The sequence below is a fragment of the Arthrobacter nitrophenolicus genome, assembly GCF_045833485.1.
GTDB lineage: Bacteria > Actinomycetota > Actinomycetes > Actinomycetales > Micrococcaceae > Arthrobacter > Arthrobacter nitrophenolicus.
The window spans coordinates 1131842-1243383 of the sequence record NZ_CP174504.1 but is presented as its reverse complement, the minus strand read 5'-3'; the positions used below and the strand labels follow the sequence as shown (position 1 = coordinate 1243383).

The window sequence follows — 111542 nt, the reverse complement described above, 5'->3', positions numbered from 1 at the left end:
TCGGATGATGTGGGGGATTTTCGAGAACACCAATATCCAAACCGCGGCAGGCAACGCGGAATTACGAGAACGCCGTACTGCGAAAGAAACGGCAGGTAAACAATCCGTGACGTGGGCGGATCCTTAAGCGGCTAAGGGGTTATGGGGTGCCTATCTCCAGCCGCATCAGCACCCGCGGGAATCCGTTCAGCACCGACTGGGTGTCCGCTGCCTTGGTGAAGCCGGCGTCCTCGAAGAGTTTGCGGGTGCCGACGTACGCCATGGTGAGGTCAACCTTGGCGCCGGCGTTGTCCACCGGGTAGCCCTCGACGGCGGGTGCCCCGTAGGATCGGGCGAAGTCCACCGCACCTGCCAGGAGGGCATGCGAAATGCCCTTGCCACGGTGGCCCGGCCGCACGCGGATGCACCACACCGACCACACGTCCAGGCTGTCCACGTGCGGGATCTTCCTGTTCCCGGCGAAACTGGTGTCGGCGCGCGGGTGGACCGCTGCCCACCCCACCGGCTCGCCGCCGTCGTACGCCAGCACGCCCGGCGGCGGATCCTGTCCCACCAGCTTTTTCACCAGCTCGCCGCGCTCCGTTCCCTGCAGCGACTGGTTCAGTTTGGAGGGGATGCGGTAGCTCAGGCACCAGCAGACGTTGGCGTCCGGCCGCTTGGGCCCCACCAGCGCCCGGACGTCCTCGAAAGTGGTTGCGGGACGGACCTCAATCGCCATGACGCCATCCTGACACCGCGCCGGACAACACGGCAACGATGCCGAAGTGGTCCCGTTAACGGCCGATGCTCCCGCACGGAAAATGCGGGAGCATCGGCTGGAAACGCGCCAAGACTGCGGGAGCGTTGGCTGGAAAGGCGCAGGAAGGGAGAGAGGGTCCTAGATGCCCAGGGCTTCCTTGAGTGCCGCGACGTGTCCGTCGGCCTGGACCTGGTACTGGGCCAGGACCACGTTGCCGTCGGGGTCCACCACCACGGTGGACCGGACGATGCCCTCAACGATTTCGCCGTTGACCAGCTTCTCGCCCCAGGCGCCGTAGGCCAGGGCGACCGCGTGGTCCTCGTCGGAGAGCAGCGGGAAGGTCAGGGAGAAGTCGCCGCTGAAGCCCGCCAGGGCCTCGGGGGCGTCGGGGGAGATGCCGATGACTTCGTAGCCCTTCCCCTGCAGGGAGGCCAGGCTGTCGCGGAAGTCGCAGGCCTCGGTGGTGCAGCCGGGGGTGGCCGCCTTCGGGTAGAAGTACACAATGACGTTCTTGCCACGGTAGTCGGCCAAGGCAGTTTCGCGGCCCTGGGCGTCCCTGAGGGTGAATTCAGGGGCCTCGGTTCCGGGCTGCAGCTTGGTGGTCAGGGTGGGGCTCATGGTGTTCCTTTGGAAGGGTCGGTCAATAATGGCCAAACAACAAGTGAAGCGGCTTCCCGCTCAGAGGTACAACTCCGGCGTCATATGCAGTATTCCGCCGGGCCGCGCACAGTGGCGCACTGGCCCGGCACGAACTGGTATCCGCCGCCCCGGACGGTGGCAACAGCGTGGCGTGCATTTCCGAGTTTCCGGCGGATCCTGCCCACGTAGACATCGATGGACCGGGCTGAGGCTCCGGGCGTCTCGAACGAGTCCAGGAACTCCTGCAGTTCCTCGCGGCTAACGGTCCGGGACAGGTGCGTCACCAGGTACCGCAGCACCTTGAATTCGACGCCGGTGAGCGGCACCGGCTTGCCATCCAGCAGGACGGTGTCGGCGGCCAGGTCCACGGCCATGCGGCTGACGGGACCGGCCGACGGCGGGAGGGAAGGGGCGCCGCCGTCGTCCCCCTGCGGGGAGTCCTCCGAGGGGGACGGCGACGGCACCGTTTTGGGAGCTCCGGCAGCAGGCCAATGGACTTCCGCCTCCGGAGCAGTCTGCAGGGCCCTGGCAAGGACCAGTTGGGCAGCGCGGGCCAGGAGTTCGGGATCGGTTCCCTCCTCCGGGACCACCCACACGGCCAGTCCGCGGGCGGCAGCTTTGGGCTGGACTGTTCGCGGCGGGAAACCCGTCCGCGGACGGTGGGCCGTCCGCGGATGGTGGACTTCCACTGCCATGGCGTGTCCTTACACTCCGCCGCGGCGGATCAGCTTGCCCGTGGGGGTCTGGCCGTCCACCACGGCGCCGCGCAGGAAGGTCTTGCGGACCACGCCGGAGAGGGTCTTGCCGTCGTAGGGGGTGATGGGGTTCTTGTGCTTGAGCTTGGACACGTCCACCACGAACGCCTCGTCCGGGGCGAAGACGGCGAAGTCGGCGTCGTAGCCGAGCGCCAGCTGGCCCTTGTTGGTGAGGCGGGCCAGGCTGGCGGGCTTCTCAGCCATCCAGGACACCACCTGCTCCAGCGGGATGCCGCGGTGCCGGGCCTCGCTCCAGATCAGGGACAGGCCCAGCTGCAGCGAGGAGACGCCGCCCCAGGCCACGGCGAAGTCGCCGTTTTCCAGGTCCTTCAGGTCCAGGGTGGAGGGGGAGTGGTCCGAGACAATGCAGTCGATGGTGCCGTCCAGCAGGCCCTGCCAGAGCAGCTCGCGGTTGGAAGCCTCGCGGATGGGAGGGCAGCACTTGTAGGCCGTGGCGCCGTCCGGGATTTCCTCAGCCATCAGCGTGAGGTAGTGCGGGCAGGTCTCCACGGTGAGCTTCACGCCGTCGCGCTTTGCCGAGGCGATCATGGGCAGCGCGTCCGACGACGAGAGGTGCAGGATGTGCGCCCGCGCACCGGTCCAGCGTGCCCGCTCGATGACCTCGGCGATGGCCTTGTTCTCGGCGCCGCGGGGCCGGGAGGCAAGGAACGTCTCGTAGTGGTCGCCGCCGGGGTGCGGGGCCCGGTCGATCGCGTGCGAGTCCTCGGCGTGGACGATCATAAGCGAGTCGAAGGACTTCAGCTCGGCCATGTCCTCCTCCATCTCGTCCGCGTCCAGGTGGGGGAACTCGTCCACGCCGGAGTGCAGGAGGAAGCATTTGAAGCCGAAGACGCCGTCGTCGTGCAGGGGGCGCAGGTCCGCCTTGTTCCCAGGAATCGCGCCGCCCCAGAACCCGACGTCGATGAACGCCTGGTCCTCGGCCACCTCGCGCTTGAGCTTGAGGTTCTCCACGGTGGTGGTGGGCGGGACGGAGTTCAGCGGCATGTCGATGATGGTGGTCACGCCGCCGGCCGCTGCTGCACGCGTGGCGGAGGCGAAGCCTTCCCACTCGGTGCGGCCGGGCTCGTTGACGTGGACGTGGGTGTCCACCAGCCCCGGGAGCAGGGTCTCGTCGTCGGCGAGTTCAACCACCTCGGCGCCGGCCAGGCCGTTTCCGAGCGGCTCGATGGCCACGATCTTTCCGCCGCGGACGCCCACTTCACGCGGGGCGATCCCGGCGGTGGTCAGGATGCGCTGGCCACGGATGACGAGGTCAAAACGTTCTTCAGACACGGAGGTCCTCCTTGGTACGTGCGGTGCCGGCAAACCCTCCGGCTGCCAGTTTTCCGCTGATCTGGGTGCCCAGCTGCTCCAGAAGCGGCGCTGCCTCTGCTATGCACCTGTTTACATCGCTTTCGAGCCCGGTCAAAGCGTAAACCTCGCCGAACCCGGCGGCGGCCGCCTGGCCGTCTTCCAGTGTGGTCCGGCCGCAGACGGCAACCACGGGAATGCCGCGGGCGGCGGCAGCGCGGGCCACGCCCATGGGCGTCTTGCCCAGCAGGCTTTGCTCGTCCAGGCTGCCTTCGCCGGTGATGACCAGGTCCGCGCCAGCCAGGCGTTCGGCGAGGCCGGTGAATTCGAGGACCACGTCGATGCCGGGCCGGCGGGAGGCGGCCAGCGCGGCGATGGCTGCATAGCCCACTCCGCCGGCTGCCCCCGCGCCGGGGGCTTCGGCGGCCTTGACCGCGCGGAATCCGATTTCCCTGGCCAGGACTTCGACAAACCTGGCCAGGGCGGCGTCGAGCACGTCGACGTCTTGCTGTGTGGCACCCTTCTGCGGGCCGAAAATCGCCGCGGCGCCGGAGGCGCCCAGCAGGGGATTGTCGACGTCGGATGCCAGCACAAAGCGTGTGTCCACCAGCCGGGGCTCAAAGTGGGTGAAGTCGATGCTGTGCAGGTTGGCCAGCGCAGCACCGCCCGGCGGCAGCTCGTTGTTCCTGCTGTCCAGGAACCTGGCGCCGAGCCCCTGCAGGAGCCCCGCGCCGCCGTCGGTATTGGCGCTGCCGCCCACCCCCAACACCATGCGGCGGCAGCCGGCGTCCAGGGCGGCGCGGATCAGCTGGCCGGTGCCCAGGCTGGTGGCGGCCAGGGCGGAAGCGGAGTCCGGCCGGCCGCCGCGCGCCACCTGGGGAACCAGGGCCAGCCCGGAGGCGGTGGCCATCTCAATGACGGCCTCGTGGTCCCGGACCGCGAAGTCCGCTTCCACCGGCTGGCCGAGCGGCCCGGCCACCGTGGCGGTGCGGCGGGTGAAGCCGGAGCCGACGGCGGCATCGAGGGTGCCCTCGCCGCCGTCGGCCACCGGAATCCGGACCACGTCAAGGTTGCCGCCCGCACCCCGCTGCAGGCCCTTTTCCAGGTGCGCGCAGACTTCCGGAGCGGAGAGGGATCCCTTGAACTTGTCCGGGGCAATGACGATGCGCATGGTTTAGGCCTGCAGCGCCAGGATGGCGGTGGGGGCGTCCGCGGGGGACTCTGCCAGTTCCTCGAACTCGTTCACGGCATTGATTTCCACGCCCATGGAGATGTTGGTGACCTTTTCCAGGATCACTTCCACCACCACGGGAACCTGGAACTCGCCCATCAGTGCCTTGGCCTTGTCGAAGGCGGCGGCGAGGTCGTTGGGGTCCTCCACGCGCACGGCCTTGCAGCCCAGGCCCTCTGCCACCTTCAGGTGGTCCACGCCGTAGCCGCGGGTGTCCTCGGACAGGTGCGAGCTGTTGATGTTCTCGAACGCCAGGGACACGTTCTGCTCCATGTTGAAGCCGCGCTGGGACTGGCGGATCAGGCCCAGGTAGGAGTTGTTCACCACCACGTGGATGTACGGGAGGTTGAACTGCGCGCCCACGGCCAGTTCCTCGATCATGAACTGGAAGTCGTAGTCGCCGGAGAGGGCAACCACGGTCTCGTCCGGGTTGGAACGCGCGACGCCGAGCGCGGCGGGGGCGGTCCAGCCCAGCGGGCCTGCCTGGCCGGCGTTGATCCACTTGCGCGGGCCGAACACGTGCAGCATCTGGGCGCCGGCGATCTGGGACAGGCCGATGGTGGACACGTAGGTGGTGTCGCGGCCGAAGGACTTGTTCATCTCCTCGTACACGCGCTGCGGCTTGATGGGGATGTTCTCGAAGTGGGTCTTGCGGTGCAGGGAGGCCTTGCGGTCCTGGCACTCGGCAACCCAGGCGCTGTAGTCCGGCAGGGACCCGGCCGCCTTGCGCTCCTTGGCGAGCTCAACCAGCCCTGCCAGCGCCGCACCGGCGTCGGACGCGATGCCCAGGTCCGGGGAGAACACGCGGCCGATCTGCGTGGGCTCGATGTCGATGTGCACGAACTTCCGGCCCGCGGTGTAGGTCTCCAGGCCGCCGGTGTGGCGGTTGGCCCAGCGGTTGCCGATGCCGATCACGAAGTCGCTCTGCAGGTAGTTTTCGTTGCCGTAGCGGTGCGAGGTCTGCAGGCCCACCATGCCGGCCATGAGCTGGTGGTCGTCCGGGATGGTGCCCCAGCCCATCAGGGTGGGGATGACCGGAACGTTCAGGGTCTCGGCCAGTTCCACCAGCTGGGCGGAGGCGCCGGCGTTGATGATGCCGCCGCCGGCAACGATCAGCGGGTGCTTGGCGCTGGTGAGCATGTCCAGGGCTTTTTCCAGCTGCTTGCGCGAGGCCTTGGGCTTCTCAACGGGCAGGGGCTCGTAGGTGTCGATGTCGAATTCGATCTCGGCCAGCTGCACGTCGATGGGCAGGTCCAGCAGGACGGGACCGGGGCGGCCGGAGCGCATCAGCTGGAAGGCCTTCTGGAAAGCGCCGGGAACCTGGCCGGGCTCCAGGATGGTCATGGCCATCTTGGTGACGGGCTTGGCGATGGACTCGATGTCCACGGCCTGGAAGTCTTCCTTGTGCAGCTTGGCCACCGGCGCCTGGCCGGTGATGCAGAGCATGGGGATGGAATCGGCCCAAGCGGCGTAGAGGCCGGTGATCATGTCCGTGCCGGCGGGGCCGGACGTGCCGATGCAGATGCCGATGTTGCCGTCCTTGGCGCGGCTGAAGCCGTCCGCCATGTGGCTGGCGCCCTCAACGTGGCGGGCCAGGGTGTGGCGGATGCCGCCGTGGGCGCGCATGGCCGAGTAGAAGGGGTTGATTGCAGCGCCTGGCAGGCCGAACGCCTCGATGGCGCCTTCCTTTTCCAGGATGGCAACCGCTGCATCAACGGTACGCATCTTGCTCATGGGGTGCTCCTTGAAAGCTTGAAAGTCTGTTTTTGGGTGTGCTGAAGGAAGGCCCGGCGATTGTGGGGCCTAAAAGCCTGTGATGGGGCCGGTGGTTGAGCCTGTCGAAACCTGGATTTCGACAGGCTCAATCACCGCTTAGCTGCGGCCTGTCCTATTTCCTGCCGGAGAGCTGGAGGACCTGCTTGAAGAGGCCGGAGTGGTCCAGTGCGCCGTCGCCCTGGTTGACGGTGGCGGCGACGAGCTGGGCGACGACGGCGCCGAGGGGGACGGCCACGTTGGCTTCGCGGGCGGCGGAGGTGACGATGCCGAGGTCCTTGTGGTGCAGGGCGAGGCGGAAGCCGGGGTCGAAGTTGCGGTCCAGCATCTTCTGGCCCTTCTGGTCCAGGACCTTGGAGCCGGCCAGGCCGCCGCCAAGGACCTTGAGGGCTGCATCGGTGTCCACGCCGTAGGCTTCGAGGAACGCGATGGCCTCGCCGAGGACCTCGATATTGACGGCGACGATGAGCTGGTTGGCTGCCTTGACGGTCTGGCCTGAGCCGGAGGGGCCGACGTGGACGATGGTCTTGCCGACGGCGTTCAGGACGTCCTGGGCGGCGTCGAAGTCTGCCTTGTCGCCGCCGACCATGATGGAGAGGACGGCGTCGATGGCGCCCTGTTCGCCGCCGGAGACCGGGGCGTCGAGGGGGCGGATGCCGGCTTCGCGGGCTTCGTCGGAGAGGCGCTTGGCGACGTCGGGGCGGATGCTAGACGCGTCGATCCACAGGGTTCCCTGCTTGGCGTTGGCGAAGACGCCGTCCTTGCCGGTGACGACGCCTTCGACGTCGGGGGAATCCGGCACCATGGTGATGACGACGTCGGCGTCCTTGACGGCGTCGGCGATGCTTGAGGCGCCCTTGCCGCCTTCGGAGACGAGCTTGTCGATCTTGTCCTGGCTGCGGTTGAAGCCGGTGACGGTGTGGCCGGCCTTGACCAGGTTGATGGCCATGGGCAGGCCCATGATTCCGAGTCCGATAACTGCAACGTTGCTCATGATGGTTCTCTTTCCTGAAGTCTTTGTGGGGCTGGTGGTTGAGCCTGTCGAAACCGGATTTCGACAGGCTCAATCACCGGTTACTGGCTAACGCGCTGGCGGATGGCCCAGCTGAAGGCCGTTTCCTGCGGTTCCTTGTACTCGAGGCCGATGTAGCCCTCATAGCCGAGTTCGCGGCTGCGGGCGATCCATTCGCCGAGCGGAAGGGTTCCCGTGCCGGGGGCGCCGCGGCCGGGGTTGTCGGCGATCTGGATGTGGCCGAAGTCCTTGGCGTGGTTCTCGATGACGGATTCGACGTCGTCGCCGTTGACTGCGAGGTGGTAGAAATCGGCGAGGAGCTTGATGTTGCCGGCGCCGGATTCCGCCTTGACGCGGGCAATGACCTGCAGGGCGTCCTCGGCGGTGAGGAGCGGATACCTGGGGGCGCCGCTGACCGGTTCGAGGAGGACGGTGCCGCCGATGCGGGCCACGCCTTCGGCTGCTGCGGCGAGGTTTTTGGCGGCCAGTTCGTCCTGCTCTTCGGGGGTGGCGTCGTCCTGCCGGTTGCCGTAGAGGGCGTTGAAGGCCTTGCAGCCCAGGCGCTCACCGATGCCGGCCACGACGTCGATGTTGTCCTTGAACTCGGACTCGCGGCCCTTCCAGGACACCAGGCCGCGGTCGCCGCCGGGCATGTTGCCAGCGTTGAAGTTCAGGCCCGTGAGCTGCACCCCGGCGTCCTTGATGGCGTTCTCGAACCGGGTGATCTCGGCGTCCGCCGGAACGGAGGATTCGAACGGCCACCAGAACTCGACGGCGTCGAAGCCTGCTGCCTTGGCTGCGGCCGGCCGCTCAAGCAGGGGCAGCTCCGTCAGCAGGATGGAGCAGTTCACTGTGTACGTCATCGTAGGTCCTTCCGGGGAGGGCTTTGATCTATCTTCCCCTGCGTCACCGGCTCGTTAACCGTTTCCGCTTTGTGGAATTTAGATTCTGCTTTATGAAAAGTGTAGGGAAGGAGGGTGAGGCGAGTCAAGGGGAGGGCAAGAGAAAGGGCCGGCTGCAAAAGCAGCCGGCCCTTGAGGTGGTCCGTTACCGCAGGTCGAAGCGGTCGGCCTCCATGACCTTTGTCCATGCGGCCACGAAGTCGTTCACGAACTTCTCCTTGCCGTCCTCGCTCGCGTACACCTCGGACAGTGCCCGCAGCTGCGAGTTGGAGCCGAACACCAGGTCCACGGGCGTGGCGGTCCACTTCACTTCCCCGGTGGTGACGTCGCTGATCTCGTAGACGTTTTCCTCCTCCTCGGACGCCTTCCACTTGGTGCCGGGGGAGAGCAGGTTGACGAAGAAGTCGTTCGTCAGGACCTGCGGCCGGGTGGTCAGGACGCCGTGCAGGGAATCGCCGAGGTTGGCACCGAGGGCGCGCATGCCGCCCACGAGCACCGTCATCTCCGGTGCAGAGAGTCCCAGCAGGTACGCCTTGTCCAGCAGAAGGGTCTCCGGCTGGAGCTTCTCGCCGGGCCGGACGTAATTGCGGAAGCCGTCCGCCCGCGGCTGCAGGTACTGGAAGGAGTCGACGTCGGTCTGGTTCTGGGAGGCGTCAGTGCGGCCCGGGTGGAACGGCACAGTAACGGGGAACCCGGCGTCGCTGGCGGCCTTCTCCACCGCAGCGCACCCGCCAAGGACGATCAGGTCCGCCAGCGAGACCTTCTTGCCCCCGGCCTGGCCGGAGTTGAACTGCTGCTGGACCCTCTCGATCGCCTGCAGGGCAGTGCCCAGCTGGTCGGGCTCGTTGACCTCCCAGCCGCGCTGCGGCTCCAGCCGGATCCGCGCGCCGTTGGCGCCGCCGCGCCTGTCCGTCTTGCGGTAGGTGGATGCCGACGCCCAGGCGGTGCGCACCAGCTGTGCGACGGACAGCCCCGAGTCCAGGAGCTGCGCCTTGAGCGCGTCGATGTCCTGCTGGCCGATCAGCTCATGGTCCACGGCCGGAACCGGGTCCTGCCACAGTTGCGGCTCGGGAACCCACGGCCCCAGCATGTGCGGGCCCACCGGACCCATGTCGCGGTGCAGCAGCTTGTACCAGGCCTTGGCGAAGGCGAGCTGGAACTCATCCGGGTTCTTCAGGAAGCGCTGGCCGATTTCGGCATAGACCGGGTCGAAGCGCAGCGACAGGTCGGTGGTGAGCATCGTGGGCCGGTGCTTCTTCTGCGGGTCGTAGGCGTCCGGGATGATCTCCGGTGCATCCTTGGCAACCCACTGGTGGGCGCCCGCGGGGCTCTTGACCAGCTCCCACTCGTATTCGAACAGGATCTCGAGGAAGCGGCTGCTCCACTGGGTTGGCCGGTCGGTCCAGGTGACCTCCAGGCCGGACGTGATCGTGTCCGGCCCCTTGCCGCTGCCGTAGGTGCTGAGCCAGCCCAGGCCCTGCGTCTCGAGGTCTGCGCCCTCCGGCTCGGGACCAACATGGGCGTCGGCGTCGCCGGCACCGTGGGTCTTGCCGAACGTGTGGCCGCCGGCGATCAGTGCGAAGGTCTCCTCGTCGTTCATCGCCATCCGCTTGAAGGTTTCGCGGATGTACGCGGCTGCGAGCTTGGGGTCCGGGTTGCCCATGGGCCCCTCGGGGTTCACGTAGATCAGGCCCATCTCGGTGGAGCCCACATCTTCGGCCATCTGGCCTTCGCCGATATAGCGTTCGTCGCCGAGCCACGTGTCTTCGGGCCCCCAGAAAATCTCCTCGGGCTCCCACACGTCCTCGCGGCCGAAGGCGAAGCCGAACGTCTTGAAGCCCATCGATTCGAGGGCCACATTGCCCGCCAGCACCAGCAGGTCCGCCCACGAGAGCTTCTGGCCGTACTTCTGCTTGACCGGCCACAGCAGGCGCCGGGCCTTGTCCAGGTTGGCGTTGTCCGGCCAGCTGTTGAGCGGGGCGAACCGCTGGCTGCCGTCACCTGCCCCGCCGCGGCCGTCATGGACGCGGTAGGTGCCGGCGGCGTGCCAGCTCAGCCGGATCATAAGGCCGCCGTAGTGGCCGAAGTCCGCAGGCCACCAGTCCTGGGACGTGGTCAGGACCTGGGTGATGTCCTGCTTGAGTGCCTCCACGTCGAGCTTCTGGAACTCTTCGCGGTAGCTGAACGAGGGGCCGAGCGGGTTGCCCGCCTGGTTGTGGGCGTGGAGCACGGAGAGGTCGAGCTGGTTCGGCCACCAGTCCGCGACGGTGCGGGGCCGGTGTCCCTTGGGCTCCGGCGAGTCGATCGCCGGGTTCTCGCTCTCGCTGCCGTGTGAGGTCACGCTGTCATGTGCGACCGGGCACCCGCCCTCAACCTTGCGGTCCAGGCCCTGGGCACTTCCCGGGGTGGGGATCGGGGGGTGGTCCTGGTGATCGGTCATGTGCTTCCTTCCATGTGGCCGAGGCCGTGGTCGGACTCGGGCGGCCGGTACAACCCTCCCATTTGACCATGTACGGACCGCCCGCTGAACCCCTCCCAGGCCTTATGTTTTTGCGCGCGCTGCGACCCGGACCGAATTGCGTTCCACCGTGGGGCAGTGGATTTTCGCTGCCTCCGCCCCGGCTGTCTCCTCCAGCCCGAGCAGCATGCGTACCCCGGCTGCGCCCAGCTCGTAGTGGGGGAGCGCCACGGTGGACAGCGGGGGCCGCAGGTGCGCGGCGATGACTTCCTGGTTGTCGAAACCGACCACGGCGAGGTCCTCCGGAATGGACAACCCGTGCTCACGCAGCCCGTCGTAGAGGCCCATGGCCATCCGGTCGTTGTAGCAGTAGACGGCGGTGGCGCTGCGCTTGAGCAGCTCACCGGTTGCGCCGTAGCCGCCTTCCTGGTCCGGATAGGCTTCCATGACCAGGCCGGGGTCGAAGGCGATGCCGGCTTCCTCGAGAGCCTGCCTGTACCCCAGGAGCCGTCCGTCCTTGGCAGGGGCGGGGATGGTGGCGTTGATGAAGGCAATGCGGCGGTGGCCGTGCCGGAGCAGGATCTCGGTTGCCGACTTTCCGCCCTGCACCTCGTCGGGTACCACGGCCCGGGCCCCCGGCTCGGCGGCGAAGCAGTTCACCAGGACAAAGTCTGCTTCCCGCAGCGAGGCCGGAATATCGGTTTCGCGGTGGAACCAGGTGGAGTAGAGGATGCCGCGCACCTTGTACTCAAGCATCATGCTGATCGCGTCCTGCTCAAGCTCCCGGTTTCCCTCGGTGTTCGCGATCAGGAGCGCGTAGCCGTGCTTCCATGCCTCGTCCTGGGCGCCGTGGATGATCTGGCCGGCGAAGGGCGTGGTGGCAACGCCGTCGGCCACCAGCCCGATGAACCGGGAGGTGCCGCTGACCAGGGTCTTGGCCATCGCGTTGGGCCGGTAGCCCAGCGCGCGGATGGCATCCTTGACGCGCTGGCGGGTTTCTTCGGCTATGCGGGCGTCTTTTTTCTTGTTGACCACCAGCGACACGGTGGCCGTCGAGACCCCTGCCGCTTCGGCGACGTCGCGGAGCGTGACGGGGTGGGCTCGTTCGGGCCGGTGCCGGGGACTGGCCGCAGGCGCGGCTTCCCCAGGCTTGTTCTCCCTTGAATTCATCTGCCCTCCGTCAGGAGTATATCCGGCGGCTGCGGCGGTCATCCCTTGGTCGCCCCGCTCTCGAGTCCCTGGATCATGGCCTTGTTGAGGACCAGGAAGACCAGCAGCAGCGGGGTAATGGTGACGCACACGGCGGCGAACGTGGCCGTCCAGTCCACCTTGCCCATGGCACCGATGTAGTTCTGCAGGCCCAGCGGGATGGTCTTCAGTTCCTCGGACAGCACGAAGGTGTTGGCGAAGATGAAGTCGTTCCAGATGAAGATGCTGTTGACCAGGACCACGGTCACCACCGTGTTGAGCGACAGCGGCAGGGTGATCAGGCCGAAGATCCGGTAGGGCCCTGCGCCGTCCAGAGACGCTGCCTCGTACGTTTCCTTGGGGATGTATTCGTAGAACGAGCAGAACAGGTAGATGGACATCGGCAGGGAGAACCCGGCCAGAGGAATGATCATCGACTGGTAGGTGTCCAGCAGGTTCACCGCCGAGTAGTCGATGAACAGGGGCACCAGGGCGATCTGGACGGGCACGATGATGCCGATCAGGAACAGCCCGCGGACCAGCTTGCTGAGCCGGAACCCGAGCACCTGGATGGCGTACGCGGCCATCATGCCCAGCAGGACGATCAGGATGTTGGCGCCCATGGTAACGATGAAGCTGTTCATGATGTTCCGGCCCAGGTCCCCCGTTTCGAAGGCCCGGGCGTAGTTCTCCCAGGTCAGCGAGCTGGGCAGGGCGAACGGATCACCGCTGGCAAAGTCCTGCTCGGTGCGCAGGCTGGTGAGGAACAGCCAGGCCAGCGGGTAGACCTGGACGATCACGATGAGCATGACCAGGACGCGTGAGAACGTCCGGAACAGGTCAGGCCTGCGACGGCGGCGGGCTGCCGGACGCGGCGGCACCACGGCGGGCGGGACGGCTGGGGCTGCCTGGGTGATCATGAGTCTGCCTTCCGCTTGAGCAGGAACAGGATGAGGCCGACGGCGACGAGGCACTCAATGACGATGAACACCGAGATGGTGCTGGCGTAGCCGAAGTCGGTGCTGGTGAACGCCGTCTTGTACATATAGGTGGTGAGCAGTTCGGACGACTGCCCCGGCCCGCCGTTGGTCATCAGGTAGGGGATGTCGAAGCCGCGCAGGCCGTAGGTGGTGGCCATGATGGTGGTGGTGATCCACACCGGGCGGATGTAGGGGAAACGGATCTTAGTGAACAACGTCCACCGGGATGCCCCGTCCAGCACGGCGGCTTCTTCAAGCTCCTTCGGCACGGCGAGCAGGGCTGCGTAGATGATGAGCATGTAGAGGCCGGTGAACCGCCAGCCTTCCGGCGCCGAGACGGCGGCCAGGACGGTGGTGACGTCCGAGAGCCAGGGCCGCTCGAGGCTGCCGAGCCCGATCCAGTGCAGCAGCTGGTTGAGCAGGCCGACGGGGTCGATGGAGTAGATCCGGACGAAGAGGAAAGCGATGGCAACGGTGGAGATCACGGCCGGCAGCAGGTAGAGCGTCTTCACCAGCTCCCGGCCGCGGCGCAGTGACGTGAGCAGGCTGGCGACCACCAGGGCCCCGCCGAGCTGCAGGACCAGGCAGATGGCCAGGTAGATCAGGGCATTCAGGAAAGCCCGCCAGAAGATGTCGTCCTTGACGAACATGCGGACGTAGTTGTCGACTCCCACGAACTCCATGTCGCTGATGCCGTTCCAGGAAAAGAAGCTCAGGAACAGCGACTGGAGGATGGGAAACAGCACCGCTGCGAAGTAGAGCAGCAGGGGAGGGAGCAGGAAGACGAGGACGGATGTCCTGGACCTGTTGGGAAGCATCCTGTTGGGGAGCATGGCCGGGCCTTTCGGGCGGGGGACCGGAGTCCCCCGCCGCAGTGGTTGCTTACTTGAAGAACGGCACTTACTTAAAGAACTTGGGGGCGTTCTGCGCGATGGTGTTGTCCATGGTGCTGGTGAACTGCTCCGGCGTGATGTTGCCCTGGACCAGCAGGACAAGCTCCTGCTGCAGGCGTCCGTTGGTGGTGGGATCAAGCTGCGTGTCCCAGGGCATGGCCTGCTTGGAACCGAGGTCTTTCGCCTGGTCCAGCGCCTTCCGGTACAGCGGCGTTGCGTTGGCCGGGACGGCGGTTTCGACGTCGGTGGTGGGCGAGAGCGCGCCGGTTGCGGCGTATTCGGCCGGGTACTTCTCCAGGGCGAACTTCAGGAAGTCGCTCACCAGGGGATCGTAGGTCTTCGAGTTCACCGCCATGCCGATGCCCGAGGGCGAAACGAACTCGTTGGCTGCCGTGACGGATCCCGCCGTGGTGGGGAGGGTGAAGAAGTCGATGTCGTCCCGGACGGCGGGGTCCAGCTTGTCCGTGGCCAGGCTGGACAGCTCCCAGGTGCCGATGTTGTACATCGCCGCCTGGCCGGACGTGAACTGGTTCTGCGCGTCTGAGTAGCCCTGGGCCGAGAAGCCCTCCTGGAAGCACTTCGCCTTGCCAAGTTCAGCCATCCAGTTGACGGTCTTCTGCCCGGCGGGGTCGGAGAACTTCGCTTCGCCCTTCTTCAGCTTCGTCACGAAGTCCGGTCCGGCTTCCCGGAACGGCTGGTAGGCGATGTAGCGTTCCAGCGGCCACTGGTCCTGGCCGTCGATGGCGATCGGGGTGATGCCGGCCTCGCGGAGGGCCGTGCACATGGCGGGAATGTCGTCCAGGGACTTCGGCACCGCCACGCCTGCCTTTTCGAGCAGCGCCTTGTTGTACCAGATGAATTCCAGCTCAAACTGGAACGGGATCATGTACAGGGAGCCGTCGTCGAAGCGCTGGTAGTCCAGGGCGCCGGGGCGGTAGTCGTCGTAGACATCCAGGGTCTTGAGCAGCTTTTCGGCGTCCACCATCTTGCCCTGCTTGGCCAGCTGCTGGGCGAAGGGTGTGGCATCCGTGTCGAAGAGCTCGGGGAGCTTGTTGGCTGCGGCCAGGGTCTCGAGCTTCTGGATGTAGGAGGGCCGGTCCGGGGTGGTGATCAGGTTCAGCTCGAAGCCGGGGTGGTCCTTGGCGTAGTCGTCGGCCAGCTTCTTCATGATGTTGATGACGGCGCCGTCAGCGGGCCGCGAGAGCAGCCAGGAGATTTCCCGGGGCTTGATCTCGCCGGTGGGGCTGACGTTGGAGGGATCGGTGGAACTTCCGCCCCCACAGGCTGTGAGGGCCAGGGCGGTGGCTGCTGCGACGGCGGCGGCGCGGATCAGGTTCTTCATTGCGGTCTTTCCCTTGGTTTGAACGGAGGATGCGGGAGGGTATTCAGTTGTCGGTGCGCTTGCGTACTTCGAGATGTGTAACGGTGGCGGATCCTTCGCCGGCGAAGACGCCGATCCGGCCCGCCGGCAGGTCGTAGATCCTGGTGCTGAGGGCCACCTGCCTGTCCACGACGGCGACGCACAGGTCGCCGTCGACGATGACTTCCAGCGTGTGTTCGCCGGGAGGAAGGCTGCACGGGCGCTCGAGTTCGATCTCGAACGGCACGTCCCCGGAGACATGCCATTGGGCCTCCCCCGTGACGGCCCGCGGCCACTGGTCGAAGACCAGGCGCCCGCGCTTCGGTTCGAGCCGGAGCACGTAGGAGCTGTCGCCGTCGGCGCTGGACCGCAGCAGCAGCCCGCACTCTGTGGTGCCCGGGCTGATGTCCAGGATTGCCTTGGCGTAGAACTGGGAGGGCAGTTCCTCCCGGGAGACGGTGGCGGTGTAGCCGTCCGGGACGTCCAGCCTGGCGGGCAGGCCGCCGTCGAAGGTCACGGCAACCTCGTCCCAGAAACTGTCCACCAGTTCGTCGGCGAAGCCGAACGCCAGGGTCCCGTCCGGGTTCTGCCGGGCCTCCAGGACGGACATGGTGCCCGCCCACTGCCAGGAGCCGCTGTCGGAATTTCCTTCCTTGCTGGCGATCCAGCCGAAGAAGAACCGACGCCCGTCCCGTTCCGCGGTCTTGGACGCGTAGAACGCGCGGCCGTCGATGCTGTCCTGGTCCGGCACCAGCCACGGTCCATCCGGGCTTTTCGCCATGCGGTACCGGGTGGTGAAATTCTCGGAGAACTCGGAGTAGACCATGTACCACCAGCCGCCCCAGGCGAAGACGTCCGGGCACTCGTGGGTAATGTAGCGGCGGGGGTCCCAGAACGGTTCGGCGTACTGCCAGCTCACCAGGTCGCTGGACACGCACTGGGCGATGACTCCGCGGCGGCGTTCGGGTCCTTCGGCGTGCCGGGCCGCCAGGAGCATGCGCCACTGGCCGGAGGACGGGTCGTGGCAAACGTAAGGGTCCCGCCAGTCCCCGGACTCGTAGCCGGCAGGTGCACCGAACGTAAGCTCGGGGTGCTTCACCCAGGTGCGCATGCCGTCGGTGCTGGTGGCGTGCATGACCAGCTGCAGCGGCAGCCCGTCCTTGCCAAGGTTCTTCGGGTTCTGCCCGGTATAGAAGAGGTGGTGGATGCCGGACTCGTCAACCACCACGCTGCCCGTGTAGGCGTTGAAGTCGGGATCGTTATCTGTTCCGTGCGGCAGTGCCACCCCCTGGTCCTGGAACTGGATGAGGTCCTTGGTGGTGACCAGGTTCCACGACGTTCCCGGCTTGGGGTCGGAGCGGACCTCGTGGAGGTAAAAGAGCCAAAACTCCCCGTCCTTTTGGAAAGGGATGAGGTCTCCCACCCATCCGTCGGCGGGCTGGAAGAAGACTGGATAACTCATCGGCGCTGATGTTCCGTTCTGCTAAAGCGTTTGATCACCTCAAGGTAGATGATGCCGCCGGGTTTGATCAAGCGTTTTAGCGAAACTTTTTTCTGGATCCGGCCGTCTGCGATAAAACGCTTGACCAAACACTGTTTGCATCCCTAGTTTTGGGGCCAAGCGATTTTCCGACGACGGCGTCAGCCCCCGAACCAATGAAGGTTCCACCTTTAGAGCAGTACCTTTTCCAAGGCCCTCCCGGTGCCATCCAGCACCGGCGGGCCGTCCCTCCATCCGGGCCGCGACGCAACCCGCACCCGCCCGGCGTCTCCGCCTGGGACTGCTGCGCCGCCGTCGTCATCGCCGCGTGCGCCAGTGGCTGTCGCACGCCCTGATGCAGCCCACTTTCGAGAGGAAACACCATGACGCCCCATTTGTCCCGGCGCAACGTCCTGCAGGGCACCGGCGCAGGAGCGCTGGCTTTGTTCATGAGCAACGTGCTGCCGGCAGCCGCCAAGGCCAAGGAGTCTTTACGCGCCGTGTACCACATGACGCCGCCGTCGGGCTGGCTGTGCGACCCCCAACGTCCGGTCTACGTGAACGGCGCGTACCACCTCTACTACCTGCATTCCGCGCAGAACAACGGCCCGGGCGGATGGGACCACGCCACCACCACGGACTGCGTGGCTTTCGACCATCACGGGGTTGCCATCCCGCTGCAGCCGGACTTTCCTGTCTGGTCGGGCTCGGCGGTGGTGGACACGGCAAACACTGCCGGTTTTGGGGCAGGCGCCATCGTTGTCCTCGCCACGCAGCCCACTGGAGGGATCCGCAAGTACCAGGAGCAGTACCTCTACTGGTCCACCGATGGCGGCTCCACCTTCACGGCGCTGCCTGATCCGGTGATCGTGAACACGGATGGACGGGCCGCCACCACGCAGGCCGAGATCGAGAACGCGGAATGGTTCCGCGATCCGAAGATCCACTGGGATGCGGCGCGCAGCGAATGGGTGTGCGTGATCGGCCGGGCCCGGTACGCCGCGTTCTATACCTCGCAGAACCTGCGCGACTGGCAGCTGAAACGCAACTTCGACTACCCCAACCATGCCCTCGGCGGGATCGAATGCCCGGACCTGTTCGAGATGACGGCAGACGACGGCACCCGGCACTGGGTGCTGGGCGCCAGCATGGATGCCTACAGTATCGGCCTGCCCATGACCTACGCCTACTGGACGGGAACCTGGGACGGCGGGCAGTTCCTCGCGGACAACCTGGACCCGCAGTGGCTCGACTGGGGCTGGGACTGGTACGGCGCCGTGACCTGGCCGGCAGCGGAGGCACCCGACACCCGGCGGTACGCGATCGGCTGGATGAACAACTGGAAGTACGCCGCCCGGGACGTTCCCACGGATGCCAGCGACGGATACAACGGCCAGAACTCGGTGGTACGCGAACTGCGCCTTGCCCGCCAGGCCGGGGGCTGGTACAGCCTGCTCAGCAGTCCCGTCCCGGCGCTCGCCGGCCACGCGGGCTCCACCACGGTGCTTCCGGACCGTACTGTCAGCGGCAGCGCAGTCCTGCCGTGGAGCGGCTACGCGTACGAGCTGGAGCTCGATATTTCCTGGGATGCCGCCGCCAACGTGGGCGTCTCGGTGGGCCGGTCCGCGGACGGCACGCGCCACACCAACATCGGGAAGTACGGGGCGGAACTGTATGTGGACCGCGGGCCGTCGGACCTGGCCGGCTTTTCACTCGTGCCGTTCACGCGTGCGGCGGCACCGATTGATGCCGCTGCGCGGTCAGTGCATTTGCGAATTTTCGTGGACAGGCAGAGCGTGGAGGTGTTCGTGAACGCCGGTCACACGGTGCTGTCCCAGCAGGTGCACTTCGCCGCGGGTGACACCGGGATCTCGTTCTACACCGACGGCGGCCCGGCAACCTTCTCCGGCATCACCATCAGGAACTTCGCCTAAGCAGTCCCGGAAGCCTGGGCACTCCCCGACACGCCGCGGGCCCCGGTGCGCCATGCACCGGGGCCCGCTGACCCGCCTGGAGGAGCCAGCCCTGGAGCGGCTAGTGCGTCAGGTCCTTGCCCTTGGTCTCCGGGATGGTGAAGACGAACGCCGCGCTGATGACCAGGAGCAGCACCGCGTAGATGTTGAACACCTGGGGCGCGCCCAGCGAGGTGCCCAGCCACTGCTGCAGGTAGGGCGCGGTCCCGCCGAACGCGGCCACGCAGATGGAGTAGGGCACCCCGACGCCCACGGTGCGGATCGAGGTGGGAAACAGCTCGGCGTAGACGGCCGGGACAATGGCGGCGCTCGCGGCGATGAAGACCAGCATCACGGACATGCCCACCGCCAGCTGCCAGGCGGAATCCTTCAGCAGCCAGGTCATGGGGAAGTGCATCACGGCAGAACCGATGGCACCGGACCACAGCACCTTCTTGCGCCCGATCCGGTCGGACAGCTTGCCCCAGACCGGCAGCGCGGCAATGAACACGATGTTCGCAACAACACCGGCCCACAGGGCTTCGCCGCGGTCGATCTTGAGGGCGGTGGTGGCGTAGCTCGGTGCCACCACGCCCCAGATGTAGTAGATCACCGTCAGGCCGACCGTCAGCCCGATCACCTGCAGGGCCTGCTTCCGGTGCCGGACGATCTGCGGCCAGATCGGCGCGCGCTTGACGGCGGTGGATTCGCCCTCGAAGGCCTCGGTCTCGTGCAGCCGGGCCCGCATGATCAGGGCGTAGAGGCCCATCGCTGCGCCGAGCAGGAACGGGATCCGCCAGCCCCACGCGTTCATCGCCTCGGTGGTCAGCGTCATGTTCAGCACGGCGCCCAGCAGCGTGCCGAACAGGATGCCCACCGTTCCGGAGGTGTAGATCAGGGTGGCCCAGAACCCGCGGTGCTCCTTGGGTGCCATTTCGGAGAGGTAGGTTTGCGACGACGGCAGCTCACCGCCGTGTGCCAGGCCCTGGATGAGCCGGGCCACCAGCAGCATCAGGGATGCCCAGGCGCCCACGGCCGCGAAGGTGGGCGCGATGCCGATCATCAGGCTGCCCAGCGAAGCCAGGCCGACGGCGAGCGTCATGGACGTCTTGCGGCCCACCCTGTCGCCGATCCAGCCGAAAACGAACCCGCCGAAGGGCCGGGCCACGAAGCCGACGGCGAAGATCGCCAGGGTGGAGAGTACCGCGGAGGCGGGGTCGGCCTTGCTGAAGAGCTGGCTGGCGATGAAGGGCGTGAACGTGGCGTAGATGGCCCAGTCGTACCACTCGACGGCGTTGCCGATGCCGGTTCCGACGATGGTTTTCGCGGTGGACACGCGTCCAGTCTGCTGCCTTGTTACTGCAATGGACATGATGACTTCCTGGTGGTCGGTGCGAATGGGGTTGCCGGCGGCGGCGCTGCTGCCGGCGGTGGGGAGTGGCTGCGTACTATGAAGCTGCGGAAAGCGAGGCGAGACGCGAAATGGCCAGTTCTGCGTAGAGCGCTGCTCCGTCAGCCAGGACGCCGTCGTCGAAGGTCGCGTACGGCGAGTGGTTGAAGGGGGAGGCTGCTGGATCAGCACCGGGAGCGACGGCGCTGAGCCCCACGAAGGTGCCGGGCACTTCTGCCAGCACCCGGGAAAAGTCCTCGGAGCCGCTGAGCGGGGTGGCCCAGCGGGAGAGCCGGCGCTCGCCGAACAGGCCGGAGATGACCTTTTCGGCAGTAGTGGTTTCGTCCTCGTCCGTAATGGTGAGCGGGTACTCCGCCTGGTAATCGACGTGCACGTCAAGGCCATGGGCTGCGGCGATGCCCTTGAGCAGCCGCGGTACGGCCTCCATCATCTTGAGGCGGGAGCCCTCGGAGAAGGTCCGGATGGTGGCTTCGATGCGGGCCGTCTCCGGGATGACGTTCCGCTTGGTGCCGGCCTGCAGGACGCCGACGGACAGGACCACGGGATCGAACATGTTGAACTGCCGCGTCACCATCACCTGCAGCGCGGTGACCATCTCCGCCGCCGCGGTCACCGGGTCCTTGGCGGCGTGCGGGGCGGATCCGTGGCCGCCGGCGCCGAGGATGGTGACCGCCAGGCCGTCCGAAGCGCTGAGCATGACGCCCGGCTTGGTGCAGAACTGGCCGTGTTCCTCCAGGGAGGAAAAGACGTGCATGCCGTACGCTGCCTGGACGCGGGGGCCTGCGGCGTCCAGGACGCCTTCCCGGATCATGTAGCTGGCGCCGTCGCAGCCTTCCTCACCGGGCTGGAACATCAGGACGACGTCGCCCCGGAGCAGGTGCCGCTTCTCGGCCAGGAGCGTGGCGGCTCCGGCGAGCATGGACGTGTGCAGGTCGTGGCCGCAGGCGTGCATGGCGCCGTCGGTCCGGGATGTGTAGTCCACTCCGGTCTTCTCCTGCACCGGGAGTCCGTCCATGTCCGCGCGGAGGAGGACGGCGGGCCGTTCGGCTGCTTTGCCGCCCGCCGGGGAATCTGTGCCCGCCGGTGAAGCTGTGGCCGCCGGGGTCCCGCCACCCGCCTGCATACCGGCGCCGCCGCGCAGGACGGCAGTGACCGACGTCGTTTCCTTGCCCAGCGTGATCTCGAACGGCAGGCCGTCCAGCGCCTGGAGGACGCGCTCCTGGGTGCGGGGAAGGTGCAGGCCGATCTCCGGCCGCCGGTGCAGGTCGTGGCGGAGGCGGACCAGGTCTTCCTGCAGGTCGCGGGCGTCTTCGGTGATGGGCAAGTTGTACTCCTTGGCGTGGGCTTCCGGCTTGGGGACTATTCTGGAGTGGTGCGCTTCACATTCGTCGAAAGCGCAGTAATTATGCTTCTGCTCCTACTTGGTAGCAGGATTCATGCACGAAAGGACGGCCCATGGAACTCAGCGAGGACGATCTCGCCCTGATCCAGGTGCTGCAGGTCCACCCGCGGCTTGGCTGGGCCGACGCCGCCAAAGTGCTGGGCGTCCACGCCACCACACTGGCCGCACGCTGGGAGCGGCTCAGGTCCAGCGGCGCGGCCTGGGTCACTGCGCATCTGGCCGGAAACCCCCAGCAGATGCTCCTCGCCTTTGTGGCCGTCGACTGCGAGATGAACCAGCGGGACGCCGTCACCGCCCAGCTGGCGGCCCTTCCCGAGATCGTCACGGTGGAGGAAGCGGCCAGCAACCGCGACCTGATGCTGACCGTCATCACCAGGTCGCTTGAGGAATTCAGCACCAACGTCGTCGCCAGGCTGAAGGCCATCGAGGGCCTCACCAAGTACCAGACAGCGCTCTGCACCCGGCTGCACACCAGCGCCGACGAGTGGCGGCTGAACATCCTGGACAAGGCTCAGCTGGCAACGCTGCGGACGCTGGGACAAGGCGCCGAGGGCGCGGGCCGGCATGCTGCGGCAGCTGGGGACCTCCCGCCCAGCCACCTGGCCCTGCTCCCGTACCTGGCGCGGGACGGGAGGGCGACGGCGGCGGACATTGCCCGGGGGCTGGGCCGCCACCCAGCCACGGTGCAGCGGCAGCTGAACCGGGTGCTGGCCAGCGGGATCCTGCTGTTCCGCTGCGAGCTGGCGCAGCGCTACTCATCGTTCCCGGTGACATGCCAGTGGTTCGCGAACGTCCCGGCCGGCAGGCATGAGGAGGCAGCCGCCGCGTTCCGCACCATCAGCAATGTCCGGCTCAGCGCGTCCACCACGGGCCCCACCAACTTCGTGATCATCATGTGGCTCCAGTCGCTGGCCGACGTCATGACGGCCGAGCTGGCGTTGCAGCAGAAAGTGCCGGGCATCGAACTGGTGGAGAGCGTGGTGATGCTGCGGACGGTCAAGCGCGTGGGCTGGATGTTGAACGAGGACACGACGGCGAGCGGCGCCGTGGTCCATGCCGGAACCCCGGGTGCCGCGGACTGAGGTCAGGCCCGCGGAAAGCGTGCGGGGTCCGGGGCCTTGACCAGCGCCAGCGAGGCAGCCACCGAATGGTCCGGCTTCTGCGGCGGCTTTGCGTACGCCCGCAGGACCAGGAGCGATCCAATCGCAGGGGTGCAACGACTGCGGGGAGCTTGCCAGGAAGCCAGCCAGCCGAAAGGGAAGGGAACGACGGCGACCGCGCGCCGCCGTCGTTCCCGTGGCCGCAGGTGACGGGTGTACGCGCACGTGCCATTCCTCTTAATACTTCCGCATTGCGGATTTATCTTTCCGGAAACATGGGAGCCCTAGCGTTACGGATGACCTTGCGGCGCCCCGGGTGCCGACACATTCCAAAGAACAGGCACCGCGATGAAGAACCCAGCGCTCCTCTCCGCGCCGCAACCGCATGCAGGCGGGGCAGCAAGGAAACCCCTTTACAAATCACTTTTCTTCCAGATCCTGGCAGCCGTAGTGGCGGGCATTGTGGTCGGCCACTTCTGGCCGGAGATCGGCGCGGGACTCCGGCCGCTTGGGGATGGCTTCATCCAGCTGATCAAGATGATCATCGCCCCGCTGATCTTCCTGGTGATCGTGACGGGGATTGCTGCTGTCAGCGACGTGCGGGCCGTGGGCCGCGTGGGCGTCAAGGCCCTGGCATACTTCACCGCCGCCACGTTGTTTGCCCTGGTTTTTGGCCTGGTAGTGGGGAACGTGGTCCAGCCGGGCGCAGGCCTGAACATTGATCCGGCGTCGCTCTCGCAGGACGCCCTTGATGCCAAAACTTCCACGGCCCCGCCCAAGGATGCCGCAGCCTTCCTGCTGGGCATCATTCCCACCAGCGTGGTGGGCGCGTTTGCCAGCAACAGCCTCCTGCAGGTCCTGTGCTTTTCGGTCTTCTTTGGAGCCGCCATTGTGGTGGTGGGCAGGGAGCGCTGCCTCCCCGTGATCACCCTGATGGAAACTGTGCTGGAGCTGTTCTTCAAGATCATGGGCTGGGTGATGCGGGCGGCGCCGATAGGCGCCTTCGGTGCCATGGCGTTCATTATCGGCCAGTACGGGCTGGGGTCCCTGAGCACCTATGCGCTGCTCGTGGCCGCTTGCTATGGTGCGGCGCTTGTGTTCATCGGGCTGCTCTTCGTGGTTGCGTGGGTGTACCCGCGGGTGCCGCTGTGGCAGTTCATCAAGTACACGCGGGAGGAATTCCTCCTCGCACTCGGGACGGCGTCCACGGAGTCTGTGCTGCCGCGCATCATGACCAAGCTGACAAACGCCGGCTGCTCCCGCGCCACCACGGGCCTGGTGGTCCCTACCGGCTACTCCTTCAACCTGGACGGGGCCGCCCTTTACCTGTCGATCTCGCTTCTCTTCCTGGCCCAGGCCTTCGGGTACAACCTGGATCTTGGCCAGCAGCTCGCCGCCCTCGGCGTGCTGATGCTGACCTCCAAGGGGATGGCAGGGGTCCCCGGGTCCGCATTCCTGGCGCTGTCCGCCACGGCAGGTGCGCTCGGGATTTTCCCGGTGGCCGGCGTGGCGCTGCTCCTGGGCGCCGACCGGCTTATGGATTCCATGCGGGTGGTGGTGAACCTGCTGGGCAACTGTGTGGCCACGTTCGTTGTCGCCAGATGGGAGGGCCAGTTTGACCGGACGGCCATGCTGCGTGCCTTCAACGGCGAGGTTGCGGCCAGGGGAGAGATTGCGACGGCGGGACAGGTTGCCGAGCCTGCCGCGTCGGCGGCAGCGAAGTAGCCTGACGGAATCTGTCCTGCCGTTGTTGCAGACTGGGCACCATGACCTTTGCGAATGTGGGAAGCCTCGGAACCAAGCCCGGCCAGCGGGACGCCGTCGTGTCCATCCTGCTCCGGCCGATGGAGGGACTCAAGGAAGCCGGTTGCCTGCTGTACGAGGTGGGCGTGAACGACGACGCTCCTGACACGGTGTTTGTGAGCGAACTGTGGGAGTCGCCGGAGGCGCACCGGGCCTCACTGCAGCTGGACAGTGTGCGGGCCGCGATCGCCGAGGCCATGCCTCTGCTGTCCGGCGAGATGGGCGGCAGCCAGTTCACGGTGGTGGGGTCGCCGCTGCGGTAACCGGTGCCGGTGCTGCCAGCGGCGGCTTCCGGCCTTCCCCTTCCGTCCCGGCGTCGCTGCCCGGCGTCTGTTGCCTGGCCCTGTTCCCCGGCACGGTCACCAGCTAGGCTCTGGGCACCGACTGGATTCCAGGAAACAGGGTAAGGGAGACCCATGAAGCCGCTGCCTGCACTTGAGCTTGTCACCCGCCTCGAGGACGCCGAATGGCTTGACCCCGTGGCCAAGAGCGTCCGGAAAGTCGTCAGGAAGGTCCTCCGTCCACAATGGGCGAGGGACGTGCTCCACGGTGTTCCCATTGGCCATCCGGTGCATCCGCTCGCAGTCCAGGTTCCGATCGGTGCCTGGGTTTCCGCCGGGGTCCTGGACGCGATCCCCGGCACGGAAAAGGCCGCCGGGATTCTGGTGGGGGTTGGCACTGCAAGCGTGCTTCCGTCGGCGCTGGCCGGTTTCACCGACTGGTCGCAGCTCCACCCGCAGCAGCAAAGGGTAGGCCTGGTGCACGCCGCGGCCAATGTGACGGCGACGGGGCTCTACATTGCGTCGCTGATCCAGCGGGCGAGGGGCAGCCGGAACAGCGGAAAGGTCCTCGCCTACTTGGGGCTTGCCACAGTAGGTGCCGGCGGTTTCTTGGGCGGCCACCTCACCTACCGGCAGGCAGCGGGCGTGAACCACAGCGAGGAGATACCGCACCGCTTCCCGTCAGGATGGCATTCCCTGGCACAGCTTTCGGATTTGCCGGAGGGAAAGCTGCTCAAGCACGAAGTTGCCGGACTGCCCTTGCTCGTCCACCGGGAGGGCGACAGCGTCAACGTGCTGTCCGACGTCTGCAGCCACCTGTCCGGGCCGCTGCACGAAGGCAAACTCAAGGCCGGAGATGCCGGGACCGGCAGCGAACCATGCGTCGTCTGTCCCTGGCATCGGAGCATGTTCTCCCTGCGTACGGGCGAGGTGCAGGCAGGCCCTGCCACGTCCCGGCAACCGCGTTTTGATACCCGTATCACCGGCGGCATCGTGGAGGTTTGCCTGCCGGGCGCCGACGGCTGAGGGCCTTTCGCCCCTACTGCCGGCCAGGCGGCGGGGCGAGACTGGCAGCATGCAAGAGTCAATCGGAGTGGGACCGTGAGGCGGGCAGGGCTTCTGGCCGTCCTGGGATTCGTTGGCCTGACTGCACTGGCCGGTGGCTTGGTGATGGCGCTCGGAAGTTGGCTGGGGCCCGAACGGCTGGGCCTGCCGGCGCAGCTGGTCATGCCCGAGAGCATGCTGGCGGGGTCGCCCTTCAACAGCTACTTTCTTCCTGGCCTGCTGCTGGCACTGGTGGTTGGCGGCACGCACCTCGCCGCACTCATCCTCGTTGCCAGGAACCACCGCTGGGCCGCCATTGCGGCAGCGACGGCCGGCTATTCGATCCTGATCTGGATCTTCGTCCAGATGGTCATCATCCCTTTCACCGTCCTCCAGGCGGTCTATTTCGCAGCCGGCCTGGCCGAACTTGGCCTCCTGCTGCTGTCCCTCGGCTTGATCGGCCATACTTCAGCCACCTCCCCTGAATCGCAGGCGAGAGCCGTTCCGGCCGCCGGGCCACCGTTCAAGCGGTTGCGGACCCGGTAAGGGACTGTGACCCGGTAAGGAACGCTGCACCGGTAAGGAACAGCGGCAGGACTAAATCCATCGCTACGCATGGGCGGGCAAAGGTTCGCTTCATTCGCCGCCGGATGATGTGAAAGCGCGATGTCCTGGAGGAAAATGGAAGGGCAATGAAGCGCATCAGCCAAATCCGGGAAATCGCTCCCGGGGTTGTCCTCATAACCTCGGGATCGGGAGCATTCGCGTCCAACCTCTACTTTGTCCGGTCCGGATCGGCCCGGGTGCTGGTCGATACCGGCTGGGCCGCCAGCGCGGAGCAAGTACACATGGCTGTCCAGCGAATGCTCGGTCCCGGGGAGAACCCCCGTGCAATCCTGCTGACCCACCTCCACCCCGACCACTCCGGCGCCGCCGGCACCCTGGCCCGGCTGTGGCAGGTTCCCGTGTACGTCCATCCGGCCGAGCTGCCCATGGCCCAGGGGAGGTACCGGGCCGACTTCTCAATGCCGCTGGACCGGTGGGTGGTCATGCCCGTCATGCGCTCGCTGCCGGCCCCGCTCCGCCGGCGGATCGAGGCCGCCGGGGACATTTCCGACGTCGTCCAACCGCTTGGGCCGGGAAGGGAAGTGCCGGGCCTGCCGGGCTGGAACGCCGTCCCCACACCGGGGCACACACCCGGGCACGTAGCTTTTTGGCGGCCCAGCGACAGGGTTCTGCTTTCGGGTGATGCGGTGGTGACGGTAAACCTGAACTCCCTCCCGGGCATCCTCCTCGCTAGGCCGGACCTTGCAGGTCCCCCCTGGTACACCACCTGGGATTGGAAGGTGGCCATGGAATCGGTGGACCGGCTTGCCAACCTTGGCCCCCGGCTGCTGGCACCGGGGCATGGGCGTCCCCTCGCTCTGGACGTTGTGTCCCGGCTGCATGCCTTGGCCGGGCAGGAAGCCAAACAGCGGACCAGGCCCAGCCAGGTGCGGGGAGGACTCAGGGCCACGTAGCGGACGTCCCTGACTAACGCCGCGGTGGGAACGTAGGAAAACACCGCGGGCACGCTATGCCCTGGCCTTGCGCAGGTACCTCAGAAGGCATTCTTCCGCCGGGGACAATGCCGGACGAAAGTCCACACTGATGACGCCGGCAGGAGACGCCAACGGAGCCTCGGACGGCAGAAGCCTGGGGCCGGCCACATCCGGGGAAGGCATACCGGCGGGCAATTGAGGCGGTTCCCGGTCGGGTTGTTCGGCGGGGTAGGTGCGGCCGGTGGGTGAGGTCCATCCGGGTGGTTCGTTTTTTGTGGCTTGGGTGGGTGTCCAGCCGCTGTTGTGTTTCAGGCGGTGGTGCTTTGGACAGAGTTGTGCCAGGTTGCTGATCCCGGTGGTGCCGCCGTGGTGCCACGCTTGGAGGTGGTCGGCTTCGTTGTCCAGGGCGTTGTTGTTGCAGCCGGGGAAGGTGCATTTGCCGTCCCTGAGGGTGAGGGCTTGTCGCATGGCTTTGGTGAGCCGGTAGCTGGTGCGGCCTATCTCCAGGGGTGCGCCGTCGCGTGGATCGACGAGGACTCGGGTAAAGGAATCTGCCCCTTCGGCGAGGAGTTTACGGGCCATCGCCGCCGGGACGGGACCGTAGCCGTCGAGGGTGGCCGGTTCGTCGGTTAGGCCGAGCAGGGAGAACACGGGGACGGTGACGATGACGTCGGCGCGGGGTGTGGGGACTTTCCCGGTTTCGGGGCTGGTTGCAGCGGGTGTTCCGTGTAGACCGGTTCCGTTAATTCCGATGGCGTCGGTGCAGGTCTGGTCATCGGCGTTCAAGTCCGCTGCTGGTTCGTCTGATCCGACGAGCGTGGCGAGCCCGAGGAATTCACCGGTGATCTTTTCCTGGCTGCCTTCTGTGTCCCCGCCGTCTGCGGGGGTGCTGCTGCTGGGAGTGCTGCCGGCGCCGGTGCTGGCGTCTGTGGTGGTAGTTATGGCTTGGGCGGGGGCGAGGAGGCGTCGGGCGACTTCATCGGCCCTGATTTGGGAAAGAGTGCGGGTTTCGTTGGGGCCCTGGAGGCCGCGGGCGATGGCTGTAGTTTTGTTCCAGGCCGCCAACGCGCAGTCTGCCTGCATATAGATCGCGAACCAGGCCATGCCGTCGCGTTCGGGGGTGAATTCGACCCGCCGGTCGGCTGCGGATTTGGTGTGGCGTTTTTCGATGGAGTCGTGGTGGTGGCGTTCGCGCCAGGCTCGGACCTTGGCCCGCAGCCGGGACGGTACAAGGTTTGTGGCGGGGCAGCCGCGGGCCGGGTTGGGTGCGTCGGGGTCCAGGAAGTGGTCCGCGAGGGCCAGGGCGGCGGGGTGGTCCAGGTTCTCGGTTTCGTCGGCGATGATCCTGGCGCCCTGCCAGGACAAGGACCCGGTGGACAGGGCCTCGTACACGGATGGGAGGGAACAGACCTGCCGGGCCTGGGACAGGAACGCCCCTGCTGCTCCGGAGCTGATGGTCAGGACCCCGGCGATTTCTTCCACTGCCGATATTTCCGCGTACGTGCGGTCCTGGGTGGAGGCGTCCGGTGGTGTCATGGCCTGCTGCAGGTCAAGGGACTGGGCGGCGTCGCGGGCCGTGAGCGCGGCGACCTGTGCCTCAAGCCGCTTTTCCAGGCCCAGCCGCTCCAACCGGATCCGGTAGAGCCGGCCCAGAAGATCAACGCCGGCGCCGCCATCAGCTCCCGCCGCCAGGCCAGTGGTCAGGGCTTCCTCTTCAAGGAACAGCGCGTTCAGGGCAGCCATGGAGGCAAAAACACCCTCCATCGGGGCTGCTACGACCGTGCTGTTTCCCATACCTAAATCATCGCGGGAGGGTCTGACATTCCTGCCCTGCACTAACGCCGGCCCCCCGCATCGGTCACCCGCAGGAATGCAGCCGCACTACGCTGTGGGCGCGAGGGCAGCCACCCATTCGCCCCGGCGCAGAACGCCCGCCAGGGTGAGGCGCGGGCCGACAACGACGACGTCGGCGGGCAGGCCCGCGCGGAGGTCGCCCGCCTGCGAGGACAAGCCGAGGACTGCGGCCGGAACGGCTGTCGCCGACAGGACGGCGTCCTGCAGCGGGACACCCGCGGCAACGGTGGTTCGCACAACGTCCAGCAAGGTGGCGGTTCCACCGGCGATGGCCCCGGTGCTGTCCACGCGCGCCACACCATGGTCGACGGTGACGCCCAGCGAACCGAGTTGGTATGGCCCGTCCTGCAGGCCGGTGGCCGCCATGGAGTCGGTGACCAGGGCGATGTTTTCCGCGCCCACCAGGTCGAACACCAGCTTGACCGTTTCCGTCGCCAGGTGCACGCCGTCTGCAATGAGTTCCACCACCGCATTGCCTGCCCGGGCAGCACTGAGGCTTGCCGAGACCGGGCCGGGGGAGCGGTGGTGCAGGGCGGGCATCGCATTGAACAAGTGCGTGACGGTCGGCCTGAACCGGCCGGTTGGATTGGACGGAGCAGACAGTGCGGCGGCAGCGTGCTCCAGGAATTCGGCAGCGGCGGGCGGGTTCGCGGCGGTGTGCCCCAGGGACGGGATGATGCCGCGTGGTGCCAGCAGGTCCACCAGGCCGGATGTCCCGGGAAGCTCGGCCGCCAGCGTCATGGACGCCAGGGATGGCCCGGCGGCTTCAAGCAGTTCGGTCACCAGGGCCGGATCCGGTTCGAGGAGCAGCGAGGGGTCGTGGGCGCCGCACTGCCCTGCCGCCAGGAAGGGGCCTTCGAGGTGGGAGCCGGCAATGAGTCCTTCCGCTGTCAGGGTCCGCAGCACAGAGAGGTTCCGCACCAGGTTTGCCGGCGAGCCTGTCACCAGGCTGGCCAGCAGGGTGGTGGTGCCGCGGCTGTGCAGGTAGCGGGCCGCCGACCGGGCGCCGTCATCCGAGCCGTCAGAGAAGTCGGAGCCGTTGGCGCCGTGGCAGTGCAGGTCCACCAGTCCGGGCAGCAGGATGTTGTCGGTCGCGGGCCCTGCCTTTCCGCGGTATTCGGACGCCGGCCCGGAATAAGTGACGCGGCCGGCGTCGGCCGCTATGACCCCGTCGGCAATGTCCATGCTTCCGGTGACGATCCGGCCGCGAAGGACCACTTGGTTGTTCATGCTTCCGTGCCTCCCGCAGTGGGTGTCCCCATGGATCCCCTGGCCATTGCCGCGGCCATCGCCGCAGCCAGGGCGGGGTCGGCGTTGGCCACCCGGTCCGCGCCGGAGAGCCCGTGGCGTGCCCGGGCGGAGGTATGGACCGCCTGGACGCCGCTTTCGAGCAGCGACGGTACCAGTTTCAGCGTCACTCCGCCGCCGGCCATGACCTGGACCGACGGCGCGTGGATCCGTCCCAGCTCCACCAGCCGGGCGATCATGCCAAGGCCCAGTACGCAGTCCGGGCTGCCGCCGCTGGTCAGGACACGGTCAACCCCGGCTTTCTCCAGCCGGGCCAGGGCTTCCGCCGGGTCGAAGCCGGCCGCAAGGGCGGCGTCGAAGGCCCGGTGGAACGTCACCTCGGCGGCCGGTTTGTAGCGCCGCGCCACCTCGGTAATGCGTCCGACGGCGGAGGTGTCCGGTCCGCCGTCGGCCGCCAGGACCCCGACCACCACGCCGGCGGCGCCGGCATCCATGGCCGCCGCCACGTCGCGCTCGATCACCGCAAGCTCGCCGGCCGAGTAGGTGAAGTTGCCGGGGCGGGGCCGCACCAGGACGTGGACCGGGAGGCCCACACTGCAGGCCTGCTCCACTGCGGCGATGCTCGGCGTGATGCCCTCCGTCTCGGCCAGGGCCGCGCAGAGTTCCACCCGGGCGGCGCCGGCGGCGGCAGCCAGCCGCACGCCGTCGGCGTCCTCCACAGCGAGTTCAAGTTCAGGAGCGATAACGGCCCGCTCCGTGCTCACAGTCCCTGCCATGCCGGCTTCCGTCCGAAGGTGTCCGTGTAGTACTCCCGGTGCGCCAGCCGGGAGGCCGCGGACTCATCCACCAGGACGGACACGTGCGGGTGCAGTTGCAGTGCCGACGCCGGGCAGATTGCCGCGACCGGACCTTCGACGGCGGCGGCGATGGCTTCCGCCTTCGCCTCGCCCATCGCGAGCAGCAGCAGGTGCCGGGCCTCGCGGATGGTGCCCAGGCCCTGGGTCAGGACATGGTCCGGGACGTCGTCCGCGGAGTCGAAGAAGCGGGCGTTGTCCTGCCGGGTCTGCCGGGTGAGGGTCTTGATCCGGGTCCTTGAGCCCAGCGAGGACATGGGCTCGTTGAACCCCACATGCCCGTCCGTGCCGATGCCCAGGATCTGGATGTCCACCCCGCCCGCCGCTGCGATCAGGCCCTCGTACCGGGCGGCCTCGGCCTCGGGATCCTCCGCCATCCCGTCCAGTCCGTGCACAGCGTCCGGGGCGAAGTCAACGCTGGCGGTGAACTCATCCCGGATCACCGAGTGGTAGGACTGCGGGTGGGCAGCGGGCAGCCCCACGTACTCGTCGAGGAGGAAGCCCTGCGCCTGTGCGAAACTCAGGCCGCCCGTGCGGTGCCGGGCGATGAGCTCCTGGTACGTGCCCAGCGGCGTGGAGCCGGTGGCCAGCCCCAGGACGGACGGGCCGCGGCGGACCTGTTCCTCGATGGCGTCTGCGGCCGTGCGGGCCACGTCGTCAGCGGTGGGAAGGATGATGATTTCCATGCGGGAGTGCTTTCGGGTTGGTGGACGGAACGGGGTGACTGCTGCTTACTTGGCGGCCTCGGTGTCCACCGTGACTTCGTCGTCCTCACGGCCGGGGGTGCGCAGGTTCCAGCGTTTGATGACGAACGAGAACAGGAAGTAGTAGACCACCGCGTAGCCCAGCCCGATCGGAATGAGCATCCAGCCGTTCTGCGACTTCCCGAAGTTGAGGACAAAGTCGATCAAACCCGCCGAGAACGTGAAGCCGTGATGGATGTCCAGGGCGTTGACCAGGGCCATCGACGTGCCGGTCAGCACCGCGTGGACGATGTAGAGCGGGAAGGCCACGAACATGAACGCGTACTCAAGCGGTTCGGTGATGCCCGTGAAGAATGCCGTGAGCGCGGTGGAGAGCATGATGCCGCCCACGATCTTCTTCTGCGAGGGCTTGGCGTGGCGCCACATGGCGAGGGCAGCCGCCGGCAGGCCGAACATCATGATGGGGAAGAATCCGGTCATGAAGACGCCTGCGGCGGGATCGCCGGCGAAGAAGCGGTTGAGGTCGCCGCGGACCAGCTGCCCGGAGGCGTCCGTGAAGTCGCCGATCAGGAACCACAGGCCGGAGTTGAGGATGTGGTGCAGCCCTGCGGGCAGGAGCATGCGGTTGGCGAAGCCGTAGATGCCGCCGCCGAGTTCCGGGTTGCCGGCCACGGCCTGGCCGGCTGCGGAGAGGCCGGCGTTGAAGAGCGGGTAGAAGAGGGCAAGCACGACGCCGGCAACCAGGCTGGTGACGGATGTCAGGATGGGCACCAGGCGGCGGCCGCTGAAGAAGCCCAGGAAGTCGGGCAGCTTGGTGCGGTAGAACCGTTGCCACAGTCCGGCGGAGAGCAGGCCCACCACGATGCCGGCGAGGACGCCGTAGTTGATCACGGCCTGTTTGCCGGCCGGGTCCACCTGCCCGGCGAGGACCAGCGGTGACATCGCCTTGAAGACGCCGTCGATCACCATGTAGCCCACCACGGCGGCCAGGGCGGTGGAGCCGTCTGCCTTCTTGGCCCAGCCGATGGCGATGCCGACGGCGAAGATGAGCGGCAGCCAGGTGAATACCGCGTTGCCTGAGGCGGAGATGACGGCGGCGCCGCCTTCGAAGCCGGGAATGGCGCCGAGCAGGTCCGGCTGCCCGATGCGCAGCAGCAGGCCCGCCGCGGGCAGCACGGCGATGGGAAGCATCAGGCAGCGGCCCAGCCGCTGAAGGGTGGCGAAGGCGCGGTTTGGCTTCTTCTCCGGAGCCAAGGCCGTGGTCTCGGATGTTGACATGGGTACACCTCTGCGGGTTGGGGATGGGGGCTTGTGAAGTGGCGGTTCCAGCCGGTACTGTCTGGTTATGACCAGTTCAGTGTGATTCATCCCACGACCGGCTGTCAAGATCGGCGGAAAACACCGTCGGGACTGTTGGTTCGAAGGAGGGGAAGCCAGAATTGGTCGCACCGGACCGCCGGTCCGGTGCTGAGGAAGTGCTCCATACGGGCACCGTCAGAAAGGGCAGCAATGTCCAAAGCAGAGAAGATTATTGAAGGCCTGGGCGGAGCCGCCAACATCGTCGAGGTGGAAGCCTGCATCACCCGCCTCCGGACCGAGGTGAAGGACGGCTCGCTGGTGAACGAGGCGTCCCTGAAGGCCGCCGGGGCCCACGGCGTCCTCACCGCCGGCACCGCAGTCCAGGTGATCGTCGGCCCCGAAGCCGACTCCCTGGCCGAAGACATCGAGGACCTCCTCTAGTGGCGGAGTCCATGGTGGTCCTTGCCCCCATCAGCGGGGCAGTGGTGCAGCTGTCAGATGTTCCCGACCCCGTGTTCGCGGGGCAGATGGTGGGTTCCGGCGCGGCCGTTGAACCCCCGGCCGGTGAGGCGTTCGACGTCGTGTCCCCCCTGGCGGGAAAGGTGGTCAAGCTCCTGCCGCACGCCTTTGTGGTGGTCGGCGAAGCGGGCCGCGGCGTGCTGACGCACGTGGGCATCGACACCGTGAAGCTCAAGGGCGACGGCTTCAAGCTGCTGATCGCGCAGGGCGACACCGTCGCGGCCGGCGAGCCCGTCATGCATGTGGACCCGGCCCCCGCCCTGGCGGCCGGCTACTCGATGGTGAGTCCCGTCGTCGTGCTCGACACCAAGCCGGACACGGCAACGCTGCTGGCTGACGGCGCCGTGGCAGCGGGCGCCAGCCTGTTTTCGCTGGACTGACGGACGTCCGGCCTAGAGCCGGACTTCCATGTTGAGCGAGTAGCGGTCGGACCGGTACCAGGAGCGCGAGTGCTCAATTGCCAGGGCGCCCGAGTATGAAACCCGGTCGAAGGCCAGGACCGGCGCACCCGTTCCGGTGCCGAGGAGCGCCCCCACATCGGCGGGGGCGCCCTCGGACCGGACGCTTTGGCGTGCCCGGTCAATCTGGTGGCCGAACTGGGCGGCCAGGGCCTTGTAGACCGAGCCGGTCAGGTCGATGTCCAGGAGTCCGGCGGCGTGCTCCGGGTTGTACCAGGCGTCGTCAACACTGACCGGGCGGCCGTCCGCCAGGCGGAGCCGGCGCAGGTGGATGGCCTCGGACCCCCGGGGGAGGCTCAGTGCCTCCGCTGTATCGTCGGGCGCCGCGGCTGACTCCGCCACCAGCACTACGGTGCTGGGGACGTGGCCCATGGCCTCCATTTCCTGGGTGAAGGACGCCAGGTGCAGCGTGGACTGGACGGGGGAGTCCGCCACGAACGTTCCCTTGGCCGGAACCCGGACCAGGTGCCCTTCGTTGACCAGGCGGCCTATTGCCGCGCGGACGGTGATGCGGCTGACGCCGTAGGAGTCCATGAGGGTCCGCTCGCTGGGCAGCCTGGCGCCGGGCCCCAGCTCCTCCTTGGCCAGCCGCAGGATGATCATCCGAAGCTGCTCGTGCTTGGGGACCTGGGAGTTGTTGATGGCCGCCCTCGCCGCCTCGGTGCCGGTAGTTGTGGCGGACACTGTTGCCCCTCTTGTCTGTGGAGCGGTCCGGTGCGGACCACTACCTCGGATTATTCCATATTGCCAAAGTTATCCGCCTGTTATTTCCCTCTGCCTGCTGCACCCTTTAGGGTGGAAACACTAAGCATGCTTGCTATTTTCGAAAGGGTTGTACTCATGCGAAAAGTTCCTGCGCTTGGATTGATGACCGCGGCAATGCTGGCCTTGGCCGGCTGCACCGGCGGAGGCGGCGGCACGGCCAGCCCCACTGCCACCGCGACGGCCTCGCCCTCACCTGCCGAGGAAGAAAAGGTCTATACGGAGGATGAGCTGCGCGAGCTCATCTCCGGCAAGACCGACGCGGACGGCAACGAGCTGAAGCTGTACTCCAAGGAGCAGGTGGACCAGGGCGGAAACATCGCCAACCTGCTGCTGAGCACCGCGACGGTGGACCCGGAAGACTGCAAGGACATCGCCACAGCAGGCCTGCTGGACACCGTGGAGAACGGCGAGGTGGCTGTCGCGATCTCCGAAGGCAACCAGCCCCGCACCCTGTCCGCCCAGTCCAGCGGCGAAGGGGAGGACGCCGAGCAGGTCCTCACCGGCATCAAGGGCAAGATGGACCAGTGCGCCACCTTCAAGGTCGAGGCCCTGGGCCAGAGCTACGAGGTTTCCAGCGAGGAGCTGCAGGCGGAGACGGATGCCGACGAGACGTTCGCCACCCTCAGCACCCGCAGCGGGGACAACCAGCAGAAGCTGATGCAGGTTTCCGCTGCGGAGGGACGGCTGCTGGTGGTCGCCACCAAGAGCGGCGCCGAGCTGGGCGACACTGACCAGAAGGAGCTGGAGGACCTCATCAACGAGGTGCTTGAGCAGGCCGACGACGACGGCGGCGCCACCTCAAGCCCGACGTCCACCTACACGTCAACCGCTACGTCCACGGCCTCGCCGGATGACACGGCGTCACCGATGGCCACGGAGACCGAGGATATGGAGACGTCGACGGCCTCGCCGACAGCGTCGCGCTAGTCGCTGATCTCACCAGAAAGGGCGGGCAGGACCAGTTGGTCCTGCCCGCCCTGTGCTGTTTCCGGGGTGTCAATCAGTCCGGGCTGTTGCCCGTACCCACGCGCTCCACCTTGCTCATCTGGAACTGCGGGATTTCCTGCGGGTTCGGCCCGCCGCGGAACTTGGGTGAAGGTACCTGCCCTTCGCTGATCCGCTGGATTTCCTGGTCCTCGAAGACTTCTTCCTTGCCCAGCATGATGGCTGAGTCGTGGTTGGTGATCTCGCCCTTGAAAGCGCGCAGCATGACGCTTCGGTCAAACTGGCCCTCCCACTTGGAAACCACGAACGTTGCCACGCAGTTGCCCAGCAGGTTCACCACCACGCGCATGGAGTCCATGAGCCGGTCGGCACCAAGGAGGAGTGCGACGCCGGCAACCGGGAAGATGCCCAGGGCGGCGGCGGTTGCCGAGAGGGCCAGGAAGGAGGATCCGGGAACGCCCGCCATGCCCTTTGAAGTCAGCAGCAGGATTCCGAGGGCCGCCAGCTGCTGGCCGAGGTCCAGGTTGTGGCCGAAGGCCTGCGCAAGGAACAGCAGGGAGATGGAAAGGTAGATCGCCGCGCCGTCCAGATTGAATGAGTATCCCGTCGGAACCACCAGGCCGGTGGTGGCGCGGGAGCAGCCGGCGTTGGTCAGTTTGGTCATGATGCGCGGCATGACGGCCTCGGTTGATGCCGTTCCCAGGGCCAGCAGGAATTCCTCCCGTGTGTATTTCAAAAACTGCCAGAGCGGGACGCGGGCGGTGGCCCAGGCAACGATGAAGAGCAGGCCGATGAAGACGACGGCGGCTCCATAGCAGGCGGCGATCAGGAGTGCGTAGGTGCTGAGGGTGTCCAGCCCGTACTGGCCGATGATGAACGCCATGGCTCCGAATGCGCCAATGGGGGCCACCTTCATGATCCAGGACATGATCTTGAAAACCAGTTCCAGGACCGTTTCCATCAGGCTGATGACCGGCATGCACTTGTCCCGTCCGATGACCACGATGGCGGCACCAAAGAATACGGAGAAGAACAGCACCTGCAGGAGGCTGTTGTTGGCGAACGCCCCTATGACGCTCGCGGGGATGACGTCCAGGATGAATGACGCCGCATCCTTAGGGGCTCCCGCCCCGGTCTTGGCATCCAGGTCAGCCTGGGAGAGTGTTGCGGGATCGATGTTCAAGCCTGCGCCCGGCTGGACGATGTTGGCCACCACCAGCCCGAAGACGAGGGCAAACAAGGTTGCCGCAGTGAAGTAGACGAGGGCTTTGACCCCAACCCGTCCAACCGCCTTGACGTCGCCAACGGCTGAAATTCCAGTGACAATCACCAGGAAGATCAGCGGCGCGATGATCATCTTGATGAGTTTGATGAAGCCATCTCCGAGCGGCCTCAGTTGTGATCCGAGGTCCGGCCAGAAATGCCCCAGGAGGACACCTGCCACGACGGCGATCAGAATCTGGAAGAAGAGCGACTTGTACAGCCGCTTCTTCTTCGCGGGCACCGAACTCGCCTTCAGTGCCTCAGGGTTTGGGATCTTCATTGACCTTTGCCTATCAATTGGGAACGTCCCGCCATGCGGGCCTACGCCCAAGGTAATCCCGGTCACACTTATTCCGCAAGAGGAAATTCCATTTCCACAATGCGAAACTACTAATTTCGCTTTGTGACTGCGCCTTTCTGCGTACTTTCAGTCCGGTGCGCCTGCACCCGGGCAACGATGCCGTCCAGTTGCCGGGCCAGTTCCGCCGGCGGCAAGGTAGCGTCCACCTTCACGAAGTCCTGATATTCCGGCAGTTGCTGGTAGGCATCCCGGAAGGCGATGAGGTCCTCCAGCGTTTCGGCATCCGTTCCCCGGGCCATGATCCGCCGGTGCGCCTCGCCGGGGTCAATATCAAAATGGACGACGGCGTCGGGCGCCGGAAGCGCCTTCAGCAGCCAGGGCAGGAAGCGGCCTCGGGGCAGTCCCTTAGTGGTCCGCAATGCCAGCTGGCAGTACAGGTGCCGGTCCATGACCACCAGTCCCTCAAAGCGGCTTGCCCGCAGGTGGGAAAGCAGCACGTTCCACACCCGGAAGGTGGTTTCGAGTGCTTCGGCCAGGCGCTTGGGCAAGCGGATCCCCGTTTTTGCCGACAGGACGGACATGGTGCGCCGGCCGGCGTGGTTGTTCAGCAGCACCGCCTTGCCGCCGAGGGCCGCAACGGAATTCACCAGGGCATGGGCAGCCGTGGACTTGCCGGAACCGTCGATTCCGGTAAGAACAATGATCACGTGGCCTCCTTCTGCCAAGGGTTTAACGCCCCCCGTTCCCGCGACGTCCCGGTTGCGGGCGGATTCACAGCTGGCGGGCGTTTTTCACAGGTTTCCCGGGCAAATCACAGGTTCCACCCTTCCATGCGATCAGGCCCCTGAAAACGTAGGCTGGAAAGCGGCCGGGCCAGCATGGCCGGAAGCAGCGAGTTTCCCAAGGTGAAAGGCAGGACCATGACCACATCCAATGACGAGCCCCTGAACGACGCAGACCTCCGCGGCCCAGGCGACCCCGACGAAGCCAAGACCGCCCCCGGACAGGGGACGGAAGCTCCGCAAAGCGGCCAGCACCCCGAACTGCCGGGCGCATCCAACATCCGCGAGGAGCAGCAGGCCCATGCCGGCGGCACCGTCCCGGCGTCGTACGTCGGCAGCGGAGAGCCAGGGCAGGAGCACAAGCCCGAGGAAGCCCTCGACGAGCCGGGAACCTGGGACGACGAAGTCTGACGTGATCACCCGTACCCATGTTGACGAGGCTGCGGACCGGACCGCCGGCCTCACCCGCCTGACACCCGTTATGGAAGCCGACCGAAACGCGTTCCCCGGGCAGGCCTGGTTCAAATGCGAGTTCATGCAGCACACCGGTACTTTCAAGGCCAGGGGTGCCCTGAACCGGATCCTGGCCAGCAAGGAACGCGGCGAACTCCGGCCTGATGTGGGCGTGGTGGTGGCCTCCGGCGGAAACGCGGGCCTCGCCAACGCCTACGCGGCAGCCCAGCTTGGCGTCCCCGCCACGGTGTTTGTTCCGGCCGCAGCGCCGGAGGTCAAAGTCCACAAGCTCAAGGCCATCGGCGCCACGGTGGTGCAGGGCGGTGCGGAATACGCCGAGGCCTACCAGGCGGCTGTGGTGTACGCCCGGGAAACCGGCGCGGTGTACTGCCACGCCTACGACCAGCCCGAAATTGCGGCGGGCGCCGGAACCGTTGGTTCCGAACTGCTGGAACAGGTGCCCGGCGTCGAAACCGTCCTGGTGGCTGTGGGCGGCGGCGGACTGATGGCAGGCGTTGCGGCCGCCGTGGAAGGCCATGCAAAAGTCGTGGCCGTGGAACCGCACGGTGCGCCCACCCTGCATAGCGCCCTTGCAGCGGGAGAACCGGTGGACGTGGCGGTGTCCGGCGTCGCGGCCGATTCGCTGGGAGCCCGCCGCGTCGGTGACATCGGCTTCTCCGTGGCGGTCCGCACCGGCGTCGAAAGCGTCCTGGTGTCCGACGAGCACATTGTTGCGGCACGAACGCAGCTCTGGAACACCTACCGGATGGTGGTGGAGCATGGTGCCGCTGCCGCCTATGCCGCCCTCACCAGCGGCGCCTACAGGGCGCGGCCGGACGAGCGTGTGGCTGTGATCCTCTGCGGCGCCAATACGGACCCGGCCAGCCTGTAGCACAGGCGGCCGGGCCCGGTCCGTGACGGCTGCCTAGCTGCAGAACTCGCTGTAGGTGCTGCCGGCTTCCTCGTAATCGGCCTGGAGCTCGGCGAGCTTGGCTTCGTCCGGCGTCTCCTTCGCCTGCTCGTCCGTGTACTCGATGATCGAAGCGAGGGCAGGCTTCAGGTCGTCGGAAGCAACGGCGTGGATGGGGCGGATCTGGTTTGCCAGCCGGTTCATGCCCGTCTTGCCGGCGCTGTTGGCAGGGTTCGACACAACGGACTGGATCCGCTCGCAGGTTTCTGCGGTGGACAGTTGGTGGGAGGCGGAGCAGGCTGTAGCCGAAGCAACCAGGCCGGCGGCGAACAGGACTGTGGCGAATTTCTTCATGGATCCCTCAGTAGTCGATAGAGGTTTCGATTGTAAGCAGAATGGGGGCTCCGATGCCTTGGCGGGCCCAACTCCGGTACTTAAACTGGCTACACCATCGTGTGGAGCTGCCGCAGAGGGGCCCGCGCATTATCCAGATCAGGAAGCATTATGCGCCGAACAGTACAACGCCGTGCAGTCATCGGGTTCATCGCTTTAATGGCCCTCATCCTTCCCACCGCCGTTCCCGCCTCCGCGGGTGAATCGCCGCGAGACAGCGTCATCGTGCTCGACGGCGCCACCTCCGCCGAGGGCATCGCGGCGGGCCGGGGGACTACCTTCTATGCGGGTGAGCTGGAATCCGGGGACATCTTCAAGGGGGATATCCGGGATCCGAAGGCCACGCGTTTCATAGATGCGCCAGCCGGCCGGCAGGCGGTGGGCATGAAGTTCGATGCCGGCACCAACCTGCTCTTCGTGGCAGGGGGCCAAACGGGCAAGGCCTTCGTCTACAACACGGAGACCAAGGAATCCGTAGGGGAATTCACCCTGGCGCCGGGCTTCATCAATGACGTCACCCTCACCAGGGACGGGGCCTGGTTCACCAACTCCGCACGCGGAGAGCTTTACCGGCTGCAGGTCAGCCGGGAGGGGGAGCTGGAGGGCCTTGAGACGGTGCCGCTGAAGGGCCCGGCCGCCGAACTGCCCGGGCCGTTCAACCTGAACGGCATCACGTCGGTGCAGGGCGACCGGGTGCTGATCGTTGCACATTCCGCCAAGCAGGCCCTTTTCACAGTGGATCCCGACACCGGTCAGAGCGCGCTGATTGACACGGGAGCACTTCCCAATGTGGACGGCATTATTGCCCGTGGCAAGACCGTGTGGGTGGTGCAGAACTTCCTCAACCAGGTCAGCCGGGTCAAGCTCAACCACGACCTGTCCTCGGGCGAGGTCCGGGACGTCATCACGAGTGACAGCTTCCAGATTCCCACCACGGCGGCCTTGTTCGGCAACACCCTTGCAGTGGTGAACGCCAAGTTCGACGAGCCGGCAGCGGATCTGCACGAAGTGGTCCTGGTCCCCGCCCGGGAATAGCCCCGCGGCCTAGATGGTCCGGGTTGCCAGCGCCAGGTTTTCCTTCAGCTCGGCCGCGTTCTGCCGCACGACATATGCCGGGCGGTCCCGTTCCACCCGCCAGCTGTCCTCGAGCAGCCCGATGTTGACGGTGTCGAAGCCGAACTCGTCGTACAGCCGGGTCACCAGTTCGGCGGCCTCCGGGTAGTCGCTGGCGGTTGCCAGGGCGCGGCGGTTTTCGGTACCCGTCGGAGTGCCGTCGGTGGTGATCTGGGACGCCATGATGTGGTTGAAGCCCTTGGCCACCTTGGAATCGGGCAGGTGCTCCTGGAGCAGCCCGGAGGTGGTGGCCTCGCCGTTGTCGAGGGCGGGGATCCGGCCGTCCCGCTCCCAGTAGTAGTTGTTGGTGTCGATGACCACCTTGCCGGCCAGCGGTTCCACGGGGATGTCCTTGTAGTTCTTCAGCGGGACCGTGACGACGGCGAAATCGCCTGCCGCTGCTGCTTCCGCCGGTGTGGCGGCCCGGGCGTTCGGCCCGAGTTCCGCCACGAGTCCGGCCAGGGTCTCCGGCCCGCGGGAGTTGCTGATGACCACGTCGTAGCCCAACTCCACCGCCTTCCGGGCAACCTGGCTTCCAATATGTCCTGCACCGATAATTCCGATTGTTGTCATATCGGCCCCAACCACCGCCCGCACGAAGATATTTCTGGCGGTTTCGGGGAATAAACAAGCCTCTCGGCGCCTACTTTCCGAGGTAGCGTCCGGGACGGTGGTTCAGCGCGAGGATGAGGTTCAGCAGCGTGGCGCCCACTGCGGACAGCAGCACCATCAACGGAGGCACCAGGACCAGCGCCGCCAGCACGATGGCCACGTCCAGCACCATCTGTACGTACCCGGCCCGCCATTTCAGCTTCTCCTGCAGCAGCAGCGCCAGGATGCTGAAGCCGCCCAGGCTGGATTTGTGCCGGAACAGGATGAGCAGCCCGACGCCGGCCAGCAGGTTTCCGCCGAGCACGCCGTAGACGGGGTCGATGGCCAGCGGTCCCAGCGCCCAGGGGTGCAGGCTTGCCATGGCCGAGACCAGGGCAATCGCCGCACCGGTGCGCAGCGCGAAGTTCCAGCCCTTTTTCCACACCGCCAGGCCAAAGAACGGCAGGTTTACAGCGAAGAAAATCACGCCGAACGGCAGCGGCAGGGTGTAGCTGAGCAGCAGGGCCAGGCCGGCCGTGCCGCCGGTGACAGCCTCGCTGGACTTGAGCAGGTACAGGCCCAGGGACGCGGCGAACGTCCCGGTGAGGATTCCCAGGACATCCTCAAGCAGGGAATGGCGGACGGCCGACGGCGGCGTGGCGGGCGCCGCCGTCGTCGAGCCGTGCGCTGTGCCCGGCCCGGCGCTGCGAACGTCTGCGGTGGGGGTGGGCATCGTGGCGGTACTCACTGGGCAGCGAACCGTCCGCGGTCAGCCAGGACAGCGAGGACGCGGTCATTGGTTTCCCGGTCCGCCAGGGTGACCCGGACGCCGTCGCCCGCATAGCCCCGGGCGAGGATGTCCGCATCGGCCAGGGCAGCAAGCAGCTGTTCCCGCAGTCCGTCCGAGGCGCGGAGCCAGTAGAAGTTGGCCTGGCTGTCCGGGACGTCCCAGCCGAAGCTGCGGAGCGCGGCGATGACCCGTGTGCGTTCCTGTGCCACGGCGTTGGTCCGTGCACGGAGTTCATCCCCGGCTGCCAGCGACGCGACGGCGGCGGCCTGGGCCATCCGGTTGACGCCGAAGGGAATGGCGGTCCGGCGGAGTCCGTCAGCCACGGACGGGCGGGCGATGGCATAGCCGATCCGCAGGCCGGCGAGGCCGTAGGCCTTGGAGAAGGTGCGCAGGATGCACAGGTTGGGGTAGCGCCGGTAAAACTCCAGCGCGTCCACGCCGGGGCCGCGCTGGTATTCGATGTAGGCCTCGTCCAGCACCACCAGCACCCGGGACGGAACGGATTGCAGGAAGTCCTCCAGTGCGCCGGCGTCAATGGAGACGCCCGTCGGGTTGTTGGGGGAGCAGAGGATCACCAGGCGCGTGCGGTCCGTGATCGCGGCGGCCATGGCCGGGAGATCGTGCTGTTCATTGTCCAGCAGCGGGACCGGGACAGGCGCGGCGCCGGCCACGGTGACCAGGATGGGGTAGGCCTCGAAGGACCGCCACGCGAAGACCACCTCGTCCCCGGAATCGCACACGGCGGTGATGATCTGTTGCAGTACGCCGGAGCTGCCGGGGCCGGCGGCGATTTCCTCCGGTGACACCCCGTGGTGGCGGGCGATGGCCTCGCGGGCGTCCACGGCGCCCATGCTGGGGTACCGGTGGATCCGGCCGGCTTCGGCAGTGACAACCTCGACGACGGACGGCAGCGGAGCAAAGTGGCTTTCGTTCGAGGCCAGGGCGGCAGTCAGTTCAGATTCTGCGCTTCTACCGGCAACGTACGCGGGAAGGTTTGCGACGGCGGCGCGCAGCCCGGGTGCGGCAGTTTCGGGGAGGGTGCTGGTCATGAAAAGCATCGTGGGCCAGGAACGTGCGTATGCGCAACACAGCTGCTTTCGGCAGGACAGATCCGGTCTTGCCAGCCGGATGGAGTGGCAAAATGCTCAGTATGCACCTTCTTGACGCTCTTGACGCCGAGATCCTCCTCACACTCGATGCCGACCCGCAGGCGACGGTCCTGTCGCTCTCCCGGACGCTGGGGGTAGCCCGGAATACGGTCCATGCCCGGCTGCGCCGCCTGGTGAATGACGGGAGCCTGGCGCCGTTCAGCCAGCGTGTCCGGACGGCGGCGCTGGGGCTGCCACTCACAGCCTTCATCTCGATCTCCATCAGCCAGTCCTCAAGCGACGAAGCCACGGCCGCACTGCGGACCATCCCGGAAATCATCGAAATGCACGCCACCACGGGCGATGCCGACCTGCTGGCCAAGGTGGCGGCGAAGGACCCGGCCGACCTCCACCGGGTGACCAATGCGATGCTGGCGATTGCCGGCGTCGTGCGCACCAGCACAGCCATGTCCCTGGTGGAGGTCATGCCCCCGCGGACCGTGCCGCTGCTGCAATCTGTGGCGGGCCAGGAGTAGCCAGTACAGCGCGGCAGACGTAACAGCAAAACGCCGCCCGCCTCGGGGGAGAGGCGGGCGGCGCTTTGCTTACGAGATGTGCGACGGCGTGTGGCAGCCCTGTGGTCAGTGCTGGCCGAGGTTGCCGCCAACGGGCGGCAGGCCGCCGTCGGGACGCCGGTCATCCTCGCGGCGCTCGCCGGCGCTCAGGTTCTCGCCCTCGATGGTCTCGTCGGACTCGCCGGTGGTGTCCACCAGGCCGTTCGTCTGGTCGAAGGCGTGCCCGATCCTGTCATCACCCAGGTCGGCGACGGAACCGGTGGACCCGGCGGCCGCCGTCGTGCCAGTAGTAGTGGTGGCGTCCGTCGTGGTGGTGTCCGTCGTCAGCGGCGTGACGGTCGCCGGCTCACCCGGGGCTGCTGGAGTGACCGTTTCGTCCGCAGCTGCAGTCTCGCCCTTGTTGCCTCCGGCAGCCATGGCGGCTGCGGCGCCGGCGGCTGCGGCAACACCGAGTCCTGCGGCCACCTTGCCCGAAACGCCGGCCTTGCCGGAATCACCGCGGGAAGCGGCTGCGTCTTCCACGCCGGGCGTTCCGACCGTGGCGCCGGGGTTGACGGCACCGCGCCAGGCGCCGCTCGCGTAGCCTTCGTCCTCGATGAATTCCTTGAACCGCTGCAGGTCTGCCTCGGCCTGCCGGTCAACCACGTTGAGCTTGTCGCCCACCTTCTCGATCAGTCCCTCGGGCTCGTATTCGAGCGTCAGCCGGACGGACGTCTGCCCGCCGCCCACATCCTCGAAGTCCACAACGCCGGCGTTGGTGGCGCCTTCGGTGGCCGCCCAGGCCACCTTGCGGTCCGGGACCTGCTCCAGGATCTTCGCTTCCCACTGGCGGCGGACGCCGCCGATCTCGGCCACCCATTCCAGCCGGTCATCGGTCAGCTGCGTGACACTCTTGACCCCGCCCATGAAGTGCGGGAATTCCTCGAACTGGGTCCACTGGTTGTAGGCCGTGCTCACCGGTACGTTCACCAGAATGCGTTTTTCCACCTTCGTGCTCATAACGTCTCCTTCGCTTTGTCACCGGAACTGATGACCCGGGAAAAATCATCAGCATGCTTACCAACATACCTTTTGGGCGCGTCCGTTTCCAGAGCAAGGAAAGGGGAACGGACGACGGCGGCACCTGCGCGGGTGCCGCCGTCGGGCATGGCAAAGGCCGGCCGCGTCCGGGGCGGCCGGGTGCGGAGGCGCTACTTGGACGCCGGTGGGGCGGGTTCGTCGGCCCCTTCTGCCGGGTCCTGGGAATGCATGCGGATCTCCGTGACATCCGCGTCCGGATCGCCCTCGGCGGGTGCTTCGGTGTGGACTCGCTCGTCCAGCGGATTGTCCGTCATGGCTGGTGTGCTCCTTGGAAGGCGAAGAGGGGCGGCGGCGGGCCGGCAACGACACCGGGTTGCTACAGATCATTCAGCGCTCCCGGGAGCGGCCTGTCAAGGAGGTAGCCAGGTGGGCCCGAGGTCTGGCCGGGACGGTCCATCTGTGCTGGACTGTTGGGTGCAGTGGCACCCAACCAGCGCCGCCATTTCCGCAGGAAGCCGGGCGGCACCTTTTCGAAAGAACATGGACAGGCCGGCGCCGTCCGGCCCTCGGAAGGAACACTCATGGCACCGTTCAAGATCGGATATTTCGTGGGAAGCCTGGCAACGGCCTCCATCAACCGGACCCTTTCCAAGGCGTTGATCAAGCTCGCCCCGGAAGACCTTGAGTTCACCGAGATCCCCATCCGGGACCTCCCGCTGTACAGCTACGACTACGACGCCGACTTCCCGCCCGCGGCCCGCGCCCTCAAGGAGGCCATCGAGGCGTCGGACGGCATCCTTTTCGTTTCCCCCGAATACAACCGGTCCATCCCCGGCGCGCTCAAGAACGCCATCGACTGGGGTTCCCGGCCGTGGGGCAGCAACTCGTTCGCCCGCAAGCCCACAGGCATCATCGGCGCGTCCGTGGGCAGCATCGGCACTGCCGTGATGCAGTCCTCCTTCCGCAGCGTCCTCAGCTTCCTGGACGCGCCGCAGCTGAATGCCCCGGAGGCCTACATCCACTACGACGCGGCCGTGTTCGGAGCGGACGGCGAGGTCAAGAACGAGGGCACCGCCAAGTTCCTGCGCCACTACATGGATGAGTACGCCGCGTTCGTTGCCCGCGTCCTGGCCGCCAACGCGCCGGGCCACATCGGCGACCTGGAGACTGACGACGCCAAGCTGACCCGGTAACCGCAGGACCCGGTTCCGGGCGTACGGAGGCCCGCCGTCCCAGTACGGCGGGCCTCCGAGTCTGTGTAGGCAAGGTGTCAGTCCAGCGGCAGGGTTACCGTGACTTTGGTGCCGTGGCCGGGACTGGAACTGACGTCCACACTGCCACCGGCTTCCCGGACGGCCACCGCCATGAGGCGCAGCCCATAGCCGTGGTGCCGCCCGCGTGTGGCGCGGCGGCTGTCAAAGCCGGTGCCGTCGTCGGCCACTACCAGGCGGATGCCGTGGTCCACCGCGGCGAGCTGGACGGTGAGGTGGGACGCCTCGGAGTATTTGTAGGCGTTGCTGAGCGCCTCGCGGGCGGACTGGTAGAGGAGGGAGGCGCAGTCAGACGGGATCTCGATGCCCCAGTGCGGAGTATCCCAGCAGACTGCGGTCCCCCTGCGGCGGATGGGCCCGGTCAGCCGGTCGATGCAGCCGGCCAGCCCCAATGCGTGGAAATCGAGCGGCTGCCGGTCTGTCAGCACGCCTCCCACGGTGGTGACGTCGCCCTCAAAAGCTGTCGTGTTTCCCATGACTTCCTGCTCCCCACAAGCTGGTTGGTCCGATGCCTCCAGCGTGGACCCGCAACTTCAGGGGTCCGCAAGGATTGGGTCAAGATCCCATCAATTCTGCGTGCGGCAGGGGCCTCCACTAGTCTGGCTGCTCTACGGCCGCACGCTGCTGCTGCCTTGGGATGGAAAGGCTTCCGCTGCGGAGCCGGAGAGTGGGTGGCAATGCCCGTATGGCTGCAGGCACTGGTGTGGGGTACCGCGGCAGGTGCAGCGCTGGTGCTGGGCGCGGCACTGTCCTGGCGGTGGTCGCTGCCGTCCAAGCTGGTGTCCTCCATCATGTCCTTCGGGGCCGGCGTGCTGATCTCGGCCCTCGCCTTTGAACTGGTGGGCGAGGCGGTGGCGGGTGGCGGTCTCTGGCCCACCGTGGCGGGCTTCCTGGCGGGATCGGTGGTCTACGTCGGGGCGAACGCGATGCTCGCCCGGGCAGGGGCGAAACACCGCAAGCGTTCCGGCCACCAGCAGCCGTCCGAGGAGGAGAACCCGGGAAGCGGTACGGCCATCGCCTTCGGCGCGCTGCTGGACGGCGTGCCGGAATCGGTGGTGCTCGGCGTGGGCATGCTCGCCGGCGGCGCGGTCAGCCCGGCCATGATGGCGGCGGTCTTCATTTCCAACGTCCCCGAGGGGCTGTCCGGGACCGCCGGCATGAAGAAGGCGGGCAGGAGTGCCCGGTACGTCTTTGGGCTGTGGGGTGGAATCGCCCTGCTCTGCGGTGTCGCCTCGCTGGTGGGTTATGCCGCGCTGGAGAATGCGCCCGGCGGGGTGGTGGCCTTCATCACCGCCGTGGCTGCCGGCGGAATCCTGGCCATGCTGGCGGACACGATGATCCCGGAGGCGTTCGAGGAGCACCACAACCTGACCGGGCTCACGGCCTCCGTGGGCTTCCTGACAGCTTTCACCGTCCACCACCTCGGGGGTTAGGCGGCCTGGCAGTGGCGCCGGCGCGGGACTGGGGGACTCAAGGCCCTACCCCCGCCTGTGACGGACACCTAGAATCTCGCCCATGGGAACCCCTCAGCCGGGATCGGCAACCGAAGTCCTGACCGTCGAGGAATGCTGGAAGCTCCTGGGCTCCTCCTACATCGGGAGACTGGCGGTGATCAACGGCAGCACGCCGGAGATCTTCCCGGTGAACTTCGTTCCCGCGGAGAGGACGCTCTATCTGCGGACGGCTCCCGGAACAAAACTCCGGTCGCTGCTCACGGGAAATCCGGTGGCGCTGGAAACCGATGCGCTCAACGTCTACGGCACGGAGGTGTGGAGCGTCGTCGTCAAAGGCGTGCCCTCGCCGGTGGAGGACGGCTCCATGCCCCTGGAACTGGCCGATCCGGACCGTGAACCCTGGGAGCCGAGCCTCAAGGAGCACCTGATCCGGATTGATCCCACCGAGGTCACCGGGCGCAGGTTCGCCGTCCATTCGCGGACGCGCTGGTGGCCGCCCCTGGACTTCACCTCGGACTGGGAGTGACGGCCCCCGCGGTCAAGTAGTCTCGTTCAGGTGCCGGAGGTTGCGGTCCCCGGCGCGGGAGGAGCGCAAGATGTCGTGGGAAACCGTTGCCGGAATTGTGGCCGGCGTCCTGCTGGCCTACGCCGTGCTGCTGTTCCTCCTGTGGCTGTACGCGCGGCGCCATCCTGAAACCGTGACCATGAAGGATGCCCTGCGGCTGTTGCCGGACCTGTTGCGGCTCATCCGCAGGCTCGCGGGGGACCGTACCGTCGCCGTCGGCGTCCGCATCCGGCTGGTGCTGCTGCTGGCCTACCTCCTGTCTCCCATCGACCTGGTCCCGGACTTCATTCCGGTCATCGGCTACGCAGATGACGCCGTGATAGTCGCGCTGGTCCTGCGCTCGGTCATCAAACGGGCCGGCGAAGACGCCGTCCGGCGGCACTGGCCCGGCAGCCCGGCCGGGCTGGACATCATCCTGCAGGCGGCGCGGCCCGTCCGGCGGACGCAATAGATTTTGTTCCCCGCTTCCGGCTCCTTTCGGGGCGCGGGCTGTTAGCGTGGAGGCCCGGCCAACGAAGGAGGAGCGATGACAATCAACTCACCCGATTCCCTGCCCGACGACGAGACTCAGGAGGGCGGGGCAGGCACCGAAGGCAAGGGAACATCTGCCCAGAACGACAGCGGGATCCCCCGGGCCGGCGACGGCGTCGGAATCGCCGCGGATACCGACCCCAACACGTTCGAGCCCGAGGAAGACCCGGACTCCACGGAGGAGCCGGGCAGCTAAACCCTCGCGTGGGCGGCGCTGCTCAAAATTCCCTCAAGATTTACCAAACCGGCCCGTTTTGGAGATTTCCAAACCCTACTGGCCGGTAAATTCTTCTTGTTTCCACGTTAGTTCCCCAACTAGGAAGCACAGAAGCCCCCGCGCTGGAGCCCGACTCGCGCGGGGGTTTCGCCATTCTGCAGACGCGCGCGGGCCAGTGGGGCCGGGCTTATGTCACGACTGAGCAGTCGCACAGGAGCTAGTCCTTTTCGACTCTTCAATCGGCTGCTAACTTGTTCCGATGGACGCTGCCATCATCGGCCTCCTTGGCGCCTTGCTCGGGGTCATACTGACCTATGCATTCAATCGAAAGAACGCCTTTGAGACCCGCCTCCATGAGGCCCGAATAGAGACCTACAAGAACTTTGCAGCGGCTGCTATGGAGTACCGGCGAGCGGTGATGGACGAATGGTTTGAAGGTCACCGCGTAGACGTCAGGACGGATGATGACGATGTCCATCGCGCCAGAGGAACAGCCTGGTCCGCCTATTACGGCGTCCGCCTGTTGACCAGCAATGATCAGACAGCAGAACGAGCACGTACTGCGCTTGACAACATCACTGCCCTCAAGAAGCTCGAAAACCGCAGGAGTTTGAACGAGCAAGGAGAGCGCTGTCGGGAGGATGTCGAGGAGTTCGTGCGAGCCGCGGGGGAGGACGTTCGGTCGGGCGGGAGATGGTGGAGTGCTGCGCGATAAGCCTCAGGCTGAATCCGGCCTAGTAGACGGAGCCTTCAAGGAGCGCGGACAGCGTGCGGGCCGCGCGCCGGAGCTCCGGCACGCCGGCCTTAAGTGTGTCTTCGCTGGCTGCCTCCACCGGGCTCGTGAGCGAAATGGACTCCGTGGGCCGGCCGGTCCGGTTGGGCACGGCAACGGCCACTGACAGGACGCCGGTGGCGCGTTCGTCCGCGGAATAAGAAAAGTCCACACCCGCCTCTGGGAGCCTTGCCTGAAGGGCATCTGCCGTGAAGGACTTGTCTTCGTGCCCCGCGGCGACGGCCGCGGCCGCTACCTGCTCCAGTTCTTCCCTGGGCGCAGACGCCAGGAGTATCTTGCCTGCCGCGCCGAGGCTGAGTGGCAGGCGCTTGCCCAGGGGAAGGTCGTAGCGCAGGGGCGCCGCGCCGTCGACACGCGCCACGAGGATCCGCTCGTAACCAAGCCGGGTGTAGAGCGACGCCGTCAATCCCGTCGAGGTGGCCAGCTGCTGGAGGATGGGCCGCGAAGACACCACCAGGGGATCGTTTTCGAGATAGCTGCGGGCCGCCGGCAGGACTGCTGGGCCGATCCGGTAGGACTTGTCCGTCTGGCTGACCATGCCGAAGTCCTGGAGCACCCGGAGGATGCGCAGCGTGGTGGGCAGGCTCATGCCGCACGCCCGGGCCAGGTCGCTGAGCCGCTGCGGCCTCTCCGCCCGCTGCAGTTCGGCGTACACCTCCAGTGCCCGCGACAGGGAGCGCATGTTTGACGCTTTGGGCCCCTCATCCGTGGAAGGCGGCGGGGTGGATGCGGCGGTCGTCATTGTTTCATTCTATGTAATCCCCTTGCGCTTGACAGTGGGTGTGTCTGCTGTCACTATTTCTATACACGTAAGGCTCTTTCATTCTATGAAAGGCACGAACACAAGAAGGAAACCATGACAACGGAGTCACTGACGACGACACCCAAGAGCGCGGCACGCGTTGCTCCATCCGTTCTGGTGGGCATCGGCGCTTTCGCGGCCGTCGGCATCTACGTCCTGGTCAGTTCCCTGGGACTCGGCCTCTGGACGTCCCTCGGCCCCGGGCCGGGGCTCTTCCCCTTTGCGATGGGCGGGGTGCTCGTCGCCATGGCGCTGGTCTGGCTGATCCAGGAGCTGCGCCGGCCAAGTGAAACGGCGGAAGGGGTGGACCGCGGCCTGGTGGTCGCCGTGGTGGTCAGCCTGGCCATCCTGGCGTCCGTCATGGATCTTCTCGGGTTCCAGCTGAGCACGTTCCTGTTCCTCATGTACCACCTGAAACTGCGCGGACGCCGGACCTGGGTCACGTCGCTGATCATTGCCCTGGCCGGAAGCGTCGGCGCCTTTTACGCCTTCAACTACGGACTGAACGTCGCGCTGCCGGTCTCTGCCTTCCCCCTGCTGAACACGATCGGACTCTAGACGTGGACATTTTCAACGAACTGCTGGGCGGTTTCGCGGCCGCCATGACCTGGCAGAACCTGCTGTTCGCCTTCCTAGGCTGCCTCCTGGGCACCGTCATCGGCGTCCTGCCCGGCATCGGCCCGGTGGCCGGCGTCGCGCTGCTGATCCCCCTGACCCTGAACATGGACGCGACCGGCGCCATCATCATGCTTTGCGCCATTTTCTACGGCACGGCCTACGGGGGAACCATTACCAGCGTCCTGCTGAACACTCCCGGCGAGGCGGCCTCCGCCATCACCACCATTGACGGCTACGCCATGACGAAGATCGGCAAGGCGGGCGCCGCCCTGACCATCGCCGCCGTCGGGTCCTTCGTTGGCGGCACGATAGCGACCGTGGGGCTGGTGGCCGCGGCGAAACCGCTGGGCGAACTGGGCCTGCTGGTCGGGCCCCCCGAGTTCTTCGCCCTGATGGTAGTGGGCATATCCCTGCTCGTCGCCCTCGCCGGCAAGTCCATGGTCAAGGCCGTGATCTCCGGCGCCCTCGGCCTGCTGATCTCCATGGTCGGCATCGACCCTGTTGCCGGCGCACCCCGCTTCACCTTCGGCGTGGACAGGCTCCTGGACGGCGTCAGCTTCGTGGCCGTGATTGTCGGAGTCTTCGGACTCTCGGAACTGCTGTCCTACCGCAAAGGGGCTGCGGCACCGGCAGTCCACGCACCCAACTTCCGGTCGCTGCTGCCCACCGGCAAGGAATGGCGGCGCAGTGCCCCGGCCATGGCCCGCGGCACCGGCATCGGGTTCGGCCTGGGCCTTATTCCCGGCATGACCGGCTCCGTGTCCTCCCTGCTTGCCTACGGCGCCGAGAAGAAGTTCTCCCGGCACCGCAACGAGCTGGGCAAGGGCGCCATCGAAGGCGTGGCCGGCCCGGAGACCGCCAACAACTCCCACGCCAACGCAGCACTGATCCCGCTGTTCACCCTGGGCATCCCCGCATCCCCGACCATCGCGGTGCTGATGGGCGCCTTCCTGCAGCAGGGCCTCACCCCCGGGCCCACACTCTTCACGGAGAACTCCGAGATCGCGTGGGCCATCATCGCCAGCCTGTTCATCGGCAACCTGATCCTGCTCCTGCTGAACGTCCCGCTGGTGGGCCTGTGGACCTCCATCCTCCGGGTCCCCACGACGATCCTGACGGCGCTCATCCTGCTGTTCATGGTCATCGGCGCCTACACCATCAACTTCACCGTCTTCGACGTCTTTGTCATGATCGGTTTCGGCCTCCTCGGGCTCGCGCTGCGGCACCTGGACATCCCGCTGGCCCCGATGGTGCTCACCCTGGTGCTGGGCCCGCTGATGGAACGTTCCCTGCGTGAATCCCTTGAAATCTCCCAGGGCGACTTCGGAATTTTCGTCAACCGCCCCATCTCTGCGGTCCTCATCGGCCTGGGACTCCTCATCATCTTCAGCCCGCTCCTCAAGCTCCGTAAGCCCAAGGCGCTCAACGAAGACCCCGAAACCTAAAGACACCCGTTCCATCCCCAACCTCTGCACAACAGACCACCTTCAAAGGAGAAGCCCCATGAAGACCCGCATCCGCCTTGCCGCCGTCGCAGCAGCAGGCCTCCTCGCCCTCACCGGCTGCGGCGCGAACGCCGGAGCCACGAACACCGCCAGTGACTTCCCGCGGAAGGGCAAGTCCATTGAAATTGTGGTGGCCTTCGGCTCCGGCGGCGCCGTGGATACGGCTGCCCGGCTGATCCAGCCCGTCCTCGAGAAGGAACTGGGCACCAACGTGGAGGTCATCAACAAGCCCGGAGCCGGCGGACAGATCGGCTACACGCAGCTCACCAGCGCCAAGCCCGACGGCTACACGATCGGGGCCACCGGTTCCCCGTCCGTGGTTGTCTCGCCGCTGGATCCCAGCCGTGGCGCCAAGTACACCCGGGACAGCTTCCAGCCCCTCGGCCGGCAGGTTATCGACCCCACCGTGATCGCCGTCCAGCCGGACAGCCCGTACCAGACCCTCAAGGACCTCCTGGACGCAGCCAAGGCCAGTCCGAAGTCCATGACTGCCAGCACCACGGGGCTGCAGACCGGCGAACACTTTGCCATGGCCCAGATCCAGGAAACCACAGGCTCCGAATTCGCCCCGGTCCACTTCTCCGAGGGTGCTTCCCAGGCCACCACTGCATTCCTGGGCAAGCACGTGGACATCCTGGTGGCCAACGTCAGCGACGTCACCGACCTGACCAAGCAGGGCAAGGCCCGGGTCCTGGGCGTCATGTCCGAGGAGCGTGCGCCTTCACTGCAGGACGTGCCGACCTTCAAGGAATCCGGCTACGACCTGGTGGCAGGCACCGTCCGCGGCTACTCCGCCCCGGCCGGCCTGCCGGACGAGGTGGCCGAAAAGCTGGAAGCTGCACTCCAGAAGGCCATCGAGGATCCGGCCGTGGTGCAGAAGATGAACGACCTCGGCCTGCAGACCAGCTACCTCAACGGCGACGACTACCAGCAGTTCTGGGCCGCCCAGGAAGAGGACTTCAAGAAGGTCCTCCCGCTGGTCCAGAAGACCGACTAACCCCTTTCCGCGCCTCCCACGAAAGAACGCACCATGACAACGCCCGCCACTGACACCATCGACGCCGACTTCCCCCGCCCCGACAGGGACGTCATTGAACGGCTCGCCAAACTGCCGGCTGCCAACATCGGCGATGCCGTGGACCGCCTTGGCGTCGCCCACTCGGCAATCCAGGCCATCTGGCCGGGAGCGAAAATCGCCGGGCCGGCCTTCACCGTCTGGACCCGGCCCGGCGACAACCAGGGAATCCACCAGGCCCTGGGACTGGCACAGCCGGGGGATGTCATCGTCGTGGCCGGCGGGGCCGATGAGTCCCGCGCCCTCTTAGGTGAACTGATTGGGGAACGGGCCATCAACCTCGGCATCGCCGGATTCGCCCTGGACGGAGCAGCGCGCGACGCCGAGGCGCTGGGTGAGATCGGCATGCCCGTCTTCGCACGGGCTACTTCACCCGCGGGTCCCTACAAGAACGGCCCCTTCCGGCTGGGAACGGCCATCGCCTTCGGCGGCGTCCCCGTCCTGCCGGGCGACGTCATCATCGGCGACTCCGACGGCGTGGTGGTCATTCCCCGGGAACAGGCAGCCGCCGTCGCGGACGCCGCGGAAGCCGTGTTCGCAGACGAAACCAACCGCCGGCAAGCAATCGTTGCAGCCCGCTCCTAACCAGAAAGAGAAGAACCCATGACAGCGTGCACCGTCATCGGCCTCGGCGAGGCCGGCGCAACCTATGCTGCAGCCCTCACCGCTGCCGGCCACACAGTCACCGGCTATGACCCCGTTGCCCCCACCACCCCGGCGGGCGTCACCCGCGCCGCCACCGCCGCCGAAGCATGCCGGGACGCGGACATCGTCCTGGTGATGACAGGGGCGGCGGCAGCCCGGGCCGTAGCCCTGGAATGCCTGCCGGTCATGGCGGCCGGCAGCTGCTATGCGGACTTCACTTCCTCCTCACCGGGCGTCATGCAGGAGCTGGGCCAGCTGCCCGGCAAGGCGGACTTCGCGGACGTCGCCATCCTTGGACCGGTTTCCGCGCTGGGGGAGAAGACCCCCCTGATGGTCAGCGGACCCGGGGCCCAGGCCGTGGCCGACCTGCTGCGTCCGCTTGGCGTCGACGTCGAAATCACTGAAGGGGAACCGGGCGCGGCCATGGCCCACAAGCTGCTGCGCAGTGTCCTGATGAAGGGCCTGGCTTCAGTGGTGGTCGAAGCCGTCACCGCCGGGAAGGCGGCAGGGCTCGAGGAGTGGATCCGTGGGCAGATCGCCAAGCAGCTCGCCGGGGACGGCCAGGCAGTGATCGACAGGTTCCTCACCGGGACCGTCAAGCACGCGGTCCGCCGCTCCAAGGAGATGCAGGACACGGCCAGCTACCTCTCGGACCTCGGTGTGCCCGCTGAGATGACCAACGCCTCCGCCGCCGCACTGACTCGTATTGCGCAGGCTACGGTGCCGGTCTTGCGCTGACCCCGGGGCACGACAGAATCAATAGCAGGAAAGTAAACCGCGTGACATTCAGCAGCACAACGTCAGGGGCAGGATCGTGATCGGAATCTGGGCACTGGGGGCCTATCTGGCCGTCATTCTGCTCTGGACCACCGTGATCAAGCGCAGCGTTGGGGAAGCCATGATCCTCGGGTTCCTGGTGGTGCTCCCGTTCACTGGTTCCGCCGCCGCCCAGGTGGGGTGGGAGGCGCTGTACGCGGCCATCACGGACGAAATCGTCTACGCCACCATGGCGTTCGTTTTCATGGGATACCTGCTGGACAAGGCAGGGGTGCTGGACCGGCTGATCGACCTGTTGAACTCCCTCATCGGCGGGGTCAAAGGCGGACCGGCATGGGTCTCAACAGTGGCGTCGGCGGGCCTGGGTGGAGTGGTCCACAACCAGGCCGCCATCGCCGCGACCGTAGGATCCGTGACCATCCCCTGGATGGAAAAGTCCCGGCTGGACAAGCCCTCCGCCGCCACCCTGGTGGCGGGCAACGCGGGCATGGGCATCACGTTCCCGTTCAGCGCCTCAATGTTCGTCCTGGCCGGATCCGCTACCGTGGGGCCGCTGCTGGATATCAACGCCCTCGTCCTGCCGCTGCTGTTCGGCGGACTGTGGTGCTTCCTGCACCGGCTGATCGTCACCTGGCTCCTGGTCCGCAAGAGCGGCATGGCCCCGCTGGACGCCGCGCACCGGCTGCCCGTCCGGGCCGCGTTCGGCAGGGGCTGGGCGACGCTGCTGCTGTTCGTCGTCGTCGCCATCCCGCTGGTCATTACCTCCGGTGCCGTCGCGCAGGCGCTCACCGGCTGGACCGGCACGGACATCACCAAGGCGGTCGGCGTCATCGTCTGGATCCCGGTAGTCCTGATCATCACCGGTGCGCTCCTGGGCCGGAAGAACCTTCCCAGGAACCGGCGGGCCTGGCGGGACCTGTTGCAGGATTCCGCCCCGCGCTTTGGCATCGTGGGCGTCACGGTGGTGTTCGCTTTCGCCGGGGCCAACGCTTTGGCCGGCACCGGCCTGCCCCAGCAGATGACAGCCCTTCTGAACGGCATGAACCTGCCGCTGTGGCTGTTGGCCATATTGATCGGCTTGATCGTCATTGCCGTCGCCGCGCCGCTGTCCGCCACCGCCACCATGGCCGCCGTCGGAACCGTTGGCGTCGCGGCACTGGTGGCTGCCGGGGTGCCGGCCACCACTGCCGCCGTCGCCGTGCTGGTCTTCTCCTCGTGCGAGGCGTCGGTCCCGCCGGGCGGCGCACCGCTGTACGTGGCCTGCGGCATCGCCGACGTCAATCCGATCAAAACCTTTGCCCGGCTCCTCACCCACTACGCGCTGCCGCTGCTCGGCATCGGCGTCCTGATCATCCTCGGCGTCCTGCCGATCTAAGGGGGACACACCATGCACAAGATCCGGCGTGCCGTCCAGGCCGTCTTTGTCCTCACGCTGGCGCTCCTGCTCCTGGGTGGAGTGTTCTTCGTCGCCGGCCAGGCCGTGGCGCTTGCGTCGGGACAGGGGGAGTGGCTCGAGTTCTTCAATACAGCCATCAAGGACCCGATGTGCATCGCGGCATCGGTCTGCGCGGTTACCGGGTTCCTGCTCAGCTACAAACACGGCAAGGAACAGGCAGTGACGGCCGGGGAAGCGGCAGCATCGCGATGACGGACATGTCGGAAGGCCCGGCCTACCCCAGTTACGCCGAACTCCTGGAACGGGCCGGAGAGCTTGCGGGGACCTCGTGGGGGCTGTTTCCCCAACCCGGCCGCGGAACCCCGTCCTTCATCGGGCCGGATACGGTCCTGCGCGCCAGGGACTCCATCCGGACCGGAACCGTGTTCGGCCTGGACTACCCGGCAGATGCCTTCGATCCCGGCATGTCCCTGAAGCGCGGTGCTCCCAGGCACACTATCTACTCCTCACACCCTGCCCACCGGGACGACTACCTGGACAGGTACTACCTCCAGGGGTCAAGCCAGATCGACGGGCTCCGGCACCGCAGGGCGGACGACGTCGGCTTCTACAACGGCACGCCCGATCATGTGATCACCGAGGGCAGTCCCGAGCTGGGGGTCCAGGAGTGGGCGGAACATCCGATCGCCGGCCGGGGGATCCTGGTGGACCTGGCCGGCTACCGGGAGAGCGTCGGCGAGCCCATCAACCACGCGAATGGCGAACCCCTCGGCCTGGAGCTGATTCAGGAAGCCCTGGCAGCCCAGTCCCTCACCCCCGGGCCGGGGGACATCCTGATGCTGCACACCGGCTGGTGCGAATGGTTCCTGGACCTGGCTCCAGGGGAGAAACTGCGGATCCGGGACAGCCGGAAGGCAACGGGAGTCGCCCAGTCCCGGGAATTCCTCGCGTGGGCGTGGAACAGCCGGTTCGCCGTCGTCGCCGCTGACAACTTCGCCTTCGAATGCCTTCCCGCCCTCGCGCGCAGCCCGTTCCGGAACACCGCCCCGAACGACCACGGCATGATGCACCAGGATCTCCTGGCCAAACTGGGCATGCCTCTCGGCGAACTCTGGAAACTCGGCCCGCTGGCACGGCACATGAGGTCCAGCGGCATCTGGGATGCCTTCATCAGCATCAAGCCGCTGAACATCACCGGGGGTACGGGATCGCCGGCCAACGCCACGGCTGTGACCTGACGGCCGCCGGCTGGATCGACCCCACTTACATTCCGGCCCGCAGAGCGTTGTGGAACTGGCTGACCAGCTCCTGGCGGAAACCGTCCATATCGCCGTTCAAGGCCATGTCAGCCAATTTTTCATGCTCCACGGCGATGTCATGCAGGTCGCTGTAGGTGCGGTGGTCAACGGCCAGGTAGAGGCGCAGCTTGGTTTCCCACCCGTTCCACATACTCTGCAGTGCCCCGTTTCCGGAGAAGTCGTAAAACAGCCGGTGGAAGCGAAGGTGCGCGTCAATGCTCGCAGGGATATCGTTCGTTTCCGTGGCCCGGTGTAGTTCCTCAATAGTTTGCGTCAGCCGGTGCCGCTCGCTGCCACGCAACGTTTCGACCGAGAGTTCGGCGGCGTAGGGCTCCACTAGGACACGGATCGAGGCGATTTCGGCGACCTCGCGGTCACTCACTTCCACCACAAAGGAGCCACGGAAAGGAATCTTGACGACCAGTCCTTCCTCCTCCAGCCGGGTCAGCGCTTCCCGGAGCGGCGACCGGCTGATCCCCAGGTCCGCGGCGATGCGGGTCTCGCGCAGCTGTCCGCCCGGGGGGACTGTTCCGTCAAGGATGGCGGTGCGCAGGACGCGGTAGACACCCTCCGGCGTGGTGGTTCGCTGCTCCTGCCACGCGAATTTGACGTCCATGGCGCCGCCTTTCTTGTCGATTGTCGATTATATCGGCCAGCTTCCGGTGGACCGGAGAGCTGGCCGATATGGTGTTTCCTACACCGCGATAGCCGTGTACTTGATCTCCAGGAATTCTTCGATACCCACCTTGCCGCCTTCGCGTCCCAGACCGGACTGCTTGATTCCGCCAAAGGGGGCTGCAGGGTTGGAAACGAGTCCGGTATTGATGCCGACCATGCCCACTTCCAGCTCCTCGGAGAACCGCTGTGCGGTCTTCAAAGCCTGGGTGTAGACGTATCCGGCGAGGCCCCACTCGGTGTCGTTGGCCAGGCGGAGAACTTCGTCTTCGCTGTCAAAGACAGTCACCGCTGCGACAGGTCCGAAGATTTCCTCATGCATCAGCTTCGCGCCGATGGGCACATCGACCAGGACAGTAGGCGGATAGAAGTAGCCGGGCCCGTCTGGGAGCGTGCCGCCGGTCAGGATGCTGGCGCCCTTGGTTACGGCATCGCTAACCAGAGCGTGTACTTTGTCGAGGCTTTTTTGTTCAACCAGGGGGCCAACCTCAGTGCCGGGGTGCGAGCCGTTGCCCACCTGGAGTTCAGACATCCTCTTCGCGAACTTCTCACTGAATTCCCCTGCCACAGATCGGTGAACGAAGAAGCGGTTTGCCGCAGTGCACGCCTCTCCCATGTTTCGCATCTTGGCCGTCATGGCGCCGTCGACGGCCTTTTCGATGTCCGCGTCGGCCAGCACGATGAAGGGGGCGTAGCCGCCCAGTTCCATCGACGACCGCATCACGTTGTCGGCAGCCTGGCGCAGCAGGGCCTTGCCAACTTCGGTCGACCCGGTGAAGCTGACCTTCCGGGCGATGCCACTGGACATCCAGGTATCGACCACACTGGAAGCGCGTGAGGTGGTGACAACGTTCAGGACGCCGTCGGGAAGCCCCGCCTCCCGGAAGATGTCCACCAGGGCGAGGGACGTCAGCGGCGTGAGCGCGGCCGGTTTGAAAACCATGGTGCAGCCTGCCGCGACAGCCGGCGCGATCTTGCGGGTGCCCATGGCCAGCGGGAAGTTCCACGGTGTGACGAGTACGCACGGGCCGATCGGTTCCCTGGTCACGATGACGCGGGTGCTGCCATAGTCTGATACGGCGTCATCGCCGCCGACCCGGACGGCTTCCTCGGAGAACCAGCGAAGCATCCCAGCGCCATATGCCACCTCGCCTCGAGCCTCTGCGAGGGGCTTGCCCATTTCAGCGGTCATAATTGCGGCGAGCCGGTCCGTGTTGGCCACAACCAGCTCGTAGGCGCGGTAGAGGATGTCGGCCCGGATGCGGGGAGTTGATTCCGCCCACTCTGCTTGGGCTCGGCCGGCGGCCTCGATGGCCTGAGCAGCATCATCCGGGCCGCCGTCAGCCACGTGGGCGATGACTTCATTGGTGGCCGGATTCTCGACCGGGAAGGTGGCTCCACGGCTGGCCGCCCGCCAGGCGCCATTGATGAAGAGCTCGGTGTGGAGGGCAGTGGGGTCAAAGGAGGCGGTCATCTCACGCTTTCAGTTGCAGTATGGGTGGTCAGGTGGTTTTGAAGCGTTCCGGGCGCAGGAAGTCCAGCCCGCTGAAGTGCTGTTTGCCGAGTGCTTCATGGGCTGCAATGTGGCCGAAGCCGGTGGCATTCTTGAAGCCGCCGCCGGAGAAACCGGTGGCGATATAGATCCTGCTGCCCTCGTTGAGTGGGCCGAGGAGTGGGTGTCCGTCAGCGGTGAAGAGTTCGGGAAAGGCGTCAGCCCGGATGATGCTGGGGTTAAGGCCGGGAAGGAATCCGGTCACAGTTTCCGTGGTCTCTTGGATTTCCGCGGCCGTCAGATCCCTGGGCACGGCGTCCGGGTCAGGGGTGGGCCTGCCGCCGCCGTCCAGGGTCGCTTTCACCGTAACGCCGTCCACGGCCGGCGCCCCGTACATGGCGCGGTCCTGGTGGACGCGGCTGAAGACAGGGAACCGGGCGGGCGAAAAGCGGGCACTGTCCTTAGCAACGAACCAGGTCAGGATAAGCCGTTTGGTCTGTGTCTGGGCCTTGAGGTAATCAGGCATGAAGTGCCGGGACCAGCCGCCCGAAGTGATGATCACATTCTCGAACGTCCAGGATCTGCCGGCCGAGGTGATGAGTACACCCTCCGGCGTTTCCTCGATACCTTCAATGGGCGTATTGGTGTGGACCGTTGCGCCGTTGTCCTGTGCGGCGGAGACAGCCGCCGTCACCGCACGGTCGGTGCGCAACACGCCTGCGTTGGGATCAAAGATGGCGACGTCATCATGGTGGAGGTTGTGCTGGGGGTAGCGTTCGGCCATGTTCTGGCGGGTAAGGACGCTGTGTTCTGCCCCCGTAACCCGGGTGGTTTCCAGGACCGAGGTGATGTAAGGGCCATCGGCGGCGCCGATCGACAGGCCTCCGCAGCGGGTGAGGATGTCCTGGCCGGTTTCGGCCTCGAGCTCTGCCCACAATGCGCGTGAGCGCTTCATGATGGGGTAGAGGCCCGGGTCGCCGCGGAAAATCATGCGGAACAGGCGGGTGTCACCGCCCACGGCACTGCGTCCGTGGCCAGGGGAGGCGGTTTCGAAACCGACGACGGAACCGGAGATGCGTGAAGCCTGCCAGAGGGCCATGCTGCCGATGCTGCCGAGGCCAATGACCGCAAGCTTTCCATCCATGTTCAGTGCCTTCCTTTCTTTGCCGGATACGGCATGACGGCGGGAAAATTGGACGTTGTGCACTATTCGTGAAGTCCGGCCAGCCGGCTGCCGAACCTGGCCAGGAGGGAAGTGTTGCTCGAGTCCATACGTTCTTCCCACTGGTCGGCGAGTCCGAACAGCCGGTACATGCCGTGGACACCCAGCCAGCGGAGTGGCTCCGGTTCCCATTTCCGGGAGCGGTAGCCTACCCACGGGAGCGTGGTCCGTTGGGTGTCCTGTTCGAATGCCAGCTCGGCGAGGGTCCTGCCACCCACGTAGGCGGCTGTGACGCCGTGACCCGCGTAGCCGGTGGAAGATCCTATTCCAGTGGCCGGGTCCCAGTGCACGCCGCCGTTCCAGTCACGGGTGACCCCCAGGACCCCTGACCAGGCATGGTCGACTTCGAAGTGGATTCCGGGGAAGAACGTGGCGAGCTTTTCGGAAATCAGGTTGATCGTGGACTGGGCTGTTGCCCCGCGGCCACCGGTGCCGGACGCATAGCGGTAGGGACGGCCGCGTCCGCCGATGGCGATCCGGCCGTCGGCGGTGCGTTGGGAGTAGATGAAGGTGTGGGCCGAGTCGTTCAGGCACTGCAGTCCGTTCCAGCCGATCTGCCGCCACGCCTCCGCGGACAGGGGCTTGGTCACGATCATTGAGGAGTTGATGGGGATCAGGGTCCGGTGGCCAAGCAGCGGGCCCGAGTAGCCTTCGGTGCAGATGAACGCCTTGCCGGAAGTCACCCGGCCGTTGGCCAGGACGAGCACTCCGGCGTCCACCCTCTCCACGCGGCTGTGTTCGTAGATGTCCACACCCATCGCCGTGAGCCTGTCAGCGAGACCATAAACAAGCTTTGCCGGCTGGATTCGTGCGCATTGCTTGTAGAAGAGGCCGCCGTGGACGGTGGAAATGTTGATGTTGTCCTGGAACTCGTTCCGGTTGAGGAACTGGACCTCGTCTTCGGTCAGCCCGTATTTCAGGTCCGTGTCGCGTCTGCTGCGCAGCCGGCCGAGCCCCGCTTTGGTGTGGGCCGCCACGAGCGCGCCGCCCTTGTGCTGGTCGGCGTTGATGCCTTCAGCCTTGAGTATTTCCAGGACGGCATCGACGCCGGTGATGAACTCCTGCTGCAACGCCCGGCTGGCGTCCATCCCGCCGCCGGAAGCACGGGCAAAAGTGGCGCGGTTTCCGGGGATCATTGCCGACAGCCAGCCGCCGTTCCGCCCGGACGCGCCGTAGCCCACTTGTTCTGCCTCGAAAACCGCGACGGAGAGGGACGGCTCGAGCTTCTTGGCGAAATACGCAGCCCACAGGCCCGTGTATCCGCCGCCGATGATAGCCAGGTCTACTGAAAGCTGTCCCGAAAAACGCGGGTACGCTGGCTTCTCATCGGCGAGCCCGGCCAACCAAAAGCCAAGGTCGCCATTTTTTGGTGTTGCCGCCAGGGTTTGCATTGGTTGTCCCTCTCTAAAAGGCGGTGTATCCGCCGTCGACAGGGAGCGTTGCTCCCGTGATGTAGGAAGATTCCTTGGACGCAAGGAAAAGAACGGCGTCGGCGATTTCTTCGGGAGTCGCGAGGCGTTTGAGGGGGATCTGGCCCTCCCGCTCCCGGCGGTAGGCCTCCGGGTCGGGTCGCCGCTGGAACGATGCCTCGATCACGGGTGTCACGGTGAGGCCCGGTGCGACGACGTTGACCCGGATATTGCGTTCGGCCCATTCGATCGCGGCGCCCTTGGCAAGCATGATGACGCCTCCCTTGGCGGCGGAGTACAGAACTTCATCGGGTTTGCCGACCATGCCCAGCCGGGAACTGACCAGGACGAATGAACCCCCGGATGCAGGCATGAGCTGGGCGAAGTGTTTCATCACCAGGAAGGTGCTGAGGAGGTTGCTGTGGAGCACGTTCCTGGCATCCTCGTACGCCATCCCGGTGAGAGGACCGCTGACCTGCAGGCCGTGGTTGAGGACGACGACGTCGACCGTGCCGAAGGACTCGGCGGCCTGACTGGCGAGGCTTTCCACAAACGCCTCGTCGTTGAGGTCCCCGGCAACATACAGGTCATCGGGCTGGGCGCTGTCGAGGTGCTCCCTGCGGCCGGTGAGCAGCAGCCGTGCGCCTTCCCGCCGGAAGTGGGAGGCAATGGCCTCTCCGATTCCGCTGCTGGCACCGGTGACCAGGGCGGTGGTCTTATCAAGTCTCATGTCGGACACTCCATCGTGGATAAAAATGCTGGTGGTGGTGGGGAGCTGCTGTAGATGGGGTCAGTTGAGGTGCCCGCGGGCGTCTACTGCCCAGCGTTCCAGGGACGCACCCGAACTGTCGGTGACGACGTACTCCTCAAAATTGACCACCACCGGGCATACATGGTTGGGGATGACGGGCAGCACGGCGCCAACCGCAGGGCGGAACCCGCCCCCCGGAAGGGGGAGGAACCCGTGGTATTCATTGAGTTTGGACAGGGCGGCAGCGGTGCCGGCAATCCGGCCGTAGCCGATCTCGGGGCTGCCTTCCCGGCCCAAGGCTTTGGTGCCAATATCGAGGATGACCTGGCCGGGAACCCAGTCGCTGACCACCGTCCCGGCGACGAACAACGCGATCTGGTCCTCCGTGCAGGCGCCCAGGCGCGCGTTGTTCAGGTCGTTGAACACGTACTCTCCGGGCCGGATTTCGGTGATCACGCTGCTGGTGGCGAATTCCACCGTGGGCGTGGAGCCGGCGCTGACCACTTCCGGCCTGATCCCGTGCGAGCCCAGGCTGCGCACCGCGGTGGTGAGCGCGGCTTCCTGGTCTTCCGCGGCACGCTTGCGGGCTTCCGGACCGGCGCTGCCGTGGCCCGGATAGGTGAAGACGCCTGCCGGAACCAGTCCGCGCTTGCGGGCAGCGAGGGCGAGGTCGCCCGCGGCCTCCGGAGGAGCCCCGGACCGGCGAGCGCCGCAGTCGACCTCTATCACCACCTGCAACTGCTCAGGTTCTGTGCCCATCGCGTCGGCGAGGGCGTTGATCGCGGCGACATTGTCGACGCCGATCCGCAGCCTGGTGCCTGCGGCCAGGCTGCGGATCCGCTTCCCCTTCGTTCCCGAAGGCCAGAGCGGGTAGGCGATGAAGATGTCGTCGAAGCCGGCAGCGGCGAAGACCTCGGCCTCACCTACGTTGCCTGCGGTGATTCCCACTGCCCCTGCTTTCACCTGGCGCCGGCCGATTTCCACGCATTTGTGGGTCTTGACGTGCGGTCTGACTGCAAGGTTCTGCTGGGTTGCGAACCGCTGCATGCGGTCGATGTTGTCCTGCATCACGTCGGCCAGCACGATCGGGGCCGGGGTATCAATGCGGCCGGCCAGGGCGTCGACTGCTCGTTGAATGCGGTTCACGTGTGCTCCTTACAAGGCGGTACAGACCATCTGGATTTCCACGGGGGTGTTCAGCGGCAACCCGGCCACGCCAATCGCGGTCCGGGCGTGCCGTCCGTTTTCCCCCAGCACCTCGATCAGCAATTCACTGGCGGCGTTGGCCACCTTTGATTGCAGACCGAAGTCCGGTGTGCTGGCCACGAAGACCAGCATTTGCACGATCCGGACCCGGTCCAGATCTCCCATCGCCTGCACGGCAGCGGCGAGGCAGTTCAGCGCGCAATGACGCGCAAGCTCCTGCGCCGTCTCCAGCCCGACCTCCCGGCCGACAACGCCCTGCCCCAGCAGGACCCCGTCCCTGTAGGGCAGTTGGCCGGAGATATGGATGCTGGAGTCCACCGCCCGGTGATCCATGTAGTAGGCGTTACCAGCGAGGACCGGAAGCTCCAGGCCGAGGGCTTCGAGCCGGTCCATAGCCGAGGTGCCCTCGACGGTTTGAGGTAGTGGCAGGCTCATCCGTACCCACGGTCCCTTTACGAGGCGGCCGGGCGCGGCAGGCCAAAGAGGACGGGGAGGTCGGCGATGTCGGTGATCCGCTCGTAGCCGAGCCAGTGCTCGTCGTGCTCGAAGCCGCGGTCCATGTACACCTTGTTCTTGATGCCCATGATGGCTGCAGGCCGGTGGTCGTACATCGGGCTCGCGGAGACGTGCACGATCTCGTCCGGCGTCACGCCAAGCTTGTCGAACATGTACTCAAATGCACCGAGCCGCGGCTTGTACATACCCATCTGTTCGGCGCTGATGATGGTGTCGAAGGGGGCCTTCAGGTTCGCGGCGAGCCGAGCCGCATCCGCGGTGTCGCTGTTCGTGATGATGACCAACGGGACTTCTGCAGCCAGGCGGTTGAGTGCCTCGGTGACACCCGGGTAAGGGCCCCACGTGGGGACAGTCTCGTAGACAGCCCGGGCATCGGCTTCACGGTACTCGATGCCCACCCTGCGCGAGGCGCGTTCCATGGAGTTCGCAACGATCTGGCGGAACGGCTTGTAGTCGCCCATGCACTCGTCAATCCGGTAGGCCTTGCAGGCCTGCAGGTAATCCTCGGCGACTTCGGCTGGCAGACGGTCTCCCAAGACGTCACGCAGCGCGTCGTTGATAGCGAATTTGATCAGCGTTCCGTTCATGTCGAAGGTCACGAACTTTGGTTTGGTTGTGAATACCACGGGGTCCTCCTGTGACTGGTTACGGCAACGTCGATTGTCGACGACCTCTGTCGATTGTCGACGATACTCGCTTTGATTGTGGATTGTCAACGATTCTTGCTTGGATTCGGCATTAATTCCGATTGAGCTCTATCGTAGATTGTTGACAATTGGTAGTCTTTTCCCTGTCAGGAAGCTTGTCCCGCCCCCTAGGCGTGGACTTCCCCAAGGAGCATGGAATGAAGAAACGCCGCTTTGATACTCCTGCTTTCGAGCTGGATGAAACGTCCCGCACGGGCCACCACTGCCCTAAGACCGGTTGGTGGGCCGCCGCGGGAGATCCGTCAGCGGCACGCTTCATCACGAAGGGGGAAGTGATGCCTGCCTCATGCGGCGAGCCTGTGCTGTGGATGCTGGGGAAGACTGCCGGCAGCCGCAGCCTGCCCTCTGTTGCTGTCCTTGCTCCGAGCCACTAGGCACAGCTTCGTCACTTTTCCTTGCGCAGCCCGGCCTCGGCCAGGAGTTCGGTCAGCCATGGCCGGTGGCCACGATGGAACGCCATCCCCTCCGGGAGTCCATGCACCGTGGGCACGCAATTGGCGATGTCGATGGTGACGCGCCCTCCTGCCATGGGTGCGTTGCTGATGTGCAAATCGCCGTAGGATTCCGGCAGTTCGGGGTCCATCCAGAACCCTCCGCGGGACACGTGGGCGTCGTACCTCATCAGGCTCGTGACCAGCTGGATGGGCGACGTTGCGGCCCAGGCCTGGGGCGAGCAGGCGGTTGGATAGGGCACGGGCTCGCTGTACTGTTCCCGGTTGAACCCGCAGAACAACTCGGGCAGGCGCCCTCCGGAGTGTTCGGCTGCTTCGAAGAGGGCGGTGGAGATGCGCTGTGCCTCTGCAACGAATCCGTAGCGCATCAGGCCTGCCGCGATCACGGCATTGTCGTGCGGCCACACAGAGCCGTTGTGGTAGCTGGCAGGGTTGTAGGCGCCCATGTCCGTGGCGAGGGTACGGACGCCCCAGCCGCTGAACATTTCAGGGGACATCAGCCGTTCGGCAACCAAGGGAGCCTTGTCCTCATCCACGATGCCCACCCAGAGGCAATGCCCCATGTTGGAAGCGCACGCGTCCACCTGCTGTTTCCTCCCGTCCAGCGCGATGGCGTAGTACCCCTTGTCCGGCATCCAGAACTTCTCGTTGAACCGCGCCTTCAGCTCGGCCGCACGGTCCGCGAGTTCGGCCGCCAGCCCTGTGTCCCCGGTGTCGTGGGCGATCCAGGCGCGGGCCATGTAGGCGTCATAGACGTAGGCCTGGACCTCGCAGAGCGCGATGGGCGGCTCCGCGAGGGTGCCGTCGGCAAAGTTGACGCCGTCCCAGGAATCCTTCCAGCCCTGGTTGACGAGACCTTGGTCATTGAGGCGCTGGTACTCCACAAAGCCGTCGCCGTCCCTGTCGCCGTAGTCCCGGATCCATTCCAGGGCGCGGTCGGCGTGCGGGAGCAGTGCGGCAATGGTGTCCCTGGCGAACCCCCAGCGGCTGACCGAGCCCAGGATCACCACGAACAGGGGAGTGGCGTCCACGCTGCCGTAGTAAACGGATTTGCCTCCCAGGGCCAGAGAACTGGAGACGTCGAGCCGCACCTCGTGCAGGATCTTCCCTGGTTCCTCCTCGCTGACGGGATCCACCACCCTGCCTTGCCGGTCGGCCAGTGTCTGCAGCGTGCCCAGGGCAAGGGAAGGGTCCACGGGCATGGCCATCTCCGAGGCCCACAGGGAGTCCCGCCCGAACAGCGTCATGAACCACGGCGCGCCGGCCGCCACCACAATCCTGTCGGGGTGGGCGGGATCCTCAATGCGGAGGGCGCCAAGATCGTCATAACTGCGGCGGAGGGTCCGTTCGATGGACCTGTTGCCCATGTGCAGCTTGGGTATTTTTGCCACCCATTCCTGCCGGCGGCGGTCGCTGCGCGACAGTTCGCCTTCAGCCGGCCGGACAACCGGTGCCGCGGGGGCTTCGGAGCCGGGCACCACGGTTAGGACGGTGTTCCATTCGCCGCGCGGCGGGATAGTGGCCACGCATGTCAGTTCCTCGCCGGCCGCTGACCAGGGGGTAGCGGACGTTACGACGACGGACTTCCGGACTTCCTGCCAGCGGCCGCTGATGCTCAGGGTCTTTCCGTCGAACTCGCGGGTCTCGTCCCATACCCGGGGGGTTCGGGCTTCCTTGACTTCAAAGACATCCGCGAAATCCGAGCTGATGGTAATCGTGACCGTGCATTCCGCGGGCTTTGTGGAGTGGTTGTGCACGGTGACGTGTTCCACGATGCCGATCCCCAGTTCCCGCCTCCGTTCCACGATGAGTGGGCTGTCCGCGTAACCGTCCGACCGGGTAACCCTGCCGGCGAAAATCGCCCTGTATGGCTCTTTCGTCTGGGCTGCCAGCGGTTCCAGGGGCTGCCCGTTGACGGCCAGGTTCCACCTGGACAGGATGCGGGTGTCCTGGAAAAAGAATCCATGCGGGTGTTCCGGGTGGATGTCCCCGTTCGGCAGTGAAATGCAGAAGGACGTGCCTTCCACCAGTGTGACCGTGCCGGCCCCAAGCGGGCCTGCCGCCGTGTCCGCGTTCCATCCAGCCATTGCCCGGCCTCCTCGGGGAACTGCCTGACGGGCAACCGCTCCGGGTTGGGGGCGCTGGCTGGCCGTCCTCTACGTGGTAAGCCCGAGGCTACTCCCGCCGCCCCTTGCAGGCCAGAGCCGCGTGCCGGCGTCGGACGTCATGCCCATGGAGAGGTCGTACTCGTCCTCGATGTGGAAGAGCCGCCGGTCCCCAATACGGTCTATGACCCAGATGGTCCGGCCGTCGGCGGTCCGTTCGTCCACCCTCCCGCTGTAGTGCTCATAGCCCTGCCGGCCCAGGGTTACCAAGTCCCCAGGCTCCAGGGATGACCACGTTGCTTCGCGGACGCTGCGGGCAGCCCGGGTTTCGAAGGCAGGAATGGCCCGGTTGTCTTTCATGTGCACGTGCTCCTTGCTGACCGGCAGCTGGCGCCAGTGCCAGCAGGCGGTCGTGGAAATGGGTGTGGTTGAGTAAGGGCCCAGTTCCGCTGGAACTGGGCCCTTACTGTGAGCGGTGCTGCTAGGCGCTGATCCCGGCTGCTTCAGGATCGGAGGTGAGGTCCTCCACCGCCTTCTCCATGTGGCGTTGAATGGCACGCTGGAGTCCCTGCCGGTCACCTGCTTCCAGGTGGTCGAGGATCTTCTGGTGTTCCTGCACCAGGACGTCGATGCGCGGATACGCCACTTCCAGCCCGAGGATACACATGCGGGATTCGGCCGCGAGCGTCTCATAAATCCGGATCAGGCGGGTGTTGCCGGTGCCGGACACGAACGTGGTGTGGAACTGCATGTCCAGCCGGGCGAGGGCCTGCCAGTCGGAGGCCTTCACCTGCTTGGCCATGTTCTTGATAATGGCCTTGAGTTCCCGGACGGTGGTTGCAATCTGCTCCGGGCCTGAGTCGAGGAGGGTGTGGGCGGCAGCAAGTTCCACCGCCTCGCGGACGGCATAGATTTCCTTTACGTCAGCCGCCGTCAGTTCCAGCACGAAAACCCCGCGGTTGCGCTTGCTGACCAGGATGCCCTCCTGGCAGAGCCGCTGCAGTGCTTCGCGCAGCGGGCCCCGGGAGGTGTTGAGCTGGCTGGCCAAAGCAGATTCGTTGACCTGCTGCCCGGGCCTGAACGCCCCCTGGACGATGAGCTCCCGCAACTGGTCGGCGATCAGTTGCGCCGTGGGGCGACCCTCCAGTACGAATGTTGCCTCCGGTGCCGCCATTGACATCCCCTCATTCCATGAATCGGCAGATTGCAGTTTATTAGAACGCTATTGCTGTGTACTTGTACTCGAGGAATTCATCGATTCCCACTTTCCCGCCCTCGCGGCCCAAGCCTGATTGCTTGATGCCACCGAAGGGTGCGGTGGGGTTGGAGACGATGCCGGTGTTGATTCCCACCATTCCGACCTCGAGTTCGGTTGAGAAGCGCGTGGCCTTTTCCAGGCTCTCGGTAAAGACGTAGCCCACCAGGCCCCATTCCGTGTCATTGGCCAGTCGGAGGACCTCGTCCTCGCTGTCAAAGGGAGTGATGGCTGCGACCGGCCCGAAGATCTCCGTGCTCATCAGGGCCGCGTCCCGGGGGACGTCCGTCAGGACCGTCGGTGTGAAGAAGTATCCGGGACCCTCCGGCCGGGTTCCGCCGGTCAGCAGCCGGGCCCCCTTTGCTGTTGCATCGGCGACGAGGCTTTCAACCTTGTCGAGCCCCTTCTGTTCGATCAATGGTCCGACGTCGGTGCCCGCCACGGCACCGTTGCCCACCTGCAATTCTGACATCTTCTTGGCGAACTTCTCGCCGAACTCCTCCACGACGGACCGGTGGACGTAGAAGCGGTTGGCGGCGGTGCAGGCTTCGCCCATGTTCCGCATCTTCGCCTTCATGGCACCATCCACGGCCTTTTCGATATCAGCGTCGGCCAGGACGATGAAGGGTGCGTTGCCGCCCAGTTCCATGGAGGACCGCATGACATTGTCGGCGGCCTGCCGGAGGAGGACCTTGCCCACCTCGGTGGAGCCGGTGAAGCTGATCTTCCGGGCAATGCCACTGTCCGTCCAGGTCCGCACCACACTGGAAGCCGAGGACGTGGTGACCACGTTGAGGACGCCGTCGGGAAGTCCGGCCTCTTTGAAGATGGCCACCAGGGCCAGCGATGTGAGCGGCGTCAGCTCGGCCGGCTTGAAGACCATGGTGCAGCCTGCCGCGATGGCCGGTGCTATCTTCCGGGCGCCCATGGCCAGGGGGAAGTTCCACGGGGTGACCAGCACCGAGGGGCCCACCGGCTCCTTGGTGATCTGGATGCGTGTGGTTCCGTCCACTGACACGGTGCTGTCGCCGCCGATGCGCACAGCTTCTTCCGAGAACCAGCGGAGCATTTCGGCCCCGTAGGCCACCTCGCCCCGGGCTTCGGCCAGCGGCTTCCCCATTTCCGCGGTCATGATGGCGGCGAGCCGTTCGGTGTTGGCGATGACCATTTCGAAGGCGCGGCGGAGGATGTCCGCACGCTGGCGCGGGGTTGACCTGCCCCAGGCCGCCTGGGCACGGCCGGCTGCCTCGATGGCCCGCGCGGCGTCATCGGGCCCGCCGTCGGCCACCTGGGCAATGACTTCGTTGGTGGCGGGGTTTTCCACCGCGAAGGTGTCGCCGTCCGCGGCCTGCTGCCAGGTGCCGTCGATGAACAGGTTGGTGTGAAGGCTGTTGGGATCAAAGGATGTGTTCATGATGATCTTTCAGTGATCAAGGCGGACTAGGAGGTGGCTGTCTTGAGGGCCTGGGTGAACCTGGCCAGGCCGGCCTGGATTTCGTCGCTGGTGACATTGAGGGCCGGGATGAGGCGGATGACGTTGCCGTGCGGGCCGCAGGTCAGGAGGAGGAGTTCTTCCTTGATGGCCGCCTGCTGGACGGCCAGCGCGGTGGCGGGGTCCGGGGTGTTGCCGTCGGCGGTGAACTCGACGCCCTGCATCAGGCCACGGCCGCGGACGTTGCCGATGCCGGAGAACTCGGACTGCAGCTTGTCGAGCCCGGCGCGCAGTTCGTCCCCGCGAAGCAGCGCATTTTCCACCAGGTTCTCGCGCCGGATGACGCCGAGGGTGGCGACGCCGGCCGCGGCTGCCACGGCATTCCCGCCGTACGTCCCGCCTTGGGAACCGGGCCATGCCTTGCCCATCAGTTCCGCGGAGGCGGCAATTGCCGAGATGGGGAATCCGCTCGCGAGGCCCTTGGCCGTGATGACGACGTCCGGCAGGATGCCTGCCCAGTCGTGGCCCCAGAACTTGCCGGTGCGCCCGACGCCGGCCTGGACCTCGTCGAGGATGAGCACGATGCCGTGCCGGTCGGCGCGCTCGCGGAGGCCCTGGAGGAACCCGACGGGCGTGGGGATGTAGCCGCCGTCGCCAAGGACGGGCTCGATGATGAAGGCAGCGGTATCGGCCGGGTGGCTGGCGGTGAGGAGCAGGTGGTCGAGTTCCTTCAGGGCGAACTCCACCGCCGTTGCCTCGTCCCAGCCGTAGCGGTACCAGTGCGGGAAGGGCGCCACGTGCACGCCGCTCATCAGCGGCGAGAATCCGGACCGGAACTTTGATCCGGCCGTGGTCAGGGAGGCTGCGGCAACAGTCCGTCCGTGGAAACCGCCCTGGAAGGATATGATGTTCGGCCGGCCGGTTGCCATGCGGGCCAGCCTGACGGAGGCTTCCACGGCTTCGGATCCGGACGTGGCATAAAAGACGCTGTCCAGCCCCTGGGGCAGGACGCCACCCAGCAGTTCCGTGAGTTCCAGCAGCGGCTGGTGCATCACGGTGGTGTACTGGGCGTGCACAATCTTGCCCACCTGCTCGCGGGCCGCGGCCACGACATCAGGGTGGCAGTGGCCTGTGCTGGTGACGCCGATACCGGTAGTGAAGTCGAGATACTTCTTACCGTCGGTGGCGTGGATCCAGCTGCCGGACGCGTGGTCGACGATGACAGGCGTCGCCTGCTTCAGGATGGGGCTGAGGGTTGCCATGGGTTGGTACTTTCTTGATAACTGTAGATTGTCAACAATAAACGGATGGTGGGTCGGGCCGCAAGTTCTTTCCTGCTGCGCTACTGGGCGAAACGTTCCGGCCGGACGAAGTCCAAGCCATCGAAGGTGCGTTTTCCAAGGGCTTCGTGCGCGGCGATCTCGCCGAAGCCGGTGGCGTTCTTGAAGCCGGCGCCGGAGAATCCGGTGGCGCAGTAAATCCTGCTGCGGTCGGCCAGCCTGCCCAGCAGGGGGTGTCCGTCCATGGTGTAGAGGTCGGGGAACGCGTCGGAGCGGACGATGTTGGGGAACAGGCCGGGGAAGAACTCCGTGACGGTTTCCATGGTCTCGGTGATTTCCGCGGCGGTGAGTTCCCTGGGTACTGAGTCGGCCTGGGGTGTGGGCGAGCTGCGGCCGTCCAGCGTGGCTTTGACGGTGACTCCGTCCACCGCGGGTGCGCCGTACATGGAGCGGTTTCCGGAGATGCGGATGAAAATGGGGAACTTCTCGGGTGAGAACTGGGCCGCGTCCCGGGCAACGAACCAGGTCAGGTAGTTCCGTCGGGTTTCCGTGGCCGTTTTCAGGTAGTCCGGCATGAGGCGTCGGGACCAGCCCCCGGAGGCGATGATGACGTTCTCGTAGGTCCAGGTCTTTTCGCCCGAGGCGATGATAACGCCGTCGGTGGTTTCGGTGATGCTGTCGATGGGGGTGTCGGTATGGATCGTTGCGCCGTTGGCCTGGGCGGCTTCGATGGCGGCCGTGACGGCGCGGTCGGTCCGCAGGGCGCCGGCGTGGGGGTCGTAGACGGCGATGTCGTCCGGGCGGAGGTTGTGCTGGGGATAGCGTGCGGCCATGTCCTCGCGGCTGAGGATGACGTGCTCGGCCCCGTTGGTCCGGGTGGTTTCAAGCAGTGCGGTGAGGTAGGGCCCGTCCTTGGTGCCGATGGACAGCCCGCCGCAGCGGGTGAGGATGTCCTGGCCGGTTTCTGCTTCGAGTTCGGCCCAGAGCTGCCGTGACCGTTCCAGGATGGGGTAGTAGTTGGGGTTGCCGCGGTAGAGCATGCGGAAGAGGCGGGTGTCCCCGCCCACGGCGCTGCGGCCGTGGGCGGGTGAGTGTGCTTCAAATCCGACGACGGCGTCGGTCAGTCGGGAGGCCTGCCACAGGGCCATGGATCCGATGCTGCCAAGGCCGATGACGGCGAGTTTTCCGTCCATGGCTTAAAGGACCTTTTCGAGGAAGGATCGGGTACGGGGTTCCTGGGGGTTGGAGAGGACTTCGCGGGCGTCACCGCGTTCGATGATGTAGCCGTCGTCCATGAAGACCAGGGAGTCCGCCACTTCGCGGGCGAAACCCATTTCGTGGGTGACCACCACCATGGTCATGCCCTTCTTGGCGAGGTCCTTCATGACGGCGAGGACTTCGCCCACCTTTTCCGGATCCAGGGCGGAGGTGGGTTCGTCGAAGAGCATGATCTCGGGGTCCATGGCCAGGGACCGGGCGATAGCGACGCGCTGTTGCTGGCCGCCGGAGAGCTGGGCGGGGTAATAGTCCCCGAAGCCGGCCAGGCCGACGCTGGCGAGGAGTTCATGCGCCCGTTTGGCTGACTGCTTCTTGTCGGCGTGCTTGACCAGGACGGGGCCGGACATGACGTTCTCGTGCGCGGTCATGTTCGGGAAGAGGTTGAAGGACTGGAAGACCATGCCAACCCGGGTGCGCTGCTCTGCGAGTTTCTTGGGCGGCAGGGCGTGGTAGGCGGTAGCGGTTTCGTAGTAGCCGAAGTCTTCGCCGTTGACTTTCAGGACTCCGGAGTCGACGGTTTCCAGGCCGTTGATGCAGCGCAGGATGGTGGACTTGCCCGAGCCGGAAGGCCCGATAATGCAGCAGATTTCACCGCTGGCGATCTCGAGGTTGATGTCCTTGAGGACTGTTTTGGGTCCAAAGGACTTACGGATTTTCTGGGCAACGATCGTGCCGTCGTGGCTCATCGGGCCGCACCTTCCGGATCAGTGAGCACGACCGGTTTGGCTTTGCGGGGAAGCCTGGAGGTCGCGCGCGAATATTTCTGTTCGAGCTTGGACTGCGGGTAGCTCAGTAGCAGGGTCATGACCAGGTACCAGAGGCTGGCGACGATCAGCAGCGGGATGGTTTCGTAGGTGCGGGCGTAGATGAGCTGCGCGCTTTGGAGCAGTTCGGCGACACCCAGCACGCTGACGAGGGACGTTCCCTTGAACATGCCGATGACCTGGTTGCCGGTGGCCGGGATGATGGAGGGCATGGCCTGCGGGATGATGACCTTGCGCATCCTGGTGCCGGCGCTCATGCCGAGGGAGTCCGCGGCTTCGATCTGTCCTTTCCCGACAGAGGAGAACCCGCCGCGGATGATCTCGGCCATGTAGGCGGCCTCGTTGAGCGTCAGGCCCACGAGGGCCGCGGTGATCGGGCCCATGATCGCGTTCGTGTCGACGGCCATCCCGATGTCCGTGAACGGGATGCCGATCCTCAGGTCCGGATACAGGGCGGAAATGTTGAACCAGAAAATCAGTTGCACCAGGACCGGGGTGCCCCGGAACAGCGTGATGTAGAGCCCGGCAGCGATGGAAACCGGCTTCACATGCGAGGAACGCATGACCGCCAGGGCCAACCCGAGGAGCGTGCCCAGGGCCATGCTCGCAACCGTGAGGAAGATCGTCAGCATGAGCCCGCGGAGGATCGACTCGGCGAAGAAGTACTTGCCGACGACGTGCCACTTGAAGTTGGGGTTGGTCAGGACGGAGGTGAGGATTCCGATACCGGCGAGGATGCTGAAGATCCATCCGGCGTACTCGGCCCGGGTCCGAAGCCGAAGCCGGGGCTTCAGCGCTGCATCGATGCTGCCCATCGTTGTTTCACTTCCTTTTGTGATAACTGTGGCCATGGGGCGCCCCGCTAGTTCAACTTGGCGTCGGTGATGGCGCCGGACTCCAGTCCCCAGGTTTCGAGGGACTCCTTGTACTCCGGGGTCTCCAAAACTGACTGGATGGCCTTCTGCAGCGCCGGGGTCAACGGTGAGCCCTTCTTTACGCCAATCGCGGTCACGTCGCTCGAGCCAACGTTGACCCTGCCCAGGAGGGTGAAGGAGTCCGGCTGCTGCTTCTGCGCCCATCCCAGGGACGTGGTGTCATACAGGACGCCGTCGATCCGCTTGGAGTGCAGCTGGGTCAGGGCCTCCTGGACGTTGGGCAGCGTCACGGCGTTGATCTCCGGCTGTCCCTTGGACGTGCAGGTCTGCTCGCTCAGGGCCGGCAGGCGCTTAAGCTGGCCCGTGGACCCCTGGGTCACGGCGATGTTCTTCCCGCACAGGGTCTCCATCGTGAGGTTCAGCGGGTTCCCGGCCGCTACGGCCACCGAGTTGCCGGCCTTGAAGTAATCAATCATGTCCAGGACCTTCAGCCGTTCCTCTGTCTTGGACATCGTGGTGGCAGTGAAGTCAAAACGGCCGCCGTCCAGGCCCGGGACGATCGTGTCGAACTTCGTGTCCACGAACTTCAGGTCCAAATCCAGCTTCTTCGCAACAAGCCGGGCCACGTCCGGGTTCAGCCCGATAGGGGTCTGGTTGTCCTCGGCGAGGAAGGTGGTGGGCGGGTAGTGCAGGTCCATCGCCACCGTAAGCTCACCCTTGTCCTTGTAGGACTGCGGCAGCAAGGCGACGGCGTCCGCATCAGGCTGGACGCCTTCCGAGATGTCGGTGGTGTTGTTGGTCAGCGACTTCGTCTCTTCGCTTGTGGAACTGACTCCGGCCGCACCACCACAGGCGCTCAGGGCCAGTACAGCGGCGAGCCCTACGGCCGCGGTCTGCAGTTTGTTAATGGTCTTCATGGGATGTCTTCCTTTGAGGATTCGAGCCGGGGGACTGCGGTGTCGCCACGGGATGTGGAATGTGAATTGGCGCCTTGTGCAAGGGAGCAAAGGGAACGCGTGGAGCGGCGTCTTCAGTTCGGGTCAGGCCGTGTTTGTGATCCGTGTCTCTTCGGCCTCTAAAGCAATGCAACCGCTTCAAGAGTAGATTGTCAACAATTCACAGCAACAAATTTTTGGGAACGGGCGAGTTTGGGCGGCGAGTCTGCAGACGCGAAAAGTTGTTGACAATTTACAATTTGGCGGCCTACAGTCGACGTATCGGGCAGGAGATCTTCCGGCTTGCGCCAGTACTTCCCTGCCGCATGAACGTCCCCAACTTCACTGCTCCCAAGGGATGCCCGCCCCAACCTCCTGATCAAGAACGGAACAGAACATGGCAGAGACCAACTTCCGGCCGAAGTACATCTCGTTTGATGTCTATGGCACGCTTATCAACTTCGACATCGATCCCACCACCCGCCGCCTGCTCGACGGCCGCATCTCCGAAGAGCAGTGGCCCACCTTCAAGAAGCAGTTCCGCGGGTACCGGTTCGATGAGGTCCTTGGAAACTACAAGCCCTACGAGCAGATCCTGCAGGATTCCTTTGACCGGGTGTGCAAGCGCTGGGGCATCGGACCAACCCCCGGTGCCGGAGCGGAGTTCGCCGAGGCTGTACGCGGCTGGGTTGCGCACGAGGACGTGCCGGCTCCGCTGAAGCTCATGGGCGACAACTACAAGCTGGTGGCCCTGTCCAACGCCGACACCAGCTTCCTGGACATCAGCATCCCGAAGCTCGGCGCCGATTTCCACGCCGTCTACACCGCCGAGCAGGCCCAGGCCTACAAGCCGCGCTACCAGGCCTTCGAGTACATGCTGGACACCCTGAACGCCAAGCCGGAGGACTTCCTGCACGTCTCCTCGCACACCCGGTACGACATCCACCCGATGCACGACCTGGGCTTCCGCAACCTCGTGGTGCTGGACCGCGGCTACGACCCCGTCACCACGGGCTATGACGTCTTCACCGTCAAGTCCCTGGACGAACTGAACAAGCACCTCGGTCTCTAAGCCGACGACGAGACGAAAGGCCACTTCCGTGAAACTCATTCCTTACTGGCTGGACACCGCCGAAGCTTCCGGAGACTACCGGCGTACACCGGTTCCCGAAGACGTTGATGTCGCCATCATCGGAGCCGGCTTCACCGGCCTGTCCGCTGCCCTGGAATTCGCCAAGCAGGGCGCGAGCGTTGCCGTCTTCGAACGCCACACCGTGGGGTGGGGCGCCTCCGGCCGTAACGGGGGAATGGCCACTACGGGCCTTGCCATCGGTTTCAGCACCGCGGTCAAACGCTACGGCGAGGCACGCGCGGTCGAGTACTTCCGCGAGTACAACGACGCCATCGAGACCATCGAGAAGACCGTCCACGACCACGCGATCGACTGCGACTTCCAGCGGTTCGGTAAGCTCTCCCTGGCCTTTCACGAGTCGCACAACGACGGTTTCCGGAAGTCCCAGGAGCTCCTAGCCAAGCTCGTGGACCACCACGTCGAGGTGATTCCGAAGTCCGAGATCCACTCCGAGATCGGCACCGATTTCTACAAGGGCGCCATGATGGACCCGCTCGGTGCGGGCCTGCACGTGGGCAAGTTCTCCCACGGTCTGGCCGGGGCGGCCGTCGGTACCGGCGCGGTGGTCTGCGAGGACGCGGGCGTGACCGAGCTCAAGCGCATCAACGGCACGGTGCACGACGTGCACACCACCCGCGGGATCACCCGGGCCAAGCAGGTCCTGGTGGCCACCAGCGGATACACGGGCAACATCACCCCGTGGATGCAGCGCCGCGTCATCCCGGTGGGCAGCTTCATCATCTGCACGGAGCCGCTGGCCGAAGACGTGGTCAACCGCATCCTGCCGAACCGGCGGATGGCCTCGGACAGCAAGATGCTCACGTACTACTTCCGCATCACTCCGGACAACCGGCTCCTGTTCGGCGGCCGCGCCCGCTTTGCCCTCTCCAGCCCCGACTCGGACGTTAAGAGCGCGGAGATCCTGCGCAAGGCCATGCTTGACCTGTTCCCCTACCTCTCCAACGCCAAGGTGGACTACATCTGGGGCGGCCTGGTGGACCTGTCCATGGACCAGATGGTCCACGCCGGCGAGCACGACGGGCTCTTCTACTCGCTCAACTACAGCGGCCACGGGGTTCAGATGGCCGCGCACATGGGCAAGCGGATGGCGCACTACATGGGCGGAGACAAGTCCGCCAACGTCTGGGCGGACCTGAAGAACCCGCCCGTGCCGGGCCACTTCGGCCCGCCGTGGTTCCTGCCGTTCATCGGCGCCGCCGCCAAGGTCATCGACCGGGTCAAATAAACCAAACCTCCCAGCCCGCCAACCTAAAGGGTTCCCATGCCAACAACACCGGTCGCTGAAGCGCGCCCAAAAAACACCGAGGAAACTGCCTTCAAGCGCACCCAGTTTGCCAACCTTCCGGGTGGTGCTTTTTTCGAGGGAAAGTGGCACAGCGCCGACATGACCCTGGAGGTCCGGGATCCCGAGGACGGCGTCCTGCTGGGGCGGGTGTGCAGCTCCACGTCGCAGGACGTGGAGCGCGCCATCGCCCATATCCACCGCCAGCTCCAGTGGGAGGACTGGCCCCTGCGCGACCGGCGGGAGGCGCTGGAGAAGGCTGTGGTGCTTCTGGGGGAGCAGGCGGAGCGGTTCGCCAACATCATCGCGGCGGAGAGCAGCAAGACCATCGGCGAAGCCGAGCGTGAGGTGCGCCGCTGCGCCGAAACCCTGCGGCTCTCCGCCGCCGCCTCCGGGGAGCTGCTGGGGGAGACCCTGGGGTTCGAGGACAGCATGGCCGGTGCGGGCAAGATCGGCTGGTACAGCCGGAAACCCGTGGGCATTGTCGCGGCCATCACGCCCTTCAACGATCCGCTGAACCTGGTGGCACACAAGCTGGGCCCTGCCCTGATCGGGGGCAACGGCGTCGTCCTTAAACCATCGCGGCGGACACCGCTCACTGGCCTTGCCCTGGTGAAGCTGCTGCTGGAGGCGGGTGTCCCGTCAGGGCGGATCGCGGCCATCGTGTCCGGTCCCGGCGTCTCCGAGGCGCTGGTGACCGATCCCCGTGTGGACCTGATTTCCTTTACCGGCGGCCCCGCGACGGCGGAGCGGATCGCCGCGGCAGCGGGCGGGAAGAAGATCCTCTCGGAGCTGGGCGGAAACAATGCCACGATCGTATGCGCGGACGCGGACGCTGAGGCTGCGGCCGAGGCGATTGTGGCCGGTGCCTTCGGGGTGGCGGGCCAGAACTGCCTGTCAGTGCAGCGGGTGTACGTGCACACGTCGCTGTTCGATTCCGTGCTGGAGCTTGTCACCGCGCGCACCAGGGAACTGAAGACCGGTCCCAAGCTGGACCGCGGCACGGACGTGGGGCCCCTCATTTCCGAGGCAGAGGCACGGCGGGTCGAGGAATGGGTGGAGGAAGCCAAGGCGGCCGGCGCCACTGTCCATGCAGGCGGGCAGCGGCGCGGCGCCTACTACCAACCGACGGTGCTCGCCGACGTGCCGTCCGCGTGCCGGGTGATCCGGGACGAAGTGTTCGGTCCGGTGGTGTCCATCCTGCCGTTTATCGAGGTGCAGGACGCGGTCTTTGCCGCGAACGCCACCGAGTACGGGCTGCAGGCCGGCGTCTTCACCCGGTCGATCGATCTGGCCCTGCAGATAGCAGAGAAACTGCACGTGGGCTCGGTAGTCATTAATGAAACGAGTGACGTGCGGATCGATTCTATGCCGTTCGGCGGCTTCAAGAAATCCGGTGTGGGCCGGGAAGGCGTCCGGCACGCCGTGCGGGAAATGACCGAACCCAAGAACACCATTATCAACATCGCGGGGGCACCCATGCAGCGGCAGCGCCCGGCGGCCACCCCGGAATGGAGCGCTTCATCATGACAGCACACAGCATTGCGGTGATCGCCGGCGACGGCATCGGCAAGGAGGTTGTCCCGGCTGCCATCGAGTGCCTGGAACGGATCGCGGAACTGCATTCCCTGGACCTGGAGTTCACGTACTTCGACTGGGGATCCGACTATTATCTCCGGCACGGCCGGATGATGCCGGTTGACGGCCTGGAACAGTTGGCCCGGCATGACGCGATCTTCCTGGGTGCCGTCGGCTCCCCGGAGGTGCCGGACACCGAGTCGCTGTGGGGGTTGCTGATCCCCATCCGCCGGGAGTTCCAGCAGTACATCAACCTCCGCCCGGTTAAAACGCTCGACGGCGTCAGGTCGCCGCTGGCGTCCAAGGAACCTATCGACATCCTCATCGTCCGGGAAAACAACGAGGGCGAGTATTCCGAGGTGGGCGGCCGCGCCTACCGCGGCCAGCCGCACGAGACCGCGGTGCAGGAAACGATCTTTACCCGCCAGGGCGTGTCCCGGGCAGCCCATTTCGCGGCGGCGCTCGCCTCCTCCCGCCGCGGCCTGCTGACTTCGGCAACCAAGAGCAACGGCATCATCCACACCATGCCGTTCTGGGACGAAGTGGTGGAGGTAACTGTCCGCCTCTACCCCGACGTGACCCTGGTCAGCGAGCTGGTGGATGCGCTGGCCGCCCACCTGGTGCTTAAACCGTGGACCCTGGACGTCATCGTTGCCTCCAACCTGCTGGGCGACATCCTCTCGGACCTGGGCAGCTCGGTCACCGGGTCCATCGGCCTGGCCCCGAGCGCCAACCTGAATCCGGATGGCGACTTCCCGTCCCTCTTCGAACCGGTCCACGGCTCGGCGCCGGACATCGCGGGCAAGGGACTGGCGAACCCCGTGGGCCAGATCTGGTCCGGTGCCATGATGCTCCAGCATCTGGGCCATCCGGAGGCTGCCGAACACCTCCAGCTGGCCTTCGAGTCGGCGCTCCGCGAGGGACTGGGCACCCGGGACGTGGGAGGCCCGTCCTCCACCGCGGAGTTCACGGCCGCCGTCCTTGCCGCCATCGACGTCTACCACGCACTGGACGCGATCGATGCACGGGTAACGGACGGGCCGGCGGCAGCACCGGCGTCGTCCTCATGACCGTGGCGGCCGGGGGCGCAAAGCCCGTTGTAGCAGTGCTGTATCGGGAAGCCCTGCCGCCGCGGCTGGCTGAGATCGAGGCGCTGGCCGAGGTCCGCCTGGCCAAGGCCGACGCCCTGGCCGGGGCGATGGACGGCGCCGATGTGCTGTACCAGTGGCACTCGTTTTCCCCGGCGCTGCGGGAGAACTGGGGTGCCGCGTCAACGCTGCGGTGGGTCCATGTGTCCGCCGCGGGGGTGAGCCAGCTGATGTTCGACGAACTGGTGCGCAGCAGGATCCAGTACACCAACTCCCGCGGCGTGCTGAGCCGGGCGATCGCGGAGTTTGCGCTTGGATTTGTGCTGGACCTGGCCAAGGATTCGCAGGGGTCCTTCCGGCGGCAGCAGGAGCAGCGGTGGGAGCACCGGACCAGCCGGAAGATCCAGGGCCAGCGTGCCCTGGTGGTGGGGACGGGGTCCATCGGGCGCGAAATCGCCTCGCTGTTCCGCGCCGTCGGCATGCAGGTCAGCGGTGCGGGCCGCAGCAGCCGGCCCGGCGACACGGATTTCGACGAGATCCACTCTTCGCAGGAGCTGGCCCGAATTGTCCCTATTTTTGACTACGTTGTCCTTGCCGCACCGCTGACCGGGCAGACCAGGGGACTCGTCGGTGCGGAAGCCCTGGCGGCCATGAAGCCCAGCGCCCACCTGATCAATGTGGGCCGGGGCGAACTGGTGGAGACGGATGCGCTGGTGGATGCGCTGGCGGCAGGATCAATTGCCGGCGCCGCGCTGGATGTTGTCCATCCCGAACCCCTGCCTGCGGGGCACCCGCTCTGGGCCCTGGAGAACGTGATCATCACGCCCCACATGAGCGGGGACACGGAGGATTACCTCGATGATCTCGGGGCGCTGTTCGTGGAGAACCTGAGGCGGTACTGCCAGGGCGAACCGCTGCAGAACGTGGTGGACAAGCAGTTGGGGTTCGTCGCGGCTTCCTGACAGAAGCTCCCACAAAAAGCAGGACGGCCGGCTGGTTTTCACCAGCCGGCCGCCCTGTTTTTTCTTCTAATCAGCGTGCCGCGCCCGCCAGTTCGTCCTGCCGGACCGGCTTCTCGGCTTTGCGGGCTTCGAGGTCATCCAGCGACTTGCCGCGGGTGTCGGGGGACAGAAGCGTGGCCGCCGTGGAGACGAGGCAGATGCCCAGCGTGGTGAGGCCGATGGTGAGCGGGATGTTGGCGGAGCCGGGAGGGGCGATCGCGGTGAAGATGCTCGGGAAGAAGGACGCGAGCATCAGCCCGATGTTCTGGGATACGGCGAATCCGGTGACGCGGATCCGCATGGGGAACTGCTCCTGGAAGAACGTGGCGAAGGTGGCGTTCCACATCTGGAAGAAGATGCCCTGCACGATCACGACGCAGGCGAACACCAGCGGCAGGCTGCCCTGCTCGATCGCCCACAGGTATCCGGGTACCAGCAGGCCGCCGACGATGCCGCCCGTTGCCATGAGCGTGCGCCGGCCGATCCTGTCGGACAATGCACCAAACAGCGGGATGGTGGCGACAGCCGCAATGTTGGCAACGAGGGTCACCCAGAGAAACTCGCTGCTGGAAAAGCCGTTGCCGTAGCCCTCCTGCGTCGCGTAGGAGACGCCGAAGACCAGGGTGGCCATGCCGATGACGTTGGTGAAGGTCATGAGGATGCACCGGACCACCGCGCCCGGGCGGGTGCGGAGGAGCTCAACGAGCGGGAAACGCTGCTTGGCCTCGGTGGTTCCCTTGGCCGCGTAGGCGGGGGGCTCCTGCACACGGCGGCGGATGATGTAGCCGGCCAGGATCACGACGGCGCTGAGCAGGAACGGGACGCGCCAGCCCCAGGCGCTGAACTGGTCGGCCGGGAGCAGCGCCGCGAGCGGCAGCAGGACGGCAGTGGCCAGGATGGAGCCCACCTGGGTGCCCTGGAGAGTGAAGCTGGCGAAGAAGCCGCGCCTGGCGTCGGGGGAGTGCTCAACGACCATGGCGCTGGCGCCGCCCAGCTCGCCCGCGACGGCGAAGCCCTGGATGAGGCGGAGGAGCACCAGGAGAACCGGGGCCAGGAGGCCCACCTGTCCGTAGGTGGGCAGGAGGCCGACGGTGAAGGTTGCGAAGCCCATGAGGAGCATTGCAAAGACAAGTACCTGCTTGCGGCCGTGCCGGTCACCGTAGGCGCCCAGGACCACTGCGCCGACGGGACGGGAGACATAGCCGACGGCGTACGTGGCCAGGGAGGCGATGATGCCGACAGTCTTGTTCTCGGCCGGGAAGAAGATGGTGGGGAAGATGAGCGTCGCGGCCAGCGAGTACAGCGCAAAGTCGTAGTACTCAAGCGCGCTGCCGATCCAGCCGCTCATCGCGGCTTTCTTGGGGTCCCTCTTGCCGGCGCTGGCTTCAGGGGCTGGGGACACTGCCCCGGGGGTGGTGCTCATGTGGTGATCCTTCGTCGTCATTGGCAAGGAGCCGGAACCTCGGTTCCGCACGGTCTATGACCTTGGTCGTCCTGCAGAGGCTCGGGAAAGCCCTTTCCCTTGAATCGTTTCATCCAGTTTAGGAGGTGACGGTGGTTACGTCAATGCGGGACGTGCACCACACTGGTCCAGCTTTTGCGGCCGGGGCTTGACCTGCGGCCCAACTCGCGGGCGAGGGTGCACTAAAACTGGGCCAACATGGCAAAGGCAGCCACACTTGGCGCAGCTAAAGGCTTTATGGGCAGGTCCTCGTCAAGGTCCGATCGCGTCCATTCTCCACCGCACTTGGTCCATCCCAGGCCGCCGGTTGCGCGAAAAGCTCTCGATGAGTTAGCGATAAATCAGTTCTGCACGCCACCGCTGCTGGTCATGAGGAGCCCGGCTATTGCTTTATTTTCCTTGTTTTTATACGGGCTGGTCCGCTACCTGGGGCTCTCGGGCAACTTTCGCAAACCCCTTGATAGTGCGCTAACTCAGCCTGAAGGTAGCTCACATGGCCCCGGAGGTGGGGCGACCTCGAACACAAGGAAGTGTTGTTCATGCAGAGAACTACAACTGGAATCCGCCGAAACAACAGACTTGGCAAAGCAACTCTGTGCGCGTCCGTGCTGACGGTCGCCATGTTTGGGCTGGCTGGATGCAAGGGCGGCGCCGCCGCTGACAACGCGGAGGAGAAGGCAAGCGGAAAAGGGCTTGTCATCGGCTGGAGCCAGCGCGGCATCAGCGGCAGCGACTGGTGGAAGACCCTCGTTGAGGGCGGTCAGGCCGAAGCGGGCAAGATCGGGGCGCGCCTCGAGTTGCTCGACGCCAATGGTGATACCGTCCGGCAGAACGCGGATGTGCAGACTCTCATCACAAAGGGCGTGGACGTCGTGGTCATGAACCCGAACGACCCACTTGGCGTCGGGCCCTCGGTCCAGGCGCTGAAGGATGCGGGCATTCCCGTCGTCACCGTCAACTCAAGCCTGGACAAGTCATTGGTCCCGGACATGTTCTGCTACGTCGCTGAGGACCAGGAGCACACCGGCTCACTCGCCGGCGAAACCGCAGCGCAGAAGGCGCTCGAGAAGTTTGGTGTCCAGGGCGAGATCAAGCTCGTCGGAATCGGCGGCTTCCCGGGAGACGTTCTGAGTGACCTCCGCTTCAACGGTTTCATGGCGGGGTGGAACCGCGTTATGGACAAACACCCGGGAGTCACCACCGTAAAGCTCGATACGAAGTACGGGGAATGGAAGCCCGATAAGGCGCTCGCCCCGATCCGGGATGTGGCCACCGCCAACCCGGACCTCAAGGTTATCTACAGCATGAGCGACGTCATGCATGGCGGCATTGTCCAGGGCCTGCAGCAGGCCGGACTCTGGGGTGACGGGATCATCATGGCCAGCTACGACGGCGGCATGGGGGCAATCAAGGAAATGGTGGACGACCCGAAGGGTCCGCTGCAGGCTGATGCGTCCAACCAGCCGTGGGACCAGGGAGCCGCCGCAGTGCGGATGGCACTTGCCGCCTACAACGGCGATCAGGCCCAGTGCCCGGACAAGACGAACTACATCGAGACGACGGTGATCACGCCCGCCGAGGCGCCGGAGTACTACGTCCCAACGGACACCTACGTCCGCGCAAAAAACTGAGCTCCCTGGCCGGCCCTGCCCGTGGCCGGCCGTTCCACCCAGAGCCCTATATAAGGAGCATGATGCTCGCCCATAACCCGGTCTCGCCTTCCTCCGCAGCGGCGGAGGCAGTGCGAGACAACCACGACGGCGCTCCGGAGCTGCAGCTCGACAGCGTCACCAAGTCCTATCCTGGCGTCCAGGCGCTTAAGGGAGTCAGCTTCAGCGTCTCCCGCGGATCCATTCACGCACTTGCCGGGCAGAACGGCGCCGGCAAGTCGACGCTCGTAAAAATCCTCTCCGGAGCGGAATCCCCGGACGGCGGGACCATCCGCCTCGGCGGCGAGCTTCAGCGTTTCCGTGACCCCATGGACGCACAGCGCGCCGGGATCCACACCATCTACCAGGAACTCTCGCTCGTGCCGTCCCTCTCGGTAGCCGAGAACATCTTCCTCGGCCAGTTGCCCAGGAGAGCGGGGGCCTCGGTCGACTGGCAGCGTATGCAGGCCGAAGCCCGGACCGCGCTCGACCGGGTAGGGTTCGATCTCGATGTCCGCCGCCCCGTAGCAAGCTACTCCACAGCGGAACAACAAGCCGTGGAGTTGGCCAAGGCCCTGCACAAGGACGCACGGGTCCTGCTCCTGGATGAACCCACCTCCACGTTGCCCCTGCCCGATGTTGAGCGGCTGTTCACCGTCCTCCGCTCTCTGTCCGAACAAGGCGTGACGCTGTTATACATTTCGCACCGCATGGACGAGCTGTTTTCGCTCTGCGACGCCGTGACAGTGCTGCGCGATGGCGTAAACGCCGCGGATCTGAAGACAGCAAACTCCAGGCCCGCCGACGTCGTCACGGCAATGGTCGGGAAGAGCCTTGAAGGGTCCATTGCTGAAGCTGCCCTCCGTGGGGAACGCTCGCCCAGCCTCGGCGCCGGAGCAAAGGAGAGCATCATCCTCTCCGCCCGCGACCTCTCCGAGCAGGGGTACGTGGACAAGGTGTCGTTCGAGCTGCGTGAAGGCGAGGTACTCGGCATCTCGGGGCTCATCGGCAGCGGCCAGTCAGAGCTGGCTGGCCTGATCGCGGGTGCGCGGAGGCGGACTTCCGGTGAAATCCGCGTCGATGGAAAAGCGGTGGACTTCCGCGCCCCCCGTGACGCGATCCACCGCGGGATCGGACTGCTGCCGCAGGACCGCAAGGCAGCGGGCTTCATCCCGGACATGGGCGTCGCCGGCAACATCACGCTGGCCAGCCTGCCCCAATTCAGCCGGCTGAGCGTGATCCAGTCACGGCGGGAACGTGCTGTGGCCGGGGATATGGTGGCCCGGCTCGGCATGAAGGTATCCGGAGTGCATCAGCCCCTCAAGACACTGAGCGGGGGAACCCAGCAGAAAGCCATCCTGGCCCGTTGGCTTGTCCGCCAGTCACGCATCCTCGTGTGCGACGAACCAACCCGTGGCGTGGACGTTGGGGCGAAGGAAGACATGTACGAGCTCATCCGCGAGTTCGCGCAGGCCGGAGGAACCGTCGTCGTCGCGAGCTCAGAGATCACGGAGGCGATGATGTGCGACCGCGTCCTCGTGATGGCGCGCGGCCAGGTCGTCGCCGAACTCGACCATGACGAGATCGACCCGTCCGGCAACGCCATCCTTGAGCGCTTCGCCTGACGGCCCCGTCAAACAGTTTCTATTCAGGAGAACTACCATGTCCCGGACCTTGTCGTCCCTGCCACCAACGAGTGGCACCCCTTCCCCGTCCCCATCGCCATCAGCCGGCATCGGCTCCCGCCTGCGGGGCAGCGCCCTCCGCGCCCTGCCAAAGAGCTACCTGATCCTTGTGCTCCTCGCGATCATCGCGGTGGGCTACTACGTCTCCGACGACTTCCTGACGTTCCGCAATGCTGAAAACGTGATCACTGCCGCCTCGATCGTCGTCGTGCTGGCGATCGGCCAATACTTCGTCATCCTGACCGGCGGCATCGACCTCTCCGTAGGCTCGATCCTGGCGATGTCCACGGTACTTACGGCACTGACCCTGCAGTCCGGGATGCCCGCCGGCGCGTCCGTCGTGTTCGTGCTTGCCTGCTGCGCTGCCGCCGGACTGATCAACGGCATCCTCGTCGTTTGGTTGAACATCCCTCCGTTCATTGCGACGCTCGCCATGATGAGCGCCGTCAAGGGCTTCAGCTACATCATCCAGTCAACAAGCCTGATCGAGATCAAGGACCAGTGGATCATTGAGGCCTTCTCCCGCGGAAGCTTCCTCGGTATTCGCAACCCCGTCCTGATCTTCATCATTGTGGCCGTGATCGCGGCGCTCGTGGCCAAGTACAGCACATTCGGCCGCTCGCTTTACGCGATTGGCGGCAATCCTGAAGCCTCGCGGCTTTCGGGCCTGCCTGTGGCGCGGAACCTGATCATCACCTACACAATCTCCGGCGTGCTCGCCGGCCTGGCAGGCCTGGTCGCCGCCGCCCAGCTGCGGCAGGGAAGCTCACTCATCGGCGTAGGTTACGAACTCGACGCCATCGCAGCCGTCGTCGTGGGCGGTGCCTCCCTCATGGGCGGCAAGGGCGATCCGCTGAACGCTGTGATCGGGGTGTTCATCCTGACCACCATCATCAACATCATGAACCTCGTCGGGATCTCCTCCGAGCCGCAGCTGGTCATCAAGGGCGCCGTGATCATCCTCGCCGTCTTCCTCTCCAGCGCGGGCGGCGTCCAGAGGATCTCCGGCTTCTTCGCCAAACATTTCCGGCGCACCCAGCCCGCATAACCACTGACTCATCGTCAACCCATTCAGCTTCAGAAAGCAGGAATCATGTCCACTCGCCCCTTCGGACGCACCGGCCTGACCGTCTCCGATATCTGTGTCGGCACCAGTGCGCTCGGCAGCTTTCCCGCCCAGTATGGTTACGAGGTCGATGAAGACACCGCCGTCGCCACGATCCACCGCGTCTTCGACGGGCCCTTCACGTTCATTGACACGTCGAATGAGTACGGCGGCGGTGCAAGTGAAGAGCGGATTGGCCGGGCCATCGCCGAGCGTGGTGGCATCCCCGAGGGATACGTCGTCGCCACGAAGGTCGATCCGCTTCCCGGCAGCACCGACTTCTCCGGGGACCGCGTGCGCCGGTCCGTCGAGGAGAGCCTCGAGCGCCTCGGGCTCGATAAACTCCAGCTCGTCTACCTGCATGACCCCGAGAAGATCTCCTTCGAAGAGGGGGTGGCCAAGGGAGGCCCGCTGGAAGCCCTCATCGATCTCCGGGACCAGGGTGTCATCCAGCACTTGGGCGTCGCCGGGGGCCCGATCGATCTGGAGCTGCAGTACCTCGCGACGGATGCGTTCGACGCCGTCATCAGCCACAACCGCTACACCCTCGTCGAACAGACCGCCGAGCCGCTCCTGGAGGACGCGGCCCGCCGCGGAGTCGCCTTCGTCAACGCCGCCCCGTTCGGCGGCGGGATGCTCGTCAAGGGGCCGAGGGCCGTCCCGCGGTACTGCTACGCGCCGGTGGACCAGGCGACAATCGACCGGGTCCTGCGCATGGAAGAACTGTGCGGCCAGCACGGCGTCCCGCTCGCCGCAGCTGCCCTGCAATTCTCGGTCCGTGATGACCGGGTGGCGTCCACCATCGTTGGGATGTCCCAGCCGAGCCGGGTCGAGGAAACCGTCCGACTGCTCAACCATGACATCCCCGAGGAACTGTGGGACCAGCTCCTGCCTCTTGCACGCGAGGGCCGGAACGGCATTGAAGCCGTGACTGTCTGACTGCCGGGGCGAGTCGCAGGAATTACGAAAGGAAACGAAGCAATGACCAGGAAGAAGCAGCCTGAGCCGGTAGATGTCGTCATCGTTGGTGCAGGCGCCGGCGGAGCCACCGCGGCAAAGGTGCTGTCGGAGGCCGGCCTGAAGGTAGTGGGCCTCGAGCGTGGGCCCTGGCTGAAGCCCGAGCACGCCTCGGGCGACGAACTCAAGTTCCTCAACCGGAACTTCATCTGGCAGGACCCGAAGACCAAACCGCGGACCTACCGCCCGAACGACAAGGTAGAGGCGGAAATCACCAACTTTTCCGCCACGCCGCAGGTCGTCGGCGGAGGCACCACCCACTGGGGTGGCATGGTTCCGCGCATGGCCGAGAGCGATTTCAAGCTGCGCAGCCTGCACGGCGATGTTCCGGGCGCAAGCCTGGTCGACTGGCCCATCTCCTATGACGAACTGGAGCCGTACTACACACGCGTTGAATGGGAGTTCGGCACGTCCGGTCTTGCCGGAGCGAACAAGTGGGAAGCGTGGCGCAGCCGCGGCTACCCCACCAAACCATCACCGCTGAGCCAGATTGGACGGACCTTCGCCACCGCGATGTCCAAGCTGGGTCATGGCACGTTCCCCATGCCGCAGGGCATGGTCACCGAACCCTACCGGGGGCGCCAGCCGTTCAGTGAGAACGGCTTCTGGCAGCAGTACCCGGACCCGGGAAGCGGCAAGTCATCCACGCTGATCAGTTTCATCCCGGACGCCATTGCGACCGGGCGCTACGACCTCCGCTCCGACTGCTATGTCAGCGAGATTCTCGTCGGCAAGGACGGCCGCGCCACCGGTGTCCGCTACCAGGACGAGGACGGCGACGAATTCGTCCAGCACGCGAAAGCGGTGATCGTCTGTGGCGGCGGCATCGAAACCCCGCGCCTGCTGCTCATGTCGAAGTCAGGGCTCTTCCCGGACGGCCTCGGCAACGGCAGCGGCATGGTGGGCAAGAACGCGACCTTCCATCAGTACTCATTCTCGGTGGGTTTGTTCGACCGTGAGGTCAGCGACCCGTTGTATGGGTGGGCGGGCCATTACATGAGCCTGTGTTCGTTCGACTTCTACGAGACGGACGAGAGCCGCGGCCACATCCTGGGGTCACTGATCTTCCCGTCCATGATCGGCCACCCGGTGAACTGGAGCTTCCCCGGCCGGCCTACCTGGGGCCAGGCAGCCAAGGACGCCGACCGCGAGTTTTTCAACCACAGCATGAAGATCGGTGTCCTCCTGCACGACCTGCCGGTGGAGGACAACCGCGTGGACCTTGACCCGAATGTCAAAGACGCATGGGGCCTGCCGGTAGCCCGGATTACGCACACTCCCCACTCCAACGACTTTGCCCAGGAACGCTGGCAGGTTGCCAAGAACGGGGAGATCCTCGAGGCTGCCGGGGCGAAGAAGGTCATTCCGGTCAACATGGAACGGATCACCGGCAACACCTCGCATGAACTGGGCACCGCCCGGATGGGCAATGATGCGGCGACGTCCGTCGTCGACCGCTGGTGCCGCTCGCACGAAGTACCCAACCTGTACGTTTTCGACGCGAGCTTCTTCCCCACGGCGACCGGTATCAACCCGGCCCTGACGATCATGGCGAATGCCTGGCGGTGCTCTGACCGCATCCTCCAAGTGGACCGCCATGGCTGGTCCGAAAACTGATTCGCACTTCACACAGGACACGAAAGGACAGATGTCATATGGGACAGGCTGAATGGGCTACGGTACCCATCTCAACGCGCGACGTCGACGGGCCGGTCTTCTTCACCGAGCACGAGTGGAACACCATCGAAGCGGCGTCGGCCCGGATTATCCCCACCGACCACCACCCGGGTGCACGTGAGGCCAGAGTGGTGCGCTTCATTGACCGGATGCTTGCGGGAACGCAGTTCATCTTCCCGGCTGCGGACGGCAACGGGTTCCTCCGGATGGAGGGCCGCGACGAGGCCGCATGGCAGGAGCGCATCAAGCAGCGCCGGGAGTTTTACCGCGAGGGCGTCGTGGAGTTGGACCGGTTGGCGAAAGAGCGTGCCGACGTCGAGTTCCTCGAACTGACGGAAGAAGACCAGGACGCAGTGCTTGAGACGCTGTCGGGTGCGGCGAAGCCACATGCTTTCTCGCTGGAGCACTCCGAGGTTGGCCTTGGGGGTGCGCCGGCAGGAAACCAGCCGGTCAACGAGGACTTCCTGGAGTTCTTCCCGCTGCTGGTGCTCAACACCCGGCAGGGGTTTTACGGCGACCCGGTGTACGGCGGGAACGAGAACCGCGTCGGTTGGGGTGTCATCGGCTTCGACGGGCCCCCGTCGCTGGCTTCAACCATGGACGGCAGCTACACCACCCGCAAGTACATGGTGGAGGGGGCCGAATGGCCGTACGACCAGCATCCCGAAGTCCTGCGGTACCGGCGTCCGTGACAGCTGGCGCGCCGACTGACGGCGCGTTCCGGGGCTCCTCGAGGGTAGCCGGGGATAATGGAGTGGTGTCCACGTCTCCCGCGCCTTCAGAAGCCCGCAACACCAATGGGCGCGGGGAGCGGCTGGCCTCCAGGTCAAAGGCTCCCCGGATGTCCGACGTTGCGCGGCTCGCCGGGGTGTCCCAGCAGACGGTGTCACGGGTTGTCAGGGGAGCGACCAATGTGGATCCGGACATACGCCAACGCGTCGAGCACGCAATAGCGCAACTCCGGTACCGCCGGAATCCCGCAGCCGCCGCGCTCGCCAGCAACCGGACCATGACGATCGGTGTTGTCAGCTTCGAACTGTCGGTCCTGGGCCCAACGGTGGCCCTGTACGGTATTTCGGAGGAAGCCCGGCAACATGGCTACGCGACGCGTTTAGTCACGCTGGCCAGTCTCGAACGGCGGGATATCCGGGCTGCCTTCGAGTCCATCAATTCGGACACGGTAGACGGCATCATCGTGCTCGCGCCCCTGTTGGATGCGATCACGGTGCTCGAGGACCTCGACATCGGTGTCCCCGTGGTGACCTTCCAGCAAGGATCGCACCCAAGCCCCACAAGCGTTTCCGTTGACGAAGTGCGGGGCGCCCGGATGGTGGTGCGCCACTTGCTGGACCTCGGGCACGAAACAGTGTGGCACGTCCAAGGCCCGCCCGGATGGATGGCAACATCCGCCCGGGTCCAGGGATGGGCGGCGGAACTGGGGGCGGCTGGACGCTTCGTTCCAGCGCCGCTCGCAACGACCGATTGGTCCGCCGCGGAGGGATACCGCGCGGGACGTGAACTCGCCGCCAGGAAGGACGTCACGGCGGTCTTTGCCGCCAACGACCCCTTCGCGCTCGGAGTAATCAAGGCCATGGACGACGCCGGACGCAACGTACCGGGGGACGTCAGCGTGGTGGGGTTCGACGACGTCAAGGAAGCACCTTTCTTTCGGCCGGCACTGACGACCGTAAAGCTTGATTTCGAAGCCATCGGCCACATCGCCGTTGGCCGCATCCTCGCCATGATCAAAGAGGAAGCGGAGGGGGACATCCCCCTGCTTGAACCGCATCTGATACTCCGCGATACCACAGCGTCGCCGCGTAGCCGGCGCTGATACCGGGCGCGCCTGCCCACCCATACCAGGGGCTGAACTCCCGGCCCCGGGACCCCAAGGGCTCCTGGCCCGTTTCTGAAAATCAATGACCTTCAGGTCTTGCAATTCCCTACCTAACCGGAATACCGTGAGTTAGCGCTAACTCAGGTACTCAAAGAAGAGAAAAGAGAGAAAAACAATGGTCGATCCATTTGTCGTCGTTGCGGTCTCGCCGCGGACAATCAATGTGAAGAATCCCGGTGACGGCGTAGCCAACGTCAAGCGCATCAACGAATTCATCGACACGGCTGTCATGGTCGGCCGCTGGGAGGGTTCTCCGGTCAAGCTGGTTGTCCTGCCGGAAATGGCAATCCAGGGCATGATCGCCAACACGCCTGGTAACCGCGAAAAGGAGCGCCACTTTGCCGTGACGATCCCTGGTCCTGAGACGGACGAGCTGGCGAAGAAGGCCGTGGAGCTCAATACCTACATCGCTGCTGAGCTGTACATGGTGAAGGATGAGGATTTCCCGGACCGCCACTTCAATGTCGCCTTTATCATCGATCCGCAGGGCGAAATTATCTACAAGCGTTACAAGGCCACCAGTGATGCCTACGAGGGCGGCATGCTTGGCAACATGAACCCGCACGACGTGTGGGACGAGTGGATTGAAAAGAAGGGCAATGGCAATGCAATGGACGCCATTTTCCCTGTCGCGAAGACCGAGATCGGCAACATCGGGTACGCCATCTGCCACGAGGGTGTCTACCCCGAGGTGCCGCGTGGGCTGGCGATGAACGGCGCCGAAATCATTATCCGGGGCACCCTGATCGAGCCGGCCGTGCAGAACGGCATGTGGGAACTGCAGAACCGGGCGCACGCCATGTTCAACTCGGCGTATGTTGTCGCGCCGAACCTGGGGCCGGAAGTCCGTGAGGACGGGAGCATGCAGGACCTGTTTGGCGGTCAGTCCATGATCGTCGGTCCGCGGGGCCAGATCCTGACAAAGCAGCAGGGCTGGACGTCGGGTGACTCGTTCGTCTGCACCACGATCGACATCGAGGCGCTGCGCCGGGCCCGTGTCTCGAACGGCCTGTACAACCAGTTCAAGGACGTGCGTACAGAGCAGTATCGGGTTATCTACGACACCCCGATCTACCCGAAGAACCAGTACCTCGATGCCCCTCCCGGTGAGGACTGGCTGGCCCGGGAAGACTCAACCCGTGCTGCCAACATCGAGAAACTCATCGAGCGCGGAGTACTGACACCTCCGTCGGGCTACAAGGCCTAGATGGGGTGATTGGCCGGGGTGCGCTCTTCGCGCACCCCGGCCAATTCATGTCCTGGAATTGGTGAAGGAGGCTTGGGCATCCAAATACGCCCTGCGTGAACCGTCCCAACTTCCCGCCCCGGGCACGGCTTCACGCCCAGCCAGCAGTCGTAAACTGACCCTCGCACCACGTTTGTGGACAGTCCGTCAGCCGGGAGCCGCCCATGCTCTGGAAACTGCTTATTGAATACCTGCGGCCGCACCGCAAGCTGCTGGCCGCCGTCGTGGTTTTCCAGCTGGCGCAGTCCATCGCGTCGCTGTACCTGCCCACCCTGAACGCGGACATCATCGACGACGGCGTGGCCACCGGGGACACCGGCGTCATCCTCCGGCTCGGTGCACTGATGCTCGGCATCACGCTGCTGCAGATCGCCTGCGCCATCATCGCCGTCTACTTCGCCGCGAAGGCCGCCATGGGCGTGGGCCGGGACCTCCGGAACGCCATCTTCACCAGGGTGGGGGAGTTCTCCGAGCAGGAGGTCACCAGGTTTGGCGCGCCCAGCCTCATCACACGGTCCACCAACGACGTTCAGCAGGTCCAGCAGCTGGTCCTGATGTCCGCCACCATGCTGGTCACCGCCCCCATGCTCAGCATCGGCGGCGTGATCATGGCCATCCGGCAGGACGTGCAGCTGTCTTGGCTGATCGCCGTCGCCGTCCCGGTGCTGCTCATCGCCGTCGGCCTGATCACCGCCCGGATGGTGCCGCTGTTCCGCAAGATGCAGAAGCGGATCGACACCGTGAACCGGGTCCTCCGCGAGCAGCTCACCGGCATCCGCGTGGTCCGCGCCTTCGTCCGCGAGGACATCGAGACCGCGCGCTTCGCCTCCGCCAACGAGGACGTCACGGACACCGCCCTGCGCGCCGGCCGGCTCATGGCGCTCGCATTCCCCGTGGTGATGCTGGTCCTGAACGTCTCCAGCGTGGCCGTGATCTGGTTCGGCGCGTTCCGCATCCAGGACGGCTCCATGCAGGTGGGCACGCTGATCGCCTTCCTCAGCTACCTGCTGCAGATCCTGATGTCCGTCATGATGGCCACGTTCATGGCCGTGATGATCCCGCGCGCGGCCGTCTCCGGCGACCGGATCGGCGAGGTGCTGCGGACCGAATCCAGCGTCCGCCCGCCGCAGCGCCCCGTCACCACAAGAGTCCGCAACGGCGAGCTGGAAATGCGCGACGTCGGATTCGCCTACCCGGGTGCCGACCAGCCGGTCCTCACCGGCATCAGCTTCACCGCCAAGGCAGGGCAGACGACCGCGATCATCGGCAGCACCGGCTCCGGCAAGACCACCCTGGTGAACCTCATGCCCCGGCTGTTCGACGCCACCACCGGCTCGGTGCGGATCGACGGCGTGGACGTCCGCGAGCTGCACCCGGACCTGCTCTGGGGGCACATCGGCCTGGTCCCGCAGCGGCCCTACCTGTTCAGCGGCACCGTCCGCAGCAACCTGCTCTACGGCAAACCGGACGCCACCGAGGACGAGCTCTGGACCGCCCTGGAAATCGCCCAGGCCAAGGAGTTTGTGGAGCGGATGGACGAGGGGCTGGACGCGCCCATCAGCCAGGGCGGCACCAATGTCTCCGGCGGGCAGCGGCAGCGGCTGGCCATTGCCCGGGCCCTGGTGAAGCGGCCCGAGCTGTACATCTTCGACGATTCCTTCTCGTCGCTGGACACCGGCACCGATGCCCGGCTCCGGCAGGCCCTCAAGCGCAGCACCGCCGGCGCCACGCTGGTGATCATCGCGCAGCGCGTGTCCAGCATCGTGGACGCGGACCAGATTTTAGTGCTCGACGACGGCAGGATCGTGGGGCGCGGAACGCACAGTGAGCTGCTGGAGACGTCCGAAACCTACCGCGAGATCGTGTCCTCCCAGCTGGCGGCGGAGGAGACGGTATGAGCCGCCAGACCTCTCCCGGACCCGGCACCAAAGCCGCGCCCGCCTCCGCACCAGGAGGCACCGCCGTCGTACGCATCCCGCGTCCGGCAGGCGGCCCGGGGCGCGGCGGACCGTTCGCGGGGATGAACGTCCCGGCGGAGAAGGCGATGAACTTCTGGCCGTCCGCCAAGCGGCTGCTGGGGAAGCTGCGGCCGGAGCGGGCGTGGCTGCTGATGGTGTTCGTGACGGCGGTGGCCGGGGTGGCGCTGTCCGTGATCGGGCCGCGGCTGCTGGGGGAGGGCACCAACCTGATCTTCGCCGGCGTCGTTTCCCGCGAGCTGCCGGCCGGGGCGAGCAAGGAGCAGGTGATCGCGCAGCTGCGCGCCTCCGGGGAGGGGCAGCGCGCGGACATGCTCAGCGCCATGAACCTGGTGCCGGGGCAGGGGATCGACTTCGCTGCGCTGGGGAGCGTGCTGACCTGGGCGCTGGTGCTGTATGTGCTGTCGTCGGCGTTCATGTGGGTTCAGGCGTATGTGCTGAACGGGGTGGTGCAGCGGACGGTGTTCGGGCTGCGCGGGGAGATCGAGGCGAAGATCCACCGGCTGCCGCTGCGGTACTTCGACTCGATCCAGCGCGGCGAGCTGCTCAGCCGGGTCACGAACGACGTGGACAACATTTCGCAGAGCCTGCAGCAGACCATCAGCCAGGCGGTCACGTCCGTGCTGACGGTGCTGGGCGTGCTGGTGATGATGGTGATCCTTTCGCCCACGCTGGCGCTGATTGCGCTGGTGACCATTCCGCTGACGCTGGGGATTACGGCGCTGATCGCCAAGCGCTCGCAGAAACTGTTCGTGGCGCAGTGGAAGCACACGGGGGAGCTGAACGGGCAGATCGAGGAGACGTACACCGGGCATGCTCTGGTGAAGGTGTTCGGCCGGCAGCAGGAGGTGGGGGAGCGGTTCCGGCAGAAGAATGCGGAGCTGTATGACGCCAGTTTCGGGGCGCAGTTCATTTCCGGGCTGATCATGCCGGCCATGACGTTCATCGGGAACCTGGTGTACGTGGGGATCGCCGTGGTGGGCGGCCTGCAGGTGGCGTCCGGGGCGATGCAGCTGGGCGACGTGCAGGCGTTCATCCAGTACTCCCGGCAGTTCACCATGCCGCTGGCGCAGCTGGGGTCCATGGCGAACGTGCTGCAGTCCGTGGTGGCCTCGGCGGAGCGGGTGTTCGAGCTGCTGGATGAAGAGGAGGAATCTGCGGAGCCTGCTGCTTCTGTTGGGCCGGTGTTCGGGCGGGGGCGGCTGGTTTTCGAGGACGTGTCCTTCTCGTATTCGACGGACAAGCCGCTGATTTCTTCTCTTTCTCTGGTTGCGGAGCCGGGGCAGACCGTGGCGATTGTGGGGCCCACCGGGGCCGGCAAGACCACGCTGGTGAACCTGATGATGCGGTTCTACGAGCTGGATGCGGGGCGGATAACGCTCGACGGCGTGGACGTCACCTCGGTGCCGCGGCGCGAGCTGCGCTCGCGGATGGGGATGGTGCTGCAGGATACGTGGCTGTTCGGCGGGACCATCCGGGACAACATCGCGTACGGGCGGCCTTCGGCTACCGAGGACGAGATTCTCGAAGCGGCCCGGGCGACGTACGTGGACCGGTTTGTGCGGTCACTGCCCGAGGGGTACGACACGGTGCTGGAGGACGAGGGCGGCAACGTGTCCGCGGGGGAGAAGCAGCTCCTGACCATTGCGCGGGCGTTCCTGGCCCGGCCTTCAGTGCTGATCCTGGATGAGGCGACGTCTTCGGTGGATACCCGGACGGAGGTGCTGGTGCAAAAGGCGATGAGTGCCCTGCGGTCCGACCGGACTTCTTTTGTGATCGCCCACCGCCTGTCCACGATCCGCGACGCCGACCTCATTCTGGTGATGGAGGCCGGCCAAATCGTGGAGCAGGGCACGCACGCCACACTGCTCGCTGCGGGCGGGGCGTATGCCCGGCTGTACGAGGCACAGTTCGCGGCTCCTGTGGCGGAGGTTTGACCGGCGGGGGTACCGCCCGGTGGGCGGCACCCCCGCGGTGGCATCGACGCCAGGATGTCATGCGCTTTCCGGAACCGGCGTCTAGCGCAGCCTCTTGAAGGCGCGGCCGATTCCGTCCAGGAGGCGGTCGGCGTCGTTGCTGGAGAAGGGCATTGGCGGCCGGAGTTTCAGGACGTTTCCTTGGGCTCCGCAGGCGGAGATGAGGATCCGGTCTTCGCGGAGGGCGTTCACGATGCCGGCGGCGGCGTCGCCGTCGGGTGTGAGCGAGGACCGGTCGGTGACGAGGTCAACGCCGATGAAGAAGCCGCTGCCGCGGACTTCCGCGACCTGGTCCAAGTCCTGGGCGAGGTCCTCCAGTCCGGTGATGATCTGCTCGCCCACCTTCAAGGCGTTGTCGATCAGGGATTCCTCGCGGATCACGTCCAGGACGGCCTGGGCGGCTGCGACGGCCACCGAGTTGCCGCCGAATGTGTTGAAGTAGCGGATGTTCCTGCCGAACTCCACGAGCAGTTCCGGTTTGAAGATGGCTGCAGCAACGGGGATGCCGTTACCCATGGGTTTGCCGATGGTGACGATGTCCGGGACGATTCCGTGGCGCTGGAAGCCCCACCATTCCTGGCCGGTCCGGCCGAAGCCTGGCTGCACTTCATCGGCGATGTACAGGCCGCCGGCGGCGTGAACCTCTTCGATGATCGGCCGGAGGAAGCCCGCCGGGCCGGCGAAGACGCCGTCGGAGGAGAAGATGCTGTCGGCGATGAAGGCCGCCAGCCCGATGCCGTGCCGGTGGAGGTCAGCGATGGCTGCACGGACCTGGTTCCGGAGGTGGTCCTCGAGGGAACGTTGATCCGACGAGTAGCGCAGGGCGTCCGGGGCGTCGATGACGCGCACGTTCGCGCCAAGGGGCACGCCGATACCCAGGGACGGCGAGAAGGAGGCGACCTCCGCCGTCAGGCCGTGGTACGCGCCGGAGGTGACGATGATGCCCTGGTTTCCGGTGGCGTACTTTGCCACGCGCATGGCGAGGTCGTTGGCCTCGGACCCGGTGCAGGTGAACATGACATGGCCAAGCTCGGCGGGAAACGTGGACAGGAGGTCCTCGGAGTAATCAAGGATGGATTCCTGGACGTAACGGGTGTTCGTGTTCAGCGTCTGCATCTGTTCGTGGACAGCGGCGATGACCTTAGGGTGGCAGTGGCCCACCGAGGGGACGTTGTTGTAGACGTCCAGGTACTCATTTCCGTCCCGGTCGAATAGTTTGACGCCCTCGCCCCGGAGAACTTCCAGGGGTGTGTCGTAGAAGAGCCGGTACCCGGGCCCGAGGCTCTGGTCCCGGCGTCGAATGTTCTTCTGGATCTCGTCCGGGAGCTCATCGATGCGGGTGGGGTCAAAGCCGTTGACCATGGCCTTGGAAGGCTTGCGGATGCTCTGGATTGTATTGCTCATCATTTCTCCTTGACGGCTGGCGGGTCTGATCAGGGTGTGAAAGGGCAGTTCGGTGCAGGGGCTGCGCCGGTGGAGGCGAGCCGGTCCCAGTCCGGTTTCGAGTGGGAGAGGAGATAGTCGCGCCTTTGGGGCAGATGGCTTGCCCGCCACTGCGTAATCAGTGCCCGCAGCAGGAGGCGGGCCTGGGCCGAGACCACCAGGGCTTCAAACTCCTGTCCCGGCAGCGGGCTGACGCTTTGGTATCCGTCCAGGACGGAGAGTGCGCGCTCCCAGGGGTTTCGGGGATCTGCCCCCAACAGGTTGGCCATGGTCACGCTGACGTCGAAGATCACCGGGGTTCGCACCACGTCGCCGAAATCGATAATGCCCGTCACGTAGGCCGGACTGTTGGGGTCGACGAGGACATTGAACGGGCTGAAGTCCCCGTGGACAACCTGCGAGGGAAGGGTGTCCAGGTGTGGAACTACTGTGGCGTCGAACTGGTCAAAAACGTCCTCGGCCAGGGAGCGCTTTTCCCTGTCATCCAGATAGCCAAGAAGCGGCCGCATCCTATGGAAGTGCTTAAGGTCCCAGAGGAGCAATCGGTCTGCCCGCGGATGGTCAAAGTCCTGCAGGGCAAGGCCCACGCGGGCGAGGCTTGAGCCCACCAGCTGGAACTGGCCGGCAGACGCATCGTGTTTGGCCAGTAACTCTCCCGGCATGAAGCGCATCACCCGAAGCACCCTGTCGAAGGGCCCGGTAGGCGCCGGGATGAGGACTTCCGCGGCTCCGCCAAGGCTCCTGACAAGGCGTTGGACCGGCAGGTCAGGGGCGGTCCGCTCAAGGTGGACCATGCACGCTGTCTGCAGTTGGACAATCCCCGGGTCCTCCTCAGGTGAGGAAACCTTCACCAGAAAGGTTTCGTCTCGGCCTTGGAGGCGGAACGTCTCGTCCTTTTCAGTGGGAATCCGCACGAGTTTCCCCTGCAGCCCATAAGAGCTCTCGAGGAGTCGCTTCACGGTCGAGTCAGTGAGCTGCGACTGCTCCGCCAGGAGTCCGCTTTCTGCAACCACGGCATCGAAAAACTCGGAGTCGGTGCGGACGTCCATGGCTCTGGGCTCCTGTCGGTTGGAAGGGGATGTCGAAGTAAATGCTCTACTGTTCAACAGTTCTGCAAAGCAGTATGGCATGCTTGTTGAGTCTCCGCAACGGAATGTCCAGCAGAACTACTGTTGAACTGTTGACAATTTTGCGTGCTGAGTTTTAAAGTCGTTCTATGAGCGGGCTCCCCTTGGAGGACCGCATTGAATATCATTCATCCGCCCTGTGCAGGGCCGCCTCCATCTCAACGAACGGACAAAGCATGGCTGACAACAACTCCCGGCCGAAGTACATCTCCTTCGATATCTACGGCACGCTGATCAACTGGGACACGGATTCGACGACCCGCCGCCTGCTCGCGGGCCGGCTGCCAGAGGAGCAGTGGCCGGCGTTCAAGAAGGTCTTCCGCGGGTACCGGTTCGACGAGGTCCTCGGCGATTACAAGCCCTACGAGGAGATCCTCCAGAATTCCTTTGACCGCGTTTGCAGGTTCTTTGGCATTGGCCCCACTCCCGGCGCCGGCGCGGAGTTCGCTGAGACCGTCCGCGGCTTCGCTGCCCACGATGACGTGCCGGCCCCGCTGAAGCTTATGGGCGACAACTACAAGCTGGTGGCCCTGTCCAACGCGGACGACAGCTTCCTGGACATCAGCATCCCCAAGCTGGGTGCGAACTTCCATGCCGTGCTGACTGCTGAGCAGGCGCAGGCGTACAAACCGCGCTACCAGGCGTTCGAATACATGCTGGACACCTTGAACGCCAAGCCGGAGGACTTCCTGCACATTGCCTCACACACCCGCTACGACATGCATCCGATGCACGACATGGGCTTCCGCAACCTCTGGGTGCTGGACCGTGGGTATGACCCCATCACCGGCGGCTATGACTACAAGTCGGTCAAGTCCCTGGATGAGATCAACCGGCATCTCGGCCTCTAGTTCCAGCCGACCAGAACACAAGAGTAAAGACCGCGGCCCCAAGGCCGCGGTCTTTTTTATGTTGTTGAATGCCTCTTCGCGATAACGTCGCGGATCGATTCGCGGTACTGGATGATCGTGTCCGAGATGACCTTTTCCGCCAGGGCGGGGTCGCGGGAGTCAAGCGCGTCCACGATGTTCTGGTGCTCTGCTTCGAGTGAGTCCGGGTCCTCGTATTCGTGGTGCTCAATCGAAAGCACAAACATGAAGTACCGCAGTTCGGTCACCAGTTGCTGGTAGAACGTCCTCAACTTCTGGCTTCCGAGGATTCCCACGATGGCGCTGTGGACTGCAAGGTCCTTTTCGACAATTTTGAAAGGGTCTCCACTTTTCAGCACTGCCCGGAACTCCTCCATGGCGGCGTGCACCTCATCGAGGGACGTGCTCTCGGAGATGCTCCGCGCGGCCGTGGTTTCCAGATGGTAGCGGGCGTTGTAGACGTCCATGATTTCCGCGTCCGTGGGGTCCCAGACGATGGCTCCCTGGTTTGCCCGGTGGCGGATAAGGCCGCCTGCCTGGACGATACGGACCGCCTCGCGGACCGTATTCCTGGAGAGGCCGAGGTTCTCGGCGAGAAGGCTCTCCCGCAGGCGTTCACCGGGCTTGAGTCCACCGCTGAGGATCATGGCTGTGAGCCCGTCCGCAACCTGCTGCACGGTGGACGAGTGCACTATCTTGATCTGCTCAACCATGCGTCTCATCGTACAGGTGTGGTCAACTGTAGGGCAGTGGATCATCTCGGAGTAATTTCAGAGTCGTTGCCCGTCGAGGAGCCTGCTCCGAACACGCCAACGGGTCCGGAGCCAAAGCCGTGGCTTCAACTCCGGACCCGTCCCGCTTGGGGCGGCTGCTAGCCCCCTTAGCGGATAGCGGCTTCAGAAATCGCGGATTCGCCCAATCCCCAGTACTCAAGGGATTCCTTGTACTCCGGGCTCTCAAGGACCGACTGGATGGCTGCCTGCAGGGCCGGCGTCAAGGGTGATCCCTTCTTCAGCCCCATGGCAACGTTGGTATTCGTCCGGGTATCCATCCTGGGCTGCAGGATGGCGAAGTGGTCGGGCTGCTGGGCGTCGGCCCACGCCAGGCCGCTCGCGTCGTAGAAGACGCCGTCGATCCGTTTCGAGTCAAGCTGTGTCAGAGCTTCCTGGACGTTGGGCAGGGTGATGGCGTTGATGGCCGGCTGCCCCTTTTCCTCGCACGTCCACTTGGAAACGTTGGGCAGGTGCTTGAGCTGCTGCGTGGAGCCCTTGGTCACGCCGATGTTCCTGCCGCAAAGGGTGTCGTTGGTCAGGTTGAGGGGATTGCCTTTCGGTACCGCCACGGCCGAGCCGCCCTTGAGGTAGTTGATCATGTCCATGACCTTCAGGCGCTCCTCCGTGGCGGACATGGTGGTGGCAGTGAAGTCGAAACGGCCGCCGTCGATGCCGGGGACGATCGTGTCGAACGCCGTGTTTTCGAACTTCAGCTTCAGCCCCAGCTTTTTTGCCACCAGGCGGGCCAGATCCGGATTCACTCCAATGGGTGTTGAGTTGTCTTCTGCTAGGAAGGTCATGGGCGGGGAACTCAGATCCATCGCGACCGTAAGTTCGCCCTTGGCCTTGTAGGACTCAGGCAGCAGGGCAACCGCCTCCGCATCCGGTTGGACATTTTCTGAGATGTCACGGGTGTTTTGCGTCTTGGGAATGTCTGTTGCCTCGGTGCCCGTGGCCGCGCCGCCACAAGCGCTCAGGGTTAGCAGGACTGCGAGCCCGGCGGCCACCGTCTGGATCTTGTTTTTGGCCATTATGTGCTTCCCTTCAATGGGTTCAGCGGCAAGTGCCGGCTGAAGGTGAAGTTTCTATCTATGCCTGCCGCTCGCAACATCGAGCGGCATCACGAGGGTGGCAATCCCTGCTTCGCGCGGGATGTGATTCAGCTCTCGTTCCAGTCACTAATAAAACTCCGCTTCACCACAATTGTCAACAGTAGAACAGTTGAGCTTTGGGGGTCGAGGGCACGATTGTTTCTGCTGCTAGAAGCGAGTGGCACAAAGGGCGGCCACCTGGGCGGGCTGAAGGGGGCGGGTGGCGTGGCCATTCAGGAGAAAGAACAGGCGTGCCGTTTCCTCCACTTCCTCAACAGCGTTCACTGCCTGTGCCAGGGTCGGCGCGGAGACGATGGGTCCGTGGTTTGCCAGCAGCAGGGCGCGGCTGGATGCTGCAGCTTCCTGGGCCGCCCCGGCCAACCCCTGGTCTCCGGGTGCGAAGTACGGCAGCCGGACCAGCCGTCCCACACTCATAACGAAGTAGGCCGTGAGGGGTGGCAGGACGTCATCGTCGTCCAGGCCGTCCAGACATGAAAGGGCGGTGGCGTAGGTCGAGTGCAGATGGACGGCGGCGTGGTCCTGCGGGCGCACCCGATACATGGCCAGGTGCAGGAAAGCCTCCTTGGACGGCCGTGCTCCGGACAGGTGCTCGCCGGCGTCGGAGACCAGTGCCAGGTCGTCTGTTCGAAGTTCCCCCAGGGAAGCGTTGGTGGGGGTGACCAGTATGCCGCCTTCCACGCGTGCACTGAGGTTTCCGGATGTGCCCCGGGTCAAGCCTCTTTGATGCAGGGACCTGGCCAGCCGGACGAGTTCGTTGCGGCTCTCCGAGTGGTTCATCGGTTGTGGTCCCATGCGTCGAGGAAGAGTTCCGGGGTTCCAAGGTTCCCCGATTTGAGCAGGATGGACAGCCCGGGGCTGGTCTCCGTTGCCAGCCAAGGCACGCCCGGGGAGACTTCCCTGCCCACGCGGGCGGTGGTGATGCCAAGTCTGCGCACAACGGCGCCGGACGTCTCCCCGCCGGCCACAATCAGCTGCCGGCAACCAGAGGCGACAAGTCCTTCCGCGATCGTGGACAGGCTGCTTTCGGTAATCTCGGCAGCCCGGGCCTTACCCAGCTGTTTCTGCGTCCGCGCTACCTCCTCCGGGGTGGCCGTGGAATGGATCAGGATGGGGCCGTCCGGAATGTTCTCCCGCGCGAATTGCAGCGCCTCGGCCACCACATTTTGCCCTGCTGCGATGATGGCGGGGTCCACGACGAAGCAGGGGCGCAGCCGCCGGAAGGTGTCGATCTGGACGTTGGTCATCTCAGAGCAGCTGCCGGCAATGACCGCTGCCGGTCCCGTTGGCCGGGAGGCAGGAGCCGGTTCCGGTTGGCCGCTGATCCCCCGGGCAGCAGCCAGGCCTCCGACGAGCCCTGATCCACCCGTGACAAGCGGGTGGTCAAGTACGGCGGCGCCCAGTACGGCCAGGTGGCCGTCGTTGAGAGTATCGACGACGGCGTATCCCGCTTTCGCGCTCAGGTTCTGGAACCGTGATCGAACGGCTGCCACGCCCGCCTCTATGGAGCTGTAGCCGACGCTGCCCACGGGGGTTGCCGTCTGGGCCTGCAGCAGCCGGAGCACATTGGAATCTGTCATCGGCGTGAGCGGGTGGTGGCGCATGGATGATTCCTGCAGGAGATCCGTTCCCGCGAACAGCACACCGTTGTACACGGTCCGCCCCAGCGCGGGGGTCCCGGGGGCGACCACCGTGATCTGGCCGTCCGGGACGAACTCGCTTCGCAGGGCGTCCGCCACGGGGCCGATATTGCCCTCCGAGGTCGAGTCGAACGTCGAGCAGTATTTGAAGTAAAGCTGCCGGACGCCCCGTGATGAGAGGGCGTGTGCCGCGGCACGGGACTGATCCACAGCTTCCGCGGCGGGCAGGCTGCGGGTCTTCAGCGAGACGACGATGCAATCAACATCGTGCAGCTGCATGGCTGGATCGGGGACGCCGAAGGTCTGGACCACGCGCATCCCGGCATTCACAAGGGTGCCGGCCACGTCGGAGGCGCCCGTGTAGTCGTCTGCGATAACTCCCAGCCAGGGGGCAAGGGCTTTCGTTGGGGTGTTGGGCATGGCTGGTTCCTTTCCGGGTGGGCGGTAGTCAGGAGTCTTTGCGGCGGAGAACAGTGCTGAGCTGGGTCATCCCTGAAGCCGGGGAAGTTAGGACGGCGGGTCCGCCGGGCTCGCCCTGGGTTTGTTCGATAACGCGGGCCATGGACGCCTGGGCAAGAACGACGACGTCGGACGCCCCGGCCAATTCTCCGAAAGCCTCGAGCACCAGCTTGTCGTGCAGTGCGCGGTCGCCTGCCCGGAGGGCGTCGAAAGCGCCCTCGGCTTTCCTTGCGCTGATGAGGGGCCGTTTGTCCTGCCGTTGGGCTGCTTCCTGGACGAGGCGGGTGGTTGGCCCGAGGGTCGCCGAAAGGGTTGCGAGCACGCCGATCCTGTGTCCGGACGCGACGGCGAGATCGGCCATCGGAGCGTCAATCCGGAGCACGGGGATCGAGACGAAGTCGCGGGCGGCTGTGGCCGCTTCGCCAATTGATGAGCAGCTCACCAGCAATGCCTGTGCGCCCGATTCCTCGGCGTAGCGCGCGTAGTCGACCAGCCGCCGTCGGACATGTCCGGGCGTTGTTCCCCTGCCAATGGTGTCCCGGAGCAGGGACTCGTCCACGTAGTGCAGCACATTCAGTCCTGGTACTACGTCCGCGGCGAGGGGTTCCATTTCCGTCACCAGGCCGGGAACAGTGTGCAGCATGGCAAGCACCGGAGTGTGATTCATGTGGTTTCTCCCTTGTTGAACGCCGTTGCCCCGCTTTCGGGTTTCGCCTCTCAAGGGCAACAACCTGGACTGCGCTCGGCGTCAGACCAGCGTATGGGACAAGAAGTGTTGGACTATCGGTGTCACTGATAACTCATTTTTTCGACAAGGGAAAGAAGTGGGCCTGTTGCTGAACGCGATAGATAAGAAATCTCCTCATAGCCCTATCGTCAATTGTTGACAATTGCTACTCTGGGCTGCGTGCCTTTCCAACGAGGGGGAGGTGCAGCGGTACTACGGGCACAGCCCAAGAAGGAGCAGCTATGGTCAAGGCGACCGTAATGAACGACGCAACAACAGCAGACCCGGGCGAGCACCAGCCCAAGGAAACGTCAACTACGCCCGGCCAGACCGAAGTGTCCTACCGGCTCTGGGCAAGGGAGGATCTCAGGACGGGCATCTGGGAGGTTACCCCGGGCGAATTTAAGAGCACCCGTCCCGGCTACGACGAGATCTGCCAGATCCTCAGCGGAAGCGGAACCATCACCGAACCGGACGGCAGCAGCTTTGAGATCGGCCCCGGCACCCTTTTCGTGACTCCCGCCGGCTGGGAGGGGCACTGGACCATCCGCGAGACTGTCCGCAAGATGTGGGTTGTCAAGAACGTCCCCGCAGATGCGGAGCAGTAAGCACTGAGGCTGGGGAAGGGGGGCCTGGAGCAGCGACAGCTGCCCCGGGCCCTCCTTCTTTGTGCCCCATAGTGCCTGGTTGCTACGAACCGATCCTCGCCGTCAAGCCTTGCTGCAGATGCTCCAGCGCCGCGGTGATCCGTCGGGGTGTCCTGACCGTGGCGGGATAGAGGGCGAAAATATCGGCGCTCGGAGTCGGGATATCGGGGAGGACCTGCTGCAGGACTCCCTGCCGGATCAGCGGATCGACGTGCCAGGTAGACCGCATGACCAGCCCAAGGCCCCGGACGCACCAGTCGGTGACCACATCGCCGTCGTCGCTGATCATGCTGCCCTTGACGTCAACGTACTCCTGCTCCTTTTCGCCGAACCGCCACAGGGAGTAGTCGGCGTTGTTTTCGCGCAGGACAATGCAGTTGTGCCGCTCCAGGTCCCTGATGGTGGTCAGCGGCGGGGCGCTTTCCAGGTAGCTGGGCGCTGCGCACACGATCCTTCGGTTCCGCGCCAGCAGTTTCGCCTTGAGCCTGGAGTCTGACAGTCCTCCCACCCGGATGGCGATGTCGAAGCTCGTGCCGGAGATGTTCAAGGGCAGTGGTGAAAGTTCCAGGTCCACCTGGATCAGCGGGTGCTGCCGGGCGAAGTCGGCCAGCAGCGGCGCGATGTGCGTGCGGCCGATGCCCGGGCTGGAGCGAACGGCGATGCGTCCCCTGAGCTCCACCTGCTGCACGGACAAGGCCTCTTCGAGATCGGATTTCTGCTGCAGGATGGCCAGGGCGCCTGCCGCATAAAGTTGCCCCTCCTCGGTGAGTGTGAGCCTGCGCGTGCTGCGCCGGACGAGCGGTACCCCCAGCCGTGACTCTAGGGCGGTCAGGCGTTTGCTGACCGCTGACACGGACTTTCCCCAGTTCCTGGCCGCTTCCGTCAGGCTCTGCGAGCGGGAAATTTGTTCGAAGAAATCCAAATCATCGATCGAGCTGAGATCCATGGCTGCTTCTTTCCTTCTTGGCAACAATGCATTGTCTCATGGGTCCTTATTCAGTGGTTTCTTGTGTCGTACGCTGATTTGACGGAAAGCACGGCCCCGCGGAGAAGCCCTGCAGAGGCAGGCTCCGGAATCTGGAAATGGCGTGCACCAAGGAAAGCAGGATGGAACCATGGCACTCGAAACGGACGTCGTCGTCGTCGGTGTGGGCTCGGTGGGAAGTATGGCGAGCTGGCAGCTCGCCGCACGAGGTGTGCGGGTCATTGGAGTGGACCGGTTCTCGATACCGGGCCCCTTTTCCGCCTATGCCGGGGAGTCGCGGATTTTCCGCAAGGTGTACGCGGAGGGCGGGCATTACACGCCTCTGCTGCAGCGGTCGCAGGACCTCTGGCGCGAGCTGGAAAAGGTCAGCGGCACCGAGCTGCTCAAGACCACGGGCGCTGTCACGATCTACGACGAGCACAATCCGCGGCTGGGACCACTTCTCGCAGCCGGGAAGGACAACGGCCTGGACTTTGAGTTTCTTCGGGGCGAGGAAGCCAGGGTGAAGTATCCCGAGCATGTCATCAGGGACACGGATGTCACCATCCTTGACCCTGAGGGTGGCTATCTCTGGTCGGAGAAGGCCGTGACCGCCGCCTTGGCGGAGGCAACCCGCCTGGGTGCCCGGTTCCTGGGGAACCGCAAAGCGCAGAGCGTGGAGCAGCACGGGGACGGGTACATCGTCCGTACCGACCAGGAAGAAATCATTGCTTCCAAGGTGGTCATTGCGCAGGGCAACGGTGCGGGAGCGGTGTGCAAGGAACTGGGTGTCCATCTGTCCGTGCGGCCGCAGATCCTGACCTGGTTCCCGGCGAAGGATCCGGCTGTGTTCTGCCGGAAGGATATGCCGGTCTTCCTGCGGAGGGCGGAGGAGGACGGCAGGCCGGACAGGGCGCAGTTCTATGGATTCCCGACAGCTGACGGCTGGACGGTGAAGGCCGTTGCGAGCGTATACCTCGATGAGGTGGAGTCCATGGAGAAGCCTCCCTCCTGGGACCCCCAGCACCTGGATACCATCCGGGCCTGGGTGCGGGAGTTCCTTCCCGGCCTGGTGCCGGAACCCTTGCGCGTGGCGGTGTGCGCCGACGGCCATTTGCCTGATGCCACCGCACTGTTCGGGGAAGTGCCGGGCATGGACGGGGTTGTCGTGGCGGCTGGCTTCTCCGGCCACGGTTTCAAGATGGCCTCCGGGCTGGGGGCTATTGCCGCAGAGCTCGTGCTGGACGGCACGACGGGGACCGACGTCAGCTTCATGAATCCCGCGAGGTTCCTCGGACCCGACGCACGGCTCACCTCACTGGCTTTGAGCTAAGAACTCCCTCATCTGCAGCACCAAAAACACAAGACAAATCAGGAACGGATCAATCATGGCAAACACCAGCTTCCGGCCGAAGTACATCTCCTACGATGTCTACGGCACGCTGATCAACTTCACGATATACCCCACCACCCAGCGACTGCTGGCCGGCCGCATCCCGGATGAGCAGTGGCTGGCCTTCAAGAAGGTTTTCCGCGCCTACCGGTTCGATGAGGTCAATGGCGACTACAAACCTTACGAGCAGATCCTTCAGGATGCCTTTGACCGCGCCTGCAAACGGTTCGGCATCGGCCCGACCCCCGGCGCGGGCGCAGAGCTCGCCGAGGCTGTCAGCAGTGCCGTCGCCCACGAGGACGTGCCGGCGGCGCTGAAGCTCCAGGGCGACAACTACAAGCTGGTGGCCCTGTCCAACGCGGACGACAGCTTCCTGGACATCAGCATTCCCAAGCTCGGCGCGGAGTGGCACGCCGTGTTCACCGCTGAGCAGGCGGGCGCCTACAAGCCGCGCCTCCAGGCGTTCGAGTACATGCTGGACCAGCTCAACGCGGCCCCGGAGGACTTCCTGCATGTCTCCTCGCACCCGCTGTACGACCACATCCCGATGTACAACATCGGCTTCCGGGACCTCGTCATGCTGGACCGGGCCGCCGAACCCTTCGCTGAGGGCTACAACATCACCTTGGTGAAGTCCCTGGACGAGCTGAACAAGCAGCTCGGTCTCTAAAGCCGGCTTCGCGATAATCAACGGCTGCTGAGGGACGGCGCACCTGTTACTGCAGGCGCCGTCACTCAGTAGCCGTTTTTTCGTGGCGGAGCCGGGGCCGACGGTCGCTCGCGATCGTGGGGCGCACCGGAGCGGGGAAGACCACGCTGGTGAACCTGATGATGCGGTTCTACGAGCTGGATGCGGGGCGGATAACGCTCGACGGCGTGGACGTCACCTCGGTGCCGCGGCGCGAGCTGCGCTCGCGGATGGGGATGGTGCTGCAGGATACGTGGCTGTTCGGCGGGACCATCCGGGACAACATCGCGTACGGCCGGCCCGGCGTCACCGAATCCGAGATCCTCGAGGCCGCCCGGGCGACGTACGTGGACCGGTTCGTGCGGTCCCTGCCGGACGGCTATGACACGGTGCTGGATGACGAGGGCGCGAATGTGTCTGCGGGGGAGAAGCAGCTGCTGACGATCGCGCGGGCGTTCATGGCCCGGCCGTCGGTGCTGATCCTGGATGAGGCGACGTCTTCGGTGGATACCCGGACTGAAGTGCTGGTGCAGAAGGCGATGAGTGCGCTGCGGTCTGACCGGACGTCTTTTGTGATCGCGCACCGCCTGTCGACCATTCGCGACGCCGACCTCATCCTGGTGATGGAGGCCGGCCAGATCGTGGAGCAGGGCACGCACGCCACACTGCTGGCCGCGGGCGGGGCTTACGCGCGGCTGTACGAGGCCCAGTGCGCGGCTCCTGTGGCGGAGGACCTCTAGGGGCATTTTGGGTGCTGGAGAGGGATGAAACAGTTCACGGATTTCTATTGAACGCACGAGAAGTTCCGGGGCGCGAGTTAGCAGACGCTCGACGTAGAAAGCAGGGTGGGCTCCGGATGATCACATAATTCCTCCCCTGAGACCTGTAATGTAAATCCACATGCGCTTCGGCGATGAAGTTGGGTGCCGAAACAGATGACTAGAAGAAATTTTCCATGGGGGGAAGCTTTGAAACACAAACTCGACGAAGTATTCAACGAAGCGGGGTTGCCTGCTCTGACCTACGTTCCTCCCGCCGAGGCTCAGCAGCTCAAAGGCTCCTTGTTTACTAGGGGCAAGCACGTCACCCTAGTTGGCCCTTCCGGAAGCGGCAAGTCCACGGTTGCCAATAGCACTTTGAAAGCGCTTGACCTAGACGAGAATAAGGTACACGCCTTTTCAGGCCGTAACTACGCTGAAAGTACTAGCATCCTGGAGGTACTCGGACAGGAGTTCCGCGTTGCTCCAACTACGGAAGAGATCTTGCCCTGGCTCAAACTTTACGACCTGGTAATGATCGACGATGTTCATCATCTTTCTTTAGGCGCGCGAACGGAGTTGGCCAAATTTCTTAAGCTTTGGCATGAGGTTGGAATCCGATTCTTCATGATTGGGATTGCAAAAACCAGCGAGGAAATTCTTGGTCTTGAC

The 111542-nt window shown here is 65.5% G+C and carries 106 protein-coding genes and 2 pseudogenes (1 of these 108 cut by a window edge); 50 read left to right on the top strand and 58 right to left on the bottom strand.

The genetic code is table 11. The annotated features are described in order from the left end of the window. Window positions 1–139 precede the first annotated feature (139 nt). The 14 genes and pseudogenes from ACJJV6_RS05855 to ACJJV6_RS05790 form a co-directional block, all read right to left on the bottom strand. On the bottom strand, window positions 140–718 hold the full coding sequence (locus tag ACJJV6_RS05855) for a GNAT family N-acetyltransferase (RefSeq protein ID WP_009358440.1): 579 nt from the start codon (window positions 716–718) through the stop codon (window positions 140–142). A 159-nt stretch (window positions 719–877) separates the two neighbouring features. Next, window positions 878–1357, bottom strand: a complete 480-nt coding sequence (gene bcp / locus ACJJV6_RS05850; RefSeq protein ID WP_009358441.1) for a thioredoxin-dependent thiol peroxidase — start codon at window positions 1355–1357, stop codon at window positions 878–880. Between the two features lie 80 nt (window positions 1358–1437). Further along, on the bottom strand, window positions 1438–2073 hold the full coding sequence (locus ACJJV6_RS05845) for a winged helix-turn-helix domain-containing protein (protein WP_407710134.1): 636 nt from the start codon (window positions 2071–2073) through the stop codon (window positions 1438–1440). A 9-nt stretch (window positions 2074–2082) separates the two neighbouring features. After that, window positions 2083–3426 carry an allantoinase AllB gene (allB, locus tag ACJJV6_RS05840; RefSeq protein WP_407710133.1) on the bottom strand — a complete coding sequence of 448 codons (1344 nt, stop codon included), beginning with the start codon at window positions 3424–3426 and terminating at the stop codon, window positions 2083–2085. Then, window positions 3419–4615, bottom strand: coding sequence for a glycerate kinase (locus ACJJV6_RS05835; protein WP_009358444.1), 1197 nt, complete (start codon window positions 4613–4615; stop codon window positions 3419–3421). The genes allB and ACJJV6_RS05835 overlap by 8 nt, the downstream gene beginning before the upstream one ends. 3 nt (window positions 4616–4618) lie before the next feature. Next, window positions 4619–6409, bottom strand: a complete 1791-nt coding sequence (gcl, locus tag ACJJV6_RS05830) for a glyoxylate carboligase (RefSeq protein WP_407710132.1) — start codon at window positions 6407–6409, stop codon at window positions 4619–4621. 154 nt (window positions 6410–6563) lie between these two features. Continuing rightward, window positions 6564–7478, bottom strand: a pseudogene (locus tag ACJJV6_RS05825) (2-hydroxy-3-oxopropionate reductase); the annotation flags it as partial. 44 nt (window positions 7479–7522) lie between these two features. Beyond that, on the bottom strand, window positions 7523–8323 hold the full coding sequence (locus ACJJV6_RS05820; RefSeq protein ID WP_407710131.1) for a hydroxypyruvate isomerase family protein: 801 nt from the start codon (window positions 8321–8323) through the stop codon (window positions 7523–7525). A gap of 184 nt (window positions 8324–8507) precedes the next feature. Next, the gene (gene katG / locus ACJJV6_RS05815; protein ID WP_407710130.1) at window positions 8508–10802 is read right to left on the bottom strand and encodes a catalase/peroxidase HPI; all 2295 of its coding nucleotides are present in this window, start codon (window positions 10800–10802) and stop codon (window positions 8508–8510) included. Between the two features lie 102 nt (window positions 10803–10904). Beyond that, a complete protein-coding gene (locus tag ACJJV6_RS05810; RefSeq protein WP_354175682.1) occupies window positions 10905–11990 on the bottom strand; it encodes a LacI family DNA-binding transcriptional regulator in 1086 nt (361 codons plus the stop codon). Window positions 11991–12028: 38 nt separating this feature from the next. Further along, the gene (locus tag ACJJV6_RS05805; RefSeq protein ID WP_009358448.1) at window positions 12029–12928 is read right to left on the bottom strand and encodes a carbohydrate ABC transporter permease; all 900 of its coding nucleotides are present in this window, start codon (window positions 12926–12928) and stop codon (window positions 12029–12031) included. Next, window positions 12925–13806, bottom strand: coding sequence for a carbohydrate ABC transporter permease (locus ACJJV6_RS05800; RefSeq protein ID WP_407710470.1), 882 nt, complete (start codon window positions 13804–13806; stop codon window positions 12925–12927). The genes ACJJV6_RS05805 and ACJJV6_RS05800 overlap by 4 nt, the downstream gene beginning before the upstream one ends. An 82-nt stretch (window positions 13807–13888) precedes the next feature. Further along, window positions 13889–15223: an ABC transporter substrate-binding protein gene (locus ACJJV6_RS05795; RefSeq protein ID WP_035753051.1), complete on the bottom strand. Its 1335-nt coding sequence runs from the start codon at window positions 15221–15223 to the stop codon at window positions 13889–13891. A 43-nt stretch (window positions 15224–15266) separates the two neighbouring features. Beyond that, window positions 15267–16703 (bottom strand): glycoside hydrolase, encoded by a 1437-nt coding sequence (locus tag ACJJV6_RS05790; protein WP_407710129.1) that lies wholly within the window; start codon window positions 16701–16703, stop codon window positions 15267–15269. 401 nt (window positions 16704–17104) lie between these two features. Between ACJJV6_RS05790 and ACJJV6_RS05785 the strand changes: the two genes are divergently transcribed. Next, window positions 17105–18655: a glycoside hydrolase family 32 protein gene (locus tag ACJJV6_RS05785; RefSeq protein ID WP_407710128.1), complete on the top strand. Its 1551-nt coding sequence runs from the start codon at window positions 17105–17107 to the stop codon at window positions 18653–18655. Between the two features lie 100 nt (window positions 18656–18755). On the opposite strand, the gene ACJJV6_RS05780 is transcribed toward ACJJV6_RS05785, so the two are convergent. Continuing rightward, entirely contained in the window at window positions 18756–20045 is a 1290-nt protein-coding gene (locus ACJJV6_RS05780; RefSeq protein WP_407710127.1) for an MFS transporter, read from the bottom strand. A gap of 76 nt (window positions 20046–20121) precedes the next feature. Continuing rightward, complete coding sequence (locus ACJJV6_RS05775; RefSeq protein WP_407710126.1) at window positions 20122–21408, bottom strand: M20 family metallopeptidase; 1287 nt, start codon at window positions 21406–21408, stop codon at window positions 20122–20124. 131 nt (window positions 21409–21539) lie between these two features. Here ACJJV6_RS05775 and ACJJV6_RS05770 point away from each other — a divergent pair, with 131 nt between their 5' ends. The 6 genes from ACJJV6_RS05770 (at window position 21540) to ACJJV6_RS05745 (ending at window position 27234) form a co-directional block, all read left to right on the top strand. Further along, the gene (locus ACJJV6_RS05770; RefSeq protein ID WP_407710125.1) at window positions 21540–22568 is read left to right on the top strand and encodes an Lrp/AsnC family transcriptional regulator; all 1029 of its coding nucleotides are present in this window, start codon (window positions 21540–21542) and stop codon (window positions 22566–22568) included. 366 nt (window positions 22569–22934) lie between these two features. Beyond that, window positions 22935–24311: a cation:dicarboxylate symporter family transporter gene (locus ACJJV6_RS05765; protein ID WP_407710124.1), complete on the top strand. Its 1377-nt coding sequence runs from the start codon at window positions 22935–22937 to the stop codon at window positions 24309–24311. 41 nt (window positions 24312–24352) lie between these two features. Beyond that, window positions 24353–24652 carry a putative quinol monooxygenase gene (locus ACJJV6_RS05760; protein WP_009358452.1) on the top strand — a complete coding sequence of 100 codons (300 nt, stop codon included), beginning with the start codon at window positions 24353–24355 and terminating at the stop codon, window positions 24650–24652. Window positions 24653–24805: 153 nt separating this feature from the next. Beyond that, the gene (locus tag ACJJV6_RS05755; RefSeq protein WP_407710123.1) at window positions 24806–25696 is read left to right on the top strand and encodes a Rieske 2Fe-2S domain-containing protein; all 891 of its coding nucleotides are present in this window, start codon (window positions 24806–24808) and stop codon (window positions 25694–25696) included. Window positions 25697–25771: 75 nt separating this feature from the next. Further along, window positions 25772–26260 carry a hypothetical protein gene (locus ACJJV6_RS05750; RefSeq protein WP_407710122.1) on the top strand — a complete coding sequence of 163 codons (489 nt, stop codon included), beginning with the start codon at window positions 25772–25774 and terminating at the stop codon, window positions 26258–26260. Window positions 26261–26406: 146 nt separating this feature from the next. Then, complete coding sequence (locus ACJJV6_RS05745; RefSeq protein ID WP_407710121.1) at window positions 26407–27234, top strand: MBL fold metallo-hydrolase; 828 nt, start codon at window positions 26407–26409, stop codon at window positions 27232–27234. 54 nt (window positions 27235–27288) lie between these two features. On the opposite strand, the gene ACJJV6_RS05740 is transcribed toward ACJJV6_RS05745, so the two are convergent. The 5 genes from ACJJV6_RS05740 to ACJJV6_RS05720 form a co-directional block, all read right to left on the bottom strand. Next, window positions 27289–29049 carry an HNH endonuclease signature motif containing protein gene (locus ACJJV6_RS05740; protein WP_407710120.1) on the bottom strand — a complete coding sequence of 587 codons (1761 nt, stop codon included), beginning with the start codon at window positions 29047–29049 and terminating at the stop codon, window positions 27289–27291. A gap of 87 nt (window positions 29050–29136) precedes the next feature. Next, on the bottom strand, window positions 29137–30339 hold the full coding sequence (locus ACJJV6_RS05735; protein WP_407710119.1) for an N-acetylglucosamine-6-phosphate deacetylase: 1203 nt from the start codon (window positions 30337–30339) through the stop codon (window positions 29137–29139). Next, a complete protein-coding gene (locus tag ACJJV6_RS05730) occupies window positions 30336–31133 on the bottom strand; it encodes a copper homeostasis protein CutC (protein ID WP_407710118.1) in 798 nt (265 codons plus the stop codon). Before ACJJV6_RS05730 ends, ACJJV6_RS05735 begins: the two co-directional genes overlap by 4 nt. After that, window positions 31118–31897, bottom strand: a complete 780-nt coding sequence (gene nagB / locus ACJJV6_RS05725) for a glucosamine-6-phosphate deaminase (RefSeq protein ID WP_009356698.1) — start codon at window positions 31895–31897, stop codon at window positions 31118–31120. Before nagB ends, ACJJV6_RS05730 begins: the two co-directional genes overlap by 16 nt. Window positions 31898–31942: 45 nt before the next feature. Then, window positions 31943–33193 carry a PTS transporter subunit EIIC gene (locus ACJJV6_RS05720; protein WP_407710117.1) on the bottom strand — a complete coding sequence of 417 codons (1251 nt, stop codon included), beginning with the start codon at window positions 33191–33193 and terminating at the stop codon, window positions 31943–31945. A gap of 231 nt (window positions 33194–33424) precedes the next feature. On the opposite strand from ACJJV6_RS05720, the gene ACJJV6_RS05715 reads away from it, so the two are divergent. Together ACJJV6_RS05715 and ACJJV6_RS05710 are read left to right on the top strand one after the other, a co-directional pair. After that, window positions 33425–33655 (top strand): glucose PTS transporter subunit EIIB, encoded by a 231-nt coding sequence (locus ACJJV6_RS05715; protein ID WP_009356700.1) that lies wholly within the window; start codon window positions 33425–33427, stop codon window positions 33653–33655. Further along, window positions 33655–34113 (top strand): PTS glucose transporter subunit IIA, encoded by a 459-nt coding sequence (locus ACJJV6_RS05710; protein ID WP_407710116.1) that lies wholly within the window; start codon window positions 33655–33657, stop codon window positions 34111–34113. The genes ACJJV6_RS05715 and ACJJV6_RS05710 overlap by 1 nt, the downstream gene beginning before the upstream one ends. 12 nt (window positions 34114–34125) lie before the next feature. On the opposite strand, the gene ACJJV6_RS05705 is transcribed toward ACJJV6_RS05710, so the two are convergent. Beyond that, window positions 34126–34875 (bottom strand): GntR family transcriptional regulator, encoded by a 750-nt coding sequence (locus tag ACJJV6_RS05705; protein WP_009356702.1) that lies wholly within the window; start codon window positions 34873–34875, stop codon window positions 34126–34128. A gap of 156 nt (window positions 34876–35031) precedes the next feature. Here ACJJV6_RS05705 and ACJJV6_RS05700 point away from each other — a divergent pair, with 156 nt between their 5' ends. Continuing rightward, window positions 35032–35883, top strand: a complete 852-nt coding sequence (locus tag ACJJV6_RS05700; protein ID WP_407710115.1) for a hypothetical protein — start codon at window positions 35032–35034, stop codon at window positions 35881–35883. Between the two features lie 73 nt (window positions 35884–35956). On the opposite strand, the gene ACJJV6_RS05695 is transcribed toward ACJJV6_RS05700, so the two are convergent. Both ACJJV6_RS05695 and ACJJV6_RS05690 read right to left on the bottom strand, forming a co-directional pair. Continuing rightward, window positions 35957–37444, bottom strand: a complete 1488-nt coding sequence (locus tag ACJJV6_RS05695; protein WP_407710114.1) for a cation:dicarboxylate symporter family transporter — start codon at window positions 37442–37444, stop codon at window positions 35957–35959. Window positions 37445–37554: 110 nt separating this feature from the next. Then, on the bottom strand, window positions 37555–38172 hold the full coding sequence (locus tag ACJJV6_RS05690) for a thymidylate kinase (protein WP_407710113.1): 618 nt from the start codon (window positions 38170–38172) through the stop codon (window positions 37555–37557). Window positions 38173–38385: 213 nt separating this feature from the next. Here ACJJV6_RS05690 and ACJJV6_RS05685 point away from each other — a divergent pair, with 213 nt between their 5' ends. Both ACJJV6_RS05685 and ACJJV6_RS05680 read left to right on the top strand, forming a co-directional pair. Then, window positions 38386–38658, top strand: a complete 273-nt coding sequence (locus ACJJV6_RS05685; protein WP_407710112.1) for a hypothetical protein — start codon at window positions 38386–38388, stop codon at window positions 38656–38658. Window position 38659: 1 nt separating this feature from the next. Continuing rightward, entirely contained in the window at window positions 38660–39592 is a 933-nt protein-coding gene (locus tag ACJJV6_RS05680) for a threonine/serine dehydratase (RefSeq protein WP_407710111.1), read from the top strand. A 33-nt stretch (window positions 39593–39625) separates the two neighbouring features. Here the strand turns inward: ACJJV6_RS05680 and ACJJV6_RS05675 are convergent, their stop codons facing one another. Beyond that, the gene (locus ACJJV6_RS05675; RefSeq protein ID WP_009356705.1) at window positions 39626–39964 is read right to left on the bottom strand and encodes a hypothetical protein; all 339 of its coding nucleotides are present in this window, start codon (window positions 39962–39964) and stop codon (window positions 39626–39628) included. Window positions 39965–40114: 150 nt separating this feature from the next. Between ACJJV6_RS05675 and ACJJV6_RS05670 the strand changes: the two genes are divergently transcribed. Next, window positions 40115–41038 carry a hypothetical protein gene (locus ACJJV6_RS05670; RefSeq protein WP_407710110.1) on the top strand — a complete coding sequence of 308 codons (924 nt, stop codon included), beginning with the start codon at window positions 40115–40117 and terminating at the stop codon, window positions 41036–41038. Between the two features lie 9 nt (window positions 41039–41047). Here ACJJV6_RS05670 and ACJJV6_RS05665 read toward each other — a convergent pair whose 3' ends face one another. The 3 genes from ACJJV6_RS05665 to hisC all read right to left on the bottom strand — a co-directional run bounded on the left by ACJJV6_RS05665 (window position 41048) and on the right by hisC (window position 43546). Beyond that, window positions 41048–41689, bottom strand: coding sequence for an NADPH-dependent F420 reductase (locus ACJJV6_RS05665; protein ID WP_407710109.1), 642 nt, complete (start codon window positions 41687–41689; stop codon window positions 41048–41050). Between the two features lie 70 nt (window positions 41690–41759). Next, entirely contained in the window at window positions 41760–42440 is a 681-nt protein-coding gene (locus ACJJV6_RS05660) for a YitT family protein (RefSeq protein ID WP_407710469.1), read from the bottom strand. Between the two features lie 11 nt (window positions 42441–42451). Beyond that, the gene (hisC, locus tag ACJJV6_RS05655) at window positions 42452–43546 is read right to left on the bottom strand and encodes a histidinol-phosphate transaminase (protein WP_407710108.1); all 1095 of its coding nucleotides are present in this window, start codon (window positions 43544–43546) and stop codon (window positions 42452–42454) included. A gap of 92 nt (window positions 43547–43638) precedes the next feature. On the opposite strand from hisC, the gene ACJJV6_RS05650 reads away from it, so the two are divergent. Continuing rightward, window positions 43639–44121, top strand: a complete 483-nt coding sequence (locus tag ACJJV6_RS05650; RefSeq protein ID WP_133347844.1) for an Lrp/AsnC family transcriptional regulator — start codon at window positions 43639–43641, stop codon at window positions 44119–44121. A gap of 105 nt (window positions 44122–44226) precedes the next feature. On the opposite strand, the gene ACJJV6_RS05645 is transcribed toward ACJJV6_RS05650, so the two are convergent. Both ACJJV6_RS05645 and ACJJV6_RS05640 read right to left on the bottom strand, forming a co-directional pair. Next, a complete protein-coding gene (locus ACJJV6_RS05645) occupies window positions 44227–45159 on the bottom strand; it encodes an SRPBCC family protein (RefSeq protein WP_407710107.1) in 933 nt (310 codons plus the stop codon). Window positions 45160–45350: 191 nt separating this feature from the next. Beyond that, complete coding sequence (locus tag ACJJV6_RS05640; RefSeq protein ID WP_165976893.1) at window positions 45351–45494, bottom strand: hypothetical protein; 144 nt, start codon at window positions 45492–45494, stop codon at window positions 45351–45353. 267 nt (window positions 45495–45761) lie between these two features. On the opposite strand from ACJJV6_RS05640, the gene ACJJV6_RS05635 reads away from it, so the two are divergent. Beyond that, window positions 45762–46373, top strand: coding sequence for an NADPH-dependent FMN reductase (locus tag ACJJV6_RS05635; RefSeq protein ID WP_133347848.1), 612 nt, complete (start codon window positions 45762–45764; stop codon window positions 46371–46373). Window positions 46374–46450: 77 nt separating this feature from the next. Here the strand turns inward: ACJJV6_RS05635 and ACJJV6_RS05630 are convergent, their stop codons facing one another. After that, a complete protein-coding gene (locus ACJJV6_RS05630) occupies window positions 46451–46927 on the bottom strand; it encodes a sensor histidine kinase (protein ID WP_009356713.1) in 477 nt (158 codons plus the stop codon). A gap of 201 nt (window positions 46928–47128) precedes the next feature. On the opposite strand from ACJJV6_RS05630, the gene ACJJV6_RS05625 reads away from it, so the two are divergent. From ACJJV6_RS05625 to ACJJV6_RS05605, 5 genes are all read left to right on the top strand, one after another. After that, on the top strand, window positions 47129–47884 hold the full coding sequence (locus ACJJV6_RS05625; RefSeq protein ID WP_407710468.1) for a ZIP family metal transporter: 756 nt from the start codon (window positions 47129–47131) through the stop codon (window positions 47882–47884). A gap of 82 nt (window positions 47885–47966) precedes the next feature. Continuing rightward, window positions 47967–48431 carry a pyridoxamine 5'-phosphate oxidase family protein gene (locus ACJJV6_RS05620; protein WP_407710106.1) on the top strand — a complete coding sequence of 155 codons (465 nt, stop codon included), beginning with the start codon at window positions 47967–47969 and terminating at the stop codon, window positions 48429–48431. A 70-nt stretch (window positions 48432–48501) separates the two neighbouring features. Continuing rightward, window positions 48502–48921, top strand: coding sequence for a YkvA family protein (locus ACJJV6_RS05615; protein ID WP_407710105.1), 420 nt, complete (start codon window positions 48502–48504; stop codon window positions 48919–48921). Window positions 48922–48996: 75 nt separating this feature from the next. Further along, the gene (locus ACJJV6_RS05610) at window positions 48997–49197 is read left to right on the top strand and encodes a hypothetical protein (RefSeq protein ID WP_407710104.1); all 201 of its coding nucleotides are present in this window, start codon (window positions 48997–48999) and stop codon (window positions 49195–49197) included. A 280-nt stretch (window positions 49198–49477) separates the two neighbouring features. Then, window positions 49478–49933, top strand: a complete 456-nt coding sequence (locus ACJJV6_RS05605) for a hypothetical protein (protein WP_407710103.1) — start codon at window positions 49478–49480, stop codon at window positions 49931–49933. Between the two features lie 19 nt (window positions 49934–49952). Here the strand turns inward: ACJJV6_RS05605 and ACJJV6_RS05600 are convergent, their stop codons facing one another. Continuing rightward, the gene (locus ACJJV6_RS05600; RefSeq protein WP_009356718.1) at window positions 49953–50753 is read right to left on the bottom strand and encodes an IclR family transcriptional regulator; all 801 of its coding nucleotides are present in this window, start codon (window positions 50751–50753) and stop codon (window positions 49953–49955) included. A 114-nt stretch (window positions 50754–50867) separates the two neighbouring features. Here ACJJV6_RS05600 and ACJJV6_RS05595 point away from each other — a divergent pair, with 114 nt between their 5' ends. The 8 genes from ACJJV6_RS05595 to ACJJV6_RS05560 all read left to right on the top strand — a co-directional run bounded on the left by ACJJV6_RS05595 (window position 50868) and on the right by ACJJV6_RS05560 (window position 58067). Next, window positions 50868–51371, top strand: coding sequence for a tripartite tricarboxylate transporter TctB family protein (locus ACJJV6_RS05595; RefSeq protein WP_407710102.1), 504 nt, complete (start codon window positions 50868–50870; stop codon window positions 51369–51371). 2 nt (window positions 51372–51373) lie between these two features. Next, a complete protein-coding gene (locus ACJJV6_RS05590; RefSeq protein WP_354175656.1) occupies window positions 51374–52876 on the top strand; it encodes a tripartite tricarboxylate transporter permease in 1503 nt (500 codons plus the stop codon). Between the two features lie 58 nt (window positions 52877–52934). Continuing rightward, window positions 52935–53933: a tripartite tricarboxylate transporter substrate binding protein gene (locus tag ACJJV6_RS05585; RefSeq protein ID WP_009356722.1), complete on the top strand. Its 999-nt coding sequence runs from the start codon at window positions 52935–52937 to the stop codon at window positions 53931–53933. A 33-nt stretch (window positions 53934–53966) separates the two neighbouring features. Further along, complete coding sequence (locus ACJJV6_RS05580) at window positions 53967–54596, top strand: methyltransferase (RefSeq protein ID WP_354175654.1); 630 nt, start codon at window positions 53967–53969, stop codon at window positions 54594–54596. Between the two features lie 18 nt (window positions 54597–54614). Further along, a complete protein-coding gene (locus ACJJV6_RS05575; RefSeq protein WP_009356724.1) occupies window positions 54615–55394 on the top strand; it encodes an NAD(P)-dependent oxidoreductase in 780 nt (259 codons plus the stop codon). A 76-nt stretch (window positions 55395–55470) separates the two neighbouring features. After that, window positions 55471–56808: a TRAP transporter large permease subunit gene (locus ACJJV6_RS05570; protein ID WP_354175652.1), complete on the top strand. Its 1338-nt coding sequence runs from the start codon at window positions 55471–55473 to the stop codon at window positions 56806–56808. 12 nt (window positions 56809–56820) lie between these two features. Next, window positions 56821–57081 (top strand): hypothetical protein, encoded by a 261-nt coding sequence (locus tag ACJJV6_RS05565; protein ID WP_009356727.1) that lies wholly within the window; start codon window positions 56821–56823, stop codon window positions 57079–57081. Beyond that, the gene (locus ACJJV6_RS05560; protein ID WP_009356728.1) at window positions 57078–58067 is read left to right on the top strand and encodes a cyclase family protein; all 990 of its coding nucleotides are present in this window, start codon (window positions 57078–57080) and stop codon (window positions 58065–58067) included. The genes ACJJV6_RS05565 and ACJJV6_RS05560 overlap by 4 nt, the downstream gene beginning before the upstream one ends. Before the next feature lie 25 nt (window positions 58068–58092). Here the strand turns inward: ACJJV6_RS05560 and ACJJV6_RS05555 are convergent, their stop codons facing one another. From ACJJV6_RS05555 to ACJJV6_RS05520, 8 genes are all read right to left on the bottom strand, one after another. Further along, window positions 58093–58743: a GntR family transcriptional regulator gene (locus tag ACJJV6_RS05555; RefSeq protein ID WP_009356729.1), complete on the bottom strand. Its 651-nt coding sequence runs from the start codon at window positions 58741–58743 to the stop codon at window positions 58093–58095. Window positions 58744–58821: 78 nt separating this feature from the next. Then, entirely contained in the window at window positions 58822–60276 is a 1455-nt protein-coding gene (locus ACJJV6_RS05550) for an NAD-dependent succinate-semialdehyde dehydrogenase (RefSeq protein ID WP_354175649.1), read from the bottom strand. A 28-nt stretch (window positions 60277–60304) separates the two neighbouring features. Beyond that, complete coding sequence (locus ACJJV6_RS05545; RefSeq protein WP_009356731.1) at window positions 60305–61438, bottom strand: FAD-dependent oxidoreductase; 1134 nt, start codon at window positions 61436–61438, stop codon at window positions 60305–60307. 62 nt (window positions 61439–61500) lie between these two features. Beyond that, window positions 61501–62907 (bottom strand): NAD(P)/FAD-dependent oxidoreductase, encoded by a 1407-nt coding sequence (locus tag ACJJV6_RS05540; RefSeq protein ID WP_407710101.1) that lies wholly within the window; start codon window positions 62905–62907, stop codon window positions 61501–61503. Window positions 62908–62920: 13 nt separating this feature from the next. After that, window positions 62921–63655 carry an SDR family NAD(P)-dependent oxidoreductase gene (locus tag ACJJV6_RS05535; RefSeq protein ID WP_407710100.1) on the bottom strand — a complete coding sequence of 245 codons (735 nt, stop codon included), beginning with the start codon at window positions 63653–63655 and terminating at the stop codon, window positions 62921–62923. A 60-nt stretch (window positions 63656–63715) separates the two neighbouring features. Next, entirely contained in the window at window positions 63716–64822 is a 1107-nt protein-coding gene (locus tag ACJJV6_RS05530) for an alanine racemase (protein ID WP_009356734.1), read from the bottom strand. A gap of 9 nt (window positions 64823–64831) precedes the next feature. Next, window positions 64832–65317 (bottom strand): RidA family protein, encoded by a 486-nt coding sequence (locus tag ACJJV6_RS05525; RefSeq protein WP_052014011.1) that lies wholly within the window; start codon window positions 65315–65317, stop codon window positions 64832–64834. A gap of 17 nt (window positions 65318–65334) precedes the next feature. After that, the gene (locus ACJJV6_RS05520; RefSeq protein ID WP_009356736.1) at window positions 65335–66024 is read right to left on the bottom strand and encodes a haloacid dehalogenase type II; all 690 of its coding nucleotides are present in this window, start codon (window positions 66022–66024) and stop codon (window positions 65335–65337) included. A 218-nt stretch (window positions 66025–66242) separates the two neighbouring features. On the opposite strand from ACJJV6_RS05520, the gene ACJJV6_RS05515 reads away from it, so the two are divergent. Continuing rightward, window positions 66243–66479, top strand: a complete 237-nt coding sequence (locus tag ACJJV6_RS05515; protein ID WP_009356737.1) for a hypothetical protein — start codon at window positions 66243–66245, stop codon at window positions 66477–66479. A gap of 11 nt (window positions 66480–66490) precedes the next feature. Here ACJJV6_RS05515 and ACJJV6_RS05510 read toward each other — a convergent pair whose 3' ends face one another. From ACJJV6_RS05510 to ACJJV6_RS05470, 9 genes are all read right to left on the bottom strand, one after another. Further along, on the bottom strand, window positions 66491–68644 hold the full coding sequence (locus ACJJV6_RS05510; protein WP_009356738.1) for a glycogen debranching N-terminal domain-containing protein: 2154 nt from the start codon (window positions 68642–68644) through the stop codon (window positions 66491–66493). Between the two features lie 69 nt (window positions 68645–68713). After that, window positions 68714–69022 (bottom strand): hypothetical protein, encoded by a 309-nt coding sequence (locus tag ACJJV6_RS05505; protein WP_009356739.1) that lies wholly within the window; start codon window positions 69020–69022, stop codon window positions 68714–68716. Between the two features lie 121 nt (window positions 69023–69143). Further along, window positions 69144–69842 carry a GntR family transcriptional regulator gene (locus tag ACJJV6_RS05500; protein WP_152419512.1) on the bottom strand — a complete coding sequence of 233 codons (699 nt, stop codon included), beginning with the start codon at window positions 69840–69842 and terminating at the stop codon, window positions 69144–69146. A 34-nt stretch (window positions 69843–69876) separates the two neighbouring features. Continuing rightward, entirely contained in the window at window positions 69877–71331 is a 1455-nt protein-coding gene (locus ACJJV6_RS05495; RefSeq protein ID WP_354175643.1) for an NAD-dependent succinate-semialdehyde dehydrogenase, read from the bottom strand. A gap of 26 nt (window positions 71332–71357) precedes the next feature. Beyond that, window positions 71358–72611 (bottom strand): aspartate aminotransferase family protein, encoded by a 1254-nt coding sequence (locus ACJJV6_RS05490; RefSeq protein WP_009356741.1) that lies wholly within the window; start codon window positions 72609–72611, stop codon window positions 71358–71360. Between the two features lie 80 nt (window positions 72612–72691). Next, the gene (solA, locus tag ACJJV6_RS05485; protein ID WP_009356742.1) at window positions 72692–73822 is read right to left on the bottom strand and encodes an N-methyl-L-tryptophan oxidase; all 1131 of its coding nucleotides are present in this window, start codon (window positions 73820–73822) and stop codon (window positions 72692–72694) included. 3 nt (window positions 73823–73825) lie between these two features. Then, window positions 73826–74593, bottom strand: a complete 768-nt coding sequence (locus ACJJV6_RS05480) for an amino acid ABC transporter ATP-binding protein (protein WP_009356743.1) — start codon at window positions 74591–74593, stop codon at window positions 73826–73828. Beyond that, entirely contained in the window at window positions 74590–75486 is an 897-nt protein-coding gene (locus tag ACJJV6_RS05475; protein WP_009356744.1) for an amino acid ABC transporter permease, read from the bottom strand. The genes ACJJV6_RS05480 and ACJJV6_RS05475 overlap by 4 nt, the downstream gene beginning before the upstream one ends. Window positions 75487–75533: 47 nt before the next feature. Beyond that, on the bottom strand, window positions 75534–76463 hold the full coding sequence (locus tag ACJJV6_RS05470; RefSeq protein ID WP_009356745.1) for an ABC transporter substrate-binding protein: 930 nt from the start codon (window positions 76461–76463) through the stop codon (window positions 75534–75536). A 415-nt stretch (window positions 76464–76878) separates the two neighbouring features. Between ACJJV6_RS05470 and ACJJV6_RS05465 the strand changes: the two genes are divergently transcribed. Genes ACJJV6_RS05465 through ACJJV6_RS05445 form a run of 5 tightly spaced genes read left to right on the top strand, consistent with a single transcriptional unit; the run spans window position 76879 to window position 82544 of the window. Continuing rightward, window positions 76879–77553, top strand: a complete 675-nt coding sequence (locus tag ACJJV6_RS05465; protein ID WP_009356746.1) for a haloacid dehalogenase type II — start codon at window positions 76879–76881, stop codon at window positions 77551–77553. 28 nt (window positions 77554–77581) lie between these two features. Then, the gene (locus ACJJV6_RS05460; RefSeq protein WP_009356747.1) at window positions 77582–78859 is read left to right on the top strand and encodes an FAD-binding oxidoreductase; all 1278 of its coding nucleotides are present in this window, start codon (window positions 77582–77584) and stop codon (window positions 78857–78859) included. A 36-nt stretch (window positions 78860–78895) separates the two neighbouring features. Next, a complete protein-coding gene (locus tag ACJJV6_RS05455; protein ID WP_354175639.1) occupies window positions 78896–80446 on the top strand; it encodes an aldehyde dehydrogenase family protein in 1551 nt (516 codons plus the stop codon). Further along, window positions 80443–81564, top strand: coding sequence for a tartrate dehydrogenase (locus ACJJV6_RS05450; RefSeq protein ID WP_009356748.1), 1122 nt, complete (start codon window positions 80443–80445; stop codon window positions 81562–81564). The genes ACJJV6_RS05455 and ACJJV6_RS05450 overlap by 4 nt, the downstream gene beginning before the upstream one ends. Next, entirely contained in the window at window positions 81561–82544 is a 984-nt protein-coding gene (locus ACJJV6_RS05445; protein ID WP_009356749.1) for a D-2-hydroxyacid dehydrogenase, read from the top strand. Before ACJJV6_RS05450 ends, ACJJV6_RS05445 begins: the two co-directional genes overlap by 4 nt. 70 nt (window positions 82545–82614) lie before the next feature. On the opposite strand, the gene ACJJV6_RS05440 is transcribed toward ACJJV6_RS05445, so the two are convergent. Continuing rightward, window positions 82615–84006 (bottom strand): MFS transporter, encoded by a 1392-nt coding sequence (locus tag ACJJV6_RS05440; protein ID WP_407710099.1) that lies wholly within the window; start codon window positions 84004–84006, stop codon window positions 82615–82617. A gap of 578 nt (window positions 84007–84584) precedes the next feature. Here ACJJV6_RS05440 and ACJJV6_RS05435 point away from each other — a divergent pair. The 10 genes from ACJJV6_RS05435 (at window position 84585) to ACJJV6_RS05390 (ending at window position 98234) form a co-directional block, all read left to right on the top strand. Further along, entirely contained in the window at window positions 84585–85676 is a 1092-nt protein-coding gene (locus ACJJV6_RS05435) for a sugar ABC transporter substrate-binding protein (RefSeq protein WP_407710098.1), read from the top strand. A 59-nt stretch (window positions 85677–85735) separates the two neighbouring features. Beyond that, window positions 85736–87319 carry a sugar ABC transporter ATP-binding protein gene (locus ACJJV6_RS05430; RefSeq protein WP_354175632.1) on the top strand — a complete coding sequence of 528 codons (1584 nt, stop codon included), beginning with the start codon at window positions 85736–85738 and terminating at the stop codon, window positions 87317–87319. Between the two features lie 37 nt (window positions 87320–87356). Next, complete coding sequence (locus tag ACJJV6_RS05425; protein ID WP_035751928.1) at window positions 87357–88427, top strand: ABC transporter permease; 1071 nt, start codon at window positions 87357–87359, stop codon at window positions 88425–88427. A 45-nt stretch (window positions 88428–88472) separates the two neighbouring features. Further along, window positions 88473–89423 carry an aldo/keto reductase gene (locus tag ACJJV6_RS05420; protein ID WP_009356751.1) on the top strand — a complete coding sequence of 317 codons (951 nt, stop codon included), beginning with the start codon at window positions 88473–88475 and terminating at the stop codon, window positions 89421–89423. A 42-nt stretch (window positions 89424–89465) separates the two neighbouring features. After that, a complete protein-coding gene (locus tag ACJJV6_RS05415) occupies window positions 89466–91118 on the top strand; it encodes a GMC family oxidoreductase (RefSeq protein ID WP_009356752.1) in 1653 nt (550 codons plus the stop codon). Between the two features lie 38 nt (window positions 91119–91156). After that, window positions 91157–91870 (top strand): gluconate 2-dehydrogenase subunit 3 family protein, encoded by a 714-nt coding sequence (locus ACJJV6_RS05410; RefSeq protein WP_009356753.1) that lies wholly within the window; start codon window positions 91157–91159, stop codon window positions 91868–91870. Between the two features lie 149 nt (window positions 91871–92019). Next, a complete protein-coding gene (locus ACJJV6_RS05405) occupies window positions 92020–93012 on the top strand; it encodes a LacI family DNA-binding transcriptional regulator (protein ID WP_009356754.1) in 993 nt (330 codons plus the stop codon). A gap of 178 nt (window positions 93013–93190) precedes the next feature. Further along, window positions 93191–94282: a nitrilase-related carbon-nitrogen hydrolase gene (locus ACJJV6_RS05400; protein WP_009356755.1), complete on the top strand. Its 1092-nt coding sequence runs from the start codon at window positions 93191–93193 to the stop codon at window positions 94280–94282. A 203-nt stretch (window positions 94283–94485) separates the two neighbouring features. Further along, window positions 94486–96219, top strand: coding sequence for an ABC transporter ATP-binding protein (locus ACJJV6_RS05395; protein ID WP_009356756.1), 1734 nt, complete (start codon window positions 94486–94488; stop codon window positions 96217–96219). Next, the gene (locus ACJJV6_RS05390; RefSeq protein ID WP_009356757.1) at window positions 96216–98234 is read left to right on the top strand and encodes an ABC transporter ATP-binding protein; all 2019 of its coding nucleotides are present in this window, start codon (window positions 96216–96218) and stop codon (window positions 98232–98234) included. The genes ACJJV6_RS05395 and ACJJV6_RS05390 overlap by 4 nt, the downstream gene beginning before the upstream one ends. 81 nt (window positions 98235–98315) lie before the next feature. Here ACJJV6_RS05390 and ACJJV6_RS05385 read toward each other — a convergent pair whose 3' ends face one another. Further along, entirely contained in the window at window positions 98316–99677 is a 1362-nt protein-coding gene (locus tag ACJJV6_RS05385) for an aspartate aminotransferase family protein (RefSeq protein ID WP_009356758.1), read from the bottom strand. Window positions 99678–99706: 29 nt separating this feature from the next. Beyond that, window positions 99707–100765 carry a phosphotransferase gene (locus ACJJV6_RS05380; protein ID WP_009356759.1) on the bottom strand — a complete coding sequence of 353 codons (1059 nt, stop codon included), beginning with the start codon at window positions 100763–100765 and terminating at the stop codon, window positions 99707–99709. Between the two features lie 254 nt (window positions 100766–101019). Here ACJJV6_RS05380 and ACJJV6_RS05375 point away from each other — a divergent pair, with 254 nt between their 5' ends. Further along, window positions 101020–101694, top strand: coding sequence for a haloacid dehalogenase type II (locus ACJJV6_RS05375; protein ID WP_407710097.1), 675 nt, complete (start codon window positions 101020–101022; stop codon window positions 101692–101694). Between the two features lie 56 nt (window positions 101695–101750). On the opposite strand, the gene ACJJV6_RS05370 is transcribed toward ACJJV6_RS05375, so the two are convergent. From ACJJV6_RS05370 to ACJJV6_RS05350, 5 genes are all read right to left on the bottom strand, one after another. Further along, the gene (locus ACJJV6_RS05370; RefSeq protein ID WP_009356761.1) at window positions 101751–102425 is read right to left on the bottom strand and encodes a GntR family transcriptional regulator; all 675 of its coding nucleotides are present in this window, start codon (window positions 102423–102425) and stop codon (window positions 101751–101753) included. A gap of 167 nt (window positions 102426–102592) precedes the next feature. After that, window positions 102593–103516 carry an ABC transporter substrate-binding protein gene (locus ACJJV6_RS05365; protein WP_009356762.1) on the bottom strand — a complete coding sequence of 308 codons (924 nt, stop codon included), beginning with the start codon at window positions 103514–103516 and terminating at the stop codon, window positions 102593–102595. A 228-nt stretch (window positions 103517–103744) separates the two neighbouring features. Beyond that, complete coding sequence (gene otnC / locus ACJJV6_RS05360) at window positions 103745–104374, bottom strand: 3-oxo-tetronate 4-phosphate decarboxylase (RefSeq protein WP_354175628.1); 630 nt, start codon at window positions 104372–104374, stop codon at window positions 103745–103747. Further along, window positions 104371–105654, bottom strand: coding sequence for a 3-oxo-tetronate kinase (otnK, locus tag ACJJV6_RS05355; protein WP_354175626.1), 1284 nt, complete (start codon window positions 105652–105654; stop codon window positions 104371–104373). The genes otnC and otnK overlap by 4 nt, the downstream gene beginning before the upstream one ends. Before the next feature lie 28 nt (window positions 105655–105682). Further along, window positions 105683–106360: an aspartate/glutamate racemase family protein gene (locus ACJJV6_RS05350; RefSeq protein WP_009356766.1), complete on the bottom strand. Its 678-nt coding sequence runs from the start codon at window positions 106358–106360 to the stop codon at window positions 105683–105685. A gap of 320 nt (window positions 106361–106680) precedes the next feature. Here ACJJV6_RS05350 and ACJJV6_RS05345 point away from each other — a divergent pair, with 320 nt between their 5' ends. After that, entirely contained in the window at window positions 106681–107028 is a 348-nt protein-coding gene (locus ACJJV6_RS05345; RefSeq protein ID WP_240684990.1) for a cupin domain-containing protein, read from the top strand. Window positions 107029–107110: 82 nt separating this feature from the next. On the opposite strand, the gene ACJJV6_RS05340 is transcribed toward ACJJV6_RS05345, so the two are convergent. Beyond that, entirely contained in the window at window positions 107111–108013 is a 903-nt protein-coding gene (locus ACJJV6_RS05340) for a LysR substrate-binding domain-containing protein (protein WP_009356768.1), read from the bottom strand. Window positions 108014–108182: 169 nt separating this feature from the next. On the opposite strand from ACJJV6_RS05340, the gene solA (ACJJV6_RS05335) reads away from it, so the two are divergent. The 4 genes and pseudogenes from solA (ACJJV6_RS05335) to ACJJV6_RS05320 all read left to right on the top strand — a co-directional run. Further along, window positions 108183–109364 carry an N-methyl-L-tryptophan oxidase gene (gene solA, locus ACJJV6_RS05335; RefSeq protein WP_009356769.1) on the top strand — a complete coding sequence of 394 codons (1182 nt, stop codon included), beginning with the start codon at window positions 108183–108185 and terminating at the stop codon, window positions 109362–109364. Window positions 109365–109419: 55 nt separating this feature from the next. Further along, the gene (locus ACJJV6_RS05330) at window positions 109420–110094 is read left to right on the top strand and encodes a haloacid dehalogenase type II (protein WP_009356770.1); all 675 of its coding nucleotides are present in this window, start codon (window positions 109420–109422) and stop codon (window positions 110092–110094) included. A 76-nt stretch (window positions 110095–110170) separates the two neighbouring features. Continuing rightward, window positions 110171–110852: pseudogene (locus tag ACJJV6_RS05325) on the top strand (ABC transporter ATP-binding protein); the annotation flags it as partial. 228 nt (window positions 110853–111080) lie between these two features. Next, on the top strand, window positions 111081–111542 hold the start of the coding sequence (locus ACJJV6_RS05320; protein WP_009356772.1) for a TIR domain-containing protein. The gene runs 1086 nt beyond the window's last position; only the first 462 of its 1548 coding nucleotides appear in the window; the start codon lies at window positions 111081–111083; its stop codon lies off the right edge, out of view.

Excerpts from the sequence above, each read along its gene's own strand:
- ACJJV6_RS05855 (WP_009358440.1), bottom strand. The coding sequence starts at position 718 with ATGGCGATTGAGGTCCGTCCCGCAACCACTTTCGAGGACGTCCGGGCG.
- bcp (WP_009358441.1), bottom strand. The coding sequence starts at position 1,357 with ATGAGCCCCACCCTGACCACCAAGCTGCAGCCCGGAACCGAGGCCCCT.
- ACJJV6_RS05845 (WP_407710134.1), bottom strand. The coding sequence starts at position 2,073 with ATGGCAGTGGAAGTCCACCATCCGCGGACGGCCCACCGTCCGCGGACG.
- ACJJV6_RS05835 (WP_009358444.1), bottom strand. The coding sequence starts at position 4,615 with ATGCGCATCGTCATTGCCCCGGACAAGTTCAAGGGATCCCTCTCCGCT.
- gcl (WP_407710132.1), bottom strand. The coding sequence starts at position 6,409 with ATGAGCAAGATGCGTACCGTTGATGCAGCGGTTGCCATCCTGGAAAAG.
- ACJJV6_RS05820 (WP_407710131.1), bottom strand. The coding sequence starts at position 8,323 with ATGACGTACACAGTGAACTGCTCCATCCTGCTGACGGAGCTGCCCCTG.
- katG (WP_407710130.1), bottom strand. The coding sequence starts at position 10,802 with ATGACCGATCACCAGGACCACCCCCCGATCCCCACCCCGGGAAGTGCC.
- ACJJV6_RS05810 (WP_354175682.1), bottom strand. The coding sequence starts at position 11,990 with ATGAATTCAAGGGAGAACAAGCCTGGGGAAGCCGCGCCTGCGGCCAGT.
- ACJJV6_RS05805 (WP_009358448.1), bottom strand. The coding sequence starts at position 12,928 with ATGATCACCCAGGCAGCCCCAGCCGTCCCGCCCGCCGTGGTGCCGCCG.
- ACJJV6_RS05800 (WP_407710470.1), bottom strand. The coding sequence starts at position 13,806 with ATGCTTCCCAACAGGTCCAGGACATCCGTCCTCGTCTTCCTGCTCCCT.
- ACJJV6_RS05795 (WP_035753051.1), bottom strand. The coding sequence starts at position 15,223 with ATGAAGAACCTGATCCGCGCCGCCGCCGTCGCAGCAGCCACCGCCCTG.
- ACJJV6_RS05790 (WP_407710129.1), bottom strand. The coding sequence starts at position 16,703 with ATGAGTTATCCAGTCTTCTTCCAGCCCGCCGACGGATGGGTGGGAGAC.
- ACJJV6_RS05785 (WP_407710128.1), top strand. The coding sequence starts at position 17,105 with ATGACGCCCCATTTGTCCCGGCGCAACGTCCTGCAGGGCACCGGCGCA.
- ACJJV6_RS05780 (WP_407710127.1), bottom strand. The coding sequence starts at position 20,045 with ATGTCCATTGCAGTAACAAGGCAGCAGACTGGACGCGTGTCCACCGCG.
- ACJJV6_RS05770 (WP_407710125.1), top strand. The coding sequence starts at position 21,540 with ATGGAACTCAGCGAGGACGATCTCGCCCTGATCCAGGTGCTGCAGGTC.
- ACJJV6_RS05765 (WP_407710124.1), top strand. The coding sequence starts at position 22,935 with ATGAAGAACCCAGCGCTCCTCTCCGCGCCGCAACCGCATGCAGGCGGG.
- ACJJV6_RS05760 (WP_009358452.1), top strand. The coding sequence starts at position 24,353 with ATGACCTTTGCGAATGTGGGAAGCCTCGGAACCAAGCCCGGCCAGCGG.
- ACJJV6_RS05755 (WP_407710123.1), top strand. The coding sequence starts at position 24,806 with ATGAAGCCGCTGCCTGCACTTGAGCTTGTCACCCGCCTCGAGGACGCC.
- ACJJV6_RS05745 (WP_407710121.1), top strand. The coding sequence starts at position 26,407 with ATGAAGCGCATCAGCCAAATCCGGGAAATCGCTCCCGGGGTTGTCCTC.
- ACJJV6_RS05740 (WP_407710120.1), bottom strand. The coding sequence starts at position 29,049 with ATGGGAAACAGCACGGTCGTAGCAGCCCCGATGGAGGGTGTTTTTGCC.
- ACJJV6_RS05735 (WP_407710119.1), bottom strand. The coding sequence starts at position 30,339 with ATGAACAACCAAGTGGTCCTTCGCGGCCGGATCGTCACCGGAAGCATG.
- ACJJV6_RS05730 (WP_407710118.1), bottom strand. The coding sequence starts at position 31,133 with ATGGCAGGGACTGTGAGCACGGAGCGGGCCGTTATCGCTCCTGAACTT.
- nagB (WP_009356698.1), bottom strand. The coding sequence starts at position 31,897 with ATGGAAATCATCATCCTTCCCACCGCTGACGACGTGGCCCGCACGGCC.
- ACJJV6_RS05720 (WP_407710117.1), bottom strand. The coding sequence starts at position 33,193 with ATGTCAACATCCGAGACCACGGCCTTGGCTCCGGAGAAGAAGCCAAAC.
- ACJJV6_RS05715 (WP_009356700.1), top strand. The coding sequence starts at position 33,425 with ATGTCCAAAGCAGAGAAGATTATTGAAGGCCTGGGCGGAGCCGCCAAC.
- ACJJV6_RS05700 (WP_407710115.1), top strand. The coding sequence starts at position 35,032 with ATGCGAAAAGTTCCTGCGCTTGGATTGATGACCGCGGCAATGCTGGCC.
- ACJJV6_RS05695 (WP_407710114.1), bottom strand. The coding sequence starts at position 37,444 with ATGAAGATCCCAAACCCTGAGGCACTGAAGGCGAGTTCGGTGCCCGCG.
- ACJJV6_RS05685 (WP_407710112.1), top strand. The coding sequence starts at position 38,386 with ATGACCACATCCAATGACGAGCCCCTGAACGACGCAGACCTCCGCGGC.
- ACJJV6_RS05675 (WP_009356705.1), bottom strand. The coding sequence starts at position 39,964 with ATGAAGAAATTCGCCACAGTCCTGTTCGCCGCCGGCCTGGTTGCTTCG.
- ACJJV6_RS05670 (WP_407710110.1), top strand. The coding sequence starts at position 40,115 with ATGCGCCGAACAGTACAACGCCGTGCAGTCATCGGGTTCATCGCTTTA.
- ACJJV6_RS05665 (WP_407710109.1), bottom strand. The coding sequence starts at position 41,689 with ATGACAACAATCGGAATTATCGGTGCAGGACATATTGGAAGCCAGGTT.
- ACJJV6_RS05660 (WP_407710469.1), bottom strand. The coding sequence starts at position 42,440 with ATGCCCACCCCCACCGCAGACGTTCGCAGCGCCGGGCCGGGCACAGCG.
- hisC (WP_407710108.1), bottom strand. The coding sequence starts at position 43,546 with ATGACCAGCACCCTCCCCGAAACTGCCGCACCCGGGCTGCGCGCCGCC.
- ACJJV6_RS05650 (WP_133347844.1), top strand. The coding sequence starts at position 43,639 with ATGCTCAGTATGCACCTTCTTGACGCTCTTGACGCCGAGATCCTCCTC.
- ACJJV6_RS05645 (WP_407710107.1), bottom strand. The coding sequence starts at position 45,159 with ATGAGCACGAAGGTGGAAAAACGCATTCTGGTGAACGTACCGGTGAGC.
- ACJJV6_RS05640 (WP_165976893.1), bottom strand. The coding sequence starts at position 45,494 with ATGACGGACAATCCGCTGGACGAGCGAGTCCACACCGAAGCACCCGCC.
- ACJJV6_RS05635 (WP_133347848.1), top strand. The coding sequence starts at position 45,762 with ATGGCACCGTTCAAGATCGGATATTTCGTGGGAAGCCTGGCAACGGCC.
- ACJJV6_RS05630 (WP_009356713.1), bottom strand. The coding sequence starts at position 46,927 with ATGGGAAACACGACAGCTTTTGAGGGCGACGTCACCACCGTGGGAGGC.
- ACJJV6_RS05625 (WP_407710468.1), top strand. The coding sequence starts at position 47,129 with ATGCCCGTATGGCTGCAGGCACTGGTGTGGGGTACCGCGGCAGGTGCA.
- ACJJV6_RS05620 (WP_407710106.1), top strand. The coding sequence starts at position 47,967 with ATGGGAACCCCTCAGCCGGGATCGGCAACCGAAGTCCTGACCGTCGAG.
- ACJJV6_RS05615 (WP_407710105.1), top strand. The coding sequence starts at position 48,502 with ATGTCGTGGGAAACCGTTGCCGGAATTGTGGCCGGCGTCCTGCTGGCC.
- ACJJV6_RS05610 (WP_407710104.1), top strand. The coding sequence starts at position 48,997 with ATGACAATCAACTCACCCGATTCCCTGCCCGACGACGAGACTCAGGAG.
- ACJJV6_RS05605 (WP_407710103.1), top strand. The coding sequence starts at position 49,478 with ATGGACGCTGCCATCATCGGCCTCCTTGGCGCCTTGCTCGGGGTCATA.
- ACJJV6_RS05600 (WP_009356718.1), bottom strand. The coding sequence starts at position 50,753 with ATGACGACCGCCGCATCCACCCCGCCGCCTTCCACGGATGAGGGGCCC.
- ACJJV6_RS05595 (WP_407710102.1), top strand. The coding sequence starts at position 50,868 with ATGACAACGGAGTCACTGACGACGACACCCAAGAGCGCGGCACGCGTT.
- ACJJV6_RS05585 (WP_009356722.1), top strand. The coding sequence starts at position 52,935 with ATGAAGACCCGCATCCGCCTTGCCGCCGTCGCAGCAGCAGGCCTCCTC.
- ACJJV6_RS05580 (WP_354175654.1), top strand. The coding sequence starts at position 53,967 with ATGACAACGCCCGCCACTGACACCATCGACGCCGACTTCCCCCGCCCC.
- ACJJV6_RS05575 (WP_009356724.1), top strand. The coding sequence starts at position 54,615 with ATGACAGCGTGCACCGTCATCGGCCTCGGCGAGGCCGGCGCAACCTAT.
- ACJJV6_RS05565 (WP_009356727.1), top strand. The coding sequence starts at position 56,821 with ATGCACAAGATCCGGCGTGCCGTCCAGGCCGTCTTTGTCCTCACGCTG.
- ACJJV6_RS05560 (WP_009356728.1), top strand. The coding sequence starts at position 57,078 with ATGACGGACATGTCGGAAGGCCCGGCCTACCCCAGTTACGCCGAACTC.
- ACJJV6_RS05555 (WP_009356729.1), bottom strand. The coding sequence starts at position 58,743 with ATGGACGTCAAATTCGCGTGGCAGGAGCAGCGAACCACCACGCCGGAG.
- ACJJV6_RS05550 (WP_354175649.1), bottom strand. The coding sequence starts at position 60,276 with ATGACCGCCTCCTTTGACCCCACTGCCCTCCACACCGAGCTCTTCATC.
- ACJJV6_RS05545 (WP_009356731.1), bottom strand. The coding sequence starts at position 61,438 with ATGGATGGAAAGCTTGCGGTCATTGGCCTCGGCAGCATCGGCAGCATG.
- ACJJV6_RS05540 (WP_407710101.1), bottom strand. The coding sequence starts at position 62,907 with ATGCAAACCCTGGCGGCAACACCAAAAAATGGCGACCTTGGCTTTTGG.
- ACJJV6_RS05535 (WP_407710100.1), bottom strand. The coding sequence starts at position 63,655 with ATGAGACTTGATAAGACCACCGCCCTGGTCACCGGTGCCAGCAGCGGA.
- ACJJV6_RS05525 (WP_052014011.1), bottom strand. The coding sequence starts at position 65,317 with ATGAGCCTGCCACTACCTCAAACCGTCGAGGGCACCTCGGCTATGGAC.
- ACJJV6_RS05515 (WP_009356737.1), top strand. The coding sequence starts at position 66,243 with ATGAAGAAACGCCGCTTTGATACTCCTGCTTTCGAGCTGGATGAAACG.
- ACJJV6_RS05510 (WP_009356738.1), bottom strand. The coding sequence starts at position 68,644 with ATGGCTGGATGGAACGCGGACACGGCGGCAGGCCCGCTTGGGGCCGGC.
- ACJJV6_RS05505 (WP_009356739.1), bottom strand. The coding sequence starts at position 69,022 with ATGAAAGACAACCGGGCCATTCCTGCCTTCGAAACCCGGGCTGCCCGC.
- ACJJV6_RS05500 (WP_152419512.1), bottom strand. The coding sequence starts at position 69,842 with ATGTCAATGGCGGCACCGGAGGCAACATTCGTACTGGAGGGTCGCCCC.
- ACJJV6_RS05495 (WP_354175643.1), bottom strand. The coding sequence starts at position 71,331 with ATGAACACATCCTTTGATCCCAACAGCCTTCACACCAACCTGTTCATC.
- ACJJV6_RS05490 (WP_009356741.1), bottom strand. The coding sequence starts at position 72,611 with ATGGCAACCCTCAGCCCCATCCTGAAGCAGGCGACGCCTGTCATCGTC.
- solA (WP_009356742.1), bottom strand. The coding sequence starts at position 73,822 with ATGGACGGAAAACTCGCCGTCATCGGCCTTGGCAGCATCGGATCCATG.
- ACJJV6_RS05480 (WP_009356743.1), bottom strand. The coding sequence starts at position 74,593 with ATGAGCCACGACGGCACGATCGTTGCCCAGAAAATCCGTAAGTCCTTT.
- ACJJV6_RS05475 (WP_009356744.1), bottom strand. The coding sequence starts at position 75,486 with ATGGGCAGCATCGATGCAGCGCTGAAGCCCCGGCTTCGGCTTCGGACC.
- ACJJV6_RS05470 (WP_009356745.1), bottom strand. The coding sequence starts at position 76,463 with ATGAAGACCATTAACAAACTGCAGACCGCGGCCGTAGGGCTCGCCGCT.
- ACJJV6_RS05465 (WP_009356746.1), top strand. The coding sequence starts at position 76,879 with ATGGCAGAGACCAACTTCCGGCCGAAGTACATCTCGTTTGATGTCTAT.
- ACJJV6_RS05455 (WP_354175639.1), top strand. The coding sequence starts at position 78,896 with ATGCCAACAACACCGGTCGCTGAAGCGCGCCCAAAAAACACCGAGGAA.
- ACJJV6_RS05450 (WP_009356748.1), top strand. The coding sequence starts at position 80,443 with ATGACAGCACACAGCATTGCGGTGATCGCCGGCGACGGCATCGGCAAG.
- ACJJV6_RS05445 (WP_009356749.1), top strand. The coding sequence starts at position 81,561 with ATGACCGTGGCGGCCGGGGGCGCAAAGCCCGTTGTAGCAGTGCTGTAT.
- ACJJV6_RS05440 (WP_407710099.1), bottom strand. The coding sequence starts at position 84,006 with ATGAGCACCACCCCCGGGGCAGTGTCCCCAGCCCCTGAAGCCAGCGCC.
- ACJJV6_RS05435 (WP_407710098.1), top strand. The coding sequence starts at position 84,585 with ATGCAGAGAACTACAACTGGAATCCGCCGAAACAACAGACTTGGCAAA.
- ACJJV6_RS05430 (WP_354175632.1), top strand. The coding sequence starts at position 85,736 with ATGATGCTCGCCCATAACCCGGTCTCGCCTTCCTCCGCAGCGGCGGAG.
- ACJJV6_RS05425 (WP_035751928.1), top strand. The coding sequence starts at position 87,357 with ATGTCCCGGACCTTGTCGTCCCTGCCACCAACGAGTGGCACCCCTTCC.
- ACJJV6_RS05420 (WP_009356751.1), top strand. The coding sequence starts at position 88,473 with ATGTCCACTCGCCCCTTCGGACGCACCGGCCTGACCGTCTCCGATATC.
- ACJJV6_RS05415 (WP_009356752.1), top strand. The coding sequence starts at position 89,466 with ATGACCAGGAAGAAGCAGCCTGAGCCGGTAGATGTCGTCATCGTTGGT.
- ACJJV6_RS05410 (WP_009356753.1), top strand. The coding sequence starts at position 91,157 with ATGGGACAGGCTGAATGGGCTACGGTACCCATCTCAACGCGCGACGTC.
- ACJJV6_RS05405 (WP_009356754.1), top strand. The coding sequence starts at position 92,020 with ATGTCCGACGTTGCGCGGCTCGCCGGGGTGTCCCAGCAGACGGTGTCA.
- ACJJV6_RS05400 (WP_009356755.1), top strand. The coding sequence starts at position 93,191 with ATGGTCGATCCATTTGTCGTCGTTGCGGTCTCGCCGCGGACAATCAAT.
- ACJJV6_RS05395 (WP_009356756.1), top strand. The coding sequence starts at position 94,486 with ATGCTCTGGAAACTGCTTATTGAATACCTGCGGCCGCACCGCAAGCTG.
- ACJJV6_RS05390 (WP_009356757.1), top strand. The coding sequence starts at position 96,216 with ATGAGCCGCCAGACCTCTCCCGGACCCGGCACCAAAGCCGCGCCCGCC.
- ACJJV6_RS05385 (WP_009356758.1), bottom strand. The coding sequence starts at position 99,677 with ATGAGCAATACAATCCAGAGCATCCGCAAGCCTTCCAAGGCCATGGTC.
- ACJJV6_RS05380 (WP_009356759.1), bottom strand. The coding sequence starts at position 100,765 with ATGGACGTCCGCACCGACTCCGAGTTTTTCGATGCCGTGGTTGCAGAA.
- ACJJV6_RS05375 (WP_407710097.1), top strand. The coding sequence starts at position 101,020 with ATGGCTGACAACAACTCCCGGCCGAAGTACATCTCCTTCGATATCTAC.
- ACJJV6_RS05370 (WP_009356761.1), bottom strand. The coding sequence starts at position 102,425 with ATGGTTGAGCAGATCAAGATAGTGCACTCGTCCACCGTGCAGCAGGTT.
- ACJJV6_RS05365 (WP_009356762.1), bottom strand. The coding sequence starts at position 103,516 with ATGGCCAAAAACAAGATCCAGACGGTGGCCGCCGGGCTCGCAGTCCTG.
- otnC (WP_354175628.1), bottom strand. The coding sequence starts at position 104,374 with ATGAACCACTCGGAGAGCCGCAACGAACTCGTCCGGCTGGCCAGGTCC.
- otnK (WP_354175626.1), bottom strand. The coding sequence starts at position 105,654 with ATGCCCAACACCCCAACGAAAGCCCTTGCCCCCTGGCTGGGAGTTATC.
- ACJJV6_RS05350 (WP_009356766.1), bottom strand. The coding sequence starts at position 106,360 with ATGAATCACACTCCGGTGCTTGCCATGCTGCACACTGTTCCCGGCCTG.
- ACJJV6_RS05345 (WP_240684990.1), top strand. The coding sequence starts at position 106,681 with ATGAACGACGCAACAACAGCAGACCCGGGCGAGCACCAGCCCAAGGAA.
- ACJJV6_RS05340 (WP_009356768.1), bottom strand. The coding sequence starts at position 108,013 with ATGGATCTCAGCTCGATCGATGATTTGGATTTCTTCGAACAAATTTCC.
- solA (WP_009356769.1), top strand. The coding sequence starts at position 108,183 with ATGGCACTCGAAACGGACGTCGTCGTCGTCGGTGTGGGCTCGGTGGGA.
- ACJJV6_RS05330 (WP_009356770.1), top strand. The coding sequence starts at position 109,420 with ATGGCAAACACCAGCTTCCGGCCGAAGTACATCTCCTACGATGTCTAC.